This is a genomic window from Mycoplasma sp. 6934, assembly GCF_055523595.1.
The window spans coordinates 576714-692056 of the sequence record NZ_JBVFVE010000001.1 but is presented as its reverse complement, the minus strand read 5'-3'; the positions used below and the strand labels follow the sequence as shown (position 1 = coordinate 692056).

At 27.3% G+C, this 115343-nt stretch carries 86 protein-coding genes and 1 other RNA gene (2 of these 87 cut by a window edge); 59 read left to right on the top strand and 28 right to left on the bottom strand.

All coding sequences use genetic code 4. From position 1 onward, the window contains the following. Nucleotides 1-733 carry the 5' portion of an NAD(+) synthase gene (gene nadE / locus AC0B4S_RS02940; protein WP_465101623.1) on the bottom strand. It extends 59 nt beyond the left edge of the window, so only the first 733 of its 792 coding nucleotides appear in the window; it begins with the start codon at nt 731-733; its stop codon lies beyond the left edge, outside the window. 281 nt (nt 734-1014) lie between these two features. Here nadE and lon point away from each other — a divergent pair, with 281 nt between their 5' ends. The 10 genes from lon to AC0B4S_RS02890 all read left to right on the top strand — a co-directional run bounded on the left by lon (nt 1015) and on the right by AC0B4S_RS02890 (nt 15384). Next, entirely contained in the window at nt 1015-3654 is a 2640-nt protein-coding gene (gene lon / locus AC0B4S_RS02935; protein ID WP_465101622.1) for an endopeptidase La, read from the top strand. Between the two features lies 1 nt (nt 3655). Beyond that, entirely contained in the window at nt 3656-5125 is a 1470-nt protein-coding gene (locus AC0B4S_RS02930; RefSeq protein ID WP_465101621.1) for an amino acid permease, read from the top strand. Nucleotides 5126-5340: 215 nt separating this feature from the next. Then, nucleotides 5341-6858: an MSC_0624 family F1-like ATPase-associated membrane protein gene (locus AC0B4S_RS02925; RefSeq protein WP_465101620.1), complete on the top strand. Its 1518-nt coding sequence runs from the start codon at nt 5341-5343 to the stop codon at nt 6856-6858. A gap of 3 nt (nt 6859-6861) precedes the next feature. Further along, nucleotides 6862-7380, top strand: a complete 519-nt coding sequence (locus AC0B4S_RS02920; RefSeq protein ID WP_465101619.1) for an MSC_0623 family F1-like ATPase-associated protein — start codon at nt 6862-6864, stop codon at nt 7378-7380. Then, the gene (locus AC0B4S_RS02915) at nt 7380-8276 is read left to right on the top strand and encodes an MSC_0622 family F1-like ATPase gamma subunit (protein ID WP_465101618.1); all 897 of its coding nucleotides are present in this window, start codon (nt 7380-7382) and stop codon (nt 8274-8276) included. Before AC0B4S_RS02920 ends, AC0B4S_RS02915 begins: the two co-directional genes overlap by 1 nt. After that, on the top strand, nt 8276-8734 hold the full coding sequence (locus tag AC0B4S_RS02910; RefSeq protein ID WP_465101617.1) for an MSC_0621 family F1-like ATPase epsilon subunit: 459 nt from the start codon (nt 8276-8278) through the stop codon (nt 8732-8734). The genes AC0B4S_RS02915 and AC0B4S_RS02910 overlap by 1 nt, the downstream gene beginning before the upstream one ends. Continuing rightward, on the top strand, nt 8727-10904 hold the full coding sequence (locus AC0B4S_RS02905; RefSeq protein WP_465101616.1) for an MSC_0620 family F1-like ATPase-associated subunit: 2178 nt from the start codon (nt 8727-8729) through the stop codon (nt 10902-10904). The genes AC0B4S_RS02910 and AC0B4S_RS02905 overlap by 8 nt, the downstream gene beginning before the upstream one ends. A gap of 8 nt (nt 10905-10912) precedes the next feature. Further along, complete coding sequence (locus AC0B4S_RS02900; protein WP_465101615.1) at nt 10913-12442, top strand: MSC_0619 family F1-like ATPase alpha subunit; 1530 nt, start codon at nt 10913-10915, stop codon at nt 12440-12442. Further along, nucleotides 12442-13824: an MSC_0618 family F1-like ATPase beta subunit gene (locus AC0B4S_RS02895; protein ID WP_465101614.1), complete on the top strand. Its 1383-nt coding sequence runs from the start codon at nt 12442-12444 to the stop codon at nt 13822-13824. Before AC0B4S_RS02900 ends, AC0B4S_RS02895 begins: the two co-directional genes overlap by 1 nt. Before the next feature lie 18 nt (nt 13825-13842). Further along, a complete protein-coding gene (locus AC0B4S_RS02890) occupies nt 13843-15384 on the top strand; it encodes a DUF31 family putative serine protease (RefSeq protein WP_465101613.1) in 1542 nt (513 codons plus the stop codon). A gap of 30 nt (nt 15385-15414) precedes the next feature. Here the strand turns inward: AC0B4S_RS02890 and AC0B4S_RS02885 are convergent, their stop codons facing one another. Beyond that, nucleotides 15415-16563, bottom strand: coding sequence for an IS3 family transposase (locus tag AC0B4S_RS02885; RefSeq protein ID WP_465101233.1), 1149 nt, complete (start codon nt 16561-16563; stop codon nt 15415-15417). Between AC0B4S_RS02885 and mip (AC0B4S_RS02880) the strand changes: the two genes are divergently transcribed. The 3 genes from mip (AC0B4S_RS02880) (at nt 16555) to AC0B4S_RS02870 (ending at nt 21102) form a co-directional block, all read left to right on the top strand. Then, on the top strand, nt 16555-17733 hold the full coding sequence (gene mip, locus AC0B4S_RS02880) for an Ig-specific serine endopeptidase MIP (protein ID WP_465101612.1): 1179 nt from the start codon (nt 16555-16557) through the stop codon (nt 17731-17733). The genes AC0B4S_RS02885 and mip (AC0B4S_RS02880) overlap by 9 nt on opposite strands. A gap of 75 nt (nt 17734-17808) precedes the next feature. Then, a complete protein-coding gene (locus tag AC0B4S_RS02875) occupies nt 17809-19869 on the top strand; it encodes a transglutaminase domain-containing protein (RefSeq protein WP_465101611.1) in 2061 nt (686 codons plus the stop codon). Between the two features lie 84 nt (nt 19870-19953). Beyond that, on the top strand, nt 19954-21102 hold the full coding sequence (locus AC0B4S_RS02870; protein ID WP_465101219.1) for an IS3 family transposase: 1149 nt from the start codon (nt 19954-19956) through the stop codon (nt 21100-21102). Between the two features lie 139 nt (nt 21103-21241). On the opposite strand, the gene AC0B4S_RS02865 is transcribed toward AC0B4S_RS02870, so the two are convergent. The 8 genes from AC0B4S_RS02865 to ychF all read right to left on the bottom strand — a co-directional run bounded on the left by AC0B4S_RS02865 (nt 21242) and on the right by ychF (nt 32112). Further along, the gene (locus AC0B4S_RS02865; RefSeq protein ID WP_465101610.1) at nt 21242-21451 is read right to left on the bottom strand and encodes a hypothetical protein; all 210 of its coding nucleotides are present in this window, start codon (nt 21449-21451) and stop codon (nt 21242-21244) included. Next, complete coding sequence (locus AC0B4S_RS02860) at nt 21444-22313, bottom strand: DegV family protein (RefSeq protein ID WP_465101609.1); 870 nt, start codon at nt 22311-22313, stop codon at nt 21444-21446. Before AC0B4S_RS02860 ends, AC0B4S_RS02865 begins: the two co-directional genes overlap by 8 nt. A 555-nt stretch (nt 22314-22868) precedes the next feature. Further along, nucleotides 22869-24716 carry an ABC transporter ATP-binding protein gene (locus AC0B4S_RS02855; RefSeq protein WP_465101608.1) on the bottom strand — a complete coding sequence of 616 codons (1848 nt, stop codon included), beginning with the start codon at nt 24714-24716 and terminating at the stop codon, nt 22869-22871. A gap of 2 nt (nt 24717-24718) precedes the next feature. Continuing rightward, entirely contained in the window at nt 24719-26479 is a 1761-nt protein-coding gene (locus AC0B4S_RS02850) for an ABC transporter ATP-binding protein (RefSeq protein WP_465101607.1), read from the bottom strand. Next, nucleotides 26463-26735, bottom strand: coding sequence for an ArsR family transcriptional regulator (locus AC0B4S_RS02845; protein ID WP_465101606.1), 273 nt, complete (start codon nt 26733-26735; stop codon nt 26463-26465). The genes AC0B4S_RS02850 and AC0B4S_RS02845 overlap by 17 nt, the downstream gene beginning before the upstream one ends. 95 nt (nt 26736-26830) lie before the next feature. Beyond that, nucleotides 26831-30571, bottom strand: coding sequence for an AAA domain-containing protein (locus AC0B4S_RS02840; protein WP_465101605.1), 3741 nt, complete (start codon nt 30569-30571; stop codon nt 26831-26833). Next, nucleotides 30571-30924 carry a PTS glucose transporter subunit IIB gene (locus tag AC0B4S_RS02835; protein ID WP_465101604.1) on the bottom strand — a complete coding sequence of 118 codons (354 nt, stop codon included), beginning with the start codon at nt 30922-30924 and terminating at the stop codon, nt 30571-30573. The genes AC0B4S_RS02840 and AC0B4S_RS02835 overlap by 1 nt, the downstream gene beginning before the upstream one ends. A gap of 87 nt (nt 30925-31011) precedes the next feature. Continuing rightward, on the bottom strand, nt 31012-32112 hold the full coding sequence (ychF, locus tag AC0B4S_RS02830) for a redox-regulated ATPase YchF (protein ID WP_465101603.1): 1101 nt from the start codon (nt 32110-32112) through the stop codon (nt 31012-31014). Nucleotides 32113-32213: 101 nt separating this feature from the next. Here ychF and AC0B4S_RS02825 point away from each other — a divergent pair, with 101 nt between their 5' ends. The 8 genes from AC0B4S_RS02825 to AC0B4S_RS02790 all read left to right on the top strand — a co-directional run bounded on the left by AC0B4S_RS02825 (nt 32214) and on the right by AC0B4S_RS02790 (nt 41664). Continuing rightward, nucleotides 32214-33848, top strand: coding sequence for an MAG5620 family putative phospho-sugar mutase (locus AC0B4S_RS02825; protein WP_465101602.1), 1635 nt, complete (start codon nt 32214-32216; stop codon nt 33846-33848). After that, nucleotides 33817-34284: a hypothetical protein gene (locus AC0B4S_RS02820; protein ID WP_465101601.1), complete on the top strand. Its 468-nt coding sequence runs from the start codon at nt 33817-33819 to the stop codon at nt 34282-34284. The genes AC0B4S_RS02825 and AC0B4S_RS02820 overlap by 32 nt, the downstream gene beginning before the upstream one ends. 54 nt (nt 34285-34338) lie before the next feature. Further along, the gene (locus AC0B4S_RS02815; protein WP_465101600.1) at nt 34339-35700 is read left to right on the top strand and encodes a glycine--tRNA ligase; all 1362 of its coding nucleotides are present in this window, start codon (nt 34339-34341) and stop codon (nt 35698-35700) included. Between the two features lie 14 nt (nt 35701-35714). Further along, a complete protein-coding gene (gene dnaG / locus AC0B4S_RS02810; protein WP_465101599.1) occupies nt 35715-37580 on the top strand; it encodes a DNA primase in 1866 nt (621 codons plus the stop codon). 9 nt (nt 37581-37589) lie between these two features. After that, nucleotides 37590-39011: an RNA polymerase sigma factor gene (locus AC0B4S_RS02805; RefSeq protein ID WP_465101598.1), complete on the top strand. Its 1422-nt coding sequence runs from the start codon at nt 37590-37592 to the stop codon at nt 39009-39011. Between the two features lies 1 nt (nt 39012). Further along, entirely contained in the window at nt 39013-39795 is a 783-nt protein-coding gene (locus tag AC0B4S_RS02800) for a Nif3-like dinuclear metal center hexameric protein (protein ID WP_465101597.1), read from the top strand. Nucleotides 39796-39897: 102 nt separating this feature from the next. Next, nucleotides 39898-41334 (top strand): phospholipase D-like domain-containing protein, encoded by a 1437-nt coding sequence (locus AC0B4S_RS02795; RefSeq protein WP_465101596.1) that lies wholly within the window; start codon nt 39898-39900, stop codon nt 41332-41334. Between the two features lie 66 nt (nt 41335-41400). Beyond that, nucleotides 41401-41664, top strand: coding sequence for an HPr family phosphocarrier protein (locus AC0B4S_RS02790; protein ID WP_099309444.1), 264 nt, complete (start codon nt 41401-41403; stop codon nt 41662-41664). A 48-nt stretch (nt 41665-41712) separates the two neighbouring features. Here AC0B4S_RS02790 and AC0B4S_RS02785 read toward each other — a convergent pair whose 3' ends face one another. Then, a complete protein-coding gene (locus AC0B4S_RS02785) occupies nt 41713-42900 on the bottom strand; it encodes a phosphoglycerate kinase (RefSeq protein ID WP_465101595.1) in 1188 nt (395 codons plus the stop codon). A gap of 177 nt (nt 42901-43077) precedes the next feature. On the opposite strand from AC0B4S_RS02785, the gene AC0B4S_RS02780 reads away from it, so the two are divergent. Genes AC0B4S_RS02780 through AC0B4S_RS02765 form a run of 4 tightly spaced genes read left to right on the top strand, consistent with a single transcriptional unit; the run spans nt 43078 to nt 48571 of the window. Continuing rightward, nucleotides 43078-44100 (top strand): glycosyltransferase family A protein, encoded by a 1023-nt coding sequence (locus AC0B4S_RS02780; protein WP_465101594.1) that lies wholly within the window; start codon nt 43078-43080, stop codon nt 44098-44100. A gap of 3 nt (nt 44101-44103) precedes the next feature. Next, nucleotides 44104-44736, top strand: a complete 633-nt coding sequence (locus AC0B4S_RS02775; protein ID WP_465101593.1) for an RDD family protein — start codon at nt 44104-44106, stop codon at nt 44734-44736. A gap of 8 nt (nt 44737-44744) precedes the next feature. Beyond that, complete coding sequence (locus AC0B4S_RS02770) at nt 44745-46952, top strand: ATP-dependent helicase (protein WP_465101592.1); 2208 nt, start codon at nt 44745-44747, stop codon at nt 46950-46952. A gap of 2 nt (nt 46953-46954) precedes the next feature. Next, on the top strand, nt 46955-48571 hold the full coding sequence (locus AC0B4S_RS02765) for an MHO_4530 family protein (RefSeq protein WP_465101591.1): 1617 nt from the start codon (nt 46955-46957) through the stop codon (nt 48569-48571). A gap of 80 nt (nt 48572-48651) precedes the next feature. Here the strand turns inward: AC0B4S_RS02765 and AC0B4S_RS02760 are convergent, their stop codons facing one another. Beyond that, complete coding sequence (locus AC0B4S_RS02760) at nt 48652-50340, bottom strand: amidase domain-containing protein (RefSeq protein WP_465101590.1); 1689 nt, start codon at nt 50338-50340, stop codon at nt 48652-48654. Between the two features lie 268 nt (nt 50341-50608). Here AC0B4S_RS02760 and dnaE point away from each other — a divergent pair, with 268 nt between their 5' ends. From dnaE to gap, 7 genes are all read left to right on the top strand, one after another. Next, nucleotides 50609-53551 carry a DNA polymerase III subunit alpha gene (gene dnaE / locus AC0B4S_RS02755; protein ID WP_465101589.1) on the top strand — a complete coding sequence of 981 codons (2943 nt, stop codon included), beginning with the start codon at nt 50609-50611 and terminating at the stop codon, nt 53549-53551. Then, nucleotides 53541-54437, top strand: a complete 897-nt coding sequence (locus AC0B4S_RS02750; RefSeq protein ID WP_465101588.1) for a 5'-3' exonuclease — start codon at nt 53541-53543, stop codon at nt 54435-54437. The genes dnaE and AC0B4S_RS02750 overlap by 11 nt, the downstream gene beginning before the upstream one ends. 1 nt (nt 54438) lies before the next feature. Continuing rightward, on the top strand, nt 54439-54975 hold the full coding sequence (locus AC0B4S_RS02745) for a nucleoside/nucleotide kinase family protein (RefSeq protein ID WP_465101587.1): 537 nt from the start codon (nt 54439-54441) through the stop codon (nt 54973-54975). 69 nt (nt 54976-55044) lie between these two features. Beyond that, nucleotides 55045-56016, top strand: a complete 972-nt coding sequence (locus AC0B4S_RS02740) for a replication initiation and membrane attachment family protein (protein WP_465101586.1) — start codon at nt 55045-55047, stop codon at nt 56014-56016. Continuing rightward, nucleotides 56009-56905: a hypothetical protein gene (locus AC0B4S_RS02735; protein WP_465101585.1), complete on the top strand. Its 897-nt coding sequence runs from the start codon at nt 56009-56011 to the stop codon at nt 56903-56905. Before AC0B4S_RS02740 ends, AC0B4S_RS02735 begins: the two co-directional genes overlap by 8 nt. Further along, on the top strand, nt 56898-57758 hold the full coding sequence (gene fmt, locus AC0B4S_RS02730; protein WP_465101584.1) for a methionyl-tRNA formyltransferase: 861 nt from the start codon (nt 56898-56900) through the stop codon (nt 57756-57758). The genes AC0B4S_RS02735 and fmt overlap by 8 nt, the downstream gene beginning before the upstream one ends. Nucleotides 57759-57911: 153 nt before the next feature. Then, nucleotides 57912-58913: a type I glyceraldehyde-3-phosphate dehydrogenase gene (gene gap, locus AC0B4S_RS02725; protein ID WP_465101583.1), complete on the top strand. Its 1002-nt coding sequence runs from the start codon at nt 57912-57914 to the stop codon at nt 58911-58913. Between the two features lie 139 nt (nt 58914-59052). On the opposite strand, the gene AC0B4S_RS02720 is transcribed toward gap, so the two are convergent. Together AC0B4S_RS02720 and AC0B4S_RS02715 are read right to left on the bottom strand one after the other, a co-directional pair. After that, nucleotides 59053-60099 carry an IS3 family transposase gene (locus AC0B4S_RS02720; protein WP_465101582.1) on the bottom strand — a complete coding sequence of 349 codons (1047 nt, stop codon included), beginning with the start codon at nt 60097-60099 and terminating at the stop codon, nt 59053-59055. 28 nt (nt 60100-60127) lie between these two features. Then, complete coding sequence (locus AC0B4S_RS02715) at nt 60128-61309, bottom strand: IS3 family transposase (protein ID WP_465101581.1); 1182 nt, start codon at nt 61307-61309, stop codon at nt 60128-60130. Nucleotides 61310-61543: 234 nt separating this feature from the next. On the opposite strand from AC0B4S_RS02715, the gene AC0B4S_RS02710 reads away from it, so the two are divergent. From AC0B4S_RS02710 to AC0B4S_RS02615, 20 genes are all read left to right on the top strand, one after another. After that, nucleotides 61544-62314: a hypothetical protein gene (locus AC0B4S_RS02710; protein ID WP_465101580.1), complete on the top strand. Its 771-nt coding sequence runs from the start codon at nt 61544-61546 to the stop codon at nt 62312-62314. Nucleotides 62315-62539: 225 nt separating this feature from the next. Next, nucleotides 62540-63145 carry an FMN-dependent NADH-azoreductase gene (locus tag AC0B4S_RS02705; protein WP_465101579.1) on the top strand — a complete coding sequence of 202 codons (606 nt, stop codon included), beginning with the start codon at nt 62540-62542 and terminating at the stop codon, nt 63143-63145. Between the two features lie 108 nt (nt 63146-63253). Further along, a complete protein-coding gene (locus AC0B4S_RS02700; protein ID WP_465101578.1) occupies nt 63254-64987 on the top strand; it encodes an MnuA family membrane nuclease in 1734 nt (577 codons plus the stop codon). A gap of 44 nt (nt 64988-65031) precedes the next feature. Continuing rightward, nucleotides 65032-65184: a 50S ribosomal protein L33 gene (rpmG, locus tag AC0B4S_RS02695; RefSeq protein WP_465101577.1), complete on the top strand. Its 153-nt coding sequence runs from the start codon at nt 65032-65034 to the stop codon at nt 65182-65184. A 1-nt stretch (nt 65185) separates the two neighbouring features. After that, a complete protein-coding gene (secE, locus tag AC0B4S_RS02690; protein ID WP_465101576.1) occupies nt 65186-65398 on the top strand; it encodes a preprotein translocase subunit SecE in 213 nt (70 codons plus the stop codon). A gap of 22 nt (nt 65399-65420) precedes the next feature. After that, on the top strand, nt 65421-66032 hold the full coding sequence (gene nusG, locus AC0B4S_RS02685) for a transcription termination/antitermination protein NusG (RefSeq protein WP_465101575.1): 612 nt from the start codon (nt 65421-65423) through the stop codon (nt 66030-66032). Between the two features lie 47 nt (nt 66033-66079). Next, nucleotides 66080-66622, top strand: a complete 543-nt coding sequence (gene rsmD / locus AC0B4S_RS02680; RefSeq protein WP_465101574.1) for a 16S rRNA (guanine(966)-N(2))-methyltransferase RsmD — start codon at nt 66080-66082, stop codon at nt 66620-66622. Beyond that, nucleotides 66597-67919, top strand: a complete 1323-nt coding sequence (gene rlmD / locus AC0B4S_RS02675; protein ID WP_465101573.1) for a 23S rRNA (uracil(1939)-C(5))-methyltransferase RlmD — start codon at nt 66597-66599, stop codon at nt 67917-67919. The genes rsmD and rlmD overlap by 26 nt, the downstream gene beginning before the upstream one ends. A gap of 348 nt (nt 67920-68267) precedes the next feature. Continuing rightward, nucleotides 68268-70781, top strand: coding sequence for a DEAD/DEAH box helicase (locus AC0B4S_RS02670; RefSeq protein WP_465101572.1), 2514 nt, complete (start codon nt 68268-68270; stop codon nt 70779-70781). Beyond that, on the top strand, nt 70744-71040 hold the full coding sequence (locus AC0B4S_RS02665; RefSeq protein ID WP_465101571.1) for a hypothetical protein: 297 nt from the start codon (nt 70744-70746) through the stop codon (nt 71038-71040). The genes AC0B4S_RS02670 and AC0B4S_RS02665 overlap by 38 nt, the downstream gene beginning before the upstream one ends. A 2-nt stretch (nt 71041-71042) precedes the next feature. After that, nucleotides 71043-72107 carry an IS3 family transposase gene (locus AC0B4S_RS02660; RefSeq protein ID WP_465101570.1) on the top strand — a complete coding sequence of 355 codons (1065 nt, stop codon included), beginning with the start codon at nt 71043-71045 and terminating at the stop codon, nt 72105-72107. Between the two features lie 21 nt (nt 72108-72128). Next, a complete protein-coding gene (locus AC0B4S_RS02655; protein ID WP_465101219.1) occupies nt 72129-73277 on the top strand; it encodes an IS3 family transposase in 1149 nt (382 codons plus the stop codon). A 101-nt stretch (nt 73278-73378) separates the two neighbouring features. Further along, nucleotides 73379-74491: a hypothetical protein gene (locus tag AC0B4S_RS02650; protein ID WP_465101569.1), complete on the top strand. Its 1113-nt coding sequence runs from the start codon at nt 73379-73381 to the stop codon at nt 74489-74491. Between the two features lie 244 nt (nt 74492-74735). Beyond that, the gene (locus AC0B4S_RS02645) at nt 74736-75248 is read left to right on the top strand and encodes a hypothetical protein (RefSeq protein ID WP_465101568.1); all 513 of its coding nucleotides are present in this window, start codon (nt 74736-74738) and stop codon (nt 75246-75248) included. A gap of 1 nt (nt 75249) precedes the next feature. Next, complete coding sequence (locus tag AC0B4S_RS02640; RefSeq protein WP_465101567.1) at nt 75250-76488, top strand: DNA cytosine methyltransferase; 1239 nt, start codon at nt 75250-75252, stop codon at nt 76486-76488. Then, entirely contained in the window at nt 76481-77974 is a 1494-nt protein-coding gene (locus AC0B4S_RS02635; RefSeq protein ID WP_465101566.1) for an ATP-binding protein, read from the top strand. The genes AC0B4S_RS02640 and AC0B4S_RS02635 overlap by 8 nt, the downstream gene beginning before the upstream one ends. Next, nucleotides 77967-80153: a Z1 domain-containing protein gene (locus AC0B4S_RS02630; RefSeq protein ID WP_465101565.1), complete on the top strand. Its 2187-nt coding sequence runs from the start codon at nt 77967-77969 to the stop codon at nt 80151-80153. Before AC0B4S_RS02635 ends, AC0B4S_RS02630 begins: the two co-directional genes overlap by 8 nt. After that, nucleotides 80146-81105 (top strand): hypothetical protein, encoded by a 960-nt coding sequence (locus AC0B4S_RS02625; protein ID WP_465101564.1) that lies wholly within the window; start codon nt 80146-80148, stop codon nt 81103-81105. Before AC0B4S_RS02630 ends, AC0B4S_RS02625 begins: the two co-directional genes overlap by 8 nt. After that, nucleotides 81096-81698: a hypothetical protein gene (locus tag AC0B4S_RS02620; RefSeq protein ID WP_465101563.1), complete on the top strand. Its 603-nt coding sequence runs from the start codon at nt 81096-81098 to the stop codon at nt 81696-81698. The genes AC0B4S_RS02625 and AC0B4S_RS02620 overlap by 10 nt, the downstream gene beginning before the upstream one ends. Nucleotides 81699-81825: 127 nt before the next feature. Further along, nucleotides 81826-84252: a putative immunoglobulin-blocking virulence protein gene (locus AC0B4S_RS02615; protein WP_465101562.1), complete on the top strand. Its 2427-nt coding sequence runs from the start codon at nt 81826-81828 to the stop codon at nt 84250-84252. Between the two features lie 232 nt (nt 84253-84484). Here AC0B4S_RS02615 and AC0B4S_RS02610 read toward each other — a convergent pair whose 3' ends face one another. Together AC0B4S_RS02610 and AC0B4S_RS02605 are read right to left on the bottom strand one after the other, a co-directional pair. After that, the gene (locus tag AC0B4S_RS02610) at nt 84485-85519 is read right to left on the bottom strand and encodes an aquaporin (protein ID WP_465101561.1); all 1035 of its coding nucleotides are present in this window, start codon (nt 85517-85519) and stop codon (nt 84485-84487) included. Continuing rightward, nucleotides 85512-86549 carry an NAD(P)-dependent oxidoreductase gene (locus AC0B4S_RS02605; RefSeq protein ID WP_465101560.1) on the bottom strand — a complete coding sequence of 346 codons (1038 nt, stop codon included), beginning with the start codon at nt 86547-86549 and terminating at the stop codon, nt 85512-85514. The genes AC0B4S_RS02610 and AC0B4S_RS02605 overlap by 8 nt, the downstream gene beginning before the upstream one ends. Before the next feature lie 166 nt (nt 86550-86715). Here AC0B4S_RS02605 and ffs point away from each other — a divergent pair. Continuing rightward, nucleotides 86716-86808: signal recognition particle sRNA small type (gene ffs, locus AC0B4S_RS02600), an RNA gene on the top strand. Between the two features lie 23 nt (nt 86809-86831). Further along, nucleotides 86832-87293, top strand: coding sequence for an NUDIX hydrolase (locus AC0B4S_RS02595; RefSeq protein WP_465101559.1), 462 nt, complete (start codon nt 86832-86834; stop codon nt 87291-87293). Nucleotides 87294-87361: 68 nt separating this feature from the next. Here the strand turns inward: AC0B4S_RS02595 and AC0B4S_RS02590 are convergent, their stop codons facing one another. Both AC0B4S_RS02590 and rpoB read right to left on the bottom strand, forming a co-directional pair. Then, nucleotides 87362-91804 (bottom strand): DNA-directed RNA polymerase subunit beta', encoded by a 4443-nt coding sequence (locus AC0B4S_RS02590; protein WP_465101558.1) that lies wholly within the window; start codon nt 91802-91804, stop codon nt 87362-87364. Beyond that, entirely contained in the window at nt 91797-95420 is a 3624-nt protein-coding gene (rpoB, locus tag AC0B4S_RS02585; RefSeq protein WP_465101557.1) for a DNA-directed RNA polymerase subunit beta, read from the bottom strand. Before rpoB ends, AC0B4S_RS02590 begins: the two co-directional genes overlap by 8 nt. A 207-nt stretch (nt 95421-95627) precedes the next feature. Between rpoB and AC0B4S_RS02580 the strand changes: the two genes are divergently transcribed. Continuing rightward, on the top strand, nt 95628-97352 hold the full coding sequence (locus AC0B4S_RS02580; protein ID WP_465101556.1) for an LppA-related lipoprotein: 1725 nt from the start codon (nt 95628-95630) through the stop codon (nt 97350-97352). Nucleotide 97353: 1 nt separating this feature from the next. Further along, nucleotides 97354-98073 carry a class I SAM-dependent methyltransferase gene (locus AC0B4S_RS02575; RefSeq protein ID WP_465101555.1) on the top strand — a complete coding sequence of 240 codons (720 nt, stop codon included), beginning with the start codon at nt 97354-97356 and terminating at the stop codon, nt 98071-98073. 23 nt (nt 98074-98096) lie between these two features. Here AC0B4S_RS02575 and AC0B4S_RS02570 read toward each other — a convergent pair whose 3' ends face one another. The 8 genes from AC0B4S_RS02570 to AC0B4S_RS02535 all read right to left on the bottom strand — a co-directional run bounded on the left by AC0B4S_RS02570 (nt 98097) and on the right by AC0B4S_RS02535 (nt 111701). After that, entirely contained in the window at nt 98097-98531 is a 435-nt protein-coding gene (locus AC0B4S_RS02570; protein WP_465101554.1) for a 23S rRNA (pseudouridine(1915)-N(3))-methyltransferase RlmH, read from the bottom strand. Then, nucleotides 98531-100357, bottom strand: coding sequence for a tRNA uridine-5-carboxymethylaminomethyl(34) synthesis enzyme MnmG (gene mnmG / locus AC0B4S_RS02565; protein ID WP_465101553.1), 1827 nt, complete (start codon nt 100355-100357; stop codon nt 98531-98533). The genes AC0B4S_RS02570 and mnmG overlap by 1 nt, the downstream gene beginning before the upstream one ends. 37 nt (nt 100358-100394) lie before the next feature. After that, nucleotides 100395-102545 carry a helix-hairpin-helix domain-containing protein gene (locus tag AC0B4S_RS02560; RefSeq protein ID WP_465101552.1) on the bottom strand — a complete coding sequence of 717 codons (2151 nt, stop codon included), beginning with the start codon at nt 102543-102545 and terminating at the stop codon, nt 100395-100397. Continuing rightward, nucleotides 102529-103227: an NERD domain-containing protein gene (locus AC0B4S_RS02555; protein WP_465101551.1), complete on the bottom strand. Its 699-nt coding sequence runs from the start codon at nt 103225-103227 to the stop codon at nt 102529-102531. Before AC0B4S_RS02555 ends, AC0B4S_RS02560 begins: the two co-directional genes overlap by 17 nt. Before the next feature lie 83 nt (nt 103228-103310). Continuing rightward, complete coding sequence (mip, locus tag AC0B4S_RS02550; RefSeq protein ID WP_465101550.1) at nt 103311-105743, bottom strand: Ig-specific serine endopeptidase MIP; 2433 nt, start codon at nt 105741-105743, stop codon at nt 103311-103313. A gap of 28 nt (nt 105744-105771) precedes the next feature. Next, nucleotides 105772-108255: an Ig-specific serine endopeptidase MIP gene (gene mip / locus AC0B4S_RS02545; RefSeq protein ID WP_465101549.1), complete on the bottom strand. Its 2484-nt coding sequence runs from the start codon at nt 108253-108255 to the stop codon at nt 105772-105774. Beyond that, a complete protein-coding gene (locus AC0B4S_RS02540; protein WP_465101548.1) occupies nt 108255-110270 on the bottom strand; it encodes an MIP family Ig-specific serine endopeptidase in 2016 nt (671 codons plus the stop codon). The genes mip (AC0B4S_RS02545) and AC0B4S_RS02540 overlap by 1 nt, the downstream gene beginning before the upstream one ends. A gap of 246 nt (nt 110271-110516) precedes the next feature. Continuing rightward, nucleotides 110517-111701 carry an IS30 family transposase gene (locus AC0B4S_RS02535; protein ID WP_465101464.1) on the bottom strand — a complete coding sequence of 395 codons (1185 nt, stop codon included), beginning with the start codon at nt 111699-111701 and terminating at the stop codon, nt 110517-110519. Nucleotides 111702-111835: 134 nt separating this feature from the next. Here AC0B4S_RS02535 and AC0B4S_RS02530 point away from each other — a divergent pair, with 134 nt between their 5' ends. Continuing rightward, nucleotides 111836-112423: a hypothetical protein gene (locus AC0B4S_RS02530; RefSeq protein ID WP_465101547.1), complete on the top strand. Its 588-nt coding sequence runs from the start codon at nt 111836-111838 to the stop codon at nt 112421-112423. Nucleotides 112424-112660: 237 nt separating this feature from the next. On the opposite strand, the gene AC0B4S_RS02525 is transcribed toward AC0B4S_RS02530, so the two are convergent. Beyond that, nucleotides 112661-113167 (bottom strand): hypothetical protein, encoded by a 507-nt coding sequence (locus AC0B4S_RS02525; protein WP_465101546.1) that lies wholly within the window; start codon nt 113165-113167, stop codon nt 112661-112663. A gap of 323 nt (nt 113168-113490) precedes the next feature. Further along, a complete protein-coding gene (locus AC0B4S_RS02520) occupies nt 113491-113619 on the bottom strand; it encodes a hypothetical protein (RefSeq protein ID WP_465101545.1) in 129 nt (42 codons plus the stop codon). 22 nt (nt 113620-113641) lie between these two features. Between AC0B4S_RS02520 and AC0B4S_RS02515 the strand changes: the two genes are divergently transcribed. Continuing rightward, nucleotides 113642-115222: a hypothetical protein gene (locus tag AC0B4S_RS02515; protein WP_465101544.1), complete on the top strand. Its 1581-nt coding sequence runs from the start codon at nt 113642-113644 to the stop codon at nt 115220-115222. Then, nucleotides 115222-115343, top strand: partial view of an ABC transporter ATP-binding protein gene (locus AC0B4S_RS02510; protein WP_465101543.1) — the beginning only. The gene runs 589 nt beyond the window's last position; 122 of the gene's 711 nt are visible here — the first part of the coding sequence; its start codon is at nt 115222-115224; its stop codon lies beyond the right edge, outside the window. Before AC0B4S_RS02515 ends, AC0B4S_RS02510 begins: the two co-directional genes overlap by 1 nt.

Sequence of the window (115343 nt, the reverse complement as noted above, 5' to 3'; positions counted from 1 at the left end):
TATATTCTATTTTATCGATAGTTTCTCTATCTAAAAATTCTACTAATTTTTCTCTATTATTATAATGATTTAAATAAAAATCTAAATGATTATAACTAAAACCTAGTTCAAGTTCATCACTTTGACCTTCTCATAGTCCGGCACTTGGTGTTTTGTTGATAATTTGGTTTGGAACATTTAACAAACTTGCCAAAAATCTAACTTCTCCTTTGGTAAGTTTTGAAATTGGTAATAAATCGGCCCCGCCGTCGCCAAATTTGGTAAAGTAACCTATAAAAACTTCATCAGCATTATCAGTTCCTAAAACTAAATAATTATGTTCTTGGGCTAGGGCATATAATGTAGTCATTCTTAGCCTTGGTTTGATGTTAGCAATCGCTAAATCATTTTTTAAATTTAGTTGGTTTGATAAAGATTCAAAAGTTTTGCTTAAGTCAACTCTTTGAAAAGTATCGTTAAAGTTTTTTTCTAATAATTTAATATGATCTAAATCACTTTGATTCATATTATTAATTGGCATAACAACACCAAGGGTGGATTTAGGCATAATTGATTTCGCAATTGCATAAACTAATGAAGAATCAACTCCGCCACTAATTCCAACTACAAATCCCTTTGCATTTGCCTTTAGCAATCGACACTTTAAGAAGCTTTGAATTTTCTTTAAGTACTTTAATGCAATTTCGTGGTCATAACTTACTTGAAAATTATTATATTTACTAATTTTACTCATTTTACTCCTTTTTTGGAAATTTTAATATATAAAATTAAATATAAAGTATACTTTTTACGGTTTTTGTAATTGATTTTATATTTAATTATTTATTAATTAGATCTTTAATATTTTAATGTATAATAATGAAATATAAAAATTTTTATTTAAAATTATTTGAAAAGTTGTTTTTAATAAAAAATAACTTTTAATATTATAATAGTATATTGATTTTTTGGAACTTAATTAAATTTTAATTTCCGAAAAAAAATATTTATTAAAATCAGAATTATGGGAGAAATATGAAAGAAAATAAATTAACATTAAGTGCCTTAATCTTAGATAAAAAGAAAGCTTGTGTACCTGGTGCAATTATAGAGCAAGAATTTTTTAATAATGCTGATCACCTTGCTTTTAAAAGATTTAAAAAAGGTGATAGTTTTGTTGTCGTCTATCATGATGAAAAAAATACCATTGATTCGCGTGCTATTTTAGCAACATTTTTACGTATTGTTGAAGTAAACACCCCAAATGGCAAATGACATAAAATAATTTTTAAATCAAGAAGTTATTTTGATGTAGATGATATTGGTTTAATTGTATACGAAGAAAGCGATCCAAAGGCTCCATATAAGTTTTATCCACAAATCCAATATGAAGAAATTGCACAAAAATATGATCTAGGTCAAATTTCATTTGGTGTAATTGGTGAACGTGATGATTTAGACTTATTTACTGATCTAAATGCATCTCAAAACGAAAATGATCTAATGAGATATTATGACATTTTTAGATCATTACAAAATCCTATTGAAAGAGATGCTGATAATAGCAAAACTTTTGAAGAAATTTTCTTTATTAATCAACCTCTTTCTGATCAATATGCTTCAATTAACTACCTTGAAGAATTAGTTGGTAAATATACTGAATATAACTTTAAAAAACATGGTTTTGAAAGTACTAAAGAATTTTTATTAAGTGCTATTTCATATTTAAATAATGATTATTTTGATCGTGGAACAATGTATCATGAATTTTCAATATCAGAATTACAAGAAATTTTACGCCGTATTAGTGAATTTTTAGGGTTATCTGCCGGAATTTCAAAACAAGTTCAAGAAAATATGAATAAAAAAGTATCTAATCAACATAAGGAATTCATAATTCGTGAAAAGGTTAAAATTTTACAAGAAGAGCTAGCAAATATTAATGTTCCAATTGTGGAAGATGAATATGCAAATGACTTGCGCGATAAAACTAAAGCACAAATTTATCCTGATTCAGTTAAAAAATTAATTACAGAAGAAAATAAGCGTTCAAGCGAAATGATGCCAGCTTCACCAGAAGCTTCAATTTCAAAAACTTTTGTTTCCACATTAAAAAAATTACCTTGAAGAAAAACACAAAAAGAATTTTTAGATATTAAACATGCCCGCGCAGTTTTAGAAAAATATCACTATGGATTAGATAAAGTTAAAGAAAGAATTGTTGAATATATTGCAGTTATTATTAACCAAAAAAATAATGAGAGAAAATCTGCTAAAAAACTCAAACTCGATAATCAACTAGAAGTAGATTTAAACTTATTTAAAGAAGATAATAAAAAAGTTCAAGAATTCAATAATGTTCCGATTATTTGTTTAGTTGGTCCTCCTGGTACTGGAAAAACTTCTCTTTCTAAAGCAATTGCTGAATCATTGCAACGTAAATTTGTAAAAATTTCTTTAGGAGGAGTCCATGATGAGAGTGAAATTAGGGGTCATCGTCGCACATATGTTGGTGCGATGCCTGGAAAAATTATTAAAGGTATTTTAAAAGCAGAAGTTTCAAACCCTGTTATTTTACTTGATGAAATTGATAAGATGGCATCAACTAATAAAGGAGATCCAGCTAGTGCAATGCTGGAAGTTTTAGATCCAGAACAAAACTCTAAATTCCAAGATCATTATCTTGAACATGAATATGATTTATCTAAAGCAATCTTTATAGCAACGGCAAATTATTATGAAAGTATTCCGCACGCCTTAATTGACCGTGTTGAAATTATTGAACTTTCATCTTACACTTTAACGGAAAAAATTCATATTGCTCGAAAACATTTACTTTCTAAAGCGATGCAACAAGTTGCTTTACCTGAAGATTACTTGCAACTAAGTGATGAAACACTTAAATATATTATTCAACATTATACTTCTGAAGCCGGTGTACGGGGATTAAAACGTATTTTAGATAAAATCGCACGTAAATTAACAGTTAAATTGTTAGAAACTAAACAAAAAGATTGGCCAAAACATCATGCTGTTGAAATTGAAGACTTAGAAGACTTATTAGGAGTGGCTCTTTACAAGAAAAATAAAGAAATTGAAGAAGAAAAACCAGGAACCGTTAATGGTCTTGCCTATACTTCAACTGGTGGTTCATCATTGCAGATCGAAGTTAATATTTTCCCTGGAAAAGAAGAGATAAAAATCACTGGATCATTAAAAGAAGTTATGAAGGAATCTGCTCAAATTTCTGTCTCATATGTTCGTTCTAATGTTGAAAAATTTGGTATTAGTGGATTTGATTTTGACAAACATACAATTCACATTCACGTTCCTGAAGGCGCCGTTCCTAAAGATGGGCCTAGTGCAGGTGTAACATTTACAACTGCCTTAATTTCTGCATTGAAAAAATTCCCAGTTCCACCAATTTATGGAATGACTGGCGAAATCACCCTACGTGGTAAAGTTTTAGATATTGGTGGATTAAAAGAAAAATCTTTTGCAGCAAACCAAAAAAATATTCAAAAAGTATTTATCCCATATGGTAATATTAATAATTTAAGGGATATACCAGCTGAAATAAAAAATACATTAACATACATTCCTGTTAAAAATTACGAAGAAATATACAACGTAATTTTCAACAAGAAAAAACCATTAAAAGTAATTAAAGAATAGTATGGGCAAGCACTTTACTGCCAAAACATTTACACTTTTTACAATCAACTTCATCGTTGGTTTAGGTTTTATAACCACAATAACCAGTGTTTTAAATCTTGGTTATTGGGGTTATCTTGTTATTGTATTATCTTTATTGACTGTTTTGGGAACATCCTTAGTATTTTCCCGTCTATCCAACGTATATAGCGATCATTACGGAGGATCATATGCCTTTGCCAGAAATATAGATGATGATATAACAAATCACACTTACTCAATGAAGAAAAATTCAAAATTATCAATACATCAAAGATTTAATCGTTCTTTTAAACGTAATTTTATTTTCTTTATTGGTTGAAACCAATTTATTCAATCACCAATTTTATCTTCAATTTCACCCTTGCTTTTATCAAGAATTATTGAAGATATTCTTAGCCCAAATACACCTAACCTAATCATAATTATTTGAATTATTAGGTCTTTAGCGGTATTATTATTTGGGATTTTAATTATTATTTCTACTTTTGGTTTAAAACTTAGTAAAAAGGTAATTTTAGCAAGTTCAATTTTAAAATGGTTAGTTCTTGGACTTGGGCTAATTTTACTGATTACCCAAATTACAAATCTAGGTTACCATGAAAGTTTTGTGCGTTCTAAAAATATCAGCACCAAACTTATTTTTTCTAGTACTCTACTGTTTATCTTTGCTTTTGCGGGAATTGAAGACATGGCTGCTATGACCAAGGATGTGCATTTTAAAAATTTTAGAGTAATTTTACTTAGTGCAATCGGGTTAGTTTTTGTTTTTTACATGATTGCTTATTCTGTAATGCTAGGACTACGCGAAGCATTTATTGATAAAAAGTTTCATGAATACTATAATTTATCTTTAGGAATTTTTGGTTTAATCATCTTTGTGGTTGGTTTTATATCTGGAGATATTGGTTATAAAATAACTCAAACTGTTTCAAGTGCACGAAAATTAGTGCCACTGGCTCAAGATAATTTAATCGTTGAATCTTTAGCATTAAAGAACAAAAATAACGAATACAAAAAAGCAATTATTTTTGTTGCCTTTTATACACTTGTATCAATGGTTGTTTTATGTTTAATTGTATTACTAGCCCCCAAAGAAAAACAAGGCAATTATTTTGATGCTGTAATTAACATGAGTTCAATTGCTTTATTACTTGAAGATATCATGACCTTTATTGTCGCCTTTATCTTGGAAAAGAAGAAAAAAATTACAAGAATACCGATTTGAGAGAAAATTGCATATGTTGCTGGAATTATGTGAGCATCATTTTTGTTAATTACATTTTTTGTACCAGATATTTTTGGTGCTAGTTTAACTAGTGAAGTGATCTTTACTATTTTTGGATACCTTGCATTCTTAATTTCGGGCTCTTTAATTCGCTATTATTCATATTATAAATACAAACAAAAACTTAAACACATGAAACAAAAAGCAATTTTATATCATCATTAAAATCCTAGTTTGGCTAGGATTTTTTAGTGATTTTAAAGGTGGATTTAGCCCCTTTATAACAACTTAGTTCCTAAAAAAAAAAAAAAACAGCTAAAAATATTTTTTAAGGCTGTATTCAAGGCATGGAAATATATTATGTTTGTAGATTTATGCATACAGAATTTAACAATATAAGATATAATTAAATACGTAATAATATATAGGAGGTAAATTCAATGACAAATGAATTATTTGAGAAGAAAAGAATTTATGTTAATTATAATTCTAAAATTAGTTCTAAATCGAAGAACCAATGAATTTTTATTTATAAAATTATCTTAATTCTTTTCTTTTTCGCTGGAGCTTTGTCGCTATTTTTAACACTTGACAAATCATTATTCCCAGCAACTTTAATTAAAGTTAACAGCACTAGTGCAAACTTGCAAGATTTTATTTCATTTGAAACAATTACAAAGCAAGAAAATAATGCCGTTGTCTTAATAAGGTTTAGTATTTTAATGTTTGTATTTTTATTTAGTATTTTCAAAAATTACTCAAATATTAATACGCAAAAAGAAAAATTAAAACATTATTCAATATTCTATGTTTTATACTTTTTGTTATCACTTGTTTCATTAATTTTATTTTACACATTTATTTTAACCAAAAATGATAATGGTGCAGAAGTAAAATTTAGAGCATATCAATACTTAGAATTAATTTATATTTTAATTCCCTTATTATTCATTAACGTTGCTTTTGAAATATATAACTTTTTAATTAAAAGAAAGTCAGACCCTGTTTTATATAAGTCTACTTGACCTTTAATTATTCAGGTTATTTCCCAAGTTGTATTAACTACTTTTGTGTTATTTAACGTGTTACTTTGAGTTTCATATTCAAAAGCAGATGGGGCAAGATTATTTAGAAATACAACTGGAAATGAACAAAAATATTGAAACTTTGTTGATCAATTATTCAATATTAAAAGTTTTAGTAATTTAGCTATTATTGCTGCTTCATTTATTTTCGTAATATTCTTAATCATCGGAGCAAACGTAATTAAACTACAAAAATTATCAGAAAAGAATATTTACAAACATCAAGATAAAGATTCTTTCTTAATTGCACTTGTATTTGCTTTATTAGTTACAGTGTGATTAGCAACACTTTTACTACAAGATCCTGCTAAATTTGCGATTTTAGGTGCCGAAGCCACTTATAACTTTAACAATGGGATTATTATCCTATTAGCAATTCTAGCAACTGGATTATATTTCTTAGTTTCATACTTAAAATACACTAAGACAAAAAACCCATCAAATTTAATTATTAGATTTTCAATAGCACAATTATTAATTTGATTACCATTTATGGTATCTGTAATTCAATTTGAAAATTCTAATTTTATGATTATTAATTTATTAGTAATTAGTCTTTTATCAATTTCCACATTTACGCACTACATACTAGTAAATAAATTTATTAACAAGTTAACATTTATCATGTTAGTAATGATCTTTTCATTCAAAATTATTTTATTATTAATCTTAGGTTTAAACCACCAATTATTAATTAATAACAATTATGTTTTGGTTTCAGTGCCAACCCCAATTTCAGTAATTAAAATTATCGTTATTGTATATGCGGCTTCAATATTTACATTATTTGTAGTACAAGCATTACAGTTAGAAACTCTTGTAACCTTAAGAATATTTAAAGAAAAAAGATTTAGTTTAAAGAAGGGAAACTAGCATATGAGAAAAACAACATTATTTAAAAAAACACCAAAAATCAATGAAGAAGGTCTTTTTGATTTATACAAACAATATAAAACCGTTTATGAACAAAATGCTTCTAAGATTTTATCTTTTGAGACCATAATTAGCAAACCATTATTGTTAAATAATTTAGGGTTTAAATCGCCTGAATTTAAAACAATCAAACATAGATTAGAAAAAGCTGTTAGAGAGCGACACAATATTCAATTTAAGGATTTCACAATTATGTTTAACTTAAATTTAAAATATTCAAAAGTTACAATGGTTCCACTAATTGCTAGTGGTGAAATCCTTTCAGATAATCATGTGATTAATTTTGTTTCTGATGAGGAAGATTATGCTATTAATAATCTTTTAACAGCATTTAATACAGAAATTAGCGAATTAATCTCAAGAGGTTTTTATTTAGAGCTTATTCCTAACACACTTATTTTTCAAGGTCCTGATTCATTAAAACTATTTTTTAACCAAGAAGTAACCTCAAAAGTTGAATAATGCACATAAAGGAACTAGTCCAAAAGAAACAGAACCTAGAAAATATAAAATTAAAAGTAAATAATGATAAAAATATTTTGTTAATTAACATCCTTAATTTAACAAAAAAATTATCATTTTACTTAGATAGTGCTTTGCTTAACTCTAATTTACTAAAGTTTTTAAAATCTAAGTATACTATCTCAAATAACTTTATAACTGATTCGAAACCTACAACTCATAAATTTCTTTTTCATAAAACAAGAGAACTCTATGTTTATATTACTGAAGAACAAAAATATGGTACTGAATCATATACAAGATATGAAAATGAAATTTTAGCAAGAGCTAAAAAGGCTGAAATTGATTTAATTACTATTGGAGAACGTGCAAAATCATTTGCGCAGCTACATAAATTTAATCAATTATTACATTTTGAAAATACATTATTTAAGAACTTAACTACTTTATTAACTAAAACAATTAAAATACTATTTATCGAAAATAACTATACAAAAGTAAACTTTGTACTTAACTCAAACAAAAACTTTAAAGACGTATTTACAGTTTTGCCGCTTGAAGCATTCGACGTAGCAAAATTATTACATACCGAGTCTGTAGTAGATAAAAACTCACAATTCTTATCATTTGCGGAAATTTATCCTAATATTGAAAACTTTATTGAGTCACAAATTTCAATTTTCTTAGAAAATGCTATTAACTCACTTATTACTGAATCATCATTTTATGCAGCTAAAAACAATCTAGTTACAATTGACAAAAAAATTAAACAACTTGATGATGAATTATTGTTATTAACTAAACGTATTAATCGTGTAAAACAAGAAAAGCAAATTGAAGAAATAACTTTCTTAACCAAGAAAAAACGTACTATTTTTGAAGAGGGTGGCAAATAATGGCATTTAAACAAATTTCAATTACTTTCTTAAACAATAAAAAGAAAGATAACATTTATGATTATGATGTTTTTATTAATAGTAATGATGAAGACACATGAGTTAAACTAGGTGATAATTCAATTGGTTCTTACCCAAGACTTTTATTAAAATTTGTTAATAATACAGTGCAAAATACGTTTTTTATGTTCTTAGAGAATGTGAGTTTTCTTACACAAGATAATATGATGAATATTAAAACATTTTCAAAACCTAACTTTTACAAAAAAACAAACCAAAAAATTGCTTTAAATAATGATTTGTTTACTAAAAAACAACGAGTATCAGATTTAGTTTCAAACCAATTTATTGGTTGATCAATCGAAGAAGTACTCGAATTAGAATTTTTAGAATACGAAATCTTTAAACTATCAATGAGTAAGTTATTGAATTTAGAGGAGGTTAATAACCATGAATAAAAAATTCAAAAAACTGTTTAACTTATTAGCCCTTTCGCCAACTTTACTTGCACCTTTAGCTTTAGTTTCACAAACTCCAGGTGAAGGCCAAAATCCTAACCAAGGAACTGGGGGAGAGCAACAAAACCCTGGAGGCACACAAGCTCCACAAACCCCACCAAAAAATGCTGAAGACTTCGACTCATTTAAAGAAATTGCTGAAAATGCAACTAAAGAAATGGTTACTAACGCGGTTAACAACTTTATTTCATGAGTTGACGACCAAAAACAAAAAATTAATACTCAAGAAACAGATTTTCAAAAGAAATTAAGTAAAATTACTTACTTAAACATTCTTTCAAACTTTTTCAAAAAGAATAAGGATGAAATTATTGCAAATCCTTCGGCTAAGGATTTAAATATTATCTTCCCATTAGTGGCTGGAACCCAGCGTAACGTTGATATCTCAAATATTAAATATAACAATGAAGATTTTAATGGGGTTTGAGTTGGATCAACTAACCCAACTGACTATAAAACTCCATTAGGTGAAGGAACAACTTTTCAAGTACCTGATGGTGGTAAAGATCAAGTTAACTCATGAGATAAGAAAAAATTAGAAGAATCTCTTGGGAAATATGGGAAAAGTTTATTAGAAGAATTTAATAAATTAATTTATAAAGAAGAAGATGCCCTAGAAATTGATAAAGATTATTTTTTATCACTTAACGAAGATCCAAAAGATAATAGATATGATATTAAACCACCACAAGGTTATAATTCATGAGATGAATATATTGTTTCTAAATTTAAACCTAGAATTTCTAAGTTTGACTTAGAAAAAAATATTGAATTAACAAAAGAAGAGCAAGAACAACAGCAACAGCAACAACCACCTGATCCAGATAATCCTGATAATCCAGATCAAGATAAACCAACAGATCCAGTTAAAACTCAAGAGATCTCACAAGGGATTCCGCCTTTGTCTCCTGAACTTAAATGGCATCAGATGGATGATAGTGACATAGCTGAAAAATTTGCTTCTAATAACGAAATTTTCTTCTTTAAAAACCCTGTTAACACTAGATATAAATATACTGTACAAAGTGTTAAAAAAGAAGGTGATAAATATATTGCTGAAGTAAAACTTAGCGATACAGTTGAAGTTGATAAGAATAGAACTTATACTGCAGAAGTAAAAGTTCATAATAATAAAAAAACTGCGGCTTTAACCGAATTAACTTACCAAACAATTTCAAAATTATTTACAGACTTATATAAGTCATTAGGAATTGATGAAAAAATAAACTATACAAATCTTGAAAGTAATCAACTATCTGATGCTTTATTTCAAATTGTTAATAGTGGTGTGCAATTAATTAACACTGCATCATTTATTAAAAATTATGAAGCTGTACAAAATGCATATGCAAATGATATTTCCTTAATTGAAGTTTCTAAGACAGTTTTAAATAGTTCTGGTTTTGAAGATAACTTAACCGAGTTAACCTTAGCTTCAATAAAAACTTCACAAATTAATAACTTACCTTACTATTATTCATTAGTTAATGCTTTAAACCGTAAAAAAGAGTTATTAAAAAATCGGATTACTCGTAACGATAAAATAGAAGGTCAACTAAAAGAAAAAGGAATTGACATTAAACATATCAACACCTTTTATTCTAACTTAGAAACCAAAATTTATAAACTTAGAAAATCAACTGATCTTTCAACATTTAATGTTACAAAATGGTATGAAAGATTCATTAAAAATATTAAAATAGTTTCTGAAGAATTATTGCTATTACAAAAAGTAATTGGTGAAACTCAAACTCAAACATCGCAAAGCCAACCTACTCAACCAAATATTCCAGCTGGTGCTAATGCCCAAGAAAACATTCAATCTCAAGAACCAGCACCTAACCCTGCTGAAGATGAGCAACAAGCTGCATATAAAGAGATTATTAAACGTAATAACCAAGAAGTTAAGACTAATGGTAGCATAATTATGGGATTTGGAATTTCGCTTTGAGTTATGGGACTTATAGCAAGCATCGCAAACACATTTATGCTTATAAAAGCATTTACAACAGACCGTTGAAAACAATATAGAAAATTATCAATTTTATTAGCAACATCATTTGTTGTTGCAATTATTGTAGGTATTGTCTTACATATTTTAGGATTATAGGAGGAAAAATGAATAAAAATCCAACAATTACATCTATATTTGATTATATAGTAGAAGTTACCGGGGAATTCCCATATAAACAAAGACAGTTTTATCATTTATTAGATAATACTGATGTTAAATTAATGTTAATAAATGCGACAGCAAACAAAGCCTTTTTATTAGCTAATACAAAGGAAGCTCAACTTAAAATTGGTGCTGAAATTGTGTTAGAAAATGATGATGCTAGAGTTGATACACCAAGTGATTTATTTGGAAATGTTATTGACATTTTTGGAAACAAAGTACTTCCAACACCTGAGAAAAACTATTTATATACACAACCAACAGGAGCTAAAGTTTTTGAACTAGCCCACGACTTAATGTCAGTTAAAACACTTAAAGATCAGTTATTTACTGGTATTGTATCAGTTGACTTACTTATACCAATTGGTAAAGGACAACGTGAATTAATTATTGGTGATCGTCAAACTGGTAAAACACATATTGCTATTAACACAATTATTAACCAAGCTAAGGAAGGAGTTAAATCAATTTATGTCGCAGTTGGCCAAAAACGTGAAGCAATTTCAAGAATTTACCGTACTTTAAGTGAATATGGAGCAATGCAAAATACAATTATTATCGATGCGCCTTCAACAAGTGCTTTTGAACAATACCTTGCACCATACATAGGAATGGCACATGCTGAAAACTTATCATACGAACATGATGTTTTGGTTGTCTTTGATGATTTAACAAAACATGCAAACATTATTCGTGAAATTGCACTTTTAACTGACCGTCCAGTTGGTAAAGAAGCTATGCCAGGGGATACATTCTTCTCACACTCTCAATTATTAGAGCGTTCAGGAAGTTTTGAAAATAGAAAAACTATTACTGCCTTGCCAATTTTACAAACTATTGATGGAGATATTACCTCATTAGTATCATCTAACATCATTTCAATTACTGATGGTCAAATTGTAACTAGTGCCGATTTATTTTCACAAGGAATCTTGCCAGCTATTAACATTGATCTATCTGTTTCGCGTACTGGATCAAGCGTGCAAAGCCGTAGTGTTACTAAAGTAGCTGCCGAAGTTGGTAAAGCATACAGAAAATACAAACGTCACTTAAAACTTTCAATGTTAGATTACGAATTTAACAAAGAAACTACTGAACTATTAAACAAAGGTAAGTTAATTGAAAAATTATTTAATCAAAAAGGCTTTGCAATTTATTCTAAAAAAACAGTTTTACTTACTTCTAAATTAATCTCATGGGGATTATTTAACGGAATTAAAGACCAAGAAAGGGCCTTGCAATTTATTGATTTATTAATTCAAACTAATGATCAAGCACAAAATGCATATAATAAGATTATTAATGATACTGAAGTTTATGATGATGCCTTAGTAAGAACTTTCTTTGCATCAGCTTTAAAACAATATGCTAAATATAATGGTTATAATTGAGATATAACCATTGACCATGAATTTGTTGACTTTGAAGAAAGTTACCTTGAAGAATTAGCAATGAAATTAGGAGATAAATAATGAATGGAAAAATTTTAAGTTTATGGTCAGACGTTCTTGAAATAGAATTTTCTAAAGATCACTTACCAAAAGTAAACCATTTATTAACTTTACATAATGGTGCAACTTATTTATTAGTAAAAAGAGTGCTTAATGATACTACTGTTAGAGCTATTGTAATTTATAGTTCACAAGAAATTTCAATTAGCGATGTTGTTACAAACCTTGGACATAGCTTTATGGTTCCAGTTGGTAAAGACTCGCTTAATAACATTTACTCATTTAGAGGTGAAGCATTATTACCACAAGAATACCTTCCACTTAAAGTTGAAATGAATTCAACTATCAATAACACTCGTTTCCTTACTCGTGAATTTGAATTTATTGAAACTGGTATTAAAGCAATTGACTTCTTTATTCCAATTGTCAAAGGATACAAAATCGGTATTTTTGGTGGAGCTGGTGTTGGTAAAACTGTTTTAATGAAGGAAATGATTTTCAACATCAACCGTCAATCACCTAATACATCAAACATTTTCATTGGTTCTGGTGAGCGTTCAAGAGAAGCAATTGAGTTATACAATGAGCTTAAATCTTCAAACCTAATGGACAAATCAGTTATGTATATTTCTAAGATGAATGAATCACCTGGTGCTCGTATGTCAATTGTGCCAATTGGAGTAACAGCTGCTGAATACTTAAGAGATCAACATAACCAAGATGTGCTTTTATTCGTTGATAATATTTACCGTTTCTTACAAGCTGAAAATGAAACAAGTGCTACCTTAGGAAAACGTCCATCAGTTGGTGGATATCAATCTACTTTGGAAAGTGATGTTGCGGCAGTTGAAGATCGTTTATTTAAAAATGAAAATGGATCAATTACCTCATTCCAAACAATGTTTTTACCAATGGATGACTTGTCAGATCCATCAGCAGTTGCCGTATTTAACCACTTAGATGGGAACTTAGTTTTATCACGTGCGCAATCTGCTAAAAATATTTTCCCTGCTTTTGATCCATTAGCTAGTCAATCCAACTCAGTTACTGCTGAATTATTAGGTAAAAAGCACTTTGATGCAATTATTGAGGCTAAGAGGATTTTAAAAGCTTACAAGGATTTAGAAGACGTTATTTTAATTTTAGGTTTTGATGAACTGGATGATGAAAGTAAAAACACAGTTAAAAAAGCTTTACAACTTGAAAACTTCTTTACACAAAACTTCTTCATGACTGAACACTTTACTAAATCACCAGGGGTTTTTGTGCCACTTAACGAAACAGTTGACTCTGTTATCAGAATTCTTGAAGGAAAATACTTGAAACAAAGTCCTGAAATTTTCCAATATGTTGGATCAAACTTAACTATTCCTACTGATGAAGAACTTGAATCATCAATGTAATATAGTTAATTTTAAATAATGAGAAAAAGAAAAATATTACAGGGACTTATTAGTGTTTCATCACTTATAAGTCCTTTGTTCTTTCTTAGTGCATGTAATCCAACACAAAAAGACCCAGAAAAACCAAACCCAGAACCTGATCCTGCCCCACTGCCACCAGCTGTAAATGATCCAGGCAATAATAATGATAGTCAACCAAAAAATCCTGGTAATAATACCACCCAAAAATCGCCAGAAGTTACTAGCACTAAAAGTTTAAACCATTTTAATTTAGTGCAACTTGATCCTTATTCTCGTCAAGTGGATTTTTGATTCCATGCCCAAAACCAAAAAGATTTAAAACGTGATAAATTCCATATTTTACTTAATGATACTGTTAAAGTTGACTTAGTTAATGGATCAGTTTCATATGGAGTATATGCCGGAAGTTTTGAAGTGCCTAACTCACTCAGTTCTTTAACTAAAGCTCAGTTATTTTATGAAGATACTACTGTTAAATATCATTCTGAGCAAATAGCGCAGCCCATAGAATTTAAAACTGACAAACTAGGTTATGTTGACTTTGAAATTACAAAACATTCTAATGATTCAAAGAAACTTGAAGATATTTATCCAACTGATTTAAAACTAGCGGATTTGGAAATTAATGTTAAAGGTCAAAATGCCAATTTATATAATTACAATGTTACAAAATTTGATTATTTTGTAGACCAAAAAGGCCAAAATATTTCTGATTGACTAGGAGCTTTAAATTTAATTATTACTTTTACAAATAAAACAAATCCAAGTGAGGTATTTACAAGATCTAAACTTATTACTGGTCTTAAATTTAACCCAATTGATGGTAAAAAAAATAATGCATATGATAAAAACGATCCTCAAAACCATGAACATTTAAACCATGATTATGTTTTATATAAACATTTAAACCATCAACAACGTTATGAAATGGATAATGTGTTATATTTAAATAGTTTGATGGCACATTTACAATTTAAAGGAATTTCGCCCCTTGATTACCGCTTAGATTTAAATATTGCTTCTAACAAAGAAGCAATAAATAATTTTGATAAAAAAGCTAAAGAATTAGGTTTAGATACATATCAATCTTCTTATATTAAAGGTTTTACATTACCAAAATATGACACTAATGGAGAATTTTTAGGTCTGGCAATGCAAGCAGGCGGTGAAATTGAAAAAGGACCTGAACGTGCGGATTCAATTGGGCGTTTCCAATGGAGATATAGTGGCCTTGCACGAACTTTAGTTAATGAATATTATAAAACGGCAGCAATGCAGACTTATAGCGTACAATTTACTAATCCAGTGGAAGGATCAACTCAATCTTCTGCTGGAACAATGTGGATTTTAGATTATCAAATTTCTGAGGATGGGAAATATCCAACTAAATGATATTTTGGAACTAACTTACACGTTGCAGATAATTTTACGAGCCAAACTCGGAATGTAAGCATTGCTAAATTAAAAAATAATATTAATTTTAAACTGGGAAATTTTTTTCGGACGGTTTTACCTTCCCCAACCATACCATTTGGCTAAGCCAAACGGAATGCTTTGGGAAGGTTTTTTTTATCTTATTCTTTTATAATTATATCAGTTTATAAATTCTTTGATTTTTTGTGATAATTCAATAAAAGTAAGTCTTTTACAGGTTTGAACAAAATTTGGGAAAATTTCACTTTTAAGAATTGAAAAGAAATACTCAATTTCACGATTGTCAAGACTATTACCAATTCTTGACATTGATATTTTACCTTTTAGTGATTTTATTTTTTTAGTATATTCAAGCGAAGAATAAGTAGATCCATGGTCAGAATGTAAAATAAAATTATTTTTGAATTTTGTATTGGTGATATTATTCAAAATTAGTTCAGTATCATTTCTAAGTGATAATTCATAGGTCACAAACTTAGTTTTATGATCAATAATTGCAGATAAATAAATATGATTCTGTTCAATATCTTTTGGTGCTGGTATATAGGTCACGTCTGTTGCATATATATTATTGTTGCTTGAATTATAATCTCTTTTTACTAAATCAGGTACTTTAACACTAGTATTTTTAGATTCTTTAGTTTTATGTTTTTGTCTAACAAATGTTTTCAAATTCAGTTTTTTCATATAATTTCCTAGGGTTCTAGGATTTATTTGAATATTATATTCTTGGAAAATATATTTAGCAAGTCTCCTTCGTCCATACCTTTCTTTATTTTCGACAAAACTTTGAAAAATTATTTCTTTGTGTTTAACCTTTAGTTCTTTAGTCTTGTTGTTATCTTTCAATTTCTCGTAATATGTAGATCTTGAAACACATATCATTTTAGATTTTTTAGTATGTGAAAGATTCTTGATTTTCTTTATCTTTGAGATATCTGCATCAATATTATTTTCATTAAAAATTCGATAGTAGTATTTTATAACTGCATCTTTTTCATCGTCTTTAAGAGTATCAATTCATGTATAATCGAGAACTTTCTTTTTCTTTCTCCCAACACCTTTATCTTTCTTAGGTGATTTACCACTTTGTGATTCTATGTTCATATTTAAATTATACAGTTTTCTTTTCTTTAACATATTTCTCATTGATTCTTTATTTCAGTATACTTTTCTGATATCAAAACATAAATTTTCAAATTCTGCCTTGGTTATTCCCAGGTTCAAATATTTATCGTATAAGTCAAAAATTTTGACCCATTCCTTAGTCTTTAAATGTCTCATAACTACCTCCTTTTCTTTATATTAAAAATATTCGGATTTTGTCCGAATATTTTTTCCCTGTCTAATTTAGATAAACAATTTTCTGCAGTAAGCACTGATATTGATTTTGAACAATTTACTTTTAGAAATGGTGTTGCTCAATCTATGGTGAAAAAAGTTTTTGAAGGAAAAAACTTTTTATCTTCAAAACCTGCTGATTTTTTAACTCCAGAACAAAAAGCAAAATATGAAAATTTAGAAGAATTTGTGGATTTTGCAGTGCTAGAATTTGATTTTAGTCACGTTAATTCAGATAATGTTTGAGCCTATGATTATTCAACAAATGCTAGCTCAAATTTAGATTATGAATATGATCAAATCAAGAATAAACCTGATGAATTTGCAAAACTAATTACTAATGATTATGCAAACACCAAAGATAAACATATTAAATTTTTAAAAAAATCATACTTACAAGACTATTCTCAAATTGACCGCGAACTAATTTCAACTAATGAAACTAAAAAACAGTACCAAGGGAACGAACTATATTCAGTTGGGTACCCATTATCATTTGAAGATTATTTCTTTTTAAATGAAGATGGATCAGGTGCAAATCAAAGTGAAAATTACCGTACCCGAATGGATATATATTCGCTTTGAACAAATTCAAACCCAGAGTTTTATTGGCATAAAGATGAATATGAGCAAAGTTATAAAGATTTAGGTAATTATTTATCTAGTTCACTTGGCTATCGTACTTTTACTAATAAACCAGGACTTACTGATGCTTTTTTAACTGCAACTCATACTGGTAAAGACTTTTATGTCTCAGGCAATGATAAATTAATTGGGTATGGGTTAAATTATTTACCTAAGCAATATGTTCCATATGGTGGAGCTAGTGGGACATCATTTAGAAATCAAAATAATGAGCTTGTTGGTGTTTTCCATTCTGGTAACTCCGCTGCTCGTACTGGTTTATTAGCAGCCTTTAGATCAGAAGGATTTAATTACCAAGGATTATTTGGAGAATATAATTTACCGCAATATGATTTAATATATGGAGGAGGAAATCTTCAAATTAACTCCTATCGCCAAGCTATGGCTCAAATATACCCTGATTCTAAAACTAATTTATTCCCTACAGGTTTTAATAATATTCCTGAAGAATTTAAATTTAATAAATAAAATATAATTTTCTTATATAATATATACATAAAAATTCATTTTTTTATAAATTCTATAAATATAGAAAGGAATATTATGCATAAAAAACTAAAGAAATTTCTTATTTTTGGTGCAACTGCTCCGCTTTTTGCCATTGCTAGTTGCACAGCACCTGCTCCTGAACCAGGAGCAGGTAATCGAACAACGACACCCACACCTAGTGATCCTACCCCAGCACCCAAAGATCCGACTAAAGAACCAGTTATTGGAACAAAGGAAACAAATCCGAACCCTGAAACACCAAAGACTGAGTCAAATCCTGGCAAGTCTGATCCAACACCTCCACCAGTAAGTGACCCGAACTTTACAAAAACACAAAAGGAACGTGAAAACGAGAAAAATACTGACCCAGGTTTTAAAGATCAAGAAGAAAAAAAATCAGATACTGTTACACCTCCACCTTCAAAATCGCAGCAAGACCCTCCAAAAAAAGAAGAACCTGCTAAACCTGAAAATAAAAACCAACAACAATATGAACAATTATTAACTGAAGTTCAAATATTTTTAAAAGATGAATTAAAGTCTGAGTTAAAGTATGAATTGTACAGAGATTCATTAAATCAAATAATTGATGATACTAATTATTATTTAGTTACAAATCACCCAGTAAATTCAGAAGATTTATACAAGCAACAATATAATAAATTATCTTCATCTTTTAATGAAGCTAAAAGTAAGTATAAATCAGCACCAGAGGTTTCATATACTGAATCTGACTTGCAACATAAAGAAGGTAAAGGAAAAAGTGAAGATTTACTTTCATTAAATTATTCTAACCAAGTACCTGCAAATGCTAAAATTAATTTAGAAGCTATGAGTTATTTAAAATTCCTTAGTGCTGAGCAAATCAAAAGGTATTATGATGACAATGACCCTGCTTTAATCAAGCAACTTGGAAAAGACGGAATTTCTAAAAACCGCAAGATTATTGATGATAAAGTAAAAGATATTACCAAAGGAAAAGATAAAAAAATGGATCAAGTAAAAGCGGTTTTTGATTGACTTACAGCTAATTTAAAATATGCACAAGGTGCAGATCAAACTGCTTCAATTGACCCTGTTGAAGCTATGAATAAATTAATAGTTGTTTGTGGTGGTTTTAGCAACCTATACAAAGCAATGCTTGATTCTTTAAATGTCCAAAGTGCAGTTGTGATCGGCTGATCAAAATATGGATATCACCAATGAAATATTGTTTTTGACGAAGATAAAAAAGAATTTTTCCATTCTGATGCTACCTGGGGTCAAGGTTACTACGCTAAGACAAATGATGATTTTGCTAAAGACCATAGGTCATTTGAAATTTTAAATTCGCCATATGTAAAAGATGGCTTTGAATATAAATATTATCGTGGTTTTGCTCTTAATGGTAATAAAAACAAAAATGCGGATCAAAATCAAAAACATGCTGATAATATTAATGATTTAAAAGTTACAAGTATTTCATCACAAGCATTAAAAGAAAGCAAAAAATTATACATTGGTGAACATATCGAGCAAATTGATTATGCTGGCGGAACTGGTGAAGTAGTTGAATTTACTGTTAATCCTAATAATAAGCATTTTAGTGCTAAAGATGGTATTTTATACAACAAAGAGATGACTAAATTATTAGTTATTCCTAATAAACTTACAAATAAAGAATTTACTTTACCTAAAACAGTTCGTGAAATTCAAGATTGAAAACAATCATTCAATAACCCATATTTGGAAAAAATTAACGTAGAACCAGGTAGTTATTGGTTTGCATCTTATGGTGGTATTTTATACACTAATAACTTTGAAAGATTAGTTTTTGTTCCTAATAATATTGGCCCAACTGTTACGGTTCATAAAAATGCCAATTTTAAAGAACATACCTTTGCACAACTAAAAAATATTAGCGAAATCATTATACCTGAAGGTGTTACTAGATTACCGCAATGGTTTGTAAATAGTGTAACAAGTTTAAGAAAAATTCACTTGCCTTCCTCATTAACTGAACTTAAAGAAGATTCATTATGAAATGTTTCTAACCTTACAGTTAAAGTACAAGATAAAATGAATCAATCTGTTTTAAATATTTTAAAGAAAAAAGGTTTTAAAATTGAAAAATAAACTAAAATAACATGGCTAAGTAGACAGGGAAGAAATATTCGGACAAAATCCGAATATTTTTAATATAAAGAAAAAGAGGTAGTTATGAGACATTTAAAGACTAAAGAATGAGTTAAAATTTTTGACTTATACGATAAATACTTGAACCTGGTAATAACCAAAGCAGAATTTGAAAATTTCTGTTTTGACATCAGAAAAGCATACTGAAATAAAGAATCAATGAAAAATATGTTAAAGAAAAGAAAACTGTATAATTTAAATATGAACATAGAATCACAAAGCGGTAAATCACCCAAGAAAGATAAAGGTGTTGGGAGAAAGAAAAAGAAAGTTCTCGATTATACATGAATTAATACTCTTAAAGATGATGAAAAAGATGCAGTTATAAAATACTACTATCGAATTTTTAATGAAAATAATATTGATGCAGATATTAAAAATATTAAAGAAATTGAAAATCTTTCATCAAAATACAAGGCAAAAATTTTTTTAATAGCAAGATCCACATATTATGAGAAATTGAAAGATAACAACAAAGCTAAAGAGATAAATGTCAAACACAAAGAAATAATTTTTAAAAGTTTTGTCGAAAATAAAGAAAGGTATGGACGAAGGAGGCTTGCTAAATATATTTTCCAAGAATATAATATTCAAATAAATCCTAGAACCCTTGGGAATTATATGAAAAAACTTAATTTAAAAACATTTGTTAGACAAAAACGTAAAAACAAAGAATCTAAAAATACTTGTGTTAAAGTGCCTGATTTAGTAAAACGAGATTATAATTCAATCAACAATAATATATATGCAACAGACGTGACCTACATACCAGCACCAAAAGACATTGAGCAAAATCATATTTATTTATCCGCAATTATCGACCATAAAACTAAGTTTGTGACCTATGAATTATCACTTAGAAATGATACCGAACTAATTTTGAATAATATCAGTAATACAAAATTCAAAAAAAATTTTATTTTACATTCTGACCATGGATCTGCTTATTCGTCGGTTGAATATACTAAAAAAATAGAATTGCTAAAAGGTAAAATATCAATGTCAAGAATTGGCAATAGTCTAGACAACCGTGAAATTGAATATTTCTTTTCAATTCTTAAAAGCGAGATTTTTCCAAATTTTGATCAAACCTGTAAAAGGCTTACTTTTATTGAATTATCACAAAAAATCAAAGAATTTATAAACTGATATAATTATAAAAGAATAAGATAAAAAAAACCTTCCCAAAGCATTCCGTTTGGCTTAGCCAAATGGTATGGTTGGGGAAGGTAAAACCGTCCGAAAAAAATTTCCCAGTTTAAAGGCCATGTTATTTTTAATAAAAGTTTCTAGGATATACTCCATAGAAGCTTTAGACATTATATTTGTATAAGAAGAAAAAGATAACACCAATAACTATTAACAATAGAATAATTGAAATAATACTAAAATAAAAGATTAAATGAAATTTAATTTTTTTATATTTATCTAAATTACTATTTTCTTGGTGATGTTTTATAATTTGCTCTATTTCTTGAATTTGGTTGTTTTCTTTTTCAATTTTATCTATTTGATTATTCATTATCAAATTTTAATTCCGGCATTACGCTTAATGCTATTGCTTCAGGGCCAGTATGAACAGCAATTACAGAAGGTGTTAAGAAGATTGATTGAGGATTAACTTTAAAGTATTTGTTATTCATTACAATATCTACAAGTTCTTTCTTAATACCATGAATAAAAGTAATTACAAATTTCTTATCTTTAATTTTAGATGATTGTTCTTCACAATACTCCACAATGCCCTCAATAACTTTTTGGATTGCCTTTGTAATATTTCTTTTTAAACTTGCTAGTTTAACACTACCGTCTTCCTCATAACTTAAAATAGGCAACATTGGTATTTTAGTTAAAACAAATTTTTTGAAACTTGATAGTCTACCACCTTTAATCATGTGATCAATATTTTCAGGTACAATATTTGTTATAGATGATTCATTAATTCACACCATTTCTTCATATAATTGTTGAATTGTATAATTCTTTTGCTCATATAAATGTTTTAAATAATCAACTGTTTTAGTTATTTGATCCCCAATTAAATGGTTTTCCATAACGTGGATATTACCTAGTTCTTGCCCAATTGTGCGAACTGTGTTAGCAGTTGCTGATAATTTTGAAGAAATTCCCACAAAAATTACATCATCAAATTCTTCCGAAGCATCTTTTAATATTTGTTCGATTGTATCTAGTTTTGGCAATGATGTTAAAACTTTATTAGCTTTAGAAATTTTTTCTAATAACTCTTGGCGATCATCAATACCATCAAGGTATGTTACTCCATCAATTTCTACTTGTAAGGGTAAAAATTTGTAACCTAATTCTTGTGCTTGTTGCTTTGTTAAACAAGAAAAAGCATCTAATATAATTCCTAATTTTTTCATAAAGTAATTTTAACATAAAATAAATATAAATCTAAATATTAAATTTATTATTAAGATTAAAAATTTTATAAATAGTTATTTAAAACATAAGATAATTTTAGGCTTTATGGTTATATAATTATTTATATTAATTTTAATAAATAATAAAGATGCTTATTTTTTTATAGGATAGCAAAATTTATATTTATGCAAATTACTCTGATATCACCAAAATTGTTTGGTGTTGATTAATGCACTCTTTTTTTATGATAAAAAAGATATACTAAATATTATAAACAATAATATTAACTAATATAAACGCGAAGCGGTGCCTAGCATCAATAACTTTGTAGTTTTTACATTATTAAATAAAAAAATTAATATTGCAAATAGTAGATGACAAAAAAATGAAGATTATTAAAACCTATATAATTGATATAATTATTCATATTTAAAAGCATACCTGGATAAATAGTAAAAAACTCACGCCGACTAAACAAGTATAAATAATTTGCTTATTTGAATATTCCCTGTCTAACTAGTGTGAGTTTTTAAAAAAAGATAAAAATATTATTTTTAAGTTTGTGAGCTTTGTATCATTTGCGTATATTTACCATTTATTTGCAATAATTCACTGTGTGTTCCTTTTTCTAGTATTTTACCTTTATCGATAACTAAAATTAAATCGGAGTTAATTATTGTACTTAGCCGGTGGGCTATTGAAATTGTTGTTGTTTTGTTAGTTAATTTATCCATTGATTTTTGAATTTCTATTTCAGTTAAAGAATCGATGTTTGAAGTAGCTTCATCTAAAATAATAATGTGCGGATTTTGATAATTTACCCTAGCTATAGAAACTAATTGCTTTTGTCCTTGGGATAAACTTGAATTATGATTTATTAAATACGATTTTGTACCTTGTGGCATTTTTTCTATGTGAGTTGTTAAATTTGAGCTATCAATTGCTTGTTGTAATAATGATTCATTAAATGGTTTAGTTGCTCCATAGGTTATATTATTTTCAATTGTATCTGTGAAGATTTGAATGTCTTGGAGCACAAAGCCAAAAAGTTTTCTTAAGGAACTTTTTTTGATTAATTTAATATTAATATTGTCAATTAAAATTTCGCCACTGCTAACTTCATAAAAGCGACCAAGTAAATTAACAATTGTTGTTTTACCTGCCCCGGTTTTACCAACTAATGCAATTTTTTGACCTGGGAGCACTGTAAAACTAATATTATCTATGGTAGCAATATTTTCATATGCAAAGGAAACATTCTTAAATTCAATTAAACCTTGATAACTTGCAAGTTTATCTTGTTGCTTATTAACTCAATAAAATTTATCATTTTCTTCTTTGAGATAAATCTCGCCTTGGTCTTCTTCATCTTGTTGATCTATAATCCCAAAGATACGTTTTGAGCCTTCAATGGCTTTTAAAATATCATTAGCTCGCATCATGATTGTTGACACAGGATGTGCAAATGATTTGGCAAATTGCGTAAAAGAAACTAAAGTACCAACTGTTAAACCAAGACCAGCTGAATTACCTTGAACAAATAAAATTGATCCAAAAACAGCAATTGTTCCATAACAAATTAAACCAATGTTAAATGATACAGGAAATAACATTCCAGATAAGCGGTAAGTTTTGTGACTTATTTTTTTGTGCTCATTGGTTAGTTTATGGTATTTTTCAATAATTTGGTTTGAATTATTAAAAATTTTAGTTGTGGCAAAGCTGCTAAGAGATTCTTCAACAAATGCTGTTACAATGGCATTTTGCTTTCTTTCATTTCCAAAAGCTTTTTTAGAATGTTTCATAATAAAATATGATGAAACAATAATTAAGGCTAAGAAACAAAGCATAATTAAGGTTAATTGTCAACTTAAAGTTAGCATCATAATAATTGAAACTGAAAGAGTTAAAATTGAATTTAGAATATTGGGAATTACATCTCTAAAAAATCCTTTTAAAGTCTCAATATCCGATGTAAAGGCAACAATGATTGAGCCCTTCATTTCTTTATTGACATAATCCATTGGCAATTTTTGAATTTTATAGTAAAGTTGATCTTGAATCTTTTTAGTTGTTTTAAATGTAACCAAGTTTAAAAATCAAGTTCCAATGAATTTAAAGATAATTGCAAATAAGAAGAGTAATGCTGACAAAACAATTACTAAAGTAAAAAAATGTCAATCAAAAGTTTTTGGATCTCTAATAGCATTTGGGTCTAAATAATCTTTTAAAACAAGATCAACAATAACTTTACCAATAAAAATTTGGTTATAAAGCATTCCAATTGAGGCAACTAAAAATAGAAAGATCCCTAAGATTAAAATTAGCTTATTATTAGATCACAGAAGTTTAAAAATGCGCTTTACTAAATTTTTATCATGTTTAATATATTTTGAATGCATAATTAAAAACTTTCTATAATTGAATTTTGGTATGAATAAATATCCTTATAAAACTTATTTAATTCTAGTAATTCATCATGATTACCAAAATTGCTAATCATTCCATCTTCTAATACTATAATGTTATCGCAATCTTTAATTGAACTAATTTTTTGCGAAATAATAACTTTCAGACAATTATCAATTTGATTAATTGTTTCTTTTATGCTTTGTTCTGTTTTAAAATCTAATGCACTAGTTGCATCATCCATTATTAATAAATCAGGATTTTTAATTAATGATCTGGCAATTGCTAGTCTTTGGCGTTGTCCACCTGAAAAATTTGAACCTTTTTGATTAACTAGAGTATTTAATTGTTTTGGACTATTAATGACAAAGTCATAAATTTGTGCTTTTTGTAAAACATCATAAATTTCATTATCGCTTACATCATTCTTAATTGAGGTAAAATTTGATTTAATCGTCCCTGAGAATAAAATATTTTCTTGGAAAACAATTGATATTTTTTCACGCAATCTATCTAAATCGTATTCTTTGATATTAATATCATTAATCAATATTTGGCCTTCAGTAACATCATAAAAGCGGGCTAATAGGTTAACTAGAGTACTTTTACCTTCGCCTGTTTTACCAATTATTCCTAATGAAGTATGCTTATCTAAAATAAAATTAATATTAGATAAAGTGTTTTGTTTATTTTGCTGGTATTTAAATGAAACATTTTTAAATTCAATTTTTTGGATTATAAAATCTTTAATAGGATTTGCCACATTTTTAATTTGAGTTTTGTGGTTTAATATTTCGCTGAGTCGTTTTGAACTAGGGATTGCTATAAAAATATTGTAGCTAATATTTAAAATTCCTAAAAATGAAGAAGTAATCATTCAAATATATGTTCCAAATAAAACAATATGCCCAACATCAATTTTTTTATTTAAAAATAAATTAACACCAATAGTAGCTAATAAAATCAACGACATATAAATGACTGTCATAAATGAAGTTTCACCGAAAGAGTTAACTAAAACAATTTTTAAGTTAGATTTCATTAATTTTTGAGTATGATCTTGAATTTTTTTAGTTTCTAAATCTTCGGTAACATTAGCTTTAATTGTTTTTAGAGAATGTAAGTTTTCTTGCAATTTCTGGTTAAATTGATCATTATATTTAAATAGTTTACGGATATTTTTACGTACAATATACATAATTGCAAACATAACAAAACAAATTGGAATTGAAATTAGGAAAACATATGATAATTGGGTTGACTCACTTAATGAAAAGTATAAAGCGCTTGAAAACATAAATACCGAGCGAACAACAGATGTAACTCCTAACTGCAGAGTTCTTTCCATTGAACCAACATCATTACTTAACCGGTTTAAGATTGTTCCAACTGAAAAGTGGTTTAAGTCTTGTGGTGAAAAACTTTGAATTTGTTCAAATAATTTATTTTTAATATTTGCACTAAACTGTGTTTGGTATTTAGATACTAAAACAACCTGGACAAATACTGAAATAAACAAAGTTGAAAAAATAAATAAAAATAAGTAACCTGCATTTTGATAAATAGCTTGTTGTTTTGTTATTTGTCCTTCTCATTTATCTAGCGAAATAATATTAATAATGTTTTGCACATACCTTGGAGTCATAACTTCCAAAAAGATTTGAATACAAATAAGGGTTATTGTTAGGAAAATTAAAAACCTAATGCCTTTAGTAAAATCTCAAATTTTAATTTTATTCTTAGTTTTCAACGTCATGGCCATCTCTAATACACTCACATTCATAACTTCGCTCTAAATCAATTTGATAAATTGATTTAAGCAACGGTTTAAATTTTTTAACAAAAGTATCATTTAAATAATAATATGAATACAATCCCTTCCTGCTAGCTGAAATTATTTGAGCTTTTTTCAAATCATTTAAATGCTTAGAAATGTTAGATTGCTTTGCATTTAACACATTAACAATTGTCATCACATCACATTCATTTTCGTGACACGTAAATAAATGCATGATGATATTTTTTTTAATTTTTTTGGATAAAAAACCCAGGATATCTTCTAATTTGAGTGAATTATTTTCATACATACAAATATCTTTCTGTTAGTTTAATTTTTCAATTCTTTTTCATTGTTAGTGTTTTGATTTGGTTCATTTGAATTTATGATGAAATCAAGTTCTTTACGTAATTCATCTTCATTGATTGGCTGATCATTTACTAAAGTTTTTTCATTTTCTATATTTGGTTTATTTAATATATCATCTTCAAATGCAAAATCATAATATTCAAAATCTTGGTTTTGAATGTCTGTGGTTTTTTCACTTGCTTGAATATCTTGATCGCCATCTACTTTATAATCATCTTCATTTATTTGAATTGCTGGATCTTGTTCATCTTGTTTTGGAAATTGATTATTTGAAATTTTTTGTTCAAGGCTTTGGACGTTTTTTTGTTGTATAACTTCATTCTTAATTTTAGTGTTTTCAACATGCTGGTTGATATTTTGAATATCAACTACTTTTTCTATTTCTTTATCAGATGTTTTTAACTGATTTGCAAAAGTTGGACTTTCTAATTGTTTTTCAACTTGTGCATTATTTTCATTTTTTAAAAAGTAGTCTAATTCACCTTTGTTCAAAATGTAGGTTAAACTTGGTTTTAGTTCTTTATTCTTTTCTTGATTTCCTTCATTGTTAAATCAATATTCTAATTCATTTTGTTGATGAATTCATGAAATAGGTGAGATTATGTGTACATCATATTTTTTGGATTTTAAGAAACGGAATTGGTCTCTAATATCCATATATGTTTCGTTGTTTAAGTTAGTAAAGGAATCAAAAATAATTGCCTTAAAAGGTTTTTGATTTTTGGTAATTAGTAAGTCTATTTTCAAAGAACCAACAATATAATTTTCAAATATTTCATATTGATTTTGGTTGGATATACATTTATTAATACTATTTTTTACTAATTCAATAAATCATTTAGAATTTTCTAAATTACTAATAGTTTTTTGTTTATTAGCTTTTAAATCAAATAATTGTAAATCATCAACTGGATCATCATTTTGATTTAGGGAGTCATAAACATCTTGTTTACGTTGGATACTGGTTTTTTCTAAAAATTGCAACCATTTTTTGAAGATTTCTAAATCTTCAGAATAATTCTCAGGTAATTTAATATCAGATGCTTTAACTGTTTTAACAACAATCATTTTATCTTTTGCGCGAGTTATCGCTACATTTAAAGTATTTTTACCACTGTTTGGCTTACAAATTGAAGTTGAAGAAAACCTTGTAAATTTATCATATGATACAGTAGTAATAACTAAGTCAGCTTCATGGCCTTGGATATTTTCAACATTACGAATCATAATTTTATTTTCCGTAATATCATCATAAAGCTCTGGGTATTTATTAAGCAATAAATTGTTAATATAATCACTTTGTTGTATATTAAAAGCTAAAATAATGATTTTATCATATTTTTTTAAATTTGCTTTTAAGACTTCAATAACTTTTAAAGCTTCAACTTCATTTTTCTGGTCTTTTCATTGTCCTTCTACTTGATATACTTCAATTGCATCATTGATATTATCATCATTTGTATCAATCACATCTAATTGAGAGTTATAAAAATGATTTGATGAAAAAGACATTAGTTCTGAATAATTTGAACGATAATTTTTGTCTAATAAAATTTTAGTGATATTTAGAGATGAAGCATAGTCTAATATTGATTCAACTTTTCCAAAAATACTATCATCAGTACTGCGACGTCCAAACCAATTACTTGGGCTCATTTGTTTTGGATCTCCTGCTAAAATTTTAGTTTTAGCTAAATATAAAATTGGTAGTCCCTTTTCAATAAAAATTTGACTTGATTCATCTAAGATTGCATAGTCAATTTCGCCTTTAGTTCAATGTGCTAAATCAGTGTCAGGAGTAACTACAATAATTGGATAAATTACTTTTAGCAATTTGGCAAATTTTTTCATGAATTTTTGCGGTTCTAGGTTTTTAATGCGTACATGCTGTGCAAATTCCTGATATTCTTTGCTATCATTTTCATCTAATTTAGTAAGGCGGTTGTAGATTCGTTCTAAAATAATTTTATGTAAGATCTTTTGGTCTCAAATAAATTGATGATATTTTAAATTTTTAGTTAATTCAATAATTTCATTTAGTTTATTAATGGTTTCTTTATCCAGAGAATTTTGCGGTAATTCATTAAAAAAAGTGATTAAATCTGAAAAACTTCCATCAAATTTCGGTATATGTGATTCGATATTTTCAGCAACAATTTTAAGCTTGCGATATTTTGGTAAAAAGGTTAATCATTTGATTTTGTTTTCTTTTTTCAAAATTTCAAGAATTTGACCGTGGGAATATTCATATTCAGGGTATAAAATATCATTTGGTAAATTAATTAACATTTCAACATCGCTTATATAATTTGGATCTTGTTTATGTTTTGCTAAGTAATAATAAGCCCTTAGGATTGATTGAATATGTTTATTTATTAAAATACCATTTATTAAATAAATGTATTTTTGTTCTTGTTGACTAATAATGGGTGTTCGTTCGCTTGGGTTAATTGGATCTTTAAAATTTTCTAATAATTGAAGGTATTTAATAATTGGTTCATAAAACTTATTTTTATTGATGTTTTTAGATTTTAAAGCAAAAAGGCAAAATGATTGCAAAATACCCATTCTTTCTTTAATAACATCTAAGGCTGCCTTTTTTTGCGAAGCTACTATAGCAGTTTTGTTATAAATTAAAATATTAGTGATTAAATTAACTATGGTTTGTGATTTACCTGTCCCTGGGGGACCTCAAATAATCGTATCTTGATTTAATGATGAAACAATTGCTTTGTCTTGCGATAAGTTTGAAGGTGTAATTTTAAAAATTGTGTAGTTAGGATTATTTATTGTTTTGGTAATTGTTTCTTGGTAAATATTTTTATTAAAACTAACTTTTAAAATTTCATCAAATTCTTGCTTTTCAATGATTTCTTTCATTCTTGCACGTGAGTACCCACCCAATGGTTCAAAAATACCAATAATGGCACCGGGGTGAAACATTAAACTTTCATTTTGAATTTCGCTTTCACCCATATTTTCGAATGATCCAAATACTTCTTCTGGTAATGTAAATAAATTTTCCCAATCTTTTTGTAAGATTGTAATTAATGCATTCATTGAATTAATATTTAAGTTTTTGTCAAGGTGCATGGTGATATCTTTACTTTGGAAAAAGAATAATAGTTTTTCATTAACTTTAATATCACCTTCACTTGTTAAAAATGGTTTTCCATTTTTAATATTAATAGTAACTTCTTTAAAGAATAATGGTGCATAAATTACTTTATCTTCAATTTTCAAACTTATAAATAAGAATCCAATATGTAATGGTCAAACATTAGTTTCTTCCAAATATTCATGGGCCTTAACTGATAATTGCTTTAAGGTAGTAACTTGACTATGAATCTTGCTTTGAATAATATTAAGAATATTTTTCTTAATTTCATTAAAATGAGTTTTAGCATTTAAAAAGCGTTCAAACTTTAATTTACGGATATTTTTACTTTTAACTATATAAGTAAGTTCATCTAATGAATTTGATAATTCAATTTCTTTTTTTAAAGCCAATAAAGCCCCATCTAGTAATGAAATATTAAATGTTTCATTGTTTATAATTGCTTGGTATTGTTCATGGTCAATAAGATCTTTAAGATCTAAATAATCTTTGCGATTATTTCGGGTAAAAATTGCAGGATCTCCAGGTTCAACATCAAGCAAATTATTTAAAATAGTTGTATATTTAATGTCAATTGTATTCATTATGCTCCTTTACTATTTTGTAATGCATCAAATGTTGCTTTGGTATATACACCTAAAATTATTGAAATTAAATTACTTTTCACAAATAGTCCACTAACTCCCTTAAGGTTTTTGATTTTTTCTAAGTTCACTAATGAAATATCTTTAATTTCTAATTCAATTCTTGAAGGTTTATATTGTTTAATAATGTAATTATTTATGCCTAAAGCTTCGATTAATTTTGTTATTTCAAAAGGAGGATTATTCACTTGGTAAATAGTATTTTTTTCATGTTTTACTTTTTTTCACTTTAAAAGTATTAAACCAAATGTAACAATAATTAAAATAATTCTTTTCCATTTATTATTTATCATATTTAATATGATACTAGAAAATACAGAAATTTAAAACATAATGTTGATATATGCAATTAAAAAATAAAAGCAATTTGTTTTTTGCTTTTATTTTCCGAATTTAAAGTGGCAAACATCGCCATCTTGCATAATGTAGGTTTTACCTTCTTGGCGTAGTTTACCAGCATTTTTTGCACCTAATTCTCCACCATATTCTAAATAATCTTGGTAACTTATCACTTCCGCCTTGATAAATTTTTTCTCAAAATCACTGTGAATCACCCCCGCACATTTAGGAGCAGATCAACCTTTTTTATAAACTCAAGCTCTTGCCTCGATTTTCCCTGCTGTAAAATATGTTTCAAGATCTAATAATTTAAAAGCAGCTTTGGTTAAAATGTCAAGACCACTACTTTGAATATTATAAATTGTAAATAACTCAAGTTTTTCATCATTATTTTCTATCATACTTAATTGAGCTTCTAATTCAGCTGAAATTGGGATTAACTGTTCATGGTCTTTTAAAGAACTTTCAAGTGATTTGTATAATTCATCATTTTGATAATCGATAAATTGTTCACTATTTAAATTAGCAACGTAAATAATTTTCTTAAAGGTTAATAAATTATAACCTTTAATGAATTTTGTTTCAGCTTCATCTAAGAGTGCTTCACGTGCTGGTATAGTTTGTTCTAATGCTGCTTTTACTTTTAAAGCAGAATTTTGTTCAATAATTGCATCTTTATCCCCAGATTTCGCTTTTTTAGAAATTCTATTTAAAACGTTATTTATAGTTTCTAAATCTGCCAAGATTAATTCATAATTAATAATTTCTTTATCTCGTACTGGATTAATTGAGTTAGCAACATGTAATATATTTTTATCATTAAAACATCTAATAACATGAATAATAGCATCCACATCGCGAATGTTAGCTAAAAATTTATTACCTAAACCTTCACCTTTTGAAGCTCCTTGTACTAAACCAGCTATATCAACAAAATCAAAAGTAGCTCAAACAACTTTATCTGGATTAATTAATTTTGCAATTTGCTTAAGGCGCGGGTCAATCAATGGAACAGTTGAAATATTTGGTTCAATTGTGGTAAAGGCATAATTTGAAGATTCAACTTGTTTTTTGGTTAAGGCACTAAATAAAGTGCTCTTACCTACATTGGGCAATCCGATAATTCCTGCTTTTAATGACATAAGACTCCTAACTAAAAAAATTTATTTATAAAAATGTATTTTATTTATTTTACTTTAAATTTGGTAAAATTAAAAAAAATATTAGGATAATCAGGAGATTTATGGCCTTTAGTACTTTAAATATTTGAAGAAGTTTTTATAATAATGAATCAATTTCAACATTAGAGGAATTTGATAACGAAATTAAACATTACCATACGGATTTTGACAATTTAGTAAGCAAGGCTAAAAGTACAGTTTATGGCATTGAATTTGTAGGAATTAATAAATTTAATTTAGACCATTTAAATCCATTTAGTTGCCTGAGTATTTTTGCAATTTTCTTGAAAGATTTATCAAGTAACAAAAATAAAAAAATATTAATTGCAACTGATTTTGGGAATGCTCAAGGCCAAAATTTAAAAAACCTATTAGTACGTTATGCTAACAAAGCAAAGTTTGAAGTTTTTACTCATAATTATGATACCATTAATGAATTTTTATTTTATAAAACTATCGAAACTACTGGTATTAATAATGGAATCTTCTTAAGTTATAATCAAACTCAAAATAAATATTATTTGAAGTTAGTTAAAGATAAGATTTATCTAAAATTGCAAGAATATATTTTTTACTTAAGTGAATTTACTAAAATTAATAATTTATTTTTATTATCACCAAGTTCACAATCAACAATTATTAATGTTGATAAAATACTTAAACTTTACTGTTCAAATTTTAAAACTAATTTTACATCAAAAACAGGTGATTTTGAACTAAACAAAACATTAAAAATTAGTATTATTGCATCAAATTCTCTAGATTTATTTATCTTACAAAGAATTTTGAAAAATTCTAGTTATAAAGTTGTTATATATAAAAGAAATATTTCAAATAAAATGCTATTTACTATTTTTGATTTAAATTTTGGCAAACATAAAACGGATTTAATTATTCATCTTAATGAAGCAAAGCAGTTAAAAATTTATGCTAAAGTTAAAAGTAGGTATATTACCCTTAAAGAAGAAGATTTAATTTACTTATTTATTAACTATAATTTTTTAACTTGAAAAAATGATTCAAGCCTTGATTTAAACCAAGTTTATTTACCATTTTATGTACCAAAATTTATTCTCAATCTCTTAATAAATTTTAAAATACCTTATGATAATAATCAAAATATTGCCTTAGGGGCTAATAACGTTTTACTTAGTTACACTCATAATAAATTTTCTGCAAATTTAGGAAACCAATTAAATTATTCAAATTTTGACTTTATTTTAAAGTTATCTAAAATGTTTTTAGACTATAAAAACAACAATTATCTTTTTGGTTATAAGTATCTTAAAACCCTTGAAAGTAAATTTAATTTTTCTTTAAGCACCAAAGAAGTTAATTTTGAATACCATGAAGCCTTGGAAGCATTAAATATTTTTGAAGTGGGCAAAGTTTTTTTAAAGTCTATTAAACTTACTAAAATCCAGCAACATGAATTTGAAAATCGTGAGCAACACGATTTATTAGAAGTTACTTTTAAGTATAAAGAGCATAGTTTTTATATGTATGCTTTTTATGATTTTAACAAAAAAAACCTTGTTCTAAAATTTGAATCCGAATTAGCAATGAACTATTCTAAAACAAAGAGATTCTTAGTAAGAATAATCCACAAATTCTTACAATGAGCAATTATTAAAAACTTAAATAAATTTAAAAAAGAGACAAAAAATGCAAAAATGAACCTGAAAACAAATTCTTAAAGAATATTTAAAATTTCAATTTAAAGCAAGAAAAACTTATTTTGTTTTAAGTTTATTTTTTATATTTTATTGGTTAGTTGTTTTAATTGATTTTATTGTGCAACACCGTTATGATAATTATAAATTTTTAAATTCTATAAACACTTCAATTATAATTACCTTTGTAGGTGCGCTTTTGGCTTATGGTTTAAAAATGGGCTTATTAAATAAAACGATTAATAATTTTAAAAACATTAATTCTAAAAATACAAAAATTAAAGAGCAAAAAAAGCTTATGGAAATGTCAGAAAGTCAAAAACAAATTTTTTATAAACAAAAAGAATTACAAGACAATTACTATAATAGCTTTTATTATAAAACCTCCTTTGGCTATGTTTTAAATTTGATTTTATGAACAATAATTTTTGTAATTAATATCATTATTACTTACGCTTAAAAACTAATAATATTTATTATTAGATTTTTTTGTTTTTGGTATAATGAAACTCATATGAATAATTACAGTAAAATTAATGAAACATTCTTAAATCATTTAAAGTCTTCCGGGTTTGTTTTTCAAGGTAGTGAAATATACGGTGGCCTTGCCAATACTTGAGATTATGGGCCCTTAGGTTCACTTTTAAAAGATAATATTCGTGATTTATGAAAAAAAGAATTTATCTTAAAAGAAAGCAGTAATTTTTTAATTGATTCTAAAATTTTGATGAATCCGCAAGTTTGGGTTACTAGTGGCCATGTATCAAATTTTAGCGATCCATTGATTGAAAATAAAATAAATGGGAGGCGCTATCGAGCGGACAAAATAGCTCAAGAAGTTAATCCAACCTTAGTTCCTGAAAAAATGACAAAAAAGGAACTCAAAGAATTCTTAGATTATAATGTTTTTGAATACGAAGGTTCTAAAACAAATTGAAGTGAGATCAGAGAATTCAACTTAATGTTCGAAACTGAGCAAGGAATCGTTGAAGGAAGTAAGAATAAAATCTATCTACGTCCTGAAACTGCCCAAGGTATTTTTGTTAATTTTAAAAATGTTTTGCGCTCTACTCGGGCTAAATTACCTTTTGGAATTGGCCAAATTGGTAAAAGTTTTAGAAATGAAGTAACCCCGGGCAACTTTATTTTTCGGACCAGAGAATTTGAGCAAATGGAATTAGAGTTTTTCAGTTTTCCAGATCAAGCTGATTATTGATTTGATTATTACGTTAATAAAGCTCAAAATTTTATTTTAAAATTAGGCATTAAGCAAGAAAGCATAAAAATTCGTAATCATGAACCTGAAGAATTGGCCCATTACTCAAAAGGAACAACTGATATTGAGTTTAAGTTTCCATTTGGCTGAGGTGAATTACTTGGGGTTGCCAATCGCAGTGATTATGATTTAAAATCTCATGAGCAAGCTTCAGGTGAATCCTTAGTTTATTTAGATCCGGAAACAAATACAAAAATTACTCCATATGTGATTGAACCAAGTATTGGTTTAGACCGTTTAATGTATGCAATTTTACTTGATACATATTATGAAGAAAATTTTGATAATGGAGATTCTAGAATCTTATTCAAATTTCCTTTAGAACTATCTCCATATAAAGTTGCCATCTTGCCATTAGTTAAAAAACTTAGTCCTAAAGCCAAAGAAATTATGTCTTTTTTAGTTGATAAAGGAATTTCATGTGTTTATGATGAAGCTGGTTCAATTGGTAAACGATACCGCCGCCAGGATGCAATTGGGACATATTGATCATTAACAGTTGACTACGATTCATTAGAAACTAACACTTTTACCTTAAGAAATCGTGATACAATGGAACAATTTAGAATTGATCTAGATCAAATATTTAAATACTTATAGAATAGAATATAAAAATGAACCAAATAAATTTTAAAGAAATCAACCAACAAATTTTAGATAAAGCAGACATAGTACAAGTTATTTCTAATTTTATTTCCTTAACTAAAAAAGGAAATAATTATTTAGGTTTATGTCCTTTTCACCAAGATTCAAACCCTAGTTTTACAGTTTCTGTATCAAAAGGTATTTATAAATGTTTTTCATGTTCAGAATCTGGTAATGTAATAACTTTTATTAAAAAACATCTTAATAAAAGTTACCTTGAAACAATTGAATATTTATCTAATGAATTATCGCTTAATTTAGATTTATCTCACATTAATTCTCAAAATATTGCGACTAAAACCGAACAGGAAATTCAGTTACTAGAGCTCTTAAATGTTGCTAATTCATTTTTTAAAATTAAAGCAACAAGTAATATAAAAGCCCAAGAATATTTAAAAAAGCGCCAGATTTTTGATCCTGAGATACGTAAAAAATTTAATATTGGCTATGCTCCTTATCATGAGTTACGTGAATATTTAAATACATCTGCTAATTTTTCAAATGAGCTAATTTTGCAAGCTGGGCTTATTAATAATGAATTACATGATATTTTTTGGAACAGAATTACCTTTGGAATTAAAAATGAATTTAATGAAATAGTAGGTTTTAGTGCTCGGGCGCTAGATGAAGATAGCAAACCTAAATACATCAATTCACCCGAAACAATCTTGTTTAATAAATCCAAAATCTTATATAACATTTATAATGCTTTAGAAGAGGCTCAAAATACCAAGGAAATTATTATTGTTGAAGGTTTTATGGATGTTATTGCCTTTGATAAAGCTAGTTTTGGTAATGTTGTAGCTTTAATGGGGACGGCTCTTAGCAATCATCATGTTTCATTAATAAAACAATATTCAATTACTTTATTTTTAGATAATGATTTAGCAGGGATCAATGCTACTTTAAAATCTTTAAAAACTTTATTACGTAATCAAGTGCAAGAAGTTTATGTTGCATATAATTCTGCAAATAAAGATCCAGATGAAATTTTAAATAGCGAAGGTCCACACGGATTAAAACACATTTTAGATCAAAAAAAATCTTTTATTGATTTTATTTATGATTATTATCTTGATTTACACAAATTAAAAGAAGTTTTTGATTTCAAGAACGTGAAAAAATTTAGTGATGATGTTAAAGAGTTTTTATCATTAATAAGTTATGATAAAAAGAATTATTTTGCCACTAAATTTAAAAATGAATTTAATTATGATTTACTGGAAAATTTAACAACACCATCCTCGCCACTACATGAATTAAATAATTTTATAAACATGGATTATGAGACATATTATGAATCATATAACATACATAATTCCAAAATTTTAAATCAAAGTAAATTTAATGATTTTATGGCCAATAATATTAGAATTAAATTCTTAATTTACTTTATTTTAAAACCAGACTTTGCAAAACGCTTTTTTCAATTAGATAATTCAAGTATTCTTTATTGTAAACCACAAAACTTAGCCAATACTTTTAATGAAATTAAATCAAGTACTTTTACGTATTTAGAACTTGACCCCAGTTCAGAAAGTAATGAATTAGTTCATAATATAAAGCGGCAAATGCACCGTAAAGTTTTTGATTTGATTAAATCTTATAATGAACAATTTCCTGAAGATGATTTAAAAGAATTTTATCTTAGTTATACTAATAAGATACAAAATACTTTGCAAGAAGAAAGTGGGAAAGTTGCATTGACTCCATTAATACGAGAATTATTAAATTCTCATAATGATGAAAATCGCAAGTTTAATATTACCCCAAGCACAAAAAACTATAATAATTTAATTAAAGAATTAAAACGTTTTAAAGAAATTAAATTATAAGGAGAAAACATGAAATCTAACTTTAAGACTTTTATAAATTTACTAAGCAATGATATGAAAAAGAAAAATAAATCTAGTTTATCTCAAGAAGAGGTAATGGATTTTTTATACCAACAAAACTTAGATGTTCCAGATGATCAAATGGATGAATTATTTAACCAACTAATAGAAGAAAATATTTTAACCAACGAACAGGATTCTGGAGATTTAGATGAAGTTTTCTTAGAAGATTTCCAAAAAGAAGTATCTAATAACTCTAAAAAAATAAAAAAACAAACTAACGAATTTGATTTAGAATCGATAACTGATGAATTAGATAAAATTGAACTTGAAGAACCTAATTTTAGTGACTTAGAAGATGCCAATGATGATGATTTGTATATTGATGATGAATCAGATGAAGAACAAGATGACGAAGATTTAGAAAAAGATTCCGATGAATATTCTGATGATGATTCAGAAACATACTATGATGAATTTAGTGACGATGATGATTTTGATCTAGGCGAGCAACTATTGAATGTTGAAGAGAAAAAATCTGAGAATTTATATAATAAACTTACTGAAACTAATGACATTGTAAAATGATATATGCGTTGGATAGGTAAATATGGTAAGTTATTAACAGAAGCTGAAGAAAAAGAGTTAGCTCGCCGCATGATGCAAGGAGGCTTTCGTGGTAAAAAAGCCCGCGATACTTTAATTAATCGTAATTTACGTTTAGTAATTAATAATGCTAAAAAATATAAAAATCGTGGCCTGTCTTTTATTGATTTAATTTCAGAAGGTAATTCAGGAATTATTAAAGCTGCTCAAAAATTTGATATTAATAAAGGATTTAAGTTTTCAACTTACGCTACTTGGTGAATACGCCAAGCAATTACTCGTGCAGTTGCTGATCAAGCTCGCACGATTAGAGTTCCAGTGCACATGGTTGAAACAATTAATAAAGTTTCAAAAGTAGAACGTGAATTAAGTCACGAACTAGGCTATGAACCCTCTGATGAAGAAATTGCAGAAAGAATCGGAGGTGCATTTACAACAGACAAAGTTCGCTACATTCGTAAAATAAATGCTGACCCTATTTCATTAGACAAACAAGTGGGTAAAGAAAATGATTCACAATTTAGTGATTTTGTTAAAGATGATAATATTGTTAGCCCAATCGATCATTCGTCAAAAGATGAGCTAAGTGTTATTTTACAAAAAATGCTTGATCGTTTGGAACCTGATGAAAAAGAATTAATTTCTAAGCGTTATGGAATTGGAGTTGACCAAAACGGTGTTCCTTATAAAGTGCATAGCCTTGAAGCTTTAGCAGCTGCTCGAAATAATGTATCAAAAGAAAGAATTAGGCAAATTGAAAATAAAATTCTTAAGAAATTAAGAAATGACCCAAAATACGGAAATATTTTAAAGGATTTTTATTAATATGACTGTAAAACAAGTAATTGAATATTTAGAAGATTTATACCCTTTAAAAGATTCTGAACCTTGAGATTATTCTGGTTTAAACGTAAAAAACAAACTTTCAAGCAAACTTACTGGAGTTTTATTAGCAATTGATTTAACAAATGAAGTTTTAAGCAAAGCAATTGAGTTAAAGTGTAATTTAATTTTAACTCACCACCCATTTATTTTTAGTGATTCTTGGGGTAAAGAATATCAAAGTGCTCCGTATAAAAAAGAAATTAATTCCAAATTAAAAGAACATAATATTAGCGTTTATTCTTTACATACTAATTATGATATAGCATACTTAGGTACCTCGCACCAAGTTTTTAAATATTTAGGATTAGATGAATATAATTTAAGGATGTTTCCAACTTTATATGGAGTTGTTTTTGATAATCCTGCTGGTGTTAATTTAATTGAGATTATTAAGGAAAAATTTAATTATCAAAATACCTTAAGGTCTAATTTTGATCCAAATAAATTAAAAGAATTTAAGAGAGTAGCTATTTTAGCAGGATCAGGTTCCATTTATGATATTAACAAACTAAGTTCGAGTCTAAAAGTTGATTTATTTATTACTAGTGATTTAAAATGAAATGAATGAATTAACTACCAAGAAAAACAAATTAATGTTTTAGAAATCCCGCATAAGTGTGAAGAAGTCTTTGCATATCAAATTATGCAAGACTTAGAGCAAATTTTGCCTAAAGATAAAATTTATTTTAAAGCAATAAAATTACCATATAAAAACATTATTTAATAATAAATACTAAAGAAGGTTTTCATGTCTAGAAAGTTTACAATTAAGCGAATTTTAATTTTTATTCTCCAATTATTAATTTCTAGTGGATATTTTGCTAGCATGATTTTTCTTACACTTTTTATTAATAATGACCTAATTTGGCTTTTACTGATTTTTATTTATTTACTTAATGTAATTACAACTTTTATTATTCATGCTCAAAACAGAAATAACCAGGCTAAGTTTAGTTGGTTATATTTAGTGCTATTTGTGCCTATTTTTGGTCATATTATTTTCTTTGTCTTTGGTTTAGATTTAAAATCTAAATTTGAAAGGCAACTAGAAGAATTACCCGAATATAAAATTTCATATTATTCAGATATAAATTCGTCGACTCATAATTCGACAAACCCTATTATTCAAAAAATGATTTTAAAACGTAAAACATTAATGTATGATGCAAATATTCGTTTAATATCAGAAGGATATGATTTTTATCAAAAATTAATTCAAAGTTTAAAAGAAGCTAAAAAAAGTATTTTCATTATTACATACATAATTAAAAATAGCGAAATAGCAAAAGAAATTATTGAAATTTTAAAACAAAAACAAAAACAAGGCATTGAAATTAAGTGACTAATTGACGATTTTGGAGCAATTGGCAAACAACGTAAATACATTAATAATTTAATTAAAACAAATTTAATCAAAATTCGAATGATTGGTAAAATTTATTATCCATTTATAAATTTTTCATCATTTACACGAAACCACCAAAAATTCTTTATTATAGATTCCGAATTAGTATTTTCTGGCGGAAATAATATTTCAGATGAATATGGATCATTATCTCCAAAATACGGTCATTGAATTGATGTTAATTACATTATGCAAGGGCCTTATATTAATTCCTATGTGTTGCTATTTTTCAAATTATGACGTTTAATTTCAAAAGAAAAAATTAATAATTTAAGTTATTATTTAACATATAATTCACACCAAGAAGAAACATATAATTCCAGGGCTTTATTGGTAGCTGATTCTCCAAATTATAAATACTCCACAATTGAAGACTTTTTACTTTTGGCTTTATCAAATGCAAAAAGTAGCATTAAAATTGCAACTCCATATTTTACATTAACAAGTTCTTTAGAAAAACTGTTAATAATAGCATTAAAAACCGGGGTGCAAATTACTATTTATTTTCCCGGATTACCAGACAAAAAACTTGTTTATAAAACTGGTTTAAACCAATTAAATCGCTATATTCCATTTGGGTTAAAAGTAAAAATTTATTCTGATCATTTTTTACATTCGAAAATGGGAATTATTGATGGTGAAGTTGGTTGACTGGGAACTAATAATTTAGATCCACGCAGCATGTTTTCGCAATATGAAACAGTTGATATTGTGCAAGGTGAGATTGTCGAAGATTTAAAAACGTTATTTAGAAAATATGATAAAAAATGTATTAATTTTCACAAAATGTCGAATATTGAACGTAAATATAATAAAATTGAAAACTTCTTTTTCAATTGAATTAAAACATTAATTTAATTTGTGGTATAATTATATTTGGCATTTATTAGAAAATAATTAATTAGATATAGAAAGGTTCATAATATGAAAGAATTGAAATGCAAAATAATTGACCCAATTGGTTTACATGCACGCCCTGCTTCATTGGTAACAGCTGTTGCTGCTAGATTCAAATCAGAAGCAAAATTATCATATGAAGGACGTGAAGGTAATTTAAAGTCAATTATGAATATTATGGCGCTAGGAATTAAATGTGGCGCAGAAATTACAATTAAAACTTCAGGTGAAGATGAACAAGAAGCTATTGATGCAATCAAAAAAGCTCTTGTAGACCACCAATTAATTTAATAAATAATAAAAAAGTGACTTGATTTCTCAAGTCCTTTTTTATTTGAATTATTTTTTGTCTTGAATAGCAACTACACCAGGAAGAGCAATGCCTTGTAAGAATTCTAGACTAGCTCCGCCTCCAGTTGAAACGTGTGAGAACATATCTTCCATACCAAGTTTTTCAATAGCAGCAACGCTATCACCCCCACCAACAACAGTATAGGTATCTTTTAAAGTTGCAATTGCTTTGCAAACTGCAAGTGTCCCATGTTTGTAGTTTTCAAATTCAGCAACACCCATAGGTCCATTTCAAACCACAGTTTTTGCATTTACTAAGGCATCCTGTACAGCTTTAATAGATTTAGGACCTAAATCAAGTGCCATGTAGCCTTCTTTAACTGAAACTTCTTGAATTTCGGGTGCAACATCTTTAAATTCTGTTGCTACAGCATGATCAACTGGTAAAATAACCTTATGTTTGTATTTTGCTAAAAAGTCTTTGGCAAGTGGCAAGTAATCATCTTCTACTAATGAATTACCAACGTTAATTCCTTGAGCTTTTAGGAATGTATAAGCCATCCCCCCACCAATAATCATTTTGTCAGCAATTTTAATTAAGTTTTCAAGTACCTTAATTTTATCTGATACTTTAGCTCCACCAATAATTGCCACATATGGATGTACAGGGTTTTTAAGAGCTTTTTCTAAAGATGAAACTTCTTTTTCCATTAAATAACCTAATGCAGATTCTTTGATATTTTTAGCAATTCCAACGTTTGAAGCATGTGCACGGTGCGCTGTACCAAAAGCATCATTAATAAAAACATCAGCTAACGATGCTCAATAAGCACCAAGTTCAGGGTTATTTTTACTTTCGGCCTTGTCGTTTAAATCTTCATAACGTGTGTTTTGTACTAAAATTACATCCCCAGGTTTCATTTCGTTAATAACTTTTTCTAAGACTGGGCCTTTAGTTTGTTCGACAAACTTAATTGGTCTTTTAAGTTGTCGAGCTAATTCAAAAGCTACTGGTTTTAAAGTATGTTTTGAAAGACAAGAATTTTCTTTAACTCTCCCGTGGTGTGAAAGTAAGATTAACTTTCCACCATCATTTAAGACTTTTAATAAAGTCGGCAATGCTGCACTAATTCTTTTTGTTGATGTGATAATACCATCTTGTACTGGAACATTAAAGTCAACACGTACTAGGACTTTTTTACCAGATAGTTGTAAATTGTCAATTGTATTTTTCATGTAATCCTCCTAATTTTATAATACATAAATATTATAAATTATTTTCATAAAGACAACATTTAAAACTGTAAAAAAATAGTAAATATTTTTAGGGCTAGATATGGGATGAAATGTCTTAATATCCCATTAAAAAAATTGAGTTTTATGGTAAAATATTAATACCTAAGGGTGGTTAGTATGAAATTATCATTAATATCAATCGTACCAAGTGATTTAAAACAATTAGAATATTATTTTGAAGCTTTGGAAGAGCAAACTAGTCAAGATTTTGAAGTTGTATTGTGTTTAAACAATGCAACTTCAAAAAATTTAGAAATTATCAAAGAATTGGGAAAATATCAAGCTTCTTTTGGTAAGAGGCTTAAGTTTATTTATAACTCAAAACAAAGCACTGCTCAAGAAAGTTTACTTAATGCTTACAGGGTAATTTCAGGTGAATATTCTGTTGTTTTTAATTGTGATATTCAATATATAAAAAAACATTATGTGGAAAGAATGATTCAAGCAATTGAGCAAACTAAAGTCGATATTTTGGAATTTAAACCAAAAATAAATGGTTCAATCACTTGAAAACCAACAGCTAGAGTGGTCGAGGGTCGCAAGATTAATTTACAAGAAAATAAATTAACTTTTGCCTATACTTATCCATTTATTTTCAACAAAATTATTAAAAAAAGCTTATCAAATAAAATTCTTGGTCATAAATTTAAAACAGCTAATAATAATAAATTGTGTCTTGAACTAAATTATATGTTATTTTTAGAGGCTAAAACGTATACATATTTAGATTATAAAATGTTTGCTGAATATTTTCCTACTGATATTTGATTAATTACCAAAAACTTTTTAACTTCTTTTGATAATTTACAAAACATTGTTCAAATTAAACATTTAAACTTTAATGATGAATTAGTTTATGCAAAATATTATTTTATTAAATTACTCTTAACTGGTTTTTTAAATGAAACAAAATTTATGTACCGTCGAATCTATAAAACTAAGGAAGATATTTGAGAAAAACGTAATCCAAAAGTCTTTGAAGCTCATTTTGAAATAATTAAAACGCTTGATTTGCAATATAAATCTAAAAATTATTTTATAACCAACCCATATTTCTTAAGAAATAATAATGAAATTATTTTATTATCTCTGCCAATTTCAAAACTAAAAAACACCAAAATTTTAAAGAGACTTAGTTAATAAGTGTATAAAAATGCAAGTTTCTTTAAAAGATTGCTAGCAAATATTATTGATTTAATTTGTTTTTTTTCATTAGTATTGTTATCATTTTATCTTTTAAGAATTACAAAAAAACCAAATGACTTGCCTAGTGCGGGTGTTTTTTATTTCGGGGTTGTTTTAATCTGGATTTTTCTTGCTTTATTTTACCAATTAATTCCAGTTTTATTTAATGGTAAAACAATTGGTTTGTGGATTTGCAAATTAAAAATCATTAATTCAAAAACTAAGGAATTTTCCAAAATCTCAATCTTTAAACATAATTATTTTATTACTTGGTTTTTTTTCTTGATTTTACTCATTACATTATCCTTCTTAAGCCATATGAGTTTTGTGTGAAATGAGCAAAAACAAATAACTTTACGAAATGATTTATATCATCAGATTGTGTTGAGAATCATTACTACTTTATTAACTATGCATTTTTTTATTTTAATTGCAGGGTACTTTATGCTGCTGGTTTCCAAGCGCAATTTAATTTTAATTGATTTACTAACCGAAACCCGAGTGGTTGAAGATAAACAAATTAGGCAAGTAATTAGTGAACTTAAATTCTTGCCCCAAAAAAATATACGCCGAAAATTTATTTATAAATAGGAGGAAACATGCTATTAAGAAAAATCGATTTATTAAGTGATTTAAATGAAAAACAACGTGAAGCCGTTGTTTATTTTGATACCCCCTTACGGATTATAGCTGGAGCTGGTTCAGGAAAGACAAAAGTTTTAACCAGAAAAGTATCATACTTAATTAATGATTTAAATGTTCCAGTCGAGTCAATTTTAGCTGTAACTTTTACTAATAAAGCAGCTCAAGAATTAGTGCAAAGAATTGGGAATTATTGTCAACAAGATATTGGAAAAATTAATGCTAAGACTTTCCACTCTTTCTGTGCTGATGTCTTGCGCAAGGACATTCGCCAGTTAGGATATCCTACAAGTTTTCAAATTATTGATGAACAAGACAAAGATACAATTTTAAAAAAGATTTATAAATCTTTAGGAATTACAACTACAGAAATTCCATATAAGACCGCTTCGCAATATATTTCTTGAGCCAAGAATTATTCAGAAGACCCTAAAGAATTTGCAAAAGTCTTATCTAAGGAACAAAAACCTTCGATTTTGAATAAAATCTATATTGAATATTTAAACGAATTAGCTATTAATGGTTCCTTAGATTTTGATGATTTAATAATTCAAACTTATAAACTGTTTACAATGCGTCCTGATGTTTTAGCTAAATATCAGAAAAAATTCAAATATATTTTAATTGATGAGTTTCAGGATACTGCATCTATGCAATATAACATTATGAAAATGCTTTATACAGATCACACACATTTAACAATTGTTGGTGATCCTGATCAAACCATTTATAACTGAAGAGGTGCAAAAGTTGATTTAATTCTAAATTTTGATAAAGATTATCCTGATGCTAAAACTGTTATTTTAGATTTAAATTACCGTTCAACTAAAAAAATCTTGGAAGCTGCTAATAAATTAATTAAACATAATAATATTAGATTCAGTAAGGATTTAGTAACACAAAATGAGGATGGGACTGATTTAGAATACCAACATTTATACAATGAAGAAGCAGAAGCTGCATGAGTTGTCACAAAAATAAATGAATTAAAAAAACAAAAAAACCCTTTGCGTTCAATTGCAATTTTATTTAGATCTAATTATTATTCGCGGGCTTTTGAACAAGCTTTAATCGAAGCCAATATACCCCATAAATTAATTAATGGAGTTAAATTTTATCAAAGAGATGAAATTAAAGATGTTATTGCTTTTTTAAGGGTTTTATTTGATGGACACCAAATCTCACTTGAGCGCATTATTAATGTGCCAAGCCGGGGGATTGGCGAAGTGAAATTGCAAAGAATTAGAGATTTTGCAACTAGCCATCATAAAACCATGTTTTGAGCTCTGCGCGATCATTTTAAAGAATTAAATCCTAAAGAATTTGGCGTTGATTTTCTCAAAAATAAACTTAAACCATTTTTGGAAACTATTTTATTATATAAAAATGCTATTGAAACTAAAAAACTTAAAATTAGCCGTGCCCTTGATGCATTTTTAGAAAAAATAGGTTATTATGAAAGTATAAAAAATGATAAAAACCTTCGTGGGACAGCTAAGGAAAATGTAAAAGAATTAATTAAATCAATTGATAATTGGGAAAAGAATAATGTTGGCGGAACTTTAGAAGATTATCTTAATATGGTAAGTTTACTTTCTGTAAGTGATGAATATCATAATGAAACTAACTATGTTACTTTAATGACAATTCATTCATCAAAAGGTTTAGAATATGAAAATGTCTTTTTAGTTGGGCTTAGCGATGGAGTTTTCCCAAGTTTTAGAATTTATGATGAAGGAGATTTTATTAATAATTCAAAGGGTAAAAGCACTAGTGAACTATTAGAAGAAGAAAGGCGCTTAGCATATGTTGCTATTACCAGGGCAAAGAAAAAATTATTTATATCATCATCACGGGGAATGGTTTACTCACTTGATAAATTTAAAGTTCCTTCACCTTTTTTAAGTGAAATGGGGATTAACCTGAGTGATACGATTTTATTAGATGATCCAACTAAATTTGTTTTAAATACCGAATCATATAATGATGTTGTATTAAAAAATGAACAAATAGCAGTTGGTGATATTATTTCGCATATTACTTTTGGTGAAGGTGAAGTTATTGAGGTAGGTAATAGTAATGATATTGAAGTTTTATTCCATAAAGATCAAGTCACACGAAAATTAAATAAAACCCACCCAGCAATTAGGCTTTTAAGTAGGTAATTATGGCCATTTTTTATGGTTTTATTTTCTTTACAATCTTTCTTTTAATTATCCTCTTACTTATTGCAATTTTGGTTTGCATTTATATGTATTTTCATGCCTCATGGGATATCATGCATTACGAGATTGATATGAGTAATTTAAGGGTAATTAGATTAAATAAAAAAAATGCATATTTTGCAACTAATTTAGATGTTAAAAAAACAACAGTCGGTATGTTTAAATATGGTTCTTTAAAAGAATTCTTAGCTTATTTTGAGCAAGATACTCAAATCAATTTGAATAAATTTTTAGACAATCCATTTAATCATAAAGAAACACATGAACTAGATATAAAATTTAATAATTTTGTTATTAAAAAATATCATTTTATAACTTGATTTATTTTTAAATTAGAAAGTTATTTTTTAAAAAAACATGTTGTCAAAATGACTATAAGAAGTATTGCTGCAAATAAGTTTTTTTGTACAATAACCTGGAAAAAAGTTTTTAGTAAAAAACAAATTTTTAAAATACCTGAATTAACTGATAAAACAAGTGAAATAGAGTGGAAAAATTTTGTAGTTATAGGTGGTTTATTAAAATTAGAAAAATATAATGCTATTTTTTATAAAGAGGAAATATCTTGAATTATTAAATCTTTAGGTTTAAAGGGCAAAAATTGAAAGATTTTTAAAGCTGAGGATACGTTAGTTTTTTTAGTGAAAAAAGTAAGTAAATATCGTTTTAAATACTTGCTGAAAAAAATAACTACCTTAAATACTCAATATGGCCTTAATGCATTTTTTGATAAATTTACTATTTTTAGATATCCTTTGCTAAATACTTTATATTACAAACATAACCTTAAAGAATTATTAAATTATTCACTTTACAATATGATTTATTCTAATTCCCCAAATAATTACCTTAATTTAAATCCGGCAATTTTAAAAGAAGAAGTCTTTCAAACTTTTAGTAAGAATTTAAATTTATATAAGACTTTAAATGCTAATGCACTAAAATTTAAATTATCTATGCAAAAAGTAATCAATACACATTTAACTAATGATAAAGTTAATTTATCGTTAGTTAAAGTATCTATTACTAATGAATTAATTAGGCAAGAATGAATTGATTCCTTTGACTTAATACCAACACTTGCGTATAAATATCAAAATCTTTGGTTTGATTATGCTGATAGCTATGCAAAAGAAGAAAATCTTAATCTAATTTATAAAATACAGCAAGCAGACTTTTTACGCAATGATTTTTTATTAGACGGTGCTAAAGTTATGTGTGTATTAACTTCACAAAGCGATTATTTTGATTATAAAAAAATTAATAATAAAATAGCAATTTATTCTAATAATAATTATGAATATGGTATTTATTTAACTAATATAAATAAAAGTATTTATAATTTAATTAATGCATTAAATAACTTAAAACTAATAGTTTTAAGTAAAGATATTTGTAATAATTTAAAAATGTGAAATACCATCTTTTCATGTTATCGATTATTACAATTAACTAAAGCAAAGAATATTTTAGTGATTTATGAAACTATACCGCAAGGTTTAGAAGATTTAATTTACTGCAAATTAGATTTAAAATATACTTTAGATATAATGGACTAAAATATACCTACTAAATTATAATTTAAAAGTAAAAATAAACACAACCAAAAAATCTTGGTTGTGTTTTAGTGTTAAGTAGATTAATTACCTGATTTAGAATTAACTACTAGCTTGTTGTTCCCCCCTGATTGAGCTTGAGAAGAAGTAGCATCGCTTTGTGTAACATCTATTTCATAGAATGCGAATTTATCTGCAAAACTAGGATTATGCAATCATGCTTTAATAGTTTTGATGTTTTCTATTTTATTTGTGTGTTCTTGATATTGATTTTCTTGAGTAGCTTCCTCTGTATTAGCTGAATTTTCGCCTTTCTTTTCCATTTTGTACATTGTGAACTCAATTTTACGTTCTGGATTATTATTATTATTATAGGTCATTCCTCAATATTCTTTTGTACCATCCATTAAAGTTGCGTATCCAGAGTAAATTTGACCATTATTATCTTCAATTTCAAGATGCACAGTATGGAAATGAGAAATTAAGTTAGCAAAATTTTCAAATTTTTTGCTATATTCTTCAGAATTTGCGTTTTCATTTTGACTTTCAGCATTATCTTGCGTACCTACATTAAAGGTTAAAGTTAAAGTTGGTTTATTATTTAAATTATCTGTAGTTTGTGAGAAAACAGCACTTTTTACTACACTTTTTACATAATCGTGCACTTGCTTGTATGCTTTTTCATCTTCTTCTTTTTGCTTTTCTTCAGCAGTTTTAGCTTTAGGTATTAAAGTTGTGATGTGGAAGTATTCTCCATCATATTTATATTTTAAAGTTAAAATTCTCGTTTCTGGATTAAATTCAGCTAAATATAATTTTTTATCAGTTGAATTAGCAGTACCTTCTAATTTATTAACATCTCAGCCATCTTTTATTTTTAAAATAGCTGTTTCAGGTTTACCGCCTGATCCTTGAATTGATAAGTATACATTATTATTGGTATTATTTGTTGGTCCATAAAGTTGCATTTGTTTTAGTTTTCCACCTTCTTTATTAGCAGGTTTTTCTAAATATGCTTTTAACAACTGATCAAAACGTTCTCCTAGTCCTTCATCTGTAACATTTTCTAAATGTTCCCCAACTTGATTATAATCAGGTTCCTGAACTGGAGGAGTTGTGTTACCTGGGTCTTCAGTTCCTGGGTTTTCAGTTCCTGGGTTTTCGGTTCCTGGGTTTTCAGTTCCTGGGTTTTCAGTTCCTGGGTTTTCAGTTCCTGGGTTTTCGGTTCCTGGGTTTTCAGTTCCTGGGTTTTCGGTTCCTGGGTTTTCAGTTCCTGGGTTTTCGGTTCCTGGGTTTTCAGTTCCTGGGTTTTCAGTTCCTGGGTTTTCGGTTCCTGGGTTTTCGGTTCCTGGGTTTTCGGTTCCTGGGTCTTCAGTTCCTGGAGGAGTGGTTGTTACATCAGCTAAGGTTGTAAATGAACGTTTGACATTAAATGATGTATCGTTGTTTACCTTGATGGTATCTAGTTCGTATGTAGTACCTTTAGTTAAACCAGTAATAGTAATTTTATATTCATTATCAGCTGGTTTGTTTAAACTTGAAACTGTAAAATTATGAGTTGTGTCATTAACTTTTACATTAAGTTGGTCTGTTCCTTGTAGACCAGTAATTTTAGCGGTGAATTCAGCACTTGTTTGAGTTACTGTAATTTCACTAACATTTTGAATAGTAAATTGTCTTTTTTGGGGCTGAGGCGCTGTACATGAAACAGCAGTAACAGCCGTAATTGAGACTAAGTTAGTTGTTACTAATAAAAATTTTCGTAATTTCATAAATCTTCCTTTTCATATAATATTTGATTATCTTAATAAATTTAAATAAAATGTAAATTTTTGCTAGATATATTTAAAATTTATTTCAGGAGTAAAAGCAAATTTTAAAATATCTGTATATATTTTATTATATTTATATAAATTACATGCAAAAAAAAAAAAAAAAAAACGTACTAAATATAATTCTAAAACAGAGGATTTTGCTTGAAAAGTTAATTATTCTATAAATTTAATTTTATATTAATGCTAAATCATATAAAATTAAACCATGAAAGATATTATTTATTTACATACTAATACTGAATATTCGTTTTTAAATTCAACAATTAGACTTAACGACTTATTTAAACTTGCAAAGCAAAAAAAAGTTAAATATTTAACATTAACTGATTTTGAAAATTTCCATGCTTTACAATTTTATTGAAATTTTCAAAATGAATATGACTTTAAATTAATATTAGGGGTTGAATTAAAACTAACAGAAGGTTTTCAAATTATTGCTTTAGCTAAAAATAATTCTGGTTTTTTAAAATTAAAAGAATTAGTTTTAGCTAAAAGCGCTCAAGCAGAAATTTCATATTATGATTTAGATGATCCTAATATATTTTTAATTGATCACTTTGAATTAGGAGCAAAAGCTAAGAATATTAAATTAGATAAATATTTAGGTAATTTTTATTTAAATTCCAAAACAATGCAAGAATATCAAACAGTATATGCTCCTACTAAAAAGATTTTATATTTTGATGATAATGAATTATTACCAATTTTAAATAAAATTGGTAATTTAGATGAAAACAATACTATTTATAGTGAATATTATGAAATAGGTGAATTTTCTGATGTTAGTGATGAAGTATACAATAATATTTTATCCATTGTCAATAGTATTGAAAATTTTAAACCTGATACATCTCTTAAATTACCAAAATATTCAAATAATTCAGTAGAACAGTTACTTAATTTAATAAATGGGGAACGTTATCATCAAATTATTAAAAAATATGATAAAGAATTAGTTGATCAACGAATTAACTTTGAATTTAAAGTAATTAAAAAAATTGGGTTTATTGATTATTTTTTAATTATTCAAGATGTAATTAACTATGCTAAAAATAATAATATTTTAATAGGTCCTGGCCGTGGGTCTGCTTCAGGTTCATTAATTTCGTATTTAATTGGTATAACTTCAGTAAATCCAATTGAATTTAATTTATTGTTTGAAAGATTTTTAAATTTAGAAAGAGTTGGCTTGCCGGATATTGATATTGATATTCAAGATAACAAACGAGATTTAATTTTTGAATATTTAGCTAAAAAATACGGGCAAGATAAAGTAGCCTTTATTTCGACATTTCAAACTATGGCTTCAAAAAATTCGCTACGTGATGTTGGAAGATATTTAAATATGCCACGCAGCGAATTAGATGCAATCTCGGATTGTTTATCAATGCATGATCTTTCATTAGAACATGCTGCACTTAATAATAAAAGATATGCTTTATATGCACAAAAATATCCTAAATTACATTATTTAGCATCGCGCCTTGAAGGTTTACCAAGACAATTAGGAATTCATGCAGCTGGCTTTATTATTAGCAATGAACCTTTAATTAATATTGTCCCTGTACAAGAAAGTAATTTTAAACTAAACCAATTACAAATGACAATGAATAATTTAGAACAATATGGATTAATTAAAATAGATTTTTTAGGTTTAAAAAATCTAACTTTTATTAATGAATTAGAAAGTGAAATTCCAAAAGATTTGCATTTTGATAAAGTAATTAATAATTCAATTGCTTTATTTAATGATTTACCAACTTTTAAATTGTTAAATTCAACTTTAACTGATGGTATTTTTCAACTTGAATCGCCTGGAATGCGCAAGGCAATTAAAGAAGTGGTTATTGATAAATTTGACGATATTTATGCAGTTTTAGCTTTATTTAGACCAGGGCCAAGCAAATATATTAAAACTTATGCTAAAAATAAAATTAATCCATTATTTATTGATAAAATCCACCCATTATATGATAATATTGTAAAAAATACTTACGGAATTATTGTTTACCAAGAACAAATTATGCAAATAGTGCAAGATGTAGCTAATATGTCGTTTTCAAAAGCTGATTTATTTAGAAGGGCAATTTCTAAGAAAAAAGAACAAGAACTTAAATTATATAAAGATGAGTTTTTTGAAGGTGGACTAAAAAATGGATTTAGCAAGGAAACTTTAAACACAATTTATGCTAAGATAGAAAAATTTGCTGATTATGGATTTAATAAATCTCATGCAGTTGCATATGCTTTTATTAGTTATAAATTAGCATATTACAAAGCAAGATTTCCAATGATTTTTTATAAGTATTTATTGTCAAATACTGGAGTTGATCAGCAAACTATTAAAAATTATGTTGATGAAGCAAGGTTGTTTAAAATTACCACTAAAATTCCAAACATTAATATTTCTAGTTTTGAATGTGAAATAAAAAATAATGAGATTTATTTAAGTTTTGCCTTAATTAAAGGAGTGGGGCAAGCTGCTATTGAGAAAATTATTAATGAACGTCAAAGAGGCGGTTTATTTACTAGTTTTATTTCCGCATGATTAAGGTTAAAAGTTGCTGGGCTTGGAGAAAGTATTTTAGAAACATTAATTAAAGCGGGCGCATTTAATGTATTTGGTAATGTTAAAATGCTTTTAGCAAGTTTAGATATTTGCCTTGATTATTATGAATTGTTTAAATCTGAAACTAAAAAATTAGATAACCCACTTGAGTATTTAAATAAATTTATTAGTGTTCATAAGCTTGGTGATCACTTACTAACTGAAGCCATTCAGGATATTGAATTTGAAAATGAATGAGAAATTAAATTACTTGGCTCAATGTATAGCCATGAATTTTTAAAAATTAATAATACTTCAAATTTACAAAATGAACCAAATGAAATTTGCTTATTAAATTTACAAGATCAAGCAAATTGGCTTAAAGTAAAAATTTTATCTGTTAGCAAAGGTAAAAAAGATAATCAACTGAATTTTAAATTACAAGATAATTCTAAGGCAGTGATTGCTTCAACTTGAAATACTAAATTGATTTCATGGTTAACTAAGGAATTACCTAAAACAGTTCGAGTATTAATACTAAAAAAGGATGATAAATATTATAATTTGAAAGATATCGAGGAATTAATTTATGAAGAATAATATATGTTCATTAGTAATTGATGGAAATTATTTACTATTTCAATCCTTTTATGCCACTTACCGCGGAGATTTAACTCAAATTTTACGTAATTCAAATGGTGTGCCTACAAATGCAATTGCAATTTTTTTATCTCAATTAATTAAGTTGTTAAAATTTATTGAACCAACTCATTTAATGATTGCATTTGATGCACATGGCAAAACAAAGCGGCACAACATTTTTCCTGAGTATAAATCAGGGAGAATTAAAGCACCGCAAGAATTATTTGACCAATTTGATTATATAAAAAAATTACTTACCTTATTAAATATTAAATGAATTGAACAAATAGGAGATGAAGCTGATGATATTATTGGAACATATTGTAAAAAAATGTCTGGAGAAAAATATATTTTTTCATCAGACAAAGATTTATTACAATTAGTCGATTTAAATACTTCATATATTATTAAAAAAGGTTTGGATATTTCTATTGTTAATTTAGATAATTTTTATCAAATTTATCAATTAAATCCAAGCCAAATAACTACATTTAAAGGACTTAAAGGTGATACTAGTGATAATTTACCTGGGGTTCCAGGAATTGGTGATAAAACTGCACTAAAATTAATTGGAGCTTATAATAACTTTGAAAATCTTTATCAACTTTTAGAATTAGGGCAATTAAACGAATCCAAAAGCATTATTGAAAAGTTAAGCAAGGGTAAAGATTCTGGATTTTTATCTTACGAATTATCTAAAATTAATACTAATGTCCAAAATTTAAATTTAGATATTGATTTTTATTTATTAAATATAAACTATGATAATGCATTAGATTATTTAAATGAATTAGAATTAGAAAAATTTAAACTAGAACTAAAACGCTTTTTAAATAAAGGATAAAATGGTTGCAATAGTTGGTAAAATATGTGTTGGCAAAAGCAGGATTTTAAAATTATTATTTAATAAAGGCTATCATGTTTTAGAAGTAGATCATTTTGTTACGTTGTTATATAAAGATATTAATTTTGTAAAAAAGGTAAAAAATTTAGTAAAGTATGATTTGGTAACAAAAAATAGTTTAGATAAACAAAAAATTAAAACTTGAATTTTATTGGATATACACAATTTGCAAATATTAGAAAATTTAATAAATATCGAACTTTATATACACCTACAAAATCATAACTATGATTTTGTAGAATATCCAATTTTATTTAAGGCACCTAAAGAAATAATAACGTTATTTAGCGAAATTTGACATGTACAAATTCCGGAAATAAAGCGAAAAAGTTTTTTAAATAAAAAATATGGAAAAACTGATTTAATAAAAAAATTAGATACTTTAAATGCTTATAATTGGCAAAATAAGGAACTTTTTAATAATTTAAAGGTTGTGGATATCTCTTGGGAAAAAGCATTAGTTTACCCTAAGAAATAATTATTATCTTTTAAATTTATAAATATTATTTAAAATTGTTTTGCATTTAAACCAAAAGGAGTAATCATTATGAATTTTTTAGATTTTGACTATTTTAAAATTTCACTTAAAACAACTATTTATAATTCTGATTTAAATAATTTACGTAAATATTATGCACCTATTTTAGATCATTTAAGTATTTTACTTTATGAGTACTTAAATGATTTAGCTAAAAACAATGATCACGTTACACCGTATAGTTTTGCTACTTTAAATTTATTATTAAATACTAATGAAACAAATTTGCACCAAGCTAGGATGCAACTTGAAGCATTAGGTTTAATTAATACTTACAAAGATAATGAAAGTGCAACAATTATTTTGGAATTACATAAACCATTACAAGGGCAAGAAATTATTAAAAATCCATTTATTTCACAAATGATTAAGCAAAAAGTTGGTGATGCTAACTTTAAGCGTTTAACAAGCCTTCCAAATAAGGTTGTTATCAATAATTTTGCTTTTGAAGATATTTCAGCTAATTTCTTTAATGTTTTCCAAGAGTCATTAACGAATTCACAAAATATTGTTAAGAATTTTTATCTTAAAACAGGTCAAGATCCTATTAACGAAGATAAAATTAAAAATATTGTTAAACAACGTGAAGTTTATACTAAATTAGAAGTATCGAATATTAAATACGCTAATGACTATCAAGCATTAATGCAGCTTAGGCCTAGTGAATTTATTATGCAAATGACTAACAATGATAATTTTGAATTAAATGAAGGTTTTTTAGAAACATGAAGTAATGTGTTTAAGGAATCTAAAACCTTAAACTTAGTAATTTATTACAGTATTAAGCGTTATAAAAATGATACATGGCCTAAATATGTTAATTTATTAATTAAAGAATTATCTGATACTCACCTTAATGAATTTAGTGAAGTTGAAGCATACCTGGATGGTAAATTTAAAAATAGTACCCGTACCAAAAAAATGTATGAAGAAAAACTAATTTTAAAAAATGATTATTTAAAAGGTTTAAAAAATGTCTAAACTTAATTTTTCGACTAATGATAAAAAACTCAATCAAGCACTTAGTAGTGATATAGATCAAGATAAATTAATTACAAAATTAAAAAATAATAAATTTCTTGCAAACCTTATTCAAAAACATAATTTAAATGACCAAGAAATTTTTACATATCTGCCTCAAATGTTAATTTTAGAACAAGAAAGCCATAAAACTAATTTAGTTTGACAAACAACAATTGCTAGAAATCATAAAAATAAGCTAGTTTTTGGTAAACAACTCAGTGCTACAAATTTAACAAACGAATTTAAAATAAAAACAAATATCTTATTTAAAGAATATAATACATATTCAAATGATGATCTTTTAACTAAAGCTATTTTAAGTTTATTTCAAGATGAATTAGATATTTATGAATATTTAACAGATTTGTATAACAAAAAAACAAATTTAGACACTTTATACATAACTGGGTCAATTAAATCCAAACGCTCTTATACTTTATCCTTAATTGCAAACTATTATGCAATTAACGATCAAAAAGTAGCCTATTTAGATATTAATTTACTAGAAGATAAACTTAAACGTAGTTTTAATAAATCAAATTTAGACATTGATTCTTTGTTAGAAGATTTAGTTAATGTTGATATTTTAATCTTTGATGAAATTGGTTTAAAGCAACTATCTTTATGGTTTTTAGATAGTTTCTTTTTACCTTTATTAAGTCAAAGGCTCCAAAATAAATCCAAAACATATTTTGGTTCATATTATAATTTTAATGAACTAGGTAAACAACTTTTTAAGAAATCACCAAGTGGTGAAAATATTGACCCCAAAGGCCCACTTGCTAAAAAACTTATTTATTTAATTGATCAATTATCAAAAGAAAAGGTATGAATCCATCATGAGTAAAAATCCATCAAAAATTGTTCTGGCTGGAACACCAAATTTTTCAGTACCAGTTTTCGAAGAAGTAATCAAACATTTTAACGTTGTTGCTATTGTATCGCAACCAGATAAACCAGCAAACCGAGGTTATAAGCTTGAAGCTACTCCTACAAAATTATTAGCCCAAAAATATCAAATTCCTCTATTTCAACCTAATAAAATAAGCGAAATTTATGAAGAATTAAAATCCTTGGATTATGATATTTTGCTAACTTGTGCTTTTGGGCAGTATATCCCAAGTAAAGTTTTAGATTTAGCTAAAATTGCCTCAATCAATATTCATGGCTCATTATTACCTAAATATCGAGGCGCTGCTCCTTTGCAACATAGTTTACTAAATGGAGATTGTGAAACGGGTATTACATTAATTTATATGACTAAAGAAATGGATGCTGGAGATATGCTTTTTAAAGCATCATTGCAAGTTAGTGATTTAGATACTTCTGATTCATTATTTCAAAAAGTATCTAATTTAGCTAAAATGCAGATAACAAATTGATTAACTAAATTAATTAACAATGAAATCAAACCTGAAAAACAAGACGAAAGTTTAGTTACTTTATCACCTAAGTTACTTAAAGAAGATGGATTGCTAAGTAATCAGTTAACAGCAACTGAAGCTTTTAATAAAATTAGAGCATATTCTTCAAATCCAGGGTGTTACTTATATTTAAACAACAAACGAGTTAAAATCTTTTACGCCAGTTATACTAAAATTCCTAATTCTTTAGAACTGATATTTAGAGATGGAACATTGTACGCAACTGATTACCAATACGAATCTAAAAAACGAGTTAAATTACCTCAATGAAAATAACCTGGAAACATTTCCAGGTTATTTAATTATTTTTGTGAATTACTAATAAAAAACTAAAAATTTGTATTATAATAAACCAGTAAAAGATGAAATTTTACATTTACACTTTAAAATATATACTTTAAATTTTAATTTTATAATAGAAGGGACAAAATGAAAAAAGTTGCAATTAACGGATTTGGAAGAATTGGTAGATTATTCTTCCGTAGATTATTAGAATCAGGGTCAAACCTTGAAGTTGTGGCTGTTAATGATTTAACAGATGCTAAAACATTAGCTCACTTATTAAAATTTGATACAGCATTTGGTAGATTAAATGCTACTGTTGAAGCTAAAGAAGGCGCAATTGTTGTAAATGGTAAAGAAATTAAAGTCTTAGCTGAAAGAGACCCAGAAAACTTACCATGAGTAGAATTAGGAATTGACTTAGTTGTTGAATCAACTGGATTCTTTACTAAACGTGAAGGAGCTGAAAAACACGTTAAAGCTGGAGCTAAAAAAGTTGTTGTTTCAGCACCATCAGACAAAGATGTTAAAACAGTTGTTTACAATGTAAACCATAATATTTTAGATGCAAGCGATACAGTTATTTCAGCTGCATCATGTACAACAAACAGTTTAGCGCCTATGGTTAAAGTACTTGTTGACCAATTTGGTTTAAAATCAGGGTACATGACTACGATCCATGCTTATACTGGAGACCAAAGATTACAAGATGCTCCTCACAAAGACTTACGCAGAGCACGTGCTGCTGCGGCAAACATGGTACCTACATCAACAGGTGCTGCTAAAGCTATTGGATTAGTTGTTCCAGAAGCAAGTGGTAAGCTAGATGGTGTTGCAATTCGTGTGCCATTAATTACTGGATCATTAGTAGACTTAACAGTATTCTTAGACAAACAACCTACTGTTGAAGAATTAAATGCTGCTATGAAGGCTGCTGCTAACGAAACAATGAAATACGAAACAGAAGAAATCGTTTCTTCAGACATTGTTAATTCATCACATGGTTCAATCTTTGATTCAGCACTTACAACAGTAAAACCAACACCTGAAGGTAACTTATATAAATTATTCTCATGATACGACAATGAAATGTCATATGTGTCACAATTAGTTAGAACAGTTGTTTACTTTGCTAACTTAGATAAATAGTTTTAATTAAACTACACAAAATATAACACCATAGCTTGTGCTATGGTGTTATTAATTATAAAAATTTTTTAAACTAAATAATTACTAAATATATTAGTTATAAGTAAACATGGACAGCAAAATTTAACATTTTAGTAACTTATAATGCCATTGCAAATTGCTTTGGCGTTTTTCAGTTTAAGTTTGATTGAATTCGATCGTTATTATACCAAACTACATATTCTTGTATCATATCATTAAGTTCATTGAATGTTATTTTGGAATAATCTAAATCATTTAATAATTCGGTTTTAATGATCCCAAACCAATATTCAATTTCTCGATTATCAAGTGAGTTTCCCACTCTTGATAACGAAATAACGCCACCAATATTTTGAACTTCTTTAATATATTGATGATGTGTATATTGAAAGCCATGATCTGAGTGAATGATAAAATTTTTGGGTTTGTATTGTTTTAATGAATTTAAAGTGTCTAAAACTAGTTCTAGATTATTACTTCTTGATAATTTAAAACCAACAATTTGTTTAGTTTTATGAGACAAAATTGCAGACAAATAAACGTGTGATTCTAACACATCTTTTGGCGCTTTTATATATGAAACATCAGTTGCATAAATATTTCGATTGTTTTGATCATTATAATCACGATTTACGAAGTTATCAATCTGAGTAGATAGATTTTTAATTTCTTTTCGTTTTGATTTTTGTCTAAGCTTACATTTTAGGCCTAAAAGGTTCATATATCTCCCTAAAGAACGTTCGTTTATATCTATTTTGTATTTTTGAGATATGTAAACACTTAGCTTTAGCCTTCCATATCTTGACTTTGTTTCTATGAACGATTTTTCAATTACATCACTATGTTTAGGGAGTTTTTGTGAAATTTTAATCTTATGAGTTTTAGAAATTGTTTGCCTAGAAATGCCAAAAACTTCTGAAAGCTTCACATAACTTATTCTAAAACTTTTTAATTCAATAACTTTCTTACTTTTGGGTAATTCATTGGTAATTTCATAATATCTTTTAGCTATTTGTAACAAATCATCACGATCAAAAATATCTCAATTTGGTTCTCTTTTCTTCTTAGGACTGCCACTTCCTTTTTTGCGGTTTTCGCCTTTCTTTGTCTGCACTAAGTCTTCCATACCTAAATTATAATACTTAATTATTTTATTAATAAACATGGACAGCAAAATTTAACATTTTAGTTATTTATAATTCCATAGCAAATTGCTGTGGAGTTTTTCAGTTTAAGTTTGATTGAATTCGGTCATTGTTGTACCAAATTACATATTCTTGTATCATATCATTAAGTTCATTAAATGTTATTTTTGAATAATCTAAATCATTTAATAATTCAGTTTTAATGATTCCAAACCAATATTCAATTTCTCGATTATCAAGAGAATTTCCCACTCTTGATAACGAAATAATCCCACCAAGATTTTTAACTTCTTTAATATATTGATGATGTGTATATTGAAAGCCATGATCTGAGTGAATGATAAAATTTTTGTATTTGTATTGCTTTAATGAATTTAAATTGTCTAAAACTAGTTCTAGATTATTACTTTTTGATAATTTAAAACCAACAATTTGTTTAGTTTTATGAGACAAAATTGCAGACAAATAAACGTGTGATTCTAACACATCTTTTGGCGCTTTTATATATGAAACATCAGTTGCATAAATATTTCGATTGTTTTGATCATTATAATCACGATTTACGAAGTTATCAATCTGAGTAGATAGATTTTTAATTTCTTTTCGTTTTGATTTTTGTCTAAGCTTACATTTTAGGCCTAAAAGGTTCATATATCTCCCTAATGAACGTTCGTTTATATCTATTTTGTATTTTTTAGATATGTAAACACTTAGTTTTAACCTTCCATATCTTGACTTTGTTTCTGCGAACGATTTTTCGATTACATCACTATATTTAGGGAGTTTTTGTGCAATTTTAATATTTTGAGTTTTAGAAATTGTTTGTCTAGAAATGCCAAAAACTTCTGCAAGCTTAACATAACTTATACTAAAACTTTTAGATTCAATAACTTTCTTACTTTTAGGTAATTCGTTGGTAATTTCATAATATCTTTTAGCTATTTGTAACAAATCATCACGATCAAAAATATCTCAATTTGGTTCTCTTTTCGTCTTAGGTTTGCCGCTTCCTTTTTTGCGGCTTTCCCCTTTCTTTGTCTGTAATAAGTCTTCCATACCTAAATTATAATACTTAATTATTTTATTAATTCTAACTTTTACACTATTTCTTTGTAAGTTTTTTGTTTCTGGTGATATTTGGTAAATAGCTTGGAAAGCACCTGGGAAACCTGATTTTTGATATTCTTCATATATTTTTGCAAATTCTTCTTTCTTTAAATGTCTTGACATAATTTATCCTTTCAAAAAAATTCTTCGTTGGTACCAACGAATGGTAACAGAAAAGCTAACATTTACATGTTAACTTTTCTGTCCGGCTTTAAAGCCCCAATTATATTTGGAATAGTTAAATTTATTTATTATGGTATATTTTTTGAGTAACAGGTGTGCCTTAAATTTAATATACTACCACCAAATTTAATGGTATTGTGTTATAATTTAATAATAAAATAAAAAGAGGTAAACGTGATAAAAGTTAAGAAAATATTTTTATTAGGTGTTTTATATTCGCTTTTACCATTATCAATAATTGGATGCAGTGTAAATTCGCCACATAAAGAAGACATACAAAACCCAGATTTTCAAAATAACTTTCGAACTAGATTGCAAAAAGAATTAAATTCTATATATAGTAGTGCTAAAGACAAGTTTTTATCTTTTGCAACTGTAAATAAATTTATTCCTGAGACTATTCGAAATGATAAAGATAAATTTAAAAATTATGTTTTAGACTTTAAATTTTTTGAATCAGTTGACACAAGCAAAAAATTAGATGTTTTGGTTAAGTTACAAACTAAAGAAGATTTTGATGAAATTATTATTAAAAGGTTTAAACAACTAAATAACAGTCAAGATTTAAAAATAAACGATACGGAAATACGAGAGGAATTTCAAAGAATTTATCTTAAAAACCAAAATGTATATGAATTTTTAAAATTTAATGATATTTATATTTATGATGATGGTTCTTTAGGTTTTTATTACTACTTTGTAGTACCATTTGAATATGACAACAATATCCAGTTAAATATCATTGAACCAGAAAGATACATCGATGAAGTAAATCTTCCACCAACAAATTCAACATGAGCTGTTTTTGCGTTACCAAATAATAAAACTATTACTGTAAAAATGATAAAACCACAAGCTACTAATATAGATTCTGCTTCATCGTGAGAATTCAAAAACAAACTTATTAGTTGATACAATGATGAATTTAAAAATTATTTTAAATAATAACTGTAAATAATTTTAGTAAAAAGTTAACATAAAATGTTAACTTTTTATATTAAGTTAATTATCATAATATTCTTATTTATAAACTTTTAGTTAGAAAAAAATAAGAATTTATTAATAATATTTTTTTAACCCTTAATTAAATGGTTATTTGTTTATTTTTAAATTAAAGATTCATTAAATCTTATTGTATAATACAAAGGACACAAATAAACGGAGGCATTTATGAAACAAATACTATTTATAAATGGATCACTTAATACAAGTGACTCATCATATTCAACACAAACTCTAAACTATGTTAAATCATTATTTAACGAAGAAGAATACGCAATAGAGGAATTTAATTTAAATCAAACCATTTTTGCACAAAAGATTCTTACTAATGGTAATTTAAAAACCTTTTGACAAGAAGTTGACAGCGATACATGAATTAATAAACTTAAGCAAGTAGACTTATTAGTTATTTCAACTTCAATGATTAATTTTGGACCAACTGCAGCCTTAAAAAGTTTTATCGATGCAATTGCAGTTGCTGAAAAAACTTTTTCATATAAATATTCAACAACCAATGATGCAATTGGATATTTAACTAATTTGAATGTTTTAGTGATTGGTGCACAAGGCTCAAGTTTTGGAATTTATCCATGAGGTGACCATATTAAATGATTAAAAGGAACTTTTAATTTCCTTGGAGCTAAAGCGATTTATAACTTTGATATTTATGGTACTAAAACAACTGAAATTGCTAAATTAAGAGCAAGTGAATATGTGCAAAGCATTCAAGAAGAGATTAAAACTCTAGTTAACAAAATAAAAAGCAATTTATAATTAGCTATTTTAAACCATTTAATGCATATTATGTGCCTTAAATGGTTTTTATAAAAATTTTAAAAAAATACCAAAAGATTTAATAAAATTTATTTATAGGGAAAGTTTATGAGTAAGTTTTTTAAAAAGTTTTTCAGATTTAGCACATTATTAAGTTTATCTTTTGTAACATACAGTTGTACAAATATTACTAAAGAACCACAGTTAGTTGATGATAAAGAACCTAAAAAAATTGAAGTTAGCTCTGGTAACGAAATAAGCAAAGATCAATTAAATTTTGAAAATATTTTTGAGTTGTCAGAAGATCAAAAAAATATTGGCCAGCTCTTTGATAATTTAAAAAATGAATATGAAACTAAGCAAAAAACTAAATTTAGTAAAATGAGATTATATGGTTGAACAAAAAACAAACAAGGTCGTAAAACTGATAAAATTCATTTGACAATGCCAGCTCTTGGTAACAATAAAAGAAATTCCATACTAAAATTTCGAAAAGATCTAGATCTAAGCAACCTCCCATGAGAATATAATCCCCAGGGTCATTTTGTTAACACATCTTTTGATGAAACTACTAGAGTTTTAACTATCAAATATGTTCTAAATAATAAAACATATTTACAAAAGATTTTTATCCCAAAAGCAATAGAAACAAATAATTTAGAAAATCTTAACATTGATAAAAACATTGAAAATGCTGATACAAAACAAGATGTTATTAAAAATGAAAATTCAAATATACATAAAGATTCAGTTGCAGAAACAAAAAAACAAAATTCAAACAACTTTAATAATAATGAGTTATTAAATAGCACAAAATCTTTAACAAATAAACCTGAAGAAAGTCTTCCTTTACTTACCTCCGTTAAAATATCAACCTGAAATATTCAGAATTTCGGTAATAAAAAAATCACAAAAGAAGATTTTAGAATTCAAGCATTAGCAGAAATAATTGCTCTTGAAAAATTGCAATTTATTTCAGTTCAAGAAGTTAATTACGAGGAATTTAATGGTGTAAGTACTTTGGTTGAAGTTTTAAATGAAAAATATAATTTGAACTTTAAGTTAGCTAAAAGTCCTAAGGGCTTAAAATCAAAAGATCGTCTTGATTCTCATGCTGTTTGAGAATCATATGGTATTTTATATAATGCTAATAGTTTTGAACAACTCGATAATAGTGGTTTTGAAGATTTTGAAGGTAAGAATGTTGTTTTTACTCGTCCATTATGAATGTCATATTGGAAAGTAAAAAATTCTACTACTAAATTTTGAATTATTAATGGTCATTTAGATGGTCCAGGCGCAAACCGTAAGTATAATGAAATATTAAGCCCAATAATTGATGGATACAAATGAAGCTCGCAAGGAGACCAGGAAGTTAAAGAATTTCTGGACATCCATAATGCTTTTGAAAAACTAAAGGACTTTTATCCAAGTAAAACATTAGAAGATTTAGTTATTTTTAATGGTGATACCAATATTAAAGAAAATCATTTTATAAAATCAAATAATTATTATTTATCTAAAAAGTACGAATTAGGATATAAAAATTCCCAATCTAAAAATGACATTGAATCTTACAAAACATCATTTTCCAAAAAACGTTATGTGAATCCATATGATAAATTTATTGCTTTTGATCCAAATGATGAATTTGAAGCTTTGGATGCAAAAGATTTTAAATTTGATTTAAAAAATGTATTCAATAATAAATTAGATTATCAAAAGTATTTAGATTTATATATTAAAGAAAAATCTAGTCCACAATTAACAAAAGAAGAATTAGCCTTAAAGTTATCTGACCATACTTTTGCTAATGCTTTAATTAAGGTAAAAAACCCTTAATTTAATTATACAAATAATGGATATTTTATGGTAAAATAACATTTATGAAAAATACAAATAAAATTGCATTATCATGTGAACTTTGTAGACGTAAAAATTACTATACTAATAAAAGTTTAGGCAATCCTAAACGTCTAAAAATTAAAAAATATTGCATTCATTGTGCTACACATAGCTTACATCAAGAAGAGGTCTAAAGTGGAAGAATTAATTAAAGTTAAAGACAAAAAACCAAAAAGATATTGAATTAGAAAGTTAGTTAAGGAAATTAAACGAGTACGTTGACCTGACTTTCAAACTAATAAGAAAAATTTTATAATGACAATTGTATTTGCATTTTTATTCACTGTGTTTGTTTCATTAGTAACCTATGGACTAACTGAACTGTGGTCAGTTTTATCATTAAACTAATAATTAAGTAGATGGAGATTATATGGAAACTATATTTAAATGATATGTTATTTCTACAATGAGAGGCAAAGAAGATGCGGTTATTGAATCGCTAAACAACCGGATTGAAGCTGAAAATATCTTAAAAGATTTTGATTTAAATGCTAATGAAGGATCTGCATTTAAAATATTTCAAAGACCAACTTTAACCCAACGTGAGTGGCAAAAAAAAGAAGAAGGCTTACCATACAAGATTAAAAAAGTAAATTTATATCCAGGATACATTTATGCCAAAATGCATATGTCTGATGAAGCATGGTATTTAGTGCGTAACACCCAATATGTTACTGGACTAATTGGATCATCTGGAAAAGGGGCAAAACCAACTCCAATTGGTATTTTAGAAATTAAAAAAATGCTTAAACTTGAAGCAGACTATTGACGTTCATTTGAAGCTGGTGAAGATATTTTTGGTTATTATCAACCTGGTGATATAGTTGAAATTATCGATGGTGTTTATACTGGACATGAAGGAGAAATTACTTCAATTAATAATAATGAAAAACAAGTAACCTTAAAATTTGAAAGTTATGGTAAGGAACAAGAAATTACTGTTTCAATTGATACAATTGTTAAACTAAAGGACAAAGATTAATAAGTAAAACACAAATTTTTCAATTTGTGTTTTTTAAAGGAGTTATTATGTTGAGAATAATCAGTGGGTTATATCGTAACCGTAAAATAAATTACCCTGATTTAAAAATTGTTAGGCCAACAACTGATAAGGTTCGCGAAGCAATTTTTTCATCATTACAATTTAAAATTCAAAATAGCTATGTTTTAGATCTATTTGCAGGTTCAGGAGCTTTAGCCATTGAAGCTTTAAGCAGAGGTGCTAAATTTGCTGATATTGTTGAAAAGAACAAGGATGCTTATAAAATCATTAATGCCAACCTTTCTTCATTGGGAATTAAAAATGCTAATTTATACCAAGTTAATGCCCTTGATTTTTTATTAACTAAAAAACAAAGATATGATTTTATCTTTCTTGATGCTCCTTATCAAGATTATGATTTAATAAACCAAGCATTAACCTTAATATCCCAAAATAATATTTTAAATAATGAAGGAGAAATAATTTTAGAAACAGATAACATTTCTAAAATTATAATTCCGGCTTCTTTATATATTTATAAAGAACGTAAGTATGGAAAAATATATGTCTATTACGTTGCCAAACAATAAAAAAATAACAATTGGTCAAATCTTAGAATTAACATGCCAAGAACTAAGTTATGAAGGACTAGGCACAACTCGTATTAATAATAAACCAATTTTAGTTAGTAATTTTTACCCTAATGAAGTAGCAAAAGTTAAAATTACTAAAGTATATGCTAAATATTGTGTTGGGATAATTGTTGAAATGTTGCAATATTCAAAGCATAGGGCAAATAAGCAATTTACTAATTTAGATGCTATGCCATTAGCTAATTTAAATTATCAAGCCCAACTTGAGTTTAAACAAAGATATTTAAATTCATTATTTAAACGCAATTTTGCTTGAATAAATTTAAAAGAAATTGTTGAAGCAAACCAAATTTTTAATTACCGAAATAAGGCTAAATTTTTGCTTTCAATAGTTAATAATAAATTATCATTAGCTTCTTATTTAAAAGATGCTAATGATTTAAGTTATGATACTTCAAATTTAAGTTTAAATAATTTAGAATTAAATAAGGTTTTAGAATTGATTTTACTAACCATTAATAACTTTTATAATTACAATGATAAATTAATGCATTTAAATTTTTTTAAAACAATATTAATTAGAATAAATCATCATAACTTGGTTCAAGTAGGTTTTGAACTTGAACCAAGTTATGATTTACCTAAAAATTTAATTAATGAATTATTCTTAATTGACAATTTAATTGAAGTATATGTTTTAAAAAATAATCAATATTTAAAACTTGCAAGCAAAGATCAATTTCAAATTTCTTTGTTAAATAAAACCTTTAATTTAAATCTTAACTCTTTTTTCCAAGTTAATAGTGAAATAGCTTTTAAAATGTTTACTTTAGTTAAAGAAATAAACCATACTAAATACACCAAAGTATTAGATTTATTTTGTGGGGTTGGAATTATTTCTACTTTAGTTGCTAAAGATAATCAAGAAGTTTTAGGAATTGATATTACTAAAGAAGCTATTAATGATGCTCAAAGATATGTTTTAAATAACAATTTAAAACATAAATATATTGCTAAAGATATTTTTAAATCGCAACATATTTTGAATACTTTTATTGATCAAAATACTTTAAGTATCATTGATCCTCCTAGGAGTGGTTTGAATACTAAGTTGATTAATTATCTAAGTCAAAACAATATAAATACCTTAATTTATATTTCGTGTAACCCGAGAACTTTACTAAGAGATTTAAAAGATTTTTTAAATAATGGTTATAGTATAAACTGAATTCAACCTTTTGATATGTTTCCAAATACAGCGCATATTGAATGTGTAGTTTTATTAACTAAATAAGCTATAAGAAGTTTTTTTATTCTTAAAAAAGAAATTATATTAAATGGGCAGCCAAACTAATGTAAACATTGGTTAGGCTGCCCATTTTTTAGCAATAACTTCAATATATAAAAGTTAATTTTTATTTTGTAATATCAAGCTTTTTATGTTTTCCTTCCATATATATATATATATTATAATTAGATAATTAAAGATAAAAATATATAACAAAAATTTTAAAGAATTATATTTAGATTTTACATATAATGTTATATATAAAAAAAGAAGAAAGATAAAATAAAACAATGTAAATATTATAAAAATTCATTTTTTGTATTAGTTTATTATGGTTTACTAGAAAGTGGAAATATGAATTTATCGTTAAAAATAACATGCTCAGAAAATGTGGATTCTGAGATTTTAGACATCCTTAGAGATGGCAAATATCATGATGCAAAATTATCTACAAATAAAATTGAATTAAAAAGGGATCGTCGTGATGATAGATATATTGATTCATTAGTTAATGTTAAAATAGCATTAAAAAAAGAAGGTCAAGGATATTTAATCCTTATGGGAAAATTATCTCGTGATTTTCGCAGGCCTTATGGTGGGTCATTTCATATTGTTAAAAAAATTGATGAAATTTCAGACTTTAAACAAGTTAAGGGAGTTCCTGCAAGTATAAGATTTTCAGCAATGGATGAAGACTTAACTACAAATGATGAACTTTCAGAATATATGCAAAACCTAATTAATAATCCTAACTTTGAATTTAATATTAATCAATTTTCAGAATTCATGGATATTTTTAAATTTTATAAAGATTTATCAGCTGAACTAAATAATAATTTTTCATTTAAAATAACATCAATTTCAAAGCCATATTATTTTATTCCGATTCATGTTAAAGATTTAAATTTAGAAACTAAAGAAGAAATTAAAGATCAAAATGGTCTGCTTAAGGGTTATAAAATTAGCGAGATTACTTATGAAAAACTTAAAAATGAAGTTAAAAGGCAAGTTTTAAAATTAATTGATATACACATTAAGGATAGTAATGAGCCACTTCATTGAATTAAACGAGTTGGAGATGACAACATCTTTTTATCTAATAAATTAAAAATTTCAGAAAAAGATGTTGAAAATTTAAAACAATTTGAGGTTATTAACTGTAAGATTGTCGACAAAGAAGTAGTTTTATCCGGTGAATTTAAAAACAACGAAGACTATGAGAAGCATTTTAGTGCTTTAAACTTATATGATATGGGTCAAAAGATCAAGATTGATTCCATTGATAATTCGCTTCGTTTAATTAATCAAGGTGCAACTGGATCAGCCATTTCCCTTTTAGAATATTTAATTGGTGATAGTAAAATGCCTACTAAGCATTTAGAACCTACTGAGGTAACCAATAAATATACAAATGGTTTAAACAATTCACAGAAGCAAGCTTTTTTAATGGCTGTTGATGGGTCTCCTGTTAGTTTAATTAAAGGTCCTCCCGGAACTGGTAAAACACATGTTATTAATGCAATTGTTCAATATATAACTAAAGAATTAGGACAAAAAGTAGTAATTTCTTCACAAACACATATTGCCATTGATAATGTTTTAGACAAATTAATGCAAAATTTCGATATTATTATCCCAAATCGAATCACCAACCGAAAAAATAAATACAGCGGAAATGAAATAGATTCAACATTATATAAAACATGGGCACAAAAATTTTCTGAGCATAATAAGAATGTAACAGATTTAAAATTATCGGCTGCTATGGAAAAACAAATGTCTCATTTTGCGGGTGAACCAAGATTTAAATATACTGAATATTCTTCACCAAGTAATTTTCCAGTAATTGGTATAACCACTACCTCAAGTGCTTTAGGTGGCAAGAAAGGTTTTGAAATCCTAAAAGGATATGATTGGCTTATTATTGATGAAGTAAGTAAATGTCCTATTAGTGAGGTGCTAAGATATTTACCATATGTAAGCAAGGTTATTTTGGTTGGAGATAATTACCAATTAGCACCATTATTAGAATTTTCTAAAGAAGATGTTAAAGATTTGCCTTCATATAATGAAGATAAATTTGAAAAACTTCAAAATATTTATGAGCAATCAGTTTTTGATAAAGTAATGGATAAAGCACAACAAGCAAATCGGTTAGTTCTTTTAAATGAAAACTATCGATCTGTAAAACCAGTGCTTGCAGCTTATAACGTATTTTATGACAATAAACTTGAAAATAAACGTGAGCAAGTTAGACCTAATAAAGTTCGCTTTAATGTTACAGATAACAGTATTAACTATGATACTAATGATATTTTCTTTGTCGAGGTTTTAAATGGACAAGAAGCTAGAGAGGGAACTTCAAGATTTAATATTGAAGAAATAAATGCAACTGCATTTATTTTGAGAGATGTAATGCAAAAGGCAATTGATCCTGAAAATATTTCAGTAAGTGCTATTTTCCCTTATGCTGCTCAAATTGAAAAGTTCCAAAAGCAAAATATTGCTTTAATTAATGAAGCTAAAAAATTGTTTAAATCTTTTGAAATTGATACCGTAGATGCTTTCCAAGGTAAAGAATCAGATGTTGTTTTGGTTAATACAGTAGTCACTGATGCATTGCAACGAAATTTCCTAAATGATTTTAGGCGGATTAATGTCGCTATGTCACGGGCTAGAGATAAACTAATAATTTTTGGTAATAATCGTGTGCTTCGTCAAATTTCAATGAAAATACTTAATGGGCAAAAAAGAAAATATTTTAATGAAATAATTAGTTATATAACATCAAAAGGTAAATTTATTGAATATAATGGAGGTGAAGTAAAACATGCAGATAAAAGCAAAAGTAGCTTTAAGCTTGCCTAATAAATATTACAAAATAACTTTAAAGTATGATACATTCCAAAAAGCAACGTGAGATCAATATTTCATTGCATCCTTAGTTTATAATACAAATTATGAAAGCGATGCACATGTTTATATTAATGAAATTACAGGAAATGGTTCTTTAAACCAACATTTTAAAATACTTTATGATGAAATAATTAAAATGGAACCTGAACTAGACAGGGAAGAAATATTCGGACAAAATCCGAATATTTTTAATATAAAGAAAAAGAGGTAGTTATGAGACATTTAAAGACTAAAGAATGAGTTAAAATTTTTGACTTATACGATAAATACTTGAACCTGGTAATAACCAAAGCAGAATTTGAAAATTTCTGTTTTGACATCAGAAAAGCATACTGAAATAAAGAATCAATGAAAAATATGTTAAAGAAAAGAAAACTGTATAATTTAAATATGAACATAGAATCACAAAGCGGTAAATCACCCAAGAAAGATAAAGGTGTTGGGAGAAAGAAAAAGAAAGTTCTCGATTATACATGAATTAATACTCTTAAAGATGATGAAAAAGATGCAGTTATAAAATACTACTATCGAATTTTTAATGAAAATAATATTGATGCAGATATTAAAAATATTAAAGAAATTGAAAATCTTTCATCAAAATACAAGGCAAAAATTTTTTTAATAGCAAGATCCACATATTATGAGAAATTGAAAGATAACAACAAAGCTAAAGAGATAAATGTCAAACACAAAGAAATAATTTTTAAAAGTTTTGTCGAAAATAAAGAAAGGTATGGACGAAGGAGGCTTGCTAAATATATTTTCCAAGAATATAATATTCAAATAAATCCTAGAACCCTTGGGAATTATATGAAAAAACTTAATTTAAAAACATTTGTTAGACAAAAACGTAAAAACAAAGAATCTAAAAATACTTGTGTTAAAGTGCCTGATTTAGTAAAACGAGATTATAATTCAATCAACAATAATATATATGCAACAGACGTGACCTACATACCAGCACCAAAAGACATTGAGCAAAATCATATTTATTTATCCGCAATTATCGACCATAAAACTAAGTTTGTGACCTATGAATTATCACTTAGAAATGATACCGAACTAATTTTGAATAATATCAGTAATACAAAATTCAAAAAAAATTTTATTTTACATTCTGACCATGGATCTGCTTATTCGTCGGTTGAATATACTAAAAAAATAGAATTGCTAAAAGGTAAAATATCAATGTCAAGAATTGGCAATAGTCTAGACAACCGTGAAATTGAATATTTTAGACAGGGAAGAAATATTCGGACAAAATCCGAATATTTTTAATATAAAGAAAAAGAGGTAGTTATGAGACATTTAAAGACTAAAGAATGAGTTAAAATTTTTGACTTATACGATAAATACTTGAACCTGGTAATAACCAAAGCAGAATTTGAAAATTTCTGTTTTGACATCAGAAAAGCATACTGAAATAAAGAATCAATGAAAAATATGTTAAAGAAAAGAAAACTGTATAATTTAAATATGAACATAGAATCACAAAGCGGTAAATCACCCAAGAAAGATAAAGGTGTTGGGAGAAAGAAAAAGAAAGTTCTCGATTATACATGAATTAATACTCTTAAAGATGATGAAAAAGATGCAGTTATAAAATACTACTATCGAATTTTTAATGAAAATAATATTGATGCAGATATTAAAAATATTAAAGAAATTGAAAATCTTTCATCAAAATACAAGGCAAAAATTTTTTTAATAGCAAGATCCACATATTATGAGAAATTGAAAGATAACAACAAAGCTAAAGAGATAAATGTCAAACACAAAGAAATAATTTTTAAAAGTTTTGTCGAAAATAAAGAAAGGTATGGACGAAGGAGGCTTGCTAAATATATTTTCCAAGAATATAATATTCAAATAAATCCTAGAACCCTTGGGAATTATATGAAAAAACTTAATTTAAAAACATTTGTTAGACAAAAACGTAAAAACAAAGAATCTAAAAATACTTGTGTTAAAGTGCCTGATTTAGTAAAACGAGATTATAATTCAATCAACAATAATATATATGCAACAGACGTGACCTACATACCAGCACCAAAAGACATTGAGCAAAATCATATTTATTTATCCGCAATTATCGACCATAAAACTAAGTTTGTGACCTATGAATTATCACTTAGAAATGATACCGAACTAATTTTGAATAATATCAGTAATACAAAATTCAAAAAAAATTTTATTTTACATTCTGACCATGGATCTGCTTATTCGTCGGTTGAATATACTAAAAAAATAGAATTGCTAAAAGGTAAAATATCAATGTCAAGAATTGGCAATAGTCTAGACAACCGTGAAATTGAATATTTCTTTTCAATTCTTAAAAGCGAGATTTTTCCAAATTTTGATCAAACCTGTAAAAGGCTTACTTTTATTGAATTATCACAAAAAATCAAAGAATTTATAAACTGATATAATTATAAAAGAATAAGATAAAAAAAACCTTCCCAAAGCATTCCGTTTGGCTTAGCCAAATGGTATGGTTGGGGAAGGTAAAACCGTCCGAAAAAAATTTCCCAGTTTATAATTAATATATTATGAAATATTTATTTTTTGATATTGAGTGTGCTGATGGTTTAAAAGCAATTTGTGAATATGGATATGTTCTTACAGATGTAAATTTTAATATTCTTGAAAAACAAAATATTTTAATTAATCCTGAAACTGAATTTAACTTAACTGGTCGAAAAAATCGTCCCGATCTAGTTCTTGCTTACCCCCACGAAGTATATTATAAGCAACTTTCTTTTGAATATTATTATCAAACTATTAAAGAATTAATGGTGCAGGATGATTTAGTAATTTTTGGCTATGCTGTAGAGAATGATATTAGTTTTTTAGCTGGAAGTATAAAACGTTATAACCTGCATTTATTTAATTATATTTCTTATGATATACAAAAGCTTGTTAGTGTTTTAAATAATGATGGAACAAACCATCCTTCACTAGAAAAAGTGTTTAATGATTTACTAAATAGTGGGGCTGAAGTAAACTTGCAAGATCACAAAGCTTGTGATGATGCACATAAGTCAATGCTTGTCTTAAAAGAACTAACCAGCACACAAAACTTAAATACAATAGAATTGCTTCATTTATACCCAGATCTAAAATATAAAACATTTGATTATTTAAAACAACGCGAACAAATTCTAAAATTGGGAAAAGAAACACGTAAGAAAGAACAAATTGCAAAAAGAGTAAGGAGAGAAGAACGTAAAAGACGACAAGAGTTAAAACGAAAGAAAAAATTTGATCAATTTTGAGAAACAACTTTAAAACTCGCTAAAGAAGGTGGATTTGAAAATATAAATGTCCCTGAAGAATCATTGAAAGATTTCCTTAAAGCAATTAATTATTATGAAAGAATTAAATTACACAAAAAACAAAATGTTAAAAATCAAATTAAAGATAATTTCAACAATGAAACATTTGAAGAATTTTTTGAAAAATCCTTAATCTTATCTAAAGAAGGAGGCTTTGAAAATATAACATCTGAACCATTGCTTAAATCATTTTTAAAATTAGTGAAACAACATCATTATCTTAATTTAAAATATTATAAACATCAAAACCAAAAAACTGTCCAAAAAAATATAGCCAAGCCTTTTGAAGAAATTTGAGAAGTGGCCTTAAATTTAGCCAAAAGTTAAATAATGTAACTTAATAAAAGTAAACAAGAATAAATGTCCTAAAGTAAACGAAAAGCTAACAATAATTGTTAGCTTTTTATTTTAATATTTTGCATGATCAAGTTTTTACAATATATATATATATATATATATATATGAATTATAATTAATTTAAATAAATAACTAACATAATAAATTTTTTGTTCTTCAAATTTATTATGTTACTACATATCATTCTGTCTATATAAACTTTGTAAGGAGTAAAATGTCAAATAATAATAAATCGCTCACCAGCATTGAGTTATTACAAAAACTACAAGAAATATTTATAAAATCCGGCTTTACAATTATTACGTGTGGCATTCGTATAAATAATTTTATAAAATTTAAAATTTTAAAACATAATCACGAATACTTTATAAATGTTAATATTCGCAATATTACAAGTGCATATTTACCAAATAAACCTGATGTAATGAGAAGACAAGTTAACAAACTTAATTTTAATGATATTCCTGATAATACTGCAAATAATGCAACAATGCTATTAGGACTTTGAGATATTAATGGTAAAAAAGTTTTAGTTGCTTGAAATCCATTTTTATTTGTTCATCATGAAACAAATCGCTCATGCTATGTATTAAAAGAAAGTTTAAATAAAGCATCACAAGAAGGTTTTTATCAAGGTAAGGATTCGGGTACAAATATTTTGGTTTGTTCTGAAAATAATTTTGAGGAACTATTATCGGTTTATCTAGAAAATTATAAGGCAGATTAAAATGAGCTTTTTAAAAAAAGATTTTGTATACGTTGATTTATTTGCTGGAATTGGTGGCTTTGCTCTAGCAATGCAAAAATATAGCAATAATAGCAAATGTTTATTTGCTTCTGAAATTAATGAAGCAGCTGCGCAAACATATGAACAAAATTTTAAACATAAACCTTTGGGAGATATCCAATTGTTAAATTTTAATAATTTATATCAAAAAAATATTGATGTAGTTTGTGCTGGTTTTCCATGTCAAACATTTTCCAAAGGTGGCAAGCAGGAGGGATTTAATGATTCACGTGGCACACTGTTTCGTGAAATAATTAGATTAATTGAAACAAAGCAAGATATTAAACAAAGACCAAAGATATTAATTTTAGAAAATGTCCAAAATTTAATTACTCATGATAGTGGTAATACATGAAACACAATTTATAATGAAATATCAAATGCTGGATATAATGTGGTTAAAAAACCACTAGTTGCAAGCCCTAAAGATTTTGGAGTTCCACAACTAAGAAATAGGGCAATAATACTAGCAGTGAGAAAAGATATATACAATGGTCCTATTAATTTAGAAATTAAAAAAGTTAAACAAAATACACCTACTATTTCTAAAATCATACAAGATGAGTTACAAATTAGCAATAAAGCAAAATATCAATTATCTAAAATTCAATTACAAACCCTAAAATGTTGGAATGACTTTATACAGATTATTCCAAAAAACAACAGAGTCTTAGGTTTTCCCATTTGGGTTGATGAATTTGGATTAAATTATGATATTTCAAATTTACCAATTTGAAAACAATCCATTATTAAACGAAACAGAACTTTATATTTTGAATATAAAGAAAAAATTGATAAATGACTAGAAAAGTGAAAGGTTAAAGATATTTTAAATAAAACAATGCGTAAATTTGAATGACAAGCTGGCTTGGATTTAGATAATCTTTTCGAAGGAATTATTCAATTCCGTCCTAGCGGAATTAGAGTCAAAAGACCTACAGAAGCCCCAGCATTAGTAGCAATGGACCACCGCCCAATTTATGGACCTCAAAAAAGGTATTTTACTGCTGTTGAATGTTTAAGGTTACAAAGTTTTCCGGATGATTTTAAATATATAGGAAATGAAAAAGAATTATTTAAACAACTAGGCAATGCAGTTAATGTTACTGTAATATATTCAATATTTAAAGATTTTATTGAATATATTAATAAAATGAGAAAGGTTAATAACAATGAATAATACTAAGAAGTACGATATAACTATAGGATCTGGTTTTATAAAAAATTTTCAATTTGAAAATTATAAACTTGAACGTGTTTTTTCTGAATTTATAGATAATTCTTTACAAAGTTTCTTAGACAACCAGGATATTTTAAAAAACCTTGAAGATGGTAAAAAGTGTAAAGTTTCAATTATTTGAGATAAAAATCAAATTATTATTGAAGATAATTCGTTTGGTATGAATGAGGAAGAATTTGGTAGAGCTTTAAAACTAAATGCAAAAAACCCAAATGCAAATAAAGATAATCAGTTAGGGATGTATGGCATAGGCTTAAAATATGCTTCTGTTTACTTAGGTAATAAATATACAATATCCACAACAAGATATGATTCTGGTTCTAGAATTAGTGCGTCTGTTGATATTGATGAGTTATCGGAAAATAATCCAAACGAAATTGAAGCAATCTTTGACCATGATCAAAAAGAAAACCATGGGACAATTATAACAATTACTAAATTAGTAAAAGAACTTAATAACCCAAATAAGGAAAATGAGCTGCGTGAAAAGCTTGGTACAATCTATCACCATTATTTAGAGAGGGGTATTTTAAATATTACGTTAAATAAAATACCTATAAAGTATGAAAAGCCTGAAATATATATGGATGAAAATCAGCAAAGATATATTCGTAATATTAATGATTCATTTACTTTTAAAAATATAACATACGAATTCACAGGTTGAATAGGAATCCTTAATAAAGGAAATCGTAGTAAAACTGGTCTAAACATGATGCAAGCAAATAGGTGCATTGCACTTAACTATAAACCTGAAAAAATATTTGATAAAGGTAATTTATTTCCAACCCTCCGAGTAGTTGGGGAAATAAGATTTGAAGGAAAAAATTATGTTTTATCCTATACTAAAGATAAATTTGTTTGGAATCACGACGGTGCAGAGGATAAATTTCTTGAGAAATTAGCTTCAAATGAAAGCGTCTCATATATTATTAAACAATCTAAAAAAATTCGTGTAAAAGATGATGATAGAAAAATTAGTAATCAAACTAAAAAGATCTTGTCAGATAGTGCAGCAAGCACACCAACTATTAAAGAAGATATTAACAATAATGAGGAAAAATCAGTTAAAGAACTCCCAAAGAATGAATTTGAAAAAGATGTTGATGAAATTATATTTGAAAAATATAATGTTTTAGTAAATGATCAATTGGTTTATTTATATGTATCAATTCAAAGGCTTTCTTCAGATGTAGATTGCTTACAGTTTGATAAATATAAAGATGGCTATTCTCTTATTATAAATATTAATAATCAGTTTTATGTTAATAAATTTAAAAAAAGCGGAACAATTGCATCAGTTAATTCGATTATTATAATATTAGTTCAGAGTATGCTTCAAAGCCAAAGTTTGGGTATTAAATTGGCTGATTCTATAAAATTGCTTGACACAATTAATGAGATTATGGTTAAACAAAATGGATAGCAATAAAATTATTTTAACTAAAGTTGTTGAAGATAAAAAAGTTGCAGATAACTATATAAATTTAGCCAAATTAAACGGTTTTTATATAAAAAAATTTAAAGAATTTCTTGCGAAATCAGAAGATAGTCAAACAATTTCTCATATTCTTTCAAATTCATATCAAGCAATTTATAATTTTAAAAATCCAACTGGTAATATTAATCAATATAGTCCTGTTAAAATATTATGTTTAGGCAAGGTACAAAGTGGGAAAACATCATTTTTTTTAGCATCAACGGCGCTGGCATTTGATAATGGGTATGATATTGCTTATATACTAGCTGGGACTAAATTAAAATTAAAAGACCAAAATTTTAATAGACTAGTTGAAGGATTCAAAAATAACGAGAAATTAAAAATTTTTAATTTAAATTCCTCATTTAAGGAAGATATAAAGGATTTAATTAAACAAGGATGTAAAATTATATTAGTTGTTTTAAAAAATCCTGCAGAAAATACTAATTTGGGGAAAATGATGCAATTGGCAAAATTATATTCTGAAATACCATCAATTGTTATCGATGATGAGGGAGATGAATTTACTCCAGGAGCTCCAAAATCTAAAAAAAGGGGAATATCTAATAAAACTCATGACAATATAGTTGATATTATTACTTCTTTTAAGATATGCACATTTTTATCAGTTACAGCAACCCCACAAGCTAATTTACTCATTTCAACCTATGACCATATCTCACCTGATAGAGCTTTATTGGTTAAGCCAGGAAAAAATTATACTGGAGGAAGATCCTTTTTTGATACTATTGATAATCCACATATAAAAGTAATTGATGATAATGATGATTTTGAAAATTCAATACCTGATTCATTTAAAGAAGCCTTATATTTATTTATTTTTTCATGCGCCTTAAAGCGAGCACAAGGAGACTATAAACCTTTTTCAATGCTTGTACATCCTTCTTCATTTAACAAAATCCAAGATATTGTTGGATTACGTATAAAAAAATATATTAATACAACAATTACTTCGGGACTTGAAGATAAAAATTCTATATATTTTGATGATCTTAAAACTGAAATAAGTAAATGTTACAAAGAATATTATGAATTAAATAATGGTATTATCAAAATTGAGTTTAAAAAAATAGTTGGTGAACTTTCCAATGTTGTAAAAAATCTTAATTTACAAGTGATCAACCATAATAATATTGAAAAGGAAAAAACAAACTTTCTTTATAAGATTAAAGTAGGTGGCAACATGTTAGGGCGCGGCCTTACTTTGGATCGTTTAATCGTTTCATATATTTACAGAGATTCAAAAGAGGCACAAGTAGACACTATGTATCAAAGATGCCGCTGATTTGGATATAAAAATAATTATTTTGATATTTGCAGAGTATTTATGACTAAAGAACTACAAAGAAAATTTATGGCTATTGTATCAAATGAGGATCATATGTGAAATGCTTTTCAAGCATTTTTAGAGTCAAATTTGAATCTAAAGCAGTTTAAACGAACCTTTTTATTAGAACATGATAACTTAGTTTTAACACGCAAAAGTGTGTCAAATACTGTTAGTTTAAAAGTTATTTCATATGGTAATAAAGAAGATTTATCTGTAGAATTAACCAACCAACAAAAAGAACATAATCGAAATTTATATTTAAATTTTTGTAAAAAATATGGATCAAAAGGAAAATTAATTGATTTTGACACATCGCAAGAACATAATCAAAGGCATTTATTGTTAAAGCTTAGTTTTAATGAGTTTTATAATGAATTTTTATCTAAACTTGTTTTTGGATTTACTAGTCCATTTAGTCTAGAAAGTTTTGCAATAATTAATAATAGAATAAAACAAGGGTTACAAAGTGATGAAATTTTAATTATGCTTATGAGGTATCAAAAAGGTCAGTATCGTTCTTATACTGATTCCACAAATACATCTATAAAAAGATTGTTTCAAGGTCAAAATCATGGAACTAAATTTTCTGGTGATAGGTACCCAGTTGATATAAATGGAAATGATTATACAAATATTCCATTCATTCAAATACATATGGTAGATATTTTTAATAAAACGCCTATATTTGAATCATGTATCCCATTAATAACTTTTAATAATCCTTTAACATCTCAAACAATAAAATTGGTTACAGGAGATAATGTTTATGAATAAAGAAACAAAATATTTTGGAAATTTTCCAAAAGAGGAGTGATTTTCAAATAATGTTTTTATGTTTGAAAGTGACGAAAGAATAAAAACTATTTTAATTAAAAATAGTAAAAATTTCGTAAAAACTAGTGATGGTATGACTGATAACTTGCATTATTCAATCAATGGTAAATATACTGATGGCAATACAAGTTACTATTTTCATACTATCTCGTGCTTAAGGCAAGATAATAAATCAAAAGAGCAATTTCAAATTATTTATGATTATTTATTTAAAGCGATTGATAAACCTCAAGCAGGGGAAGATATTCTAAATTTGCTTGAATCTTTAGAAACTTTATTTAAATCTACACCGTCAAAAGATTTAGAACGAATACAAACAATTACATATTTAAAATTATTATTTCATATTTATTGTTATAAAAATGGCTTAAAAAGTATTTATAGTAAATTTAATAATATTGATGACCCTACAAGAGGAATTATACAATTAAATTCTACAACTTTAATTATTTTAAAAGGATCTTTAGGAAGCGATAGAATTCATAGATTTAATCATGATGTATTAACTTCTAATAAATTTAATTTATACTTTGTATCAATTTTGCTTGAAAAAAACGATAATGGAGTTAGTCTTTATGATTTATTTTCAAAGTTATTTGATTTAATTAAAGATCCCACCTTCTATTTATATTTAGAAATGCTTAAAATTAAGTGTGCAATTTCCAGTTTAAATAAAGGTGTAAGTTATAATTTAGATTATGCCATGGACCAATTGAAAATTTTTAAAAAAGAGCAATTACCAATTTTAGAAATTAATTCAAGCACTATTGCTATCAGTAATATTGAATATGACATTGATTGTAAAAAAGTGAATTCACTTACCCTAAGCAAATTTAAGGATGAAATTAATAAAAATTTTTACTTGAAAGATAAAGGAGAAAAATGGATTTAAAAGAATATAATAAAGTTAAAGATTTTACATACTTAGAATATTGTGATTATTTACAAAATAAATATGGAATAGGTCTTGGCCCATACTTTAAGGAAAATTGAGTTAAAAATCCAAAGATTACGAGAACTAAAGAAGGTTTGTTTGCACATCATAAATATGAAGATCATGCAATTATGTTATCTACCTTGGAATATGCAAAAAATAATCCTTATGAATGACAATTACCTGAAAACTTAGTATATTGCAATTATCTAGAACATTTATTCTTACATATTTTAATTGTCCAATACCCTGCGAAAAATAAAAATAAGCATGAAAATGTCGGTTATGGTGGTGTAGTTAATTTCTTAGTACCAGAATTAAATGATGTTTATTCTGGTTTCATGCCTGAAAGTGGGTGAAAAATTAAGCCGTATTCAGTTATAAAAGATCACAAAGATGTTTATTTACATTTACTTAAAAAATTTAAAAATATAATGAAAAATAACCCAAATTTCTCGCCGCTATCTTTATTATCTTCGTGACCTTATAACAAAGATGTGTGAAGCATTAATAATAACTTAGAATTATATAATGAAATATTAGATCTATAAAATTTTTACTAGTTGCCTATAATACTGGTTGCAAATACCAAATTTTATATATTAATATTTATATATATATATATATATAATGTTATAATATAAATATAATTAAAGGAAAATACAAAAAGGACAAAATATGAGACTTAAACGAAAATACAAAATAGTTTTAATATCCCTTGGTTCTGCAATGGGTATAACTACTATTTTTACAACTGTGCAATCATTGCAAATAGATTCTAAAAATAGTCATAAGTATAATGTGCAACAAACTGTTAATACCTTCTTAGACAACAATACTGCTGATCCTAAGAATTCATATCCAAATACTTATGATGCAAATTTAGATCGTAAACCAAGAGAACCTGAACCAACTCCTCCTAAAGAAGTTGAAGAGCCTCTTACAATACTTCCAGATCCCCCAAAGATTATTGATGATAAAAAAGAGGAACCTAAACCAGTGGACCCTCCTAAATTAGAAGAGGATGCATTGCCAATTCCTACTCCCGTTCCGCCGGTAGAAGATACTAAACCAGTTGAACCAGATGTTCCAATTCAAAAAACTCCAATTGAGGTAAAACCTGAACCGGACAAAGAACCTTATGAAAGAGTGCAACGTCGTGAACGGAAAGAAATTAACCAAGGTGGTATTAAATTTACAGCTGATATTGCATATTTAAATCCACCTAAAACTGAAAGATATGATCGAGATCGAGGAATTGCGAACCGGATTGCATATCAAAATGAATTTCAAGAAGTTGAAGGTATTTATAATGCTTTAACGGAAGCAAATATTAAAATTTCTGTGGAAAGATCGCAAAAAGGCGCTAAAGATGCAGATTGACTTTTCCAAAATTCAAATACTTCATTCCATGAAGTATTACATGATGAAAAGTTAGATATTGAAGCTCAAATTGATTTCTTTAAACGTAATGGCGATGGTGCTATTGAAGCATTAGGTAACTTATATGCAAGGTATTTTAGACTTTTAGAAAAACCTGAAAAACTTAAAGAATATCTTGATGAAACTGGTTTAAAAAACTTTGATAAATGGTGAAACATGACCAAGATCTTTAAATACCGGCCTCCGCGTGCAAATCAAGATGTTGAAGTTCCTCTTGGTAAATTATTGCTTTTAATGCATATTGATCAATCTAAAATTAATAAAGTTAGCGATCGTGTTAAAAAATACCTAGAAGAAGGTTTTGTAATTTCAGAAAGCGGACAAGTATGAGTTAATGAAAATGGTGAATGAGAATCATATGTTTATTCACCACCAGTTAACAATGTTCAATTAAGAATCCAATACGATAATAAAAATCGTCGTGTTTTATGAAATAACGAAACATGGCCTGGTCGTAATTCTGATGACATAAGATTAGGTAATTATAACGGTTGAACTAAAACTTGGGCAAACCAAGAATTTGAACAAAAAGGATATGCTGATTTAATTGCAGGATTTCATGGTATTACAATTAATAGGTTTACTAATAATAAACCTGAAGAAGGAAAACTCAAAGAAGCTATTGTTGTTGAAATTGATGTTGAACAACCAAAAGCATATCAAAATGCTCAAGCCTTAATTGAAAGACTGCAAAAAAATAACGTCAAGATTACTGGTTATCGGATTAAAAGTATTGGAAGAGTTGGGGCAAACCAAGATATGGATAAAATCTTTGCTGCTTTACCAAACAAATTGCCAATGCTTGAATTATTCTTCGCGTCAAAAAATACAACTGCCTTAAAATATATTAAAGGTAAAGAAATTGACGAATTAGCCATGTATACAGACCAAAAATTAAATGCTTTAGCAAACGACTGGGCATTTAATCCATGGGCTTTAAATAAAGTTGCTTGAGTCAACATGGATGATTACAATATATCATGAGGTGCTTTAAATAGCCAAGAAAGAATTTATTCTCGAATTAGTTTTGACAATTTAGCCTTTGATGAAGAAGACGTTATCGTTAATGGAAAATATGATTTAACAATTATTAACGATGGCTTAAGAATGGCTTATTGAGCTAGAAACAACGAAAGAATCTTCCAAGGTGGTTGAGGTGGTGGTAATAAGCCTGATAGTCAAAGGGATGGAAACTCATGGCCTCTTGGCTTAGATTTCAGCAATGCACCAAGTATTAAAACATTAGCAGGTATGGTATTCGAAGACGTGTTAGGTAATAATAGTACTGTTCGTAAACTACGTAGAATTAAATTATTCAATGATTCAGATATATGATCTGTATCTGCTTTTGAAATGAACAATGCACAATTTAGCAAAATTCTAATTACTGGCGAGCCGGGTGATCCAAGCAAGATCTTCTTTAGTAATGGTAAAGAAACTAAGAAGATAATGATGAGGGCACTAGAACCTGGTAAAGGTGAAAAACTTAATGCAGAAGGTGCTGGCAACTTACGTACTTTATTAAATAATAGTGATGGAACCTTTAATTCAAACACTGAAATTATTGTTCAAGCAGGGGAACAAGCTTTACTAGATTCTTTAAAATCTGCTGGGTTTAATGCAAGGTATGAAGTTGAGGATGACAAATATATCATTTTATAATTAACAAAAACAATATGTGTACAAGCATATTGTTTTTATATATAAATTTTATTAGTCTAAATACACAATAAATGCATTTAATTGAATAAATTAGGTGCATAAAATTTTATGGTTGTTTTTCTATCTTAATGTGATAAATATTCATTAAATAAGAATTATAAGAAATTTAATTATTACCGGTGATTAATAAGTAATTTAAACAAAAAAACCTAGCCATGAGCTAAGTTTTAAGTTAGTCTTTATTTTGTTCATGTTGTTGTAGACTTGGTTTTATCATATTTTGTGCTTTATAGTTTTTAAAACTGATCAATTTAATAACAAATGGGTTAAAGTATTTTTCGGTAAAGCCTTGCACAAATAAGTATAAAAATGGTGCTAACAATGTACCAAGCAACATTGCAAAAGTTCCAGTTAAAATACCATTATATGCTTGTGCACTTGGGTTTGTTAAAGTTCAAGAAATGCCAAGGTTGTTTGTGTAAGCAGCAAAGCCATTTGAATAGGTATCTTCAAATAATAAATTCGGTAATTGCTGTGCTAAACCTCTGGCTGGATTAATTGCAGCAGACCCAGTTAATATTCCCATTCAAACGCTAAATGAAATAATTGCCATAATAAATGTATCACGGTATTTATTATCAATTCTTGGTGAAAAAATTGGTACTAATAATACAACTGTCACAATCATTTCAAAGAAGAAAATTCATGTTGAGCCTGAGGCCATTATTGATCCTTCACCATTTTTAACCACAAAAGGTGAAAATGATTTTTTAGCAGCTACTAGTGAGTTAATTGGTGCATTAGCAACATAAGTATCGCCTACGTTTGCCTTTCCAACTGCATAAATAATTGCACCTGCAATAAAAGCCCCAATTACTTGCATTAAGATTTTAAATAAAGTATATTTACCATCATTTGTCCCATTTAAATATCTTGTAATTGAAACAGCCGGATTTAAATCACAACTAAATCTTAGAAAAATAAATAATACTAATCCAACTGCCACAAAACCCGCAAAGAAACCAACCAAGACTGGGTGAATCAAATATTCTTCTATAATAATGGGTTGGCCATCTTTATCTTTAATAAAGGTACTAAGGCCTGCTAATAATAATGAAAGCATAATTGTACCAATTGTTTCAGAAATACCATGAATTAATCAAGTTTTTGGATCCTTTGGTTTTTCTGCATTTAAACGTTTATCTTTGGTTAATTTAAAATAACTAAAGAGCGATTGAGTTTTTAAGGTTTGCTTTTGTTTATCCATTTTTAATTTTTCCATTTTCTAAAATAATTAAGGCATTTTCAAAGTTGTTATTTTGAGCGGCATCTGCATGATCTAACGTTACTTTAGCTATTTGTGTAAGTGCTAAATCAGTTAGAAATGCTTGGTGTGAGGTAATTAACACATTTGGCATTTCAATTAATTCTTTTCATTGAGGATCTAAGTTCTTTAAATCTTCAATACGAGCTGAAACATCTTCGTAAAATCTTCCTTCTTCGCGCTCTAACACATCAGTTGCTAAGCCACGGATTTTTCCAGATTTAAGAGCCTTAATAATTGCTTCTAAGTCTAATATTTCGCCACGGGCTGTATTAACTACAATAACACCATCTTTCATTTTATCAACTGCAGCTTGGTCTAATAAATATTTTGTTGATGGTAGCAATGGACAGTGAATTGAAATGAAATCTGACTCTTCTAGTAATTTACTTAATGAAACAAATTCAATTTCTAATTTTGCAGCTAAATCAGGGAAGTTTTCTTGTGCATAGGCATCAAATACTAATACCCTTGCACCAGTTGCTTTGGCAATTTTAATAAATGTTTGCCCAATTTTTCCTGAACCAATTACTCCAACTGTTGAATTTGCAATACATTTACCATCTAATCCGTTTAAAGAAAAGTTGTATTGTTCAACTCGTTTATTTGCTTGAATTAAATTTCTATTTAGTGCTGATAAACCGGCAAAGGCAAATTCTCCAATGCTTTCAGCTGAGTAATTAAAGATTCTAAAAACATTAATTCCTAATTTGTTAGCTGTTGCAATATCAATCTTATTATATCCCATTGATCTTTGAAATCAATGTCTTACCCCCAACTTTGCTAAAACATCTAAAATTACTTTATCTCCGTATGTGTTAACAAAGGCACAAACTGCATCATATCCTTTGGCCAAAGAAGCAGTATTAAGGTTTAAATTTTCTTTGAAAAATGTAATTTGGTGTCTGCTTTCATTATACTTTTCAAAATATTTTATGTCATAATCTTTCGCATCAAAAAATGCTATTTTCATTCTGTCTCCTATTTCTAATTTTGTGAATTTAAAATAACTTATAAAGTTATTTAAAATTATATAAAATTATGCCTATAACGTAAATAAAAAATGCGGAATTTATAATGAAAATTGTTAATGAATATTTTGATATTTTTGTTTACAAATTTTAAAAATATAATATAATTATAAGGCCATTTGAACAATAACCTACTAACCTGGTCAGGATAGAGATATAGCAGCCATATGAAGAAGTATTGTGTCAGGTGGTCTTTTTTTATATTTTAATAAAAGGAGTAATTTATGGATATATTTTTTAAAAATAATGAATTTTTATTTAAATTACGAGTTGGTTATTTAGTTAAACATGATAATAAAATTTTATTATCCAAAAATCCAAATGGTACATATTTTTATTTACCCGGGGGCAAAATTGAATTTGGCGAAACTTCGAGCAATGCCCTTAAGCGTGAAATATTTGAAGAATTAAAACTTATTCCCAATACAATTAAGGAATTATTTCACGAAGAAACTTTTTATTATTCAGACTTTTTTAAAGCAAACGTGCATGAAATTTGTTTTTATTTTGAGGTAAATTTAAACATGCCCAAGCATATGTTAAATGATGAATTTGAAATTTGTGAAACTCCAACTAAAAGACTATATTTTAAATGGGTTAATGAACAAGACTTAGAAAATATAAATTTTGTTCCCCAATCAATTTTAAAATACCTTAATAAACCAAATGCTTTGAATAAATCATAGTATTTGGTTTTCTTTTTATACTTAAAATATAAAAAGAAAACCAAGATCCATCTTGGTTTATTAAATTTTTAGTTATTTTCGAATTCATCATAAGTTTCATTGTAATCTAAATCAAAATCATAAGTTTCTTGCATTGGTTCATTTTCAACATCCTCAATGATTTGATCAAGTGAAAATTGTTCTATTTCAGCTCTTAATTCTTCAGTAAATGTTGGCTCTGGTTCTTTATGTTTATCAGGGAAATATGAAGCAAAACTACGAATGTCATATTTACCTTTTAATTCATAATTAGAGTTAGTTCCGGCAGGAATTTTTTGACCTAAAATAATGTTTTCTTTTAATCCTTCAAGCATATCGATGCGTTTACCAATTGATGAATTAACTAAGATCTTTGCTGTTTCTTGGAAAGAAGCAGCAGCTAGGAAGGACGTAGATTGAAGCGGAATTTGTTTAGCTCCAGAAATTTTTGGTTTACCATATGCAGGACGTAATCCTTTAGCTAATAATTTAGCATTTTCAGTTTGGTAAACATAAGTATCAACTAATGATCCACTAAATAATCTTGAATCACCTGGATCAATAATTAAAATTTTTGACAACATTTGTGAAATAATAATTTCAATATATTTATCGGCAATTGTAATACCTTGGAGGCGGTATAGTCGTTGAATTTCTTTAAGTAAGTAATTTTGTACAGTTCTTACATCGGTGGTATTTAATAATTGGTTTAAAACAATTGGACCATCAAAGATTTTTTGGCCAGGAACAACCTTATCTCCTTCTTTTACTCTTAATCTTTGAGTAGTTGATCCAGTCACAAATTCATTAAGTAAATTGCCTTGATCGTCTGTTGTTGCAATTGTAACTTGTGTTAAGTCAGCAAATTTTTTGGCATCCTTACTTAAGATTTGTTCTATTTTTGTAATAGTACCATTTCATTTAGAAATTGCGGCTGGTTTACCTCATGGATTATCATAAGCATCGATCAACTCAATTAAACGACCAAACCCACCAGTAATATCTTCAACTCCGGCAACCCCTCCAGTATGGAAAGTACGCATGGTTAGCTGAGTTCCAGGTTCACCAATTGATTGAGCAGCTACAATACCAACGGCTTCACCAATATTTACAACACGGTTGGTCGCTAAATCTTTTCCATAACAAACCTTACATACCCCGTTTTTGGTGTGACATGATAAAACTGAACGAATATCAACAGTTTCTAACTTTAATTCATTAGCTAAGTAATTTGCAATTTGAGGTGTAATTAATTTGTTCGCGGCAATTACTAAATTACCATCATTATCGTAAATAGCTTTATTTGTATATCTTCCTTCAATTCTTTCGTATAAGGATTCAATGACAACATTTGTTTTAGTATCTTTAATATTTTTAACGACAAACCCAAAATCTGAACCACAGTCTTCTTCACGTACTACAATACTTTGTGCCACGTCAATTAATCTACGTGTTAAATACCCAGATTTAGCAGTGTTAAGTGCTGTATCGGTAAGTCCTTTACGTGCACCATGGGTTGATGAATAAAATTCGTAGGCACTAAGACCATTTAAGAAAGATGACTTAACAGGGATTTCGATGGTAGAACGCACGACACGTTCATTTTCAGCATCAGCTTTTAATGTTTTGGTGTTGTTTGACATCAGTCCACGCATACCGGCCAACTGAATTAAGTTAGAAGTATTTCCACGAGCCCCAGAAGACATCATCATAAATAATGGATTATCTACTTCTAAATTAGTTATTTCTTTAAGGGATTTTTCGACTTTATCTTTGACTTTTGATCATTTTTCAATTGTTAATTTATAACGTTCATCATCTGTTAAATAACCATTTTCAAAATATGTTTTTAATTTAGCGATATATTCATCACCTTCTTTTATATAATTTTTAGTTAATTCAGAAGTTTTAACATCATTCATTGAAATAGTAATTCCTGAAATAGTTGAATAATGGAATCCTAATTCTTTAATATTATCTAAAATTTCAGCAACGTAGTTGGAATATTTAAACCAAACAGTTTCTAAGGCTTTTGAATATTGTTCTAAAGTTCAATCTAATTGTTCTAATGATTCATTAGGAGAATGTGAAAAAGTGTATTTGTCAAATTCTTCAATAATAAAATTATTTAATAATTTAGCATGTGTATCAGGTAATAATTCACCTTTATAATCAACTAAAGCATTAAGAGCTTCTAGTTGGTCTTTATAATTAGTTTTATTAATATTGTTAATTACACTTGCTAAATCTTCAATTGTAATAACAGAAACATATTCTTTGTAAATTTGATGAATAATTTTAGCGGTATCTTTTTTAGATAAAGCTAAGTTTAGGTCCACATTTGCAATTACTTGTCTAAAGTTTTGTCCATATTCCAAAGTATAACGATCCAATGCGTCACGTGAAGTATGAATTACTTCTTTAGTTGAAACCTTAGTTTCGCCATTAGAGGCTTTAACATAACTTTTTTCTACGTATTTACCAAAAATAAACTCAAATTCTTTTGGCAATACGTTGTTGTAAATGAATTTACCTACTGTAGAAAAGATGTATGGTTTAGTTGTTTGCTTTAATAATTTAGGTTTATTTAAACTACTAATTGGTAATACAACTCTTGTATGTAAGTTAATATCATTACGTTCATAAGCGCGCATCATTTCTTCAAAGTTTTGATAGTAATTTCCTTCACCCTTTGCTTGATCACCTGTTTTTTCAATGGTTAAATAGTAAATTCCTAAAATAATATCTTGTGAAGGGTTAATGATGGGTTCACCATCTTTTGGACCTAAAATATTTTTTGAGGCTAACATTAATTCTTGTGCTTCACGAACCGCTTTTTCAGAAATTGGCACGTGAACAGCCATTTGGTCCCCATCAAAGTCGGCATTAAAAGCCGTTGTTACTAATGGGTGTAATTTAATTGCTTTAGAACGAATTAAAACCGGTTCAAAGGCTTGAATCGATAAACGGTGTAAGGTAGGAGCACGGTTTAATAACACCGGGCGACCTTTAATTGCTTCATCAACATATGGTCAAATTTTTGGATCTAAATTTTCAATTAGTTTTTTAGCAGTTTTAATGCTTGTAACACTTTCTTCCTTTGCAATTAAATCTTTAATAATTCATGGTTCAAATAATTTAGCAGCAATATCTCTAGGGATTCCTACTTGGTACATTTTTAAAGATGGCCCAGCAACAATTACACTACGAGCCGAATAATCAACACGTTTACCTAATAAATTTTGACGGAAACGACCTTTTTTACCTGTTAAACTGTCTGAAATTGATTTTAAAGGATGATTATCCCTTGAAGAAACTGGAGTTGGTTTTTTACGAGCATTGTCAATTAAAGCATCAACAGCTTCTTGGACCATACGGTATTCATTTTGTCTAATTAACATAGGAGCATCAGTATCATGCCATTTTTCAACACGTGAGTTTCTAATAATGATCCGGCGGTATAATTCATTAATATCACTAGTTGAATGTCTTCCTCCATCAAGTTGTACCAGTGGCCTTAAATCAGCAGGAATAACTGGCAATTCATAGATTAACATATCTGTTGGTTTTTGGCCAGAACGAATGAATGATGAAATAATTGTTAAACGTTTATATAATTTTTGGCGTTGTTGAATTTTTGAAACAGAAACATCTTTTTGCTTATTGATTTCTGAATTAATTTTATCTATTTGTTCTTGAACTAATTGTTGTTCTTTATGGCTATCAAAGTTTGTTAATAAATACTCAATAGCTTGCGAACCTGTACCAATTAAAGCATCTGAATATTCTTTAATAATATCGTTATATTGGTAAAAATCAATACCATAATCTTTACCATCTTGAGATTGAGCATAATCGCGTAGTTCATATAAAGCTTCAATAATAATTTCTGAGGCTTCTTCGTCATCTTTGTTTAATTCTTTTAATTCTTCTAAAGCAGCTTCATAAATTGTGGCTGCTTTGTTAATATCAATAATTGTATTTTTCTTGAGTGATTTTAATGATCCACTCTCTAACACAATATGTGATTTATAGTAAATTAATTTTTCTAAATCTGATTTTGAAACCACTTGTTTTTCATCTTCAACTCTTAGGCCAAGCAAATTGGAAATAACTGAGTGATCAATTTTAAAGAATCAAAAGTGGACAACTGGAGTATGTAAGTGAATATGACCCATTCTGCTACGACGTGAAATTTTAGGTAATATTTCTGGATTATATCTTTTACATTGAGGAGTTTTAGAACATGTTGAGTTAACATCACTTTTTTTGTATTTGGTACCACAAATTGGACATTTAAAATCTATTGTAGGACCAAAAATTAACTCATCAAACAAACCGTCCCTTTCAGTTTTATAGGTTTTATAATTAATTGTTTCAGCTTTTGTAACTTCTCCGTGCGACCATTTTAAAACATCTTCTTTAGTTGCTAAAGAAAGTGTGATTTTACGAATTTTATCTTTTTGATTTTGTTTAACAGTTGCGCTATTCACTTTCCCCTCCTGTTTCATATTGGATTATTTGATCTTCGTCTTGTGGACTTTCAAAACTTTGTTCTAATTTCATACCAAGACCTTTTAATTCATAACTAAGCACATTGAATGATTCTGGAACACCTGGTGTTGGAACTTCTTTTCCTGATACTAAAGCACTATATAAGTTATTACGACCTAAAATATCATCAGATTTATAAGTTAAAATTTCTTGCAGGATATTTGTAGCACCATATGATTCTAAGGCCCAAGTTTCCATTTCACCAAACCTTTGACCACCATTTTGAGACTTACCTCCTAGTGGTTGTTGGGTAATTAATGAGTATGGACCAACTGAACGTACGTGCATTTTATCATCAACCATATGGTTAAGTTTTAACATATACATAATACCAACTGAAATTGGTTTATCAAATTTTCGACCTGTAATTGGGTCAATAATAATTTGTTTACCAGTTTTATCAAGACCAGCTTCTTCTAAGGCTGCTTCAATATCTGGTTTTTTTACTCCATCAAATGAAGGAGACACGAATTTAACATTTAATTTACGAGCTGCCATACCAAGGTGTAACTCTAAAATTTGACCAATGTTCATACGTGAAGGTACCCCTTGAGGATTTAACATTACATCAAGTGGTGTTCCATCTTCTAAGTGAGGCATGTCTTCTTCAGGTAATACAATTGACACAACACCTTTGTTACCATGACGACCGGCAACTTTATCTCCGACTTTTATTTTACGTTTTTGAGCAATTGATACTTTAACAATTTTTTCAATTCCTTCTTCTAAAATATCACCTTTATCACGTGATAAAACTTCAACGTGTGTAATAGTTCCGTTATGTCCGTTTTTAACTTTTAATGAAGTATCTTTATCTGTTGGTGCTTTTAAAGATAAAATTTGGTATAGTAATTTATCTTCTTGAGAAGGGTTTTCTTCTGCTTTAGGGGAAACTCTACCAACTAATACGTCTCCTGGATATACTTCTGAACCAACTTTAACAATACCAGTTTCATCTAAATGACGTAGTGCATGTTTTGAAACGTTTGGCACGTCTTTTGTTAATATATCATCTCCAGATCTAGATGAACGGAATTGAATTGTTTGTTCTTCGATATGAATTGAAGTAAAGACATCATCACGAACTATTTTTTCATTTAAGATTACAGCATCTTCGAAGTTATATCCATTTCAAGTTGTGAAACCAACCAAAACGTTTTTACCTAAAGCCATTTCACCATCTTTAAATGATGAACCATCAGTTAAAATGTCACCTGTTTCAACAACATCTCCTACTCGAACTAATGGGATTTGTTGAATTATAGTTCCTTGGTTAGATCTTTCGAAATTACGAAGAGAATATTTGTCTGTAATACCTGTTTCATTTCTTTGAATGTGAATATGTGATCCATCAACATAGGTAACAGTACCAGCATTTTTAGCTAGCAAGTTATATGATGAATATTTAGCTATATCAGCTTCTATACCAGTAGCAACTAATGGAGCTTCTGCTTGTAATAACGGAACAGCTTGACGTTGCATGTTTGATCCCATCAAGGCACGGTTTGCATCATCATTTTCTAAGAAAGGAATTCCGGCAGCAGCTACTGATAAAATTTGTCTTGATGAAACTTCGACAAAGTCTACGTCCCCTCCATTACCATTTACATAAGTATAGTTTTTACGAATGGTTAAATTATCATCAATAATACGGTTATTTTCATCAACATTTACCGATGATTGTGCAATTGAATAACCTAATTCTTGGCGAGGGTTTAAATAATGTACATCATTATAATCAACTACACCATTATTAACTTTGAAATAAGGAGTTTTTAAAAATCCTTTTTCATCAATTTGTGAATAGCTAGCAAAATTTAAAATTAACCCAATGTTTAGACCTTCAGGTGTTTCAATTGGACAAATTCTCCCGTAGTGAGTTGAATGTACATCCCGAACCTCAAATTGAGCAGTATCCCGATTAAGACCACCAGGCCCTAAAGAAGTTACGCGACGCTTATTAGATATTTCAGATAAAGGATTAATTTGATCCATAAATTGTGAAAGTTTAGAAGTATTAAAAAAAGATTTAAATTGATTTGTAATTAATTTGTTGTTAGTAACATTTTTAACAGTTACCTTCTCAACATCTTTTGCACCAATTGATTCACGTGTTGTTTTTTCAAGTTTACTTAATGCAATTTGTAATTGGGTTTCAATCAATTCACCAACTGAAACAACACGCTTGTTAATTAATGAATCAGGTTCATCATCTTGCCCAAGGCCATCTGTTAAGTTAAAGTAGTAACTAACAGCTGCTACAATATCTGAGATTAATAAGTGGTGTTCAATTGCTGAAGGGTCATTACCAATAACGGTAACAGGTTCTTTTTCTGGATCATTCATTCATTTTTTACTTGGGTAAACTTTAACCTTAATAACTTTAATTCTTTTTCTTAAGATAGGATTATTAAAAACAGTATTTGGATTTTTCTCATTTAATTCAGCTCGATATAACTTATAGTATACATGTTCTGGGTCCAGATCAAGTTTTTCAGTTCTAATAAATCTTTGATTAAAATTTTCTTGAATTTCTTTAGCTTTTTCAAAAGTAATAAAAGTTCCTTTTTCGAATAAAATTTCACCACTTTTGTTTTTAATGTCTTGAGCTAAATATGTGTTAGTAATACGGTCTATTAATGAAAGTTTATTATTAAGCATATAACGACCAACATCAGATAAGTTATATCTACGTTTGTCAAATAAAATACCTGGTAATAATGATTTTTTAGCATCTTGTGTATCACGATCACCTTTTCGTATTGTTCTAAAAATATCTTCTTGTGCCGCTGCAACTAATTCATCTTTATCGTCAACATATCTTTCTAAGATTTTATCTTTTTTAATTGTTTCATCAAGTAAATCATTTGGACCAAAAAGTTTTTGAAGTTGTTTTTGGGTAAATCCAAAGTAAGCTAAAAAAGTACCTAACTGAATGTTTTTGTTACGATCTAATTTTACCTTAACAGGATCAAGAGTTGATGAGGTTATTTTATGTGATACTTCAAATCACGAACCTATTTTTGGTAAAATTTCAAGTTTGTTAAAAAGATCGTCTGATTGTTTGTTCCGCACGCCAACCCCAAAGTAAGCTCCAGGGGATCTTACTAACTGGCTCACAATAACTTTTTCAGAACCATTGATAATAAAACTACCACCAGAGGTCATGTATGGTATTTCTCCTAAAAGAATTTTATCTTTTTGGATTTCACCAGTATTAATATTTTCTTTTTGAAGATAAATGTAAACCTTTGAACTGTAGTTAATTCCTTTAGCTTTACATTTATTAATTTCTTCTGTTTCGCTTGTTATCTTTTTAAACGGATATTCAATTTCAACAGAGTTTTTAATATAGTCAAGCTTTACTTGACCGGTAATGATTGGATAAATTTCGAGTAAAACTTCATTAATACGTTTTTTCATGAAGTTATCAAAACTATCTTTCCGACTCATTAAAAGATTTTCTAATTTTAATGATTTTTTAGTCACTGAATAATCACGGCGTTGCGTAATTGGACCAAATTTACGAATTGTATATTTTGGTTTTTGATTCATACAAGACCTTCCTTAATTTTATGTTTTTGCTTATAAAAAATGTTATAAAAATAAAATAAACTTTTGCATAATAAATTAAAATATTACAAAAGTAATAAAATTTTACTATATTTGTTAAATTTAGTAAATAAAATTATTTGTTTTTTATTCATTGTTTTTGATATAAAAAAATTATTAGAAAATTTTGAAAAGGTTTATAATTAATTTATGAAATTTAAATATTCCAAATTAGTAAAATCACTACTTACAATTATGCCACTTGTAATAGTTGCTTCTTGCAATAATATCAATAAAAATAAACCTAAAAAACCAGATATTCCCCCTGCAATAATAGGCAAAAAGGAAGATCTAGAAAAAGAAAAAACTATTAATTCAGTTGTTAAAACTGATGGTATTAAAAAAAACATAGATAAGCCATTTGAAGATAAACAAGTTCCTAAAAAACAAGAGGATCCAAGTTCGAAAGATAATAATGTAGCAAATAATAATTCTCAAAATCCTGCAAATGAAACTGATACAATTCTAGGCACATCACCTTCAAATATAAACCATACTGACCAAAATAATGAAAATATTAATAAAAATAATAAAGCTATAGAAAATAACGATAAGCCTGGTAAACCTGATGATGAAAATAACAATTCAGATCCAGAAAAAGATTCCGGATTAGACACTTTAAAAGAACCAGATTTTAGTGATTTAAATACTTTAAATTTGAATATTAATTTAAATATCAAAAAATATCAAGATTACGATGCATTATCATATAAAACATTTATAAAAGATAATCCTAATTCGATAATAAGTTTATTACAAGTCCCAAGTGATATATATGAAAAATATACTATTATTTTAGAATCTTATGAATTATTAAATATAGATAACGAAAAAGGAACAATTAAAGATATAAATCTTAAATTTACTTTAAAAAATACTGATAAATTTAAAGTTTTAAAATACTCTTTAAGCGGATTTAAAACTTTAAGTTCACCTAAAAATAGTAATCCAAAATATGATTTTATTACAAAGCAAGAAACTAAAAGTTATAATAATTTTTTAAATCTTTTTCCATCTTTAGTTGGTGCTTTTTTACTTTGAAATAAAAATGATCAAGTTCAAACTAACCTTCAAAAAAATTCGCTTGCAAGTACTTATGCTTTTGAATCACTTGCAAATAAAAAAGAAAATGAATATTTTAAAGATCCTAATATTGTTTTTAACCCTTCACTTCCTTATTTATTCTTAAAAGTTAATCAAAAAGATCAAGAAATATATAATTTTAAAATATCTGCAATTAATGCAAATGATATAGAAGGTAGTCTAACACTGCAAATTGATATTTTCGATCGCTCTGAATCAGTTGAACAAAATAAATACCCAGACGTAACTAAAACAATTAGTTTTGATAATTTTGCATCATTTAATAAAAACATTAATGATTATAAATTTGCAATTAATTCTGAAGATTTTAATATAAATCTAAAAAAATATACAAAACTAGCCAAAAAACTAAATGAGGATATTTTTGCTAAATATGCTAACCAGGAAATTAATGGTCAAATTGATATAACAAGCGAGTTTAGTGCTTTTGAACAGCGGACTTTAAAAATCGCTTTATTTAATTCTTTAGTTTTTGACATGAATAATGATATTTATCAAGTATCAAATGTAAATAACTTACTAAAAATAACTGATATCTTTGCCTTTCAAGGAAATTATTCAATTTACCCCTTTTTAACTAAATTTAATAATGATTACCTTAATATATCTAATGTAACATTATCATTAAATAAAGGCAAATTCATAATTAAATTTAATATAGAATATTCGTTATTACCATTTATTTCATCTGGGTTTACTAATTTAGATTCCTTTGAATTTGCAACTGAAGGGATTACTAAATCTTTTACGTATCAGTTAATCCAGGAGTAAATTGCATAATTCTAAAAGAGCCTTTAGCAATCAAGAAACAGTTGATAAATATGCTATGAGTATTTTAGACGTAGGATTATGGAAATCTGAAGAATTTTTAATTAATAAATATGTTGCTAAAAATTCTAAAATATTAGATTTAGGATGCGGGACCGGAAGAACTACTTTTTGATTATATAAGCTTGGTTGAAAAAACATAAAAGGTGTAGATATATCCAAAGAAATGATTAATAAATGTAATGAAATTAATCAAATCTTAAAGTTTGATATTAAATTTTATCACCAAGATGCAACTACTTTATCATTTAGTGATAACTTGTTTGATTTTGTCTTTTTTTCATTTAATTGTTGGCCTGGAATTGTTAATTTCAAAAGCAGAATTAATGCACTAAAAGAAATATACAGAGTGTTAAAACCTGGGGGCATTTACATATTCACAGCACATACCCGAAATGAATTAGAATATCATCAAAGATATCAAACTAACTTTAGGAATTGTACTGAATTTGAATTTAAAGAATATGGGGATTATGTATTTCAAAATGAAGAAGGATTTTGAAACTTTATGCATTTATATTCAACTAATGAATTAAGAAATCTAATTAAAAACCATACTAATTTTGAAATTTTAGAAATACTCGAGCGGGATAAATATTTTAAAGAATCGCAAAAAGTACTTGAATTTTCTGATAATACTAATTTTTGAATATTGAAAAAATAGAGTAAATTAAATTTACTCTATTTTTATTTATGATAAGTAATATTATGTTTAATTGTATACGCTCGGTAAATTTGTTCAATTAACATTATCCTAAACAATTGGTGTGGAAACGTTAAATCTGAGAAGTTTATTTTAGTTGTAAATTTATCTTCAATTACACCGTTTGATCCACCAATTACAAAAGTAATATTATCAAGGTTAGTAATATAACTGGAAAAGGATAATGAATCCATTTTTTCGCCTTGTAATGATAAATAGATTACCATGGAATTTTTAGGAATTTTTTCAAAAATTAACTGTGTTTCCTTGTATTTTTTTAATTCTATATTATCGATTTTTTGTTCTTTAATTTCAATTACATTTACTTTAGTAAAGTAATTAACTTTTTTTAAGTAACCATTAAAAATAACTTGGTATTCTTTAGATAATGATCCTACTGCTATAATATTTAATTTCATTATTTTTTCTTTGTTGAAATATAAAACATTAACATTTGAATATCAGAAGGGTTAATTCCTGAAATTCTTGATGCTTGTCCAATTGTTGTAGGCTTTATAAGCATGAGTTTTTGCTTAGCTTCTGTGGCTAAATTTGTAACTAAATTATAATCTAAATCAGATGGTATTTTAAAATTGTCTAATTTAGCCATTTTTTGTGCTAAAGATTCTTGTTTTTTAATATAACCATCAAGGCGTACAATAGTTACTAATTCATTTTTATATTCAAAATCGCCTAAAATATCTTTAGCATCTACTTCAGGACGTGAAATTACCTTAAGAAGTGAAACTCCGTTTTCAATTTGATATTTTTTGGCTAATTCACTTTTAGATGAAACAAATTTAGTATTTAATTCTTGAATTTTTTGATCAATTAATTGATATTTATTTAAAACATTTTGGTAATGCTCTTTAGTTAAAATCCCAACTTGATATCCATATTTTGCTAAGCGAATATCAGGATTATCATTTCTTAATAATAAACGATATTCAGCCCTTGAAGTAAGCATTCTGTATGGTTCTTTAGTTCCTTTAGTTACTAAATCATCTATTAAAACACCAATATAAGCATCTGAACGATTTAAAACAAGTGGTTCTTTTTGTTCTATTTTTTGACCTGCATTAATACCAGCAATTAAACCTTGAGCAGCAGCCTCCTCATAACCGCTAGTTCCGTTGATTTGACCAGCAGTAAATAAGTTTTTAATTATTTTTGATTCTAAAGTATTTGAAATTTGCAAAGGGTTAAGGGCATCATATTCAATTGCGTAACCTCATTTTTGAACTTTTGCATTTTGTAAACCTGGAATTGTTTTAAGCATCTTTTCTTGAACATCAATTGGCATTGAAGTTGACAATCCATTTACATAAATAATGCTTCCATCAGCTGTTTCAGGTTCAAAAAAGATTTGATGCCTATTTTTATCTCTAAAACGCATTACTTTATCTTCAACACTTGGACAATATCTTGGTCCTATCCCTTCGATTAAACCTGAATACATTGAAGATTTATTAATATTTTGTTCGATAATTTGGTGAGTTGTTTCATTAGTATAAGTTAAATAACATGAAATTTGCTCATTTAATTTAACTCCAGAACGGTTTGAAAAAGTTAAATATGTATCATCTAAGTTTTCTTTTTCAACTTGACTAAAATCAATTGAAGATGCATAAACCCGAGGAGGTGTTCCTGTTTTGAGGCGTTGTAGTTCTAAACCATGGTTTAACAACGATTGACTTAATTTAGGGGTAGTTTTTTGGTTATCTGGACCACTAATTGTAATATCTTGTCCCCTTAAAATACGTGAGTTCATATATGTTCCAGTAGTAATAACAGCTGTTTTTGCTTCTAACATCATCCCACTTCATAATTTTACACCATAAAATTCTTTATCTTTGTTTACTAAAATTTCTTCAACTGTAGCTTGGATTAAAGTTATATTTGGATGAGCTAAAAGGGCTTGTTTGATAATGTAAGAATATTTTTCTTTATCAATTTGTGCCCTTAATGCACGAACTGCTGGACCTTTTGATTCATTAAGCATTTTAATTTGAATCATGGATAGATCCGAAAAATATCCTTGCATCCCTCCTAATGCATCAATTTCTCGTGTTATTATTCCCTTGGCAGGTCCTCCAATTGATGGATTACATGGCATCATTGCTAACTTATTTAAATCAAATGATATTAAAGCAACTTTATGTCCTTTGTTTGCTAAAGCAAAGGTTGCTTCCACTCCGGCATGGCCACCACCAACTATTATTGCATCGTATTTAGTATTATTCATAATTAATTAAATTTTACCAAATATTTAATTAAGATGGTTAATAACTTATTAACTTTCCACTAATACGTTTTTTGTCTTTATCTAAAACAGTAATAATAGCATTGATTACTTGGCCAGGAGCAAAAGTTTCATATTGACTTAAATTATTTGTAAGGTTTAACTCTTTTGTTGGAATAAATAAACTTTCTTTTAACCCGATGTAAGCAAAAATTCCAAAATCAGTAATGTTTTCAATAAAGCCAGTTATTTCTTGGTTTTCTGATAAATCCTCAAAATTAATAATCGAACTTTTTAAAATAAAGCCTGTTTTATCGCGTTTAATTGGTTGAATACTTGTTGATAATGCTTCTAAAATTAATTTAACATCATAATAATCAGCATTAAATTCTTTAGCAATTATTTCTATATCTAAATGCTCAAGGTTTATCCCAGTATCTTTGGGTTCTAAGTTATATTGTTTGATTATTTTAAAGGCAATGGGATATAAATCAGGATGGATTATGGTTTTGTCTAAAAAATTATTTGAATTAAAAATTCTTAGAAAACCAACGGCTTGCTCGTAGGTTTTTTCACCAATACCTTTAACATTTAATAAATCACTGCGGTTTGTAAAATCACCATTTTCACGTCTATGTTGTACGATATTTTGAGCATGTTTATTTGAAAGTCCTGAAATGTAAGTTAAAATTTCTTTGGTTGCCAGGTTAATATCAACACCAACTTTATTAACTACTTTTTGCACTTTAAAAGTTAGATAATTGTCTAATTCTTTTTGATTTACATCATGTTGGTATTGGCCAACCCCAATTGATTTAGGATCAATTTTCACATATTCGTTTAATGGATATAAAAATTTTCGCCCAATATTAATTGCACTACGTTCTTCAACAGATAAATTAGGGAATTCTTCAATAGCTATCTTTGAAACAGAATAAACACTAGCCCCAACTTCAGAGACAATTGTATATTTAAGGTTAGTTAACTTATATTTGGCAATTAAATCAGAAATAAATTTTTCAGTTTCCCTTGATGCAGTTCCATTACCAATTACAATTATGTCAATTTGGTGCTTTTGAACTGCTTTAAGAATAATTTCCTGTGCTTTTTCTATATCTTTATAAGGTTCATTTGGAAAAATTTTATTAACTTCTAAAACATCTCCATTTTTATTTAATACGGCAAGCTTGCAACCATTTTTAAAGCCTGGGTCAATTGATAAAACATTAACATTATCAATTGCAGGAGTATTTAATAATTTTTCAACTGAATTAGAAAAAATTTCGATTGCAGATGTTTCGGCTTTGGCAAATAATTCGTTGAAAATTTCGCGCTCAACTGATGGAAGTATCAAACGGTTTAAAGAATCAATAATTGCTGGTTTTAAATTCTTATGATTGATTTTTTTGCGATCCACCATATACAAAATATATGAAACAAAATTGTCAAAATTATATTCAAAAGATAATGAAACAATATTTAAATTAACAGCTCTGTTAATAGCTAAAATATTATGATTTTTTAAATATTTAAGGGGCATTTTAAAATCATAATAAAGTTTGAATTTTTCTTTTTCGTCGTTTTTATTTTTTTTAGCATTGGTTTTAAGTATTCCATAAGTATAAATGCGCTTTTTAATTTCAATTTTTATTTGAGTGTCTTGTGAAATTCATTGGGCAATAATATAATTAGCCTGTTCTAATGCGAACTCAATATTTGGTATTTTATCAGATAAATATTTATAGGCTTCTTGAGCAATATTAAATATTGGATTTTTATTTTTAAAAATACTTAATGCTAAAGGTTCTAATCCTAAATTTATTGCTTGAGTGGCCTTGGTTTTTTTACCTACTTTAAAAGGTTCATATAATGATTCTAAATCACTTTTAGATGTAATTTGGTTTATTTTTGCTAATAATTCATCAGTTAAGAGTTTTTTTTCATCTAAGATATTGATAATTGCCTCTTTACGTTTGTTTAATGCTTCGTAATATTTATATAATTTGTCAATTTGATAAATTTGTTCTTCGTTTAATCCTTTTGTGACATTTTGGCGATACCTGGCAATAAATGGTACAGTATCACCATTAGAAAGCATCTCTAATACTAAGTTTACTTGGTTAGTCGTTAATGATAGTTCGCTTGCTGTTGTTTGAATACTTTTTTGGGCGATATTAAGATTTTGATTCATATTTTCTCCTTTGTTTCATAACTTTGTTTCTAAAATATAGTTTTTCAGCTAGAGTTGAAATTTCAAATGCTTTTAGTGTATTATTAAATTCTTTGATATTAATACTTTGAGGCAATTTGGCTGGTTCCTGGCTTAGTTCTAAAAGTTTTGCTTCAAGATTACTCATATTAGCAATAATTACGTGTTGTGGAATATTACTTATTTCTAGTTTTAATTCATCGGGAAAAACAATTAATGATGCATATGAAATATGCTTATTTGTAGTTTTGAAAATATTCTTAATGTGTATTTCGTTTTGTACTATTGGATTTTTAGTTTTAAATTTTTTGTTTTTTCCTTTACTTAAATTAAGTTCAGGAGCATTTGCATCACCTGATAAAACACCTTGAAAGTATTTGTATTCAGAGCATACTAACATTGATTCATTAAAAAAGATCGAATCAACTTCATATAATACTTTATCGAATTTATAAGCCCCACCCGCGATAAAATTAAAATTGGTATTTTTAAGTATTTTTTTAATTTTATTATTGATTGAATCTTCAAATAAAAAACCTTTTTTCTTGCTTTTTATATTATGAATATATTTATGTAAAACAAATAAACTGAAATAAATTATAATCCCAATTGAAAAGAGTGTAATTAACGTTATTATTATGATTAGAAACTGTTGTTGATTCATATTTTTTCCTAACTTTAACTAATATTTTAAAATATTAAGGATAAAAAACATTTAGTTGAACTAAATGTTTTTTATTATAGATGTTAATTTGCATCTGCAAATTTGTATTCTTCAGGTACATTTTCTAATGCAAAACCATTTTTAAATAATCAAGTATTACCTTTGTTTGCTTTAAGCATCGCATCACGGTATGAATTTTTTTGATCTTTTCCAGTTCCATAAATTACGTCGTATTGAGGTAAATTGTATGAACCATATAATCCTTGATAATCAAAACCACTTGAACGAAGAGCTGCTGCAACACCAGTTGATGCTGTTAAATTGGCACTATGGAAGATCGCAACAACCTTATTTTCTTGAGTACGTACTGAGGATCCTGAAGCTCCGCCTCCTGGTACATAGCGACGAGGTAAGTATGCTAAATTCATTGCTACATATTGTTTATTATCATGACTTGAACGATATGGGCCACTTCCAGTAACTGGATTAGATAAAAATTGATCTACAATTCCAGGTTTATTTGTAAAAGTACGGTATCCAAGGTTATAAGATAAATTATATCCTAACTTGTATACAATTTGTGAACGTTCATCTTTAGTTGGCGGCTTTTGATATAAATCATAAGCTGCATTAGTTCATAAACTATATGTATACAATGCAACACTTAGTAAATTTTCATCTTGGTAATTATCTAAGAAAAAGTCTAAAAATCCTTGTGATTGAGTAGCTGGAAAACCAAGAATATATAAATTATCATAGTTTGTTAAAACACTCTTAAAATCATCTGTGGCTAAAGGTCAATCGATTTTTTCATATTTTGATAAATAATCATAATTAGCAAATGAAACTTTTTTATTATCTTCTAAATTAGCATAATCATTGGTTAATGCTTTAATTTGCTCCTCAGTATAATCAGTTTTACTAAAGTCAATTTCAAATATTGCAAAATCCATATATTCTTTTAGATCTTGGCTTTTATCTGCAATATAGTCTTTAGGATCTAATTTTAAATAATCTCTTCCATCAAAAATACGGCTAAAAGCTTCTTTGTTTTGATCTGAGAAATTATAAGATTTAAAACGATCGTCAAAATGAATTGTTTGTAATTTTTGGTATAAAGAAGGAGTATTTTTGTTTAAGACAGTTAATTGAAAACTATCTAATGCATCATTAGCACCATCAATGACGTGCAAATTAGTTGCAAAATATCATTTTTTTGGATACGAACCATCGCTAGTTAATTCATAATCCATAATTCAGGCCGTTCCTGAAAAAGGCGAATGAGTATTAGGGTAATTTTGTAGTTTATTAAAGTCATCTTCTTCACTAATTTTTGAAATTAACTTTTCTTTAACTGATTCTTGTAATTCAGTATTTGCTTTTACTCTTGCAATGACTTTATCTTGGTGACCTTTAACATAATCACGGTATTTTTTCACAGCTTCTTGATAATCATTTTCAGCAATTAATAAATTAAAGGTTTGTTCAATTAATTGCTTGACAACACCTTGATTATCCTTGTGGCGTGAATAAACTCCTAGGATACGTTCTTTTTCTTGTGCATTATTAATCATATTGATAAAGACTGTTAAATCTGCATCGTTTTTTAATAATTCACTAGCAATAGCTCGTTGCTTAGGATCTTTTGAAATGCTTCAATTACTTATTTTAAATTGATAGGATTGAAGCGAAATATTTGAATATGTTTCATTTGTAATTGTGCGTGCTAATCCTTTATTAAGATGACTTTCTTTAGTATGTGAATCTACCCATGAAGAACCCTTACCTGTTTCAGTTAGCTTTAAATCCAAACCTTTAAAATTACCTTGTTCATCATAACTTGGGATAGTCATTCCTAAGCGATTTGAACGATCGTAAGTAGGTAAATTTAATTCCTTAGCTTTCGCATCAAATTGAGCCTTTGTTTCCTGGGTAATATTTGTATTTCTTAATTCAGTATTTAATGCCAGGCCTCTATCATAATCAACCATATCTTTTTCATAACGCTCTTGCTGAGTTGCATTTAGATATTTACTCCATTCTGAATCAGATTTTTTAGGTGGTTGAATAATATAACTTTGTTGTTTAAATCCATTAACTCGATATTTTAAAGTATCGTTAATATTATCTTTATATATAAAGATAATTTCAACACTATTATCAGTATCTGATGCAACTGAATTTAAAACTTTTAGGTCAGTATTACCATCTTTTAAATTTATTTTAACTTCACCAGTAACAACTTTTGAAGAAAAATCATTTTTATTAAAGTTTTCTTTATAGTTATTTGGATCAACAAATGAACCTTCTACTTTAAAAAGTTGGTCAAAGTCCTTGCCTTTAAGAGATTCAGAAAATTGTGCAAAGGTTAATTCTTCTTTTGGTTTGGGGTTTGTATCGCCTGTTTTAGGTTTGCCATCTTCAGGAGTAGGTTCTTTATTAGTACATGATAAAGCAGTTGTTAAAAATCCTAAAGAACTAAGTGAAGAAAAAAGTAAAGTATATTTCTTTTTCATTTTGCCTCATTTGTATTTTTTATGTTTATTAATTATTTATTGTTGGCTTAAATTTAAATTCTTCAGGAACATTTTCTAAATTAAATCCATTTTTGAATAATCAAGTATTTCCTTTGCCTGCTTTAAGCATTTCATTTCGATATGAATTTTTTTGATCTTTACCAGTCCCATAAATTACATCATATTGAGGTAAATTATATTCACCATATAACCCTTTATAATTAAATCCATCACTTCTGAAAGCGGCGGCAAGTCCAGATCCTGCATATTGATTAACACTATGGAAAATTCCAACAACCTTGTTATCTTGAATTCTTACCTGCGAACCACTTGCACCTCCTCCTGGGATATAGCGACGTGGTGCATAAGCTAGGTTCATTGCGACATATTGTTTATCATCTTGTGGAGAGGTATATGGAGCAGACCCAATGATTGGAGCAGATATAAACTGATCAACAACTCCAGGTTTATCAGTGAATGTACGATAACCTAGGGTGTAAGAAAGTCCATAACCTAATTCATAAGTTGTTTTAGATTTTTCATCATCAGTTGGCCCTGGTTTTTTATAAAGGTCATAAGAAGCATTGGTTCATAAACTATATGTAAACCATTGTTGTTCATAAAGAGTCTTGTCTTCATATTGGTCAATAAAGTAATCTTCAAAATGATCTGTTTTAGTTTTTGGATAACCTAAGATGTATAAATTATCATATTTTTTAAGATCTTCAATATTACGTGTAGCTAAAGGTATATCAATTTTTGAATATTGATTTAAATAATCATAGTTAACAAATGAGATCTTACGATCATCTTTATTAGCATAATTATTTGTTATAAATTTAATATCTTCTTCTGTGTAGTTGGTTTTTTCAAAGTCTATTTCAAAAATTGCAATATCAATAAATTCTTTTTTATCAAAAGTTTTGTCAGCTAAAAAATCTACTGGATCCTTAGTTAAATAATCGCGGCCATCAAAAATTCTTGTAATTGCCTTTGAATTATCGTCATTAAAGTCATATGATTTGAAACGATCATCTAATGGAATTGTACGTAATTTATTGTATAGTGAAGTCATTTCTTCATGTAAAACAGTTAATTGAAAGTTTTTAAAATGAATTTGGTCCATTGCATCAATGACGTGCAGGTTAGTTGCAAAATATCATTTAGTTGGATATTTACCGTCTTTTGGCAATTCATAGTCCATAATTCAAGCGGTACCTGCATTAGGTGTAAAACTTTCTCATAAATGTTGTAAATGATTAAAGTTTTCATTTCTTTTTGCGTGGTTAACAGTAGAAATAAGTTTATCTTTAATTTTTTTATCTAATGTTGTTTTGTTAATTTTGTCAATTAGTAAAGATCTTCTGTGTTTATTGAATTCATCTTCATATCTTTGACGTGCAGGATAAAGCCCAATTTCAGAGGCTAATTGTTCAAAGGCTTTATCGTGAATTACCACAACTGTAGCGGCATCATCATAATTACGCTTTAATTTTTCAAGTAAGTCACTTTTAATTTCCTCATTTGATAACATTTTAATTAAATATTCATGAACAAATGGGTCTGGAACGAAGATTTCTTTGGCAACTAATCGATCTGCTTCATGAGCAGAAACGGCTCAGTTTGTTAATTTAATGTTATATGAAGATAAGGCCATATTAGCATAAGTTTGGTTAGTAATTGTCCGAGCCAAACCAGCATTTAAACCTTTAATTCTTCCATAACTATCAACTCATGAATCTGCTTTCCCTTGTTCTTGCAGTTTCATGTCAAGACCTAAAACCTTTCCATCTGCATCATATTTAGGAATGGTAAAACCTAATAAGTTTGAGCGATCATAATTTGCTAAGTTTAATTCTTTAGCTAATTTATCATACTGTTCTTTGGTTTGAGTTGTTGCGCCTAATTCACGAGCTTGTGCTCCACTTGCGAGTAATTGATCATATGCTTTCATGTCTTGATCATATCGCTCTTGTTGGGTTGATTCTCGGTAGATTGTTCAGTCACTAGCTGGTTGATTGTTATTTGTTGATAGTGAATTACTATTTTTGTCAAGAAAGCCATCAATATCAAATTGAACTAAGTTATTTGAATTATTTTTATAAGCAAAAATTAGTGCAGCTCTATTTTGGTTTTCAACTGATATGGCATTAACGATTTTTAACGTTGTATCATCATTTTTTAAAGTAACCTTTAAATCACCAGAAACAACTTTTTCAATGAATTCGTCTTTAGTAAAATTAGCTTTAATATCATCTAAACCAAAACTTGTTCCAGTTATTTTAAATAAATCACTAAAAGTTTTGTTAGCAATTGATGTCTTAAAGGTTTCAAAATCACCGTTAGTATTTATAGTTCCAGTGGAGTCTTGTCCTGTGTCATTGCCTAGATCAGGATTTGGTTTAACAGGTTCGGGGTTTTGCACTGGGTCACTTGTGCTACAAGAAACCAATGCTCCAAAACTTACAATACTTAAAATTGAACCTAAATTAAGAAAAAATTTCTTTTTCATTAGCTGTTTTTAATTATTCCTTCAGGGAATAAAGCTGTTTTAGGGTATTTAGATGTTAAAGTTGTAAGTTTAGCAAGATTTTGACGGTATGATTTTTCTTGTTTTGGATATTTGGATTTATCACTTCCATCAATAAGATTGTATGCAAAGTTTGTAGCTGGATTATCTTGGGTCATAATTAACTGGATAAATCCGCCACGTTTTGATAAATCTGATGCACCATCAGTATTATCAACTGTTGAATAAATACCTACAGGAACTCCATATTCATTAAGCACCATTGAACCACTGGCACCATAGTATAGTGAAGAATTATCAACATTGAAACTGTAGCCAAAAGGAACTGTTGCTCTTTTTGAATCAAATACAGGTGAAACGGTTAAATTGTTTGTGAATGTATTATTTCTGTATGTAATATCGTGGTTTAAATCAGTTGAAGTATTAGTCATAAATACAGATCCAAGATGACTAGCTTTAGGATATCCACCAATATAAATTCTTTCAGGTTTTAAAGCTCTACGATTATTTTTTTGATATGAAGAAGCATAGTCAAATGGGATGTATAAAGTATCTCCATCATGTTTTAACGATTTTAAATCATCATCAAATGATTTAATTGCTTTATCAATGTGGTCTTTCAATTCTTTATGTTCTGAATTATTTAATGAAGAATATTTGATTTCAACAGCGAAGACTGCAAAATCAATTCCAAGTTTTTGGTCAGTAAATTCATCATTAGGTCTTACACTCGCTGTTTGTTTAAGTTGATTATTTGAAGTTGAATCAAAAATATCAATTGCAGCAAATACTGTTTTTGGATTTCCTAAGATATCTCCAATTGGTGTTGATTTTTGTTTATCAGTAACTGAATCAGGTAAGTTAGAGTACAATTTAGGTATATTTGTTTCAATACTTGGAATTTGTTTATTTTTAATTGGAGCAGTATTAATATTTGATTTTGGAACACCTAAAAAGAAGTTAGTATTTTTTGAATCTTCAGTTGTTTCGTATTCTAAAAATTTACCTTTATCAGCAGTTCCTTCAAAAGTGTTTGCTTGTCTATTATGAACGTGTAAATTAGTTGCTAAAAATAAAATTAGGTTTTGTTTGGTCTGATTATTATCAAATGCATAATCAAGTAATCAACCTGTTCCATCATAATTTGAGTAAACCTGTTCACCTTTGTTTTTATAACCATATCCAATTGAAAAACTACGGTCCTTTAATTTTTCAATAGCTTGTTCTTGAGATATTTTTTGGAAACTAAATGTTCTAGTTTCGGTTGGACTTGTATCTTGGGCTGCTTCTTGTTCTTCTTTAATAGCGTTTTGAACTTCAGTTTTCAAGGCTTCGAGTTGTTGTTTAGTTTGACTCAATTCTATACGAAGACCAAAAACACCTTTTTGTCTGTTATCATCAGGTAATTGTTGGATTAAAGCTCTAATTTCTTGTTTTAAGGGTTCTAATTCTTGAGGGTTTTGTGTTGGCTCACCAGGTTGTCCAGGATTTGCTGTATGACCCTGTCCATTATTTGGGTCTGAATTATTATTTGTATTTGATCCTCCTGGGTTTGTGTTAGAATTAGGATTTTTTTCTTTATTTTCTTGATCTTTAGCTCTTTGTTTTAATGAATTAAAGTTTGATTCTGTTGATGTATTAGAATTTTTAAATCCATTAAACTCAGTTGTTAATTGGGTTTTAACTTGTGTATCAGTAACTTTATCAATTGCGCTTTGTGTTTCGGTTACTAATTTATTTCAATATTCAGTAATTTGATTTTTTAAACGTGTTAAATCTTCGGTAGTTGAAGCTGTTTCCAAATTACGTTTGTATTGGAATGATGTTTGTGTATTTAATCTTAATATGTATGCATTAATATCAGCTTTTAATTGAGTATTGTCTGATGCACCTCTTTCAGGTGCGTCAGTTGTACCACATGATACAATCACTGGCATGATTGAAGTTGCTAATGTTAATGCTAAAACATTTTTAAATTTCTTATTAATCTTTTTCATATAATTATTATATAGATTTTTCTGTTTTTTGTAATAAACTTATCAGGAAAATTAAGGAGTGTTTTTTGGAAAAGTCACTTGCGAGATATTAACAAAATAATTGTCTTTTAATTTTAACATAATTTTTAGATAAAAAAATGTATGAGAAAACAGAAAACACGGCAGTGTTTTCTCGTCGGTTTTGCTTACTTTTGCCAAAAGTAAGGCCCCTTTGATTGCAATCAAAGGCGGGGGATTAAAAAAATTTTAAGTTATCTTATATTTCCGGACAACTTGCCGATAGTTATTTATTTTTTTCATCATATAATCAATTTCTTGCTGAGAGTATTTATCTAAGCTTTTTCCTTTGGGAATGTAATACCTAATTAAGCGGTGCATATTTTCTATTGAACCTTTTTGTCATGAACTATATGGTTGGCATTTAAATAATCTTTCAGTTGGAATTACCTGGTGCAATAAGACATTTTCACTACCATTATCAACTGTTAAAGTTTTAATGTCTAAGTTATGTTTCTTGATTAGTTTTAGAAGAGTCTGTTTTATAGCTTTGGAGTTGCGTTTTGAGAGCATAGCATAAGACATTCTGGTTTGCCGTTCAATTATCGTCACAATACAATATGTATCATTGATTTTACCAATAACGGTGTCTAATTCAAAATGGCCGTGTTCAGAGCGATCATTAATATAAGCTGGACGTTTCGAAATTTCCGTAGCATATTTTAATGTTTTAGGTTTGGTTTGTTTTTTCTTCCTTATGCCATATTTGCCTTCAGATTTTTTAACAATGTGGTCAAAATCAAGAAAATAAGGGTATTTTTTAATTATTTTATAAATTGTACTAGGTGAGGGAGCAAATTCATCAGGGGATAATTTTTTAAAAGAATTTACAAGATAGGTAACTGATTTCTTAACTTCTTTTTGCTGCAAATTCTTTTTATTTCTATTTTTAGTATATGTATTAAGCTCACTATACCAATATTTTCTGTAGGCCTTTCATTTATCTTTAATTGTATCACTTACAAAAAAGAGCCTCGCAAATGAATAGCCTAATAAATGTTCGTATAGTTTAGTAAAATTAAGAGTTTTAACACGCATTACTCTTTTTGAACACTTAGGACAAACATAGCGATTTTGTTTATCTAAACTAAGTGGTCTGCGATTTGTAATAATTTTAATTTTGCTTTTTATACTTCGAATGTCTCTGTTAAAAATCTTAGCTACTTCTTGGATTGAGAAGCCTTCAGAAAGTTCTTGTAAAATATTATAAAGTTGTTCTAGATCGATTTGATCTGATCGTAATTTTCGTTGCGACTCAAGTGCTCCTTGCATTTTCAAGATAGTGTTGTAATTCTCTTCAATTTTAAAATGTTGATATTTATTTTCTTTTCGATATTTGTCAAAAACACAAATATATTTTTCTAAATTTTTCATATAATTTTAAAGTCTCCTTTCATTTTTTAAAAATTATTAATACAACTATTTTATTACAAGGCAGACAAAAACAATGTCACATGCAAAAAAACTTGCATGTGACATTTCCAATTAATAGAAAATTAAGGAGAACCATGAAACTATTTATTTATCAACAAAACAACTTAATTCAAAAAATCAAGCTTGCAACAAACCAAGATATCTTTAATTTAATAATTAGAATATACAGCAAAACCTTTTATAAGTGTGAAAATTTTAATCATGCTTGTTTTAATAATTCTTTTAAATGAGTAAATGCAATTTTGGATACTTTTATTCATTTAAATAAAGTCTTTTTACATAAAAATCACGATCAATATATTAAAGATCGCATAATTCATTCGCTTGTTTTTGATCAAGAGGATATAGACCTATTAGATACAAAATTACCCAATAAAATTATTTTAAAAGAAAAAGAGTTTTACAACCTTAAAATAAAAGATTCGCATTTTTCTAGTAAAATAAAAACTAAAAATTGAACTGACTTTATTGAATGAAATAATATTTTTTTAAAAAGTTGCTTTTTGCACCAAAGTGATTTGCAAATAACATACCAAAATTTTGAAGTAAAAGAACAACAAATGCTTAAAACAAAAGTTCAACAACTAGTAAATTTAAATATCAACTCCCATTTAGAAAAACTTTTTGAATTTATATTAAATGACAAAATTAAAAGTTTTTAAAATAATGACTATCTTTTATGTCAATCATTATAAAAATCCATATTTTTAAATACTGTTTCTAACACCCTTTGATACCTTAATGTTACTTCTTTCTCTTAAAATCGGGGTGTTAACAATTTTTATTGTTACTATACTAATTGCTAGTAAGATATAATGGTTCAAGTTGTACATCAATCTCAACAATTTCACCTAATTTTTAAATATGTCTTTGTTTTTATTACGTTTACTTTGTTGAAACTAAATTTCTAATATTAACGTTATTTCTTGTGAAGTTTTCTTCTTTGATAATTTTGCTATTCTTCTTCCTCTTTTGGTTGTATGTATATTAAATAATCCTAATTGGTTGAATCTTCTTACCAAAGTTTTGTAAGAAATTTTTTGCCTTATAAAAGAACCATATTCTGAATAATAATAACTTTTAAACGAAAGTTGGTTATTTGTTAGAATGCTATTTAAAATAATTTCACATGTTTTTAAATAATCTTTAAACACTAATTCAATTTCTGAATCTGTAACTTTGCAACTTCTTTGTTGATTTTTATTTTTATGACTGATGTCAATTTCTTGATTACTTTTTATTATTTTTTTATATCTTTTTACAGTTGATACACTGAGCTTTGTAATTAAACTAAGTTGAGATAAAGATTTTTCAATATTTGTAGCAATTAATATGAGAGATTGCTGTTTTTTTAGTTCGTAGTTTGTTAAGTTTTTGTACTTATCTATGTTATGTTTGATTATCATAAATAATTTATACCATATTTTAATTAAATTAGTTCACTTTCGGTGGGATTTATATATGGGCCTAAATAGTAGTTATTTCAAAAATTAAAAGTTTTTAAAATAATGGTTAACTTTTAAGTTAATTTATTTTATAATATTACTGTGCAGTAATATAGAAAGGAAACTATGAACACATTTTTTAAGTATATTTTCTTTATACACAAAATTACATTAAAAAAGAAAAATACCTTAATTATCCCGTTAATATGGTTAACAGTGGCCCTTATATTTTTGGCTTCTGTTGTCTCATTTGATTTAAATACAAACATAAAAACATTAATTTTTTATATCATTGTTTTTATAGAATTACTATTAACCTTATTATACTCATCAATTAAATCGATTAATATTTTTAAGGATTTAGAAGAAGAAGGTATTGAACTATTAACTTTATCTAAAGCTATATCGCGCAAAAGCATAATATGAGGAAAAACATTGACAAATTTTTTATTTGCCTTTTATTGATCATTGGTTTTAGCAATCTCAAATTTTATAATTTTAGGAGCTTTAAAAGACCAAAATATAATTGCTTTAGGTTTTTTATCAATACCAATTTTTAGTTTAGGATATATTTTATTTGGTAATATAAGCTCTTTAATTGCTTATAAAGTTAATGCTAAAGTGGCAATTACCATTCCTTTGGTCTTATTTAGTCCACTTGTAATTGGTGGAACCATTATTTCAACTAAAAGCACTTCAACAAGCAATAATATTGCTTATTATTTAAACACCAAATATGAAAATAATCCTTCTGGAAACTTGCCAAACTTAGAAAAATTTTATTTAAATAACAAACAAGATACCTTTTACATTATTCCTAACGGAAATGATAAAAAAGAATTACGAGCTGACCAAAGAGAATATTTAAAAGAAGCATTTAATTATTCAAAAAACTCAGCCTTAGAATGACAAATTTATTCTTATTTATCATTACCTTACCAATTTGTTGATTATTTTAATACTCAGAATAAAAATATTGCTGAAACATTTGTTGAAAGTTCAAACAATAATTTAAGTAATTATATTTATTATAAAAATCAAGATACTTATACTTATAATTATGATTTAAATAAAAATGTTAATTTAAAACTTTATCCAATTACTAGTCATATTGTTAAAAAACAAGATTCAGATGGTAATTATCTTAAGGATCAATATGGAAATGATATTATTGAATCTAGGGTCAATAAAAATGCTTATTTAATTCCTGGTTCATTAAAATCATATAGTCACATTGAAAACTTAGTTAATACAAACTTAATTTATGCAAGGGAAGGGGCTGAAAGTTTTGGACAAAAATTCCCTGAAGATAAATTTATTTATTCAGCTTCAGATAATTTAGTTGGCCAAATTAAATGAGAATATTTAAAAGAACTTTTAGAAAGCGAAGTATTCCAATACTATGCAAAACAATTTGTACAAGCTTTGGCTAACGAATTTAAAGAAGCTTCATTAGATAATGTTTTTGAGGTTAAAGATATTATTTTTAAATTAATTTCACAACATTTAAAAATAGATTCAGAATATGAACTTTTAAAAATACATGATATTCGCTCTGTTGTTTTGAATAAAGATTCTCTTGAAAACCGTAGTATTAAAACTATTATTGAGAAGAAAATTTATATCGCACTAGGATTAATTTACTATTTATATTTTACATATAATAATACATTTGTGGCCGATGCTATTTTATTTAATACAACAACGAATAATTTTGATCCTCATTCAATTAATTTAGATATTGAAGGCTTTAGATATAACTTAGGAGGTTTTGCTAACTATGTAGCAAAACAACAAATTGAAGAAGATGAAAATAAAGAGCGAAAAGTAATTATTAGATATGAATTAGAACCATCTAATAATTATGCCTTTCAACCGGTTGAAGAAGTTTGGCAAGTAGCAAGAAATAACATTCAAACAGTTAATAAAAATTATTACTTTTTAATCTGAATTATTTTAATTGTTGGTTTTGTTGCACTTAATAATTGACTATACTTTAAAAAGGATTATAAATAATGGAAACAAAAATTTTAGAAGTCAAAAACTTAAGTAAAATCTATGACAATAAAAATGAACAAACTGGTATATTTGATTTAACATTTAGTGTTCCAAAAGGATCATTCCATGCTTTTATTGG